This window comes from Isoptericola nanjingensis (assembly GCF_050311635.1).
In the GTDB taxonomy this organism is placed as follows: Bacteria; Actinomycetota; Actinomycetes; order Actinomycetales; family Cellulomonadaceae; genus Isoptericola; species Isoptericola nanjingensis.
This window is the reverse complement of record NZ_JBNOZL010000001.1, coordinates 171922-281257: the sequence shown is the minus strand read 5'-3', so window position 1 is coordinate 281257 and position 109336 is coordinate 171922. Positions and strand designations below refer to the sequence as shown.

Below are 109336 nucleotides of genomic sequence, written 5' to 3'. Positions count from 1 at the left end.
CGCGCCAACCTGGACGCGCTTCCCGACCCCGAGGCGGCGCGGCTGGTGCTGGCGGCCTACGAGGACGGCCTGGCCGACTTCCGCGGGCACCCGAACTACGGCAACGCACTGGTGGCCGAGACACCCGTCCCGGACGGCCCTCCGACTCTTGAGCGCATCTCGGGGCGCCTTGACGGGCTGTTCTTCGCGCTCAAGGCGCTGGCCGCGCCATTGGCTCGTCGGCCGGGCTACAACGCCGAGTGGCAGGTTGCCTGACCGGGTGCAGGTGACCGGGTGTCCTCGTGACGGGGTGGGGGCAACCGGGGGGGGTGCACTCCCGCTAGGCAGGGGGTGTGCCCTCGTGGCCGAGCCGGGGGGTGGTGCTCCACGACGAGGGGACACGGTGACCCTGGCCGACTCGCCGCCGCCAGGGGTTGGATTGACCCAGCCAGGGCCACCGTGGTCTGTGGGCTACCGGACGGTGATCCGTGCGGACGGGTAGACCCTCGTCTGCACCCGGCTGGCCGCCCCACTCCGTGCGCGCACCCCGGCCTCCAGGGCACGCACCTCGTGCTCGTCGTGGCGCTCGCGGCGTAGGGTCTCGGAGGCGAACCGGGGCACGTCGGCCACGCGCTTGACGGCGGTCTCGTCCATGCCGAACGCCGGGCTCTCGGTCAAGGACACCTCGCCCAGCCGCATGCCCTGGGCGCGTCGCTGGCCGACGATGGCGCCGACGAGACTGCCGCAGCGCACGCCGGTCTCGTGGCTCCAGTGCACCGGCACGTCGGCCACGTCCAGGGACACGACGTCCATCTGGCCGGTGTGCATGACGGTGTGGCCCCGATGCTCGGACACGGCATAGGCGGGCATGACGATGCCTGTCACGACGCGCGACCGGGGGTCGTAGTGCTCGAACACCCCGCGCGTTTCGTCTCGCCGGGCGCGGGCGGCCACCACGGCGTCGAAGCCTGCCCGGCTGGTGGTCCAGGGCACGTCAGCGATCTCATCCGGCGCCGTCCAGCGCAGCAGCGCGGCGGCCGTCTCATCGGCCGTGAAGCGGCCGGGCAGTCCCTCCGCGAGGCGTCCCAGGTCGTCCTGCCGCATCTGCACGCGCCGATCTTCAGGCAGGTGCTCGTGGACACCGCGCGCGAGCGCGGCCCTCTCGTCGGGGGTGGTGTAGTCGTTCATCGTCCAGTCTCCTTGCCTGCCGTCAGCTCGTCCCACTGGCGCCCCCTGGCCAGTAGCTCGTCGGTCTCGGCCAGCAACGCGCGGCGGCGCTCGGCTTGGGCCTGCTCGTCCACCTCGTCGCGCTCGGTCTGGGCGTCGCCGTCGGCGACGTGGGCGACGGCGGGGGCGCCCAGCTCCATCGGGTCGTCGGCGAGGTCGTCGTCAGCGGCGGAGGCGCCGACGTGGGAGGGCTGGCCGGGATCGGCCGACAGGTTGGGAGCTTGGGCCTCTACGTCCTCGTCGCCGTCCAGCTCGTGCAGCTCCATCACGGTGGTGACCTCCAGGCCAGCCTCGGCCGCCAGCGCTCGCGCGGCGGCCTCAACGTCGTCCCGGCGGAGGTACGGCGCAAGCCTCGTCAGCGCCCGCCGCCTAGCTGCCCAGCCCCTTGTCCACATACCCACGATTGTCCAGTTAGTCGCGCGGAATAGCCAGGTCTTCCGGCGTCCGAACACCACAGAGAGAAAGTCGTGCGGTCCGGGCGCGTGCCTTGACGGTGGGGCGTGGCCCGGATCGATCCCAGCCTGGGCAGCCTGGATCGCGCCTCCGGGCGGCGGATACCGATATCTTGTCCCCATGCACAACGGTGGGGGCATCGACTGGAATGCCATTGAGGCTGTGGCTACTATCATCGCAGCTGTCGCGGCGCTTATAGCAGTGATCCAAACCGGGCGACGAAGTCGATTCGCCGCCGATGCAGCGAGGGCCGATGTGTCCGCCTGGATTCCGACAGATTACGACTACAACGACATCCGCGAACGCAATGACCTAATCGTGAGAGTCCGTAACGACAGTCGGGCCACCGTGCGAATCGAGTTCGTCATGCTTCGGCCTCGTTACATCCCGTCATCCAGTCTGCTCGATTCGGACGACGCCTTTAGAATCGCTGCTACCAAGCGACGCGACCCTCTGGTCTGGTCACCAGTCGTTGAGCATCTAGAGGCGGCGACACAGACAGACATCATTATCCAACGTGCAACGTTCTCGGCATGGGTTGCGGGGGCAAGTTCGATCATGGATGAGGACAAGATAATTGAAGGGGCCGTCAACCCATGGGTGCGGCACGTAGTCCCAACGATCGTATTCTCCGACAATAACGGCCAGGCGTGGGCAAGACTCCGGAGCGGGCGGCTAAAGAAACTCTCTGACACGGAGATGATCTATACAATTCCCCTCAAGAAGTTACTTCCCGACGAGGGCTGAATATACTGCCCAGAGGGGCTATCAGGTCGCACATTCACCTTGGCATGACGTCCGAGCAGTTCAACAGTCGCTCGGCGCGGCCGGACCTGCGGGCCTGGCCTGGCGCGCGGCTCACGCTTCGGCGGCTAACCGTCGGCTAAGTCTTGGTGGTGTCCTTGGCCGTGACGAGTTGGCACTGGTCGATCCAGCGCGCCAGCGTGGACAGGCTGGCCAACTGCTCGAACGCCTCTTGCCGGGGCATTTCGTCGGTGCCGTGCGTGCTCGGGTTTCTGATGGCCATGAAGCATCCCTGGGCGAATGCTCGGATGCCGTCGCGCATGGCCTTCACGGTCTGGTCGCTATCCTCGCCAGGCCAGCGCAACCGAGGCTTGCCCGGCTGGGGCGCCCCGTCGCGTAACACCTCGGTCATGAGGCTCTGGTCTGAGACGTCGCGGCGGCCGACGCGCTTCTGGACATCGGCGTTCAGCACCGTGGCGGCATTCTGCACGGCCTGGCGGTAGTGCTCGCTGGACCATAGCTGGGAGGCTGCCGCCCAGACCGAGGGGTGCAGCGAGTCGGCTGCCATCGCCGGGGCGCGGGTACCGAGGTGCTGCCGGGTCTCGGCGTCGGTCTCGGCCTTGCCGAGCGCGTACTTGCAGATGGCCGCGCTTTCTGCGATGCGCAGATGACCGGTGGGTCCACGGGTGATCAGTGGTGACTCCGGTTGGTCCAGTACATGGGCCACAATCTCTCGGGTTTGGGCCTCTCGCGCTCGCAGGGCTGAGATGTGGTCCTCCGCGATTACCGTCCGGGAGGCCTGCGCGTTCCTGAGGATGCGCTCCGTCTCGTTGATCCACCATCCCAGGCGCTCACGCACCCAATCGACGTCGTAGTTCTGCGACATCCGCCCTCCATCGCCGTGCGCCCGCCCCGTAACACCGTGACGGCACCCTACCGGGGGGCGGCGACAGAGGGCGGGCCAGGTCTGAGGTCGTCTTCCACGGCGTAGAGAGGCGCCCGACGCTGCTGCTCGGCATGTCCGGGCGTCGCAGCTGGAACTTCGTCGTCATCATTCTGGATCACGATCAGTGTCTCGGTGAGCCGTTTTGTCCAGGCTTTGACCTCCCGGGTCGGGACCGCGAGTTGTATGTATGGGGTGTCACCCCAGTCGCCGGACAACGGGTGCACCAGCTCAGGGCCTCCGTATAGGAAACAGCAGTCGAATCCATCGAATCCATGGCAGCCGTGCGAGGCGCGCGTCGCTTCAAAATCTGCCAAAACGGCGAGCGCGAGCCGGGCCAGGATGCCCGCGGCCCTTCGCCGTGCGACGAAGACCTCGCGCGCGAAGTCCTGGCCGTCCCATAGGTCGCCGGAGATGTTATCGACGTGCGTTTCCGACTCGACCGTGATCAGGCGGTGCTCGTCGTCGTCCGCCTCGCGGATGGTGAGGCTGATGGCTCGCCAGTCGGCGGTCGTGCTCATCACCCGTCTTCTCCGTCGTCGGCCATGTGGAAGGTGACCGATCCATCCTTGTGGCGTTCGACTGGTTTCGGCTCCTTGGGACGACGGCGCGACGAGCCCGGAGCGCCAGCGGAGGGCACGTCGGCGCCGTCGTCCTCGTCTCCGTCTCCGTCCCTCCCTTGGGGTCGGGTCGGGACGGGACGGGACGGGATAGGGAGGGCGTGAGCCACGCGTGATTCGTCGCGTGGCTCACGCGTGAGAACCCAGCACCGGTTGGGATCGCACTTGGAGTGGTCACCCTTGTTGTGCAGGCGACGGCGTTCGTCGCGAGCACGGTTCTGTTCACGCCGGCTCTCGACCTCGGCTGCCGTCTCCTGGTCCGACCAGTCGAGCTGGTAGCCGGCCTCGGTGACCTCCCACACGCCCGCAGCGACCAGTTCGGCAACGTCCACCTTAGGGTCGGGCGAGTCGGTGAGCCGGGGAAGTGCCCCCGATGGCACGGCACCGTCGGTGAGGAGTCGGTTGGACCACACGAGGGCCTCGACGTGCAGCAGGCGAGCGGAGCGCCCCACACCGAGCAGGTCGGGGCGGTCGTTGAACGTGTCAGATAGCCGGGTCCACGTCATCCCTGACCACCGCCGAGCATCTGGGTCACGCGATCGGCGGGCGCGAACACGAAGGTCGTGGCGTACTCGACGCGCACTGCGTGGCGCCGGGAACGGGCGTGGCTCGCGGCGCCCCCGGTGTTGTCGGTGACGAGGCCGCAGCCGAGGCACACCGCGCGGACGGATCGCTCCAGGGTGATGCGCTGCATGCCGCCCGCGCGCGGGCCGTCGATGCCCTCGGGGTCGTAGCGCTCGGGGCCGTCTCGCTCGATGCGGGGGAGGCTCACGAGACACCCCCAGCTCGGCGCGGTCGGGTCGGCGGGCCGAATGCGTCAGGGCCGACGTGCGCCGCCGTGCAGCCTCGCCGGTGCCGATAGATGCCCGCCGGGGCGTTGATGCCCTGCCGCGCCGCCAGGCGGCGGTCGGCGCGGTTGATGGCCTCGGGCCGTGCCCCGCAGTACGGGCACGCCCGCGCGCTGCCAGGGCGCAGGATGGCCGCCTCCAAGGCTGTGCGCGGCCGGGGCGCCTCGGTAGCCTGGACACGGACAAGCCCGGTGCCCTGGCGGTCGCTGCTCTCGTCCTTGGCCCCCGGCGTTCGCGCGCCGGGGGCTTCCTTGCGCGTCATGGGATCTCACCCCCGGTCGTGGGGGCCGACGTCGTGGTGGGGCGGACGTCCCAGACGGTGACGTCCTCGCGGAGCCGGACGGCCGCCTCACGGGCGCCGCGCAGGGCACGCAGGGCGACGTGCCGGACGTGCGGGCCAGCCCCACCGAGCGCCGCCATGAGGCGGTCGAGGTCCAGCACGACGTCACCGGGGGCGCGACGGTCAGCGGTCTGTGCGTCGTTCACGACGACGTGGCGGGCGCTCACGCGACACCGCCCGTGGTGCGCTCGGCCAGCCAGCGGTCCAGGTCCACGCGGCGCAGACGGATGCGGCGGGGCGACAGGATGAGCGCGGGCAGTTCGCCGGTCTTGATGAGCCGGTAGACCGTGGACCCCGGCAGCCTCAGGTAGGTGGCCGCCTCGGGAACCAGCAGCAGCGGTTCCTCGGGGTCAGTGGTCCGGCTCTGGGCGGGGGTCGTGGCGCTCATCGGTGCGCACCCGTCGTTGGGCGGGCCGCCGGGTGCGCCGAGACCCATGCCCGAACATCGGCTGGCCGGATGCGCACGACGCGCCCGACCTTGAACGCCCGCAGCCGACCACCCCAGATGGCCCGGCGAATTGTGGTCACGTCCACGCTGGCGAACTCAGCCGCCTTGGTGATGTCCCAGTAGGGCTCGGTGTCGGGCGTTGGGGTCGGCGTTGGTGTCACCATGGGTGTGCTCCAAGCGGTTTGGGGCAGCGGCCCCTCGTCGCCCGGTGCTGCAACACCGGGAACACCGACGAGGGGCCGTGCTGTGCGGTCTGGTGACCACACGATCACCAGGGCGCGCGTACTCCCGCAAGGGGGCATTTCGGCCCATGCAACCCAGGAGACACCTGCAACACTTCCAGCCCCTACAGACCACCAAATGTGATGCAGATCACACCGTGTCCGGCGAGCGACTCCGGGTCGTCACGCGCCGGTCAGAGCGTCCAGGCGGTCGGCAATGTCGGTGTCCGCCGTGGACGCCATGTGCTGGTAGATCAGTGCGGCGCGGGCCGTCGCATGCCCCGCACGCGCCTGCACCGCCTTGAGGTCCGGCAGGGCGCGGTAGGCGAACGTGAGGCCGGTGTGCCGCAGGTCGTGCGCGTGCAGGTCGGGCCGCCCAGCGGCGGCGCGTGCCTTGATGAACGCGCGGGTCCAGGTGGAGCCCTGGAGCGGCCCTCCGGTCGAGGACGTGAACACCAGATCGTCGGCCCGTCGCCCCGTGAACGTGTCCAGGTGCGCGGCGAGGGCCGCAGCGGTCGAGGCGGGCAGGTTCACCGTCCGCTTGGACGCGCGAGTCTTGACGTCGCCCGCCACGGCGCCCTGGCCCTTGATGCGGGTCATGGCCCGTTCGACGCGCACGGCCCCGCCCGTGACCTCCCCGGCGTCGTCACGGGTGATCTTCACGTCGCGGCGCCGTAGCCCGGCCATCTCACCGAACCGCAGGGCACCCCACGTCAGCAGCGGCACGGCCGCCGCGTAGCGCTCGGGCATGGCGCCCGTGATCGCCACGACTTGTTCGGGCGTGGCGGGGACGCGCTCGTCGTGCTGGTAGCCCCCGGCGCCCCGGACCTGGCACGGGTTGACCGGGATCAGCCCTTCGCGCGCGGCGTCGCCCAGCACGGTGCGCAACAGGCTGTAGGCCAGCGCTGCCGTCTGCCGCCCGGCGTCGGCGGGCACCTCGGGCTCCACAACGGGCGGGCGCACGGCGCCCGCCTCACGCCAGGCGGCCACGACGGTGGGGGACAGGGCGCCGGTACGCGGGACGTCCAGCCCGGCCGCGAGCGCCCAGCGCCGGGCGGACTGCACGTCGGTCAGTTGGCGCCGCTTGGCCGCTGCCTTGATGCGCTCGTCCACGTTGGCCGCCGCCCTGGTGCGAACGATGGCGTACCAGTCGGCCACGGCCGTGACGCTGATCGCCCGCAGGGGCAGGGGGCCGAGTTCGATGCCCCGCCCCGCGCGGTCGGGGGACTTCACGGGTGCCAGCAGCCAGCGGGCCGCCAGCGACTCGTACAGGTCGCGGGTGCGCACCGACAGGTCGGCCGAGCGGCGCTCCAGCCAGCGCGCCAGGTAGTCGGCCAGGGACTCGTCCGGCGCCGGGGGCTGCCAGGTGCCGCTGGCCACGTCCACCGTGACCCGCGAGCGCTCCACCACGGCGGTGTCGTAGTCGTCGTAGACGCCCAGGGTCCGGGTGACCCCGGCCGGGTCGGTGAAGCGGACCTGCCAGCGGCCCGAGGGCAGTTGCCGCACGCCGGGCACGCGCCGCGAGCGGCGGGGCTTGGCGGCCTTGGCGGGGGGCTTGGGGGTGGTCGTCATGTGTCGTGCTCCCGGTGCGGGTGCCAGCGAACTGGCACGAACTGGCACGGCCGGTGGACTTCCGAGCCGTGGCCAGCGCTCCCGGACGGGGGAAACGCGCTGTGACCTGCGGTTTTGTGCGGAGCGGGCGACGGGAATCGAACCCGCGTAGCCAGTTTGGAAGACTGGGGCTCTACCATTGAGCTACGCCCGCACGGCCACCCCGCGACACCGTCGCCGGGGTGGGAACGCGGGCCAACCCTAGCAAAGCCCTGGGGGCGCTCGAGCCCGTCCCCGCGCCGTCCGTGCACGTCGTGGGCTCGGCCCCGGACGGCGGCACTACACTGACCGAGGCCCCGCCCGACGGCGGGCCGCGGGGTGTGGCGCAGCTTGGTAGCGCATCTGCTTTGGGAGCAGAGGGTCGCTGGTTCGAATCCAGTCACCCCGACACAGGGACAGGGGCGGACGTCGTGGTCCGTCGCGGCTCGCCCGTGGTTCGGCACGCGCCCGGCGTGCCGATCTGGAAGGATCGGCCCCCGTTCGCCGACGGACGGCGACCGACGTGCGAGGAGAACCTGATGACCACCCCGGACCCCTACACGCCAGGCACGCCCGAGCCGGGTGCGACGCCCCCCGGCGGCACCGAGCCCCAGCAGCCCGCCCCGGGTCAGCCGGCGCCGGGCCAGGCCTCCCCTGCCCAGCCGGCCGGCGGGCAGCCCCATCCCGCATCCCCGCAGGCGCCCGGCCAGGCCTACCCCGCCGCACCGCCCGCCGGGCAGTACGCGCCGGCCTACGGCCAGCCGCCGCAGAACCCGGGCAAGACGCTCGGCATCGTCGGCCTGGTGCTCGGCTTCTTCGGGCCCCTGTCGATCGTCGGCCTGATCCTGTCGATCGTCGGTCTCGTGAAGTCGCGCAAGGCGGGCCAGCCGAACGGTGTCGCGATCGCCGGCATCATCGTGAGCTCCCTCGTGCTCATCGGGACGATCATCGTCGCCGTGGTCATCGGCGTGGGGGTCGGTTACGTCCTCGAGCAGTGCGCCGAGCTGGGGCCGGGGACGCACGTCGTGGGCAACACCACCTTCACCTGCCCCTCCTGACCGCCGCGCACGCCCGCGAGCCCCGGGCCGTCGCGTCGGTCGGGTCTCGCGGGGGTGTGACGCGAGAGGCCGCCGGGCGGCCCTCGCCGTGGCGTAGGATGGACGGGTTGCCCGTACGCCCGTCGTACGGTCCCCGCACCCCGCGCCGCAGCAACCAGGCCGGCTCGCGCCGGTGAGACGCGCGCGCAGCACCCGAACCGTTGGAGACCATCGAAGTGAAGAGCGCCGTCGAGACCCTGGAGCCCACCAAGGTCAAGCTGACCGTCGAGGTGGAGTACGACGAGCTCAAGCCGAGCATCGACCACGCGTACAAGCACATCGCCGAGCAGGTGAACATCCCCGGGTTCCGCAAGGGCAAGGTTCCCCCGCGCATCATCGACCAGCGCGTCGGCTGGGGTGCGGTCGTCGAGCACGCCGTGAACGACGCTCTGTCGAACTTCTACCGCGACGCCGTCACGGCCGAGTCGCTGCGCCCCCTGGGCCAGCCCGAGGTCGAGGTGACCGAGATCCCCGCCAAGGCCGGCGAGGGCCAGCTCGCGTTCACCGCCGAGGTCGAGGTCCGCCCCGAGATCACCCTCCCGGACCTGTCCGGCATCGACATCACGGTGGACTCCACCGAGGTGAGCGACGAGGACGTCACCGAGCGCCTCGACGCGCTGCGCGAGCGTTTCGGCACCCTCGTGGGCGTCGACCGTCCGGCCGCCGAGGGCGACTACGTCGTCATCGACCTCAAGGCCGTCATCGGTGACGAGGAGATCGACTCGGTCTCCGGCGTCTCCTACCAGATCGGCGCCGGCAACATGCTGGAGGGCCTCGACGAGGCGCTCACGGGCCTGTCGACGGACGAGACCACGACCTTCGCCACCAAGCTCGCCGGCGGCGAGCACGAGGGCGAGGAGGCGCAGGTCACCGTCACGGCCACCGCCGTCAAGGAGCGCGACCTGCCGACGCCGGACGACGACTTCGCCCAGCTCGCCTCGGAGTTCGACACCCTCGAGGAGCTGACCGCGGACCTGCGTGAGCAGGTCGCGTCGATCAAGACGTCGAACCAGGCCGTCGCCGCCCGCGACCTGCTGCTGGAGAAGCTGCTGGAGGCCGTCGAGGTCCCGGTGCCGTCGGGCGCGGTCGAGGCCGAGGTGCACCGCCACCTGGAGTCGGAGAACCGTCTCGAGGACGACGCGCACCGCGCCGAGGTCACCGAGGACGCCACCAAGGCCCTCAAGAACCAGATCCTGCTCGACACGCTGGCCGAGAAGCTCGAGGTCCAGGTCGGCCAGGGCGAGCTCGTCGAGTACCTGGTCCAGGCGTCTCAGCAGTACGGCATGGACCCGAACCAGTTCATCTCGACCCTCGACCAGGGCGGCCAGATCCCCGCCATGGTCGGCGAGGTCGCGCGCTCCAAGGCCCTCGCCGTGGCGCTCCGCGACATCGAGGTCAAGGACTCCGACGGCAACGTCGTCGACCTGACCGAGTTCATCGGCACCGAGGAGGAGGACGCTGCGGCCGCCGAGGCCGAGGAGCCCACCGAGACCGCCGCGTCCGACGAGGCGTCGGAGGAGGCCGAGGAGTCGGCCAAGGCCTGACCCTCGGAGCCCCTCCGGGCCACCCGAACCCACGCCGGCCCGCATCGTCCTCACGGACGGTGCGGGCCGTCGTCGTCCCCGCTCCGGTCGTGACCGGAGCGACCGCCGGTGCCGGTATACAGGTCCGTATAGTGGGTCGGGTGATCGAGCAGACCCCGCCGTCGGCGCCCCTCACCCCGGCGGCGCGCCGGATCCTCGCGGCCGCGTCACGCCTGTTCTACGCCCGCGGCCTGCACGCCGTCGGCGTCGACACGGTCGCCGCGGAGGCGGGCGTCACCAAGAAGACGCTCTACGACCGCTTCGGATCGAAGGAGGCGCTCGAGGTGGCGTACCTGCGTGCCCGTGACGCCCGGTGGGAGGAGCACCTGGGCCGGAGCCTCGCGGCGCACCCGGCCGCCGGCGTCGACCGGGTCCTGGCGTTCTTCGACGCCGTCGAGGAGTGGTCGGCGGCCGAGGGCGGGCGCGGGTGCGCCGCGATCAACGCCCGCGCCGAGGTGGACGACCCCGGGCACCCGGTCGCGGTCGAGGTCGCCCGGCAGAAGTCGTGGGTCCGGGACCGCCTCGAGGCCGAGTGCCGCGCCGCCGGGCTCGCCCGCCCCGGCGGGCTCGCGGACGAGCTCATGGTGCTCTACGACGGGGCGCTGGCGGCGTCGGGGACCGGCGTGCCCGCAGGGCCCTTCCGGGCGGCGCGCCGCGCCGCCGGCGCCCTGTGCGCGGCGCACGCGGCGTGAGCCGCGGCCGCCCGCGGGGTCGTCGTGTGCGCCAGCAGCGAAAAGCCCCTCCGCCGGGACGTTTCGCGTGGTTGCCGCACGTTAGGGTCGATCGACGGCGATGACGAAGGAGACGGACGTGAACGACTTGCTGCGGATGGACGGTGCGACGCCGGTGGCGCGTGCCGATGGCCCGGGCCTCGGCCTCAACGACTCCATCTACAACCGGCTCCTCAAGGAGCGCATCATCTGGCTGGGCTCGGAGGTGCGCGACGAGAACGCGAACGCCATCTGCGCCCAGATGATGCTGCTGGCCGCGGAGGACCCGGACAAGGACATCTGGCTGTACATCAACAGCCCCGGCGGCTCCATCACGGCCGGCATGGCGATCTACGACACCATGCAGTACATCAAGCCCGACGTCGCGACCATCGCCATGGGCATGGCTGCGTCGATGGGGCAGTTCCTGCTCTCCTCGGGCGCGAAGGGCAAGCGGTACATCACCCCGCACGCCCGCGTGCTGATGCACCAGCCGTCCGGCGGCGTCGGCGGCACCGCGACCGACGTGCGGATCGGCGCGCAGCTGATCATGCACATGAAGAAGGTGCTCTCCGAGCTGACGGCCGAGCAGACCGGGCAGTCGCTGGAGCAGATCCTCAAGGACAACGACCGCGACAAGTGGTTCACCGCGGACGAGGCGCTCGAGTACGGCTTCGTCGACCACGTGGTCACCAACGCCGCCTCGGTCTCGGGCGGTGGCGGCGCGTCGGGCTCCTGACGCCGACCACCCGCCCCCGGAACCCACCGACTTCCCACCCGAGGAGAACACCGTGAGCTACTCAGACGAGTACCAGTTCGCAATGCGGGCCCAGAACCTGGCGGGCGCCGCGGCGCGTCCCGGCGGCGTCGCGCTCCCGCACGGCGCGCCGACGTCGCGCTACGTGCTGCCCCAGTTCGAGGAGCGCACCGCGTACGGCTTCAAGCGCCAGGACCCGTACACCAAGCTGTTCGAGGACCGCATCATCTTCATGGGCGTCCAGGTCGACGACGCGTCGGCGGACGACATCATGGCGCAGCTGCTGGTCCTCGAGAGCCAGGACCCCGACCGCGACATCATGATCTACATCAACTCGCCGGGTGGGTCGTTCACGGCCATGACGGCGCTGTACGACACGATGCAGTTCATCAAGCCGCAGATCCAGACGGTGTGCCTCGGCCAGGCGGCGTCCGCCGCGGCCGTGCTGCTCGCCGCCGGCCAGCCGGGCAAGCGGCTCGCGCTGCCGAACGCCCGCGTGCTGATCCACCAGCCCGCGATGGAGGGCGGCGGCTACGCCCAGGCGTCCGACATCGAGATCCACGCCAACGAGCTCATCCGCATGCGCGAGTGGCTCGAGTCGACGCTGGCGGCGCACACGGGCAAGACCGAGGAGCAGGTGCGCGAGGACATCGAGCGCGACAAGATCCTCACCGCCGCGCAGGCGAAGGACTACGGCCTGGTCGACCAGGTGCTCGAGAGCCGCAAGCCTGCCGCTCTCGCGCCGCGCTGACCAGCACGTTCACGGGGCCCGCGACCTCCCTCGGGGGACGTCGCGGGCCTCGCGACACGACGCACCGGGCTACTCGGCTGACAACGACGCCCTCGTGGTGTGGAATGGACGCAGGACCAGCACTCAGGACGTGCATTCACGAGATGGAGGCTCCCGGTGGCTCGGATCGGTGACGGCGCAGACCTGCTGAAGTGCTCGTTCTGCGGGAAGTCGCAGAAGCAGGTCAAGAAGCTCATCGCCGGCCCCGGCGTGTACATCTGCGACGAGTGCATCGACCTCTGCAACGAGATCATCGAGGAGGAGCTCGGCGAGGCGGCGGAGCTGGGGCTCACCGAGCTGCCGAAGCCGCGCGAGATCTTCGACTTCCTCGAGCAGTACGTCATCGGGCAGGAGCCGGCCAAGCGGGCGCTGGCCGTGGCGGTCTACAACCACTACAAGCGGGTCCAGGCGGGCGAGGCCCAGCGCGACGGCGACGACGCCGTCGAGATCGCGAAGTCCAACATCCTGCTCATCGGGCCCACCGGCACAGGCAAGACCTACCTGGCGCAGACGTTGGCGAAGATGCTCAACGTGCCGTTCGCCATCGCGGACGCCACGGCTCTCACGGAGGCCGGGTACGTGGGCGAGGACGTCGAGAACATCCTCCTCAAGCTCATCCAGGCCGCGGACTACGACGTCAAGAAGGCCGAGACGGGCATCATCTACATCGACGAGGTCGACAAGGTGGCCCGCAAGGCGGAGAACCCGTCGATCACGCGCGACGTCTCCGGCGAGGGCGTGCAGCAGGCGCTCCTGAAGATCATCGAGGGCACCACGGCGTCGGTGCCCCCGCAGGGCGGCCGCAAGCACCCGCACCAGGAGTTCATCCAGATCGACACCACGAACGTGCTGTTCATCGTGGCGGGCGCGTTCGCCGGGCTCGACGACATCGTGGCCTCCCGCTCCCGCAAGCGCGGCATCGGATTCAGCGCCCCCATGGAGACGGTCGCCGACGACGACCTGTTCGCGGAGGTGCGGCCCGAGGACCTGCAGAAGTTCGGCCTCATCCCCGAGTTCATCGGGCGGCTGCCCGTCATCGCGTCCGTGTCCCCGCTGGACCGCGACGCGCTGGTGCGGATCCTCACCGAGCCGCGCAACGCGCTCGTCAAGCAGTTCCAGCGGATGTTCGAGATCGACGGCGTCGAGCTCGAGTTCGAGCAGGACGCGGTCGAGGCGATCGCCGAGCAGGCTCTGCTGCGGGGCACCGGGGCGCGCGGGCTGCGCGCCATCATGGAGGAGGTCCTCCAGCAGGTGATGTTCGACGTGCCGAGCCGGGACGACGTCGAGCGGGTGGTCGTGAGCCGCGAGGTCGTGCTGGAGAACGTCAACCCGACGCTGGTGCCGCGCACGTCGCCCGTGCGTCGTCGCACCCCCCGCGAGAAGAGCGCCTGAGCCCTACCGGGCCCTTACCGGGAGTAGAGCGCGTCGACCTCGTCCGCGAAGTCGCGCAGCACGAGGTCGCGCTTCACCTTCAACGACGGCGTCAGGTACTCGTTCGCCTCCGTGAAGTCGCCCTCGAGCACCCGGAACTTGCGGATCGACTCCGCCCGGGAGACGGCCGTGTTGGCCTCCTCCACCGCGGCGTCGAGCGCCGCCAGCACCCGGGGGTCGGTCCGTGCGGCGCCCACCGACATCGGCGGGATGCCCTGCGTGGCCAGCCAGCCGGGCAGCATCTCGGCGTCCAGCGTGACGAGCGCGCCGATGAAGGGGCGCTTGTCGCCCACGACGACGACCTGCGACACCAGCGGGTGCGCCCGGACCCGGTCCTCCAGCGGGGCCGGGGCGACGTTCTTGCCGCCCGCGGTGACGATGATCTCCTTGGTGCGGCCGGTGATGCGCAGGTGGCCGTGGTCCAGCGCGCCCAGGTCGCCGGTGCGGAACCAGCCGTCCACGAGCGCGTCGGCGGTGAGGTCGGGGCGACCCCGGTAGCCGCGGAAGAGGTGCGGGCCCGCCACGAAGACCGTGCCGTCGTCGTCGATCCGCACCGAGGTGCCGGGAAACGGCGGGCCGACCGTGCCGATGCGCAGGTCGGAGGGCAGGTTCACGGCGGTCGGGGCCGTCGTCTCGGTGAGGCCGTACCCCTCGAGCACGGTGAGGCCCGCCCCGCGGAAGAAGTGGCCGAGGCGGTCGCCGAGCGGCGCGCCGCCCGAGATCGCGTACCGCAGGTGCCCGCCCATCGCGGCGCGCAGCTGCGACAGCACCAGCCGGTCGGCCACCGCGTGCCGGGCCCGCAGCGTCGCCGGGACGCGCCCGGCGTCGAGCGCGCGCGAGTACTGGCCCGACACGCGCGCGGCCCAGCCGAAGACACGCCGCTTGCTGCGCGACCCGGCGCGCTGCTCGGCGGAGTTGTAGACCTTCTCGAACACGCGGGGGACGGCGAGCAGGAACGTGGGCCGGAACGTCCTGAGGTCGTCGGTGAGCGTCCTGACGTCAGGCAGGTGGCCGAGCACGGAGCTGCTGGCGATCACCGCGACCTGGATCAGCCGCGCGAACACGTGCGCCAGCGGCAGGAAGAGCACGGTGCGCGCACCGTCCGCCTCCAGGAGCTCCGGGAGGGCGAGGCGGGCGTTCATCGCGAGGTGCGCGAAGTTGCCGTGCGTGAGCTCGGCGCCCTTGGGGCGTCCCGTGGAGCCGGAGGTGTAGACGATCGTGGCGAGGTCGTCGCGGCGCACGGCGTCGCGGCGGTCCGCGACGTCCCGCGCGGGGACGGACGCCCCGGCCTCGCGCAGCGCGTCGACGGCACCGGTCGCGATGACGAGGACCTCCTCGAGGTCGGGCAGCTCGTCGTCCACCTGGTGCACGGCGTCCGCGTGCGCGGGCGTCTCCACCACGACGAGGCGGGCTCCGGAGTCCTCGAGGATCCAGCGCACCTGGTCGGGCGAGGAGGTCTCGTACACGGGCACGACGACGGCGCCGGCCGCCCAGGCGGCGAAGTCGAGCAGCGTCCACTCGTAACGGGTGCGCGACATGATCGCGACGCGGTCGCCGGGCTCGATGCCCCGCGCGACGAGGCCGCGCGCCACGGTCGTGACGTCGGCCTGGAACTCGGCGGCGGACACCGGCACCCAGGAACCGCCCGACGCGGCGCGCCGCTCGAGAAGGGTGCGGTCGCCGGCCCGGGCGACCCGGTCCGCCAGCAGCGTGCTGATGCTCGTGCCCTCGGGCACGTCCACGAGGCTCGGCGTCGTCGCGACCGTCATCTGCTCTCTCTCCGTGCGTGGGTGCGGCATGCGCTGTGCGGCATGCGGGGCGGCGTCGTGCCGCTCGGCGGGCCGACGGGTCCCGACCGGTCTCCGGTCGGCGTGCGGGCCGACGTGGGACCTTACACGCTCGGCGCGCCTCGTAGGATCGGGTCATGCCCGACACCCCTCACGACGTCCCCCAGGCTGCCGGCCCGCGCCCCGCGACGGACGGCATGCCCCAGGAGATCCTGGACCTGCGCGCCAGCATCGACAACATCGACGCCGCGCTCGTGCACCTGCTGGCCGAGCGCTTCAAGATGACGCGGCGCGTGGGCGAGCTCAAGGCCGTGGGCGGGCTGCCGCCCGCCGACCCGTCGCGCGACCGCCAGCAGGTCGACCGCCTCAAGGGCCTCGCGGAGGGCGCCGGGCTGGACCCGGAGTTCACGGAGCAGTTCCGCAACTTCATCGTCTCCGAGGTGATCCGCCACCACGAGCGCATCGCCGAGGAGCACGCCGCCGGGCGGCGCAAGGGCGAGCTGCCGCCGCTGGACACCTACGCTTGAAGAGGTGAGATCTGACCTGCTCCGGTCCGGGTCGGCGGGAGTCCGGCCGCTGCGCCTGACGGGGTGGCGTCCGTCGCGTTTCCGTCGCAGGCTGGGTGCTTAGCCCGACGACGGACACCTGGGGGACCACGGATGAAGATCGACTGGCTCAAGCCCCTCGTCGGACGCCCCGGACCGTTCGCGACCGTCTACCTGGACGCGACGCCCTCGGCCGAGGCGGGCGACAGGGACGTCGCGAACCGGTGGCGGGCGGTGCGACGTTCCTTGGAACGGCAGAGCGCGCCCGCGAGCGTGCTGGACGCGCTCGAGGCCGCCGTCCTGCGACCCACACGAACGGCGGGCGCCCACGGCCGGGTGCTCATCGCCTCCGACGCCGGGGTCGCGGTGGACCGCGTGCTGCGCAACCCGCCCGCCGTCGCGACCGGCGCGTGGCTGCCCGTGCCGGTGCTGCTGCAGGCGGCGCAGGCGGCGGACGAGGCGGTCGACGCCCTGTGCGTCGCCGTCGACCGGAGCGGTGCGGACTTCTGGCCGTGCGACGCGGGCGGCCGGCCCGGCGGGGCGCGCGAGACGTTCGAGGGACCGAACGACGAGGTCAGCAAGACCTCCAGCACCGGCACGAAGCGCGCCATCATCGAGTCGCGTGCCGAGGACTCCTGGAAGCGCAACGCGGCGGCCGTGGCGGCCGAGATCGACCGGCGCGTGACGGAGGGGAACCCGGAGGTGGTGCTGCTCACCGGCGACGTGCGCGCGGTGAACCTGGTGCGGGCGGAGCTCGGGCAGGAGGCCTCCCGGCGGACCGTGGAGGTCGCGGGCGGCGGGCGCGGGCCGGGTGTGCGCGCGGACACGTTCGAGGCCGGCGTCGAGGACGCCCTCGACTCCTACCGGGAGCGCCGGCGCGAGGTGGTCCTGGCGGAGTTCCGCCAGGACCAGGGGCGCGAGGAGGGCGCCGTGTCGTCGATCGACGACGTCGTCGCCGTCCTGGCGCGCGGCCAGGTCAAGGCCCTGGTGCTCGCCGAGCAGATCGCGATCGACTCGACGTCCGCCCTGGCGGCCTCCGCCGGCGGGGCCGGGGGAGCGGGCGGTGCCGACGGTCTGCTCGGGGGGCGCACGCTGTGGATCGGCCCGGACCCGATGCACATCGCGACGTCCCGGGCGGACCTGGCGGACCTCGGTGTCTCGGACGGCCTCGAGGAGCTGCCGGCGACGTCGGCCCTGCTGCGGGCGGCGATCGGCCAGGACGCCGCGCTGACGTTCGCGCCCGAGGGCTCCGTGGAGCTCATGGACGGCGTCGGCGCGACCCTGCGGTGGCACGACGACGGGACGCCGAAGGAGGTCGCCGCCACCATGAGCGGCGACGGCGACCGGTTCACCACGCCGAGGTAGTACGGAATTCGCCGAGGTAGTACGAGGGACGGCCCGCGAGAATGCGGGCCGTCCCTCGTACTACCTCGGCGAATTCCGTACTACCTCGGCGTATGTCAGGCCTTCGGCTTGCGGGCCGGGGGCTCGCCCAGCTCGGAGGCGGTGACGACGATGCCGCCCTGCACGTCCGGGTTGCCCTGCCCCTCGGCCGCCTCGACGACGTCGAGGTCGCCCGTGGCGCGGCCGGCGCCGCGCACGTCGTCGAGGGCCGACCGGACGCCGTCGAGCAGCGTGGCCGGGACGGCTATGGAGGCGCTGAGGATGGGCGTGCGCATGGAGACCTTGGCCTCCGACTTGATCTTGCGCAGCGCCGCGAGCGCGTGCCCGGCGGCCGTGAGCTGCACGGGGTCGGCGTCGCCGGCCGCCGCGCGCAGCGGCGCGGACGCCGGCCAGGCGGCGTGGTGCACCGAGCCGGCACGCCACCACGACCAGACCTCCTCCGTGGCGAACGGCAGGAACGGGGCCAGCAGTCGCAGCAGCGTGTCGACGGCGAGGGCGAGCGCCGTGCGTGCCGACACCGTCTCGGGCGTCACCTCGGTGGCCGCGGCCCCCGCGCCGTACGCGCGGTCCTTGACCAGCTCGAGGTAGTCGTCGCAGAAGGTCCAGAAGTACGTCTCCGTGGCCTCGAGCGCGCGCGTGTGGTCGTACGCCTCGAACGCGGCGGTGGCCTGCTCGACGACGTCCGCCAGCCCGGCGAGCATCGCGCGGTCCAGGGGGACGGTGACGCGGGCCGGGTCCAGGACGATCTCGCCGGCGCCGGTCTCGGGGTCGACGCCGAAGGTCAGCGCGAACTTCGAGGCGTTGAGCACCTTGATCGCGAGGCGGCGGCCGATCTTCATCTGGCCGACCTCGAACGCGGCGTCGGTGCCGAGGCGCGCGGCCGCGGCCCAGTAGCGGACGGCGTCCGCGCCGTGCTCCTCCAGCAGCGCCATCGGCGTGACGACGTTGCCCTTGGACTTGGACATCTTCTTGCGGTCCGGGTCGAGGATCCAGCCGCTGATCGCCGCGTGCTTCCACGGCAGCACGCCGCACTCCAGGTGCGAGCGCACCACCGAGGAGAACAGCCAGGTGCGGATGATGTCCTGGCCCTGCGGGCGCAGGTCCATCGGGTACACGCGGGAGAAGAGGTCGGCGTCGCGCTCCCAGCCGGACACGATGAGCGGCGACAGGGACGACGTCGCCCAGGTGTCCATGACGTCGGCGTCGCCGACGAAGCCGCCCGCCGCGCCGCGCTGCGACTCGTCGTAGCCGGCCGGGGCCTGCGACGTCGGGTCGACGGGCAGCTCCGCCTCCGTCGGCACGATCGGGTGGTCGTGGTCGACGTCGCCGTCCGCGTCCACGGGGTACCAGAGCGGCACCGCCACGCCGAAGAAGCGCTGGCGCGAGATGAGCCAGTCGCCGTTGAGCCCGTTCACCCAGTTCTCGTACCGCACGCGCATGAAGTCGGGGTGGAAGTCGAGCTCCTTGCCGCGGGCCAGCAGCTCGGCCTTGAGGTCGCGCTTCTCCCAGTCGCGCCCGCCGTTGCGGATGTACCACTGGCGGGAGGTGACGATCTCGAGGGGCTTGTCGCCCTTCTCGTAGAAGTTCGTCATGCGCTGGGTGGCGCTGGGCTCACCGTCGAGGTCGCCGCTGGCGCGCAGCGCGTCGACGACGGCCTTGCGGGCGCTGAACGTCGTCTTGCCGGCGAGCTCCTCGGCGTACAGGGACTCGCCGGGGCCGCCCGCGACCCACTCGGGCGTCTCGCGGGAGAGGCGGCCGTCGCGCTGGATGACCGAGCGCGTGGCGAGCTGCAGCTCGCGCCACCACTGCACGTCGGTGAGGTCGCCGAAGGTGCAGCACATGGCGATGCCGGCGCCCTTGTCCATCGCGGCGGCCGGGTGCGCGAGCACCGGCACCTCGACGCCGAACAGGGGCGAGGTCACGGTGGTGCCGAACAGGCCCTGGTACCGCTCGTCGTCGGGGTGGGCGATGAGCGCCACCACGGCCGGGATGAGCTCCGGGCGCGTGGTCTCGATGTACAGCGGGCTGCCGTCGGGCCGGTGGAACGCGACCCGGTGGTAGAACCCGGGGTACTCGCGCGCCTCGAGCTCGGCCTGCGCGACGGCGGTCTGGAACGTCACGTCCCACAGGCCCGGCGCCTCGGCCTGGTACGCCTCGCCGCGGGCGAGGTTGCGCAGGAAGGCGCGCTGCGACGCGGCCCGGGAGGTGGCGTCGATCGTCTGGTAGTTCTGGGCCCAGTCCACGGACAGTCCGAGGCGGCGCCACAGCTCCTCGAACTGGCGCTCGTCGTCGGCGGTGAGCCGCTCGCACAGCTCGATGAAGTTGCGGCGGCTGACCGGCACCTGGTCGCCGGGCTTGACGTTCTTGCCGTCCGTGCCCTGGTGCGGAGGCTCGAAGCCCTCGACGTACGGCAGCGACGGGTCGCAGCGCACGCCGTAGTAGTTCTGCACGCGGCGCTCGGTGGGCAGGCCGTTGTCGTCCCAGCCCATCGGGTAGAAGACCTTCTTGCCCCGCATCCGTTGGAAGCGGGCGACCGTGTCCGTGTGCGTGTAGCTGAACACGTGGCCCACGTGCAGCGAGCCGGAGACCGTGGGCGGCGGGGTGTCGATCGAGTACACCTGCTCGCGCGTGGCGGTGCGGTCGAAGGCGTACGTGCCCTCGGCCGACCAGCGCTCGTCGAAGCGCTGCTCCAGGCCCTCCAGGCTGACCTTGTCCGGTACCTCCCGGACCACCGCGCGGACGACGTCGCCGGCTACCGGAGCAACAGAGCTGCCGGCGGGCGGGGTCGCTGCGGGGGTCTGCGCGGGCGCGGTCGGCGCCTCGGGGGTCGGGAAGTCGCTCATGGTCGCTCATTCTCCCAGATCCGAGCGGGCTGCCGGGCACGGCCGTCTCGATCGGCGGACGGCGCCGGAGCGTCGGGCGAATCCTCTGACTAGAGTCAGAGGCATGACGGGATCGACGGGCGTGGCGACGGCGGAGACCGGTGGGCAGGTCGAGCGGCAGGTCGACGTCGTGCGGCGGTTCAACCGCAGCTACACGCAGCGCGTCGGCGCGCTCGAGGACTCGTTCCTGGGCACCGGGATGCCGCTGGGCACCGCCCGCCTCCTGTTCGAGATCGGCACCGAGCCGGGCACGACCCGGGACCTGCGTGCCCGGCTCGGCCTGGACTCCGGGTACCTCAGCCGCCTGCTGCGACGCCTGGAGTCCGACGGGCTCGTCGCCGTCGTCCCCGACGCCGACGACCGGCGGCGCCGCCGCGTCGACCTCACCGCCGCTGGCCGGCGTGCCTGGGACGACCTGGAGCGCCGGTCGGTGGACCGGGCCCGCGACCTCGTCGCGCCGCTCACCGCCCGGCAGCGCGCCCGCCTCGCCGCCGCCCTGGCGGAGGCCGACCTGCTGGTGCGGGCCGCCACGGTGACGCTCGAGCGCGTGGACCCGGCGTCCGACCTCGCCCGGCGGGCCGTCGCGGCCTACGTGGCCGAGCTCGACGAGCGGTTCCCCGGCGGGTTCGACCCAGGCCCCCGGCCCGCGGCGGGCGAGCCCGACGCCGAGGACGCGCGCCTCACGCCGCCGTCGGGCGCGTTCGTCGTCGCGACGAGCGACGGCGAGCCCGTCGCGTGCGGCGGCGTGCGGACGCTGTCGGACGGCGGCGGCGACGGCGGCGACGGCGCGGCCGGGGGCGTGGGGGAGATCAAGCGGATGTGGGTGCACCCCGGCTGGCGGGGTGCCGGGCTCGGCTCCCGGCTGCTGCGCCACCTCGAGGGCGTGAGTCGTGACCTCGGCCACCGGGAGGTACGGCTCGACACGAACGGGACGCTCACCGAGGCGGTCGCGATGTACGAGCGGGCCGGCTACCGGCGCATCGCCCGGTACAACGACAACCCGTACGCCGAGCACTTCTTCGCCAAGCGGCTGGGCTGAGCGGCCGGCCTGAGCGGCTGGGCCCGGTACCACGTACCTGGTCGTCAGCCGGGGATAGGGTCGGAACCATGGCTGCGAACCCCGACCTGACCATCGGCTATGCCGCGATGCTCGAGCAGTTCCACCCCACCGACGTCGTCGAGTACTCGGCCTACGCGGAGGAGCACGGCTTCTCCGGCGTCATGGCCGCCGACCACTTCCAGCCGTGGGTGCCGCAGCAGGGCGAGGCGGCCTTCGTGTGGAACGTGCTGACGGCGCTCGGCGAGCGCACCCGCGGCGACCTGGGCCCCGGCGTCACCGCGCCGACGTTCCGCTGGCACCCGGCGATGGTCGCGCAGGCGTCGGCCACGCTCGCCGCGATGTACCCCGGCAGGCACTGGCTCGGCCTGGGGTCCGGCGAGGCGCTCAACGAGCACGTCGTGGCCGGCTACTGGCCCGAGGCCCCCGAGCGGATCAACCGCATGTTCGAGGCCATCGACATCATCAAGAAGCTCTTCGCGTCCGGCATCGACGGCAAGGACGTCAAGCACTCCGGGCAGTACTACAAGATGGAGTCCACGCGGTTGTGGACCATGCCCGAGGTGCCGCCGGAGATCCTCGTCGCCACGGCCGGCCCGATCACCGCCAAGCGCGCCGGCAGGCACGCCGACGGACTCATCACCGTCGGGGCGCCGCTGGAGAAGATCGAGATGCTGTTCGGCAAGTTCGACGACGGCGTGCGCGAGTCCGGTCGTGACCCGCAGGGGATGCCCAAGGTGCTGCAGGTGCACATGTCGTGGGCGGAGACCGACGAGGAGGCGCTCGCGAACGCGATGACCGAGTGGCCCAACGGCGGCATGAAGTTCCCCAAGGCCGACATCCGCTCGCCGCACGACTTCGCCCAGATGGCGAAGCTGGTGCGTCCTGAGGACTTCGAGGGGCGCATGGTCATCAGCGCCGACCCGGACGAGCACCGTGCGGCGATCCAGAAGTACGTCGACCTCGGCTTCGACCGGATCTACCTGCACAACGTGGGACGCAACCAGAAGGAATGGATCGAGGTCTTCGGCCGCGAGGTGCTCCCGAAGCTGGCGCGGTGAGCGCTCGGCTCACCGTCTGGGCGCCCGGCGGGTTCCCGGAGGTGCGGCCCGGCGACGACCTGGCGCGGCTGGTGGGCGACGCCCTGGCCGCCGACGGCGCGGCGTCGGGGGACCCTCTCGCCGAGGGTGACGTCGTCGTCGTGACCTCCAAGATCGTCTCGAAGGCCGAGGGGCGCGTGGTGCGCGCCGCCGACCGCGAGCAGGCGATCACCGACGAGACCGTGCGCGTGGTCGCGACCCGCGCGCGGCCCGACGGGCAGCCGCCCCTGCGCATCGTCGAGAACCGGCTGGGCCTGGTGATGGCGGCCGCCGGCGTCGACGCCTCCAACACCCCCGACGGCACGGTGCTCCTGCTGCCCGAGGACCCGGACGCCTCGGCGCGCGCGCTGCGGGCCGCCCTGCGCGCGCGGCTCGGGCTGGACCGGCTCGGCGTCGTCGTCACCGACACCGCCGGGCGGACCTGGCGCGACGGGCTCACCGACATCGCGATCGGCGCCGCGGGCGTGGACGTCGTCGACGACCTGCGCGGCGGGGTCGACGCGCACGGGCGCCCGCTGTCGGTCACGGTGACCGCCGTCGTCGACGAGGTCGCCGCCGCGTCCGAGCTGGTGCGCGGCAAGGCCGAGGGCCGACCCGTCGCGGTGGTGCGCGGCCTCGCGCGGCACGTCCGCGCGGGGGAGGGCCCGGAGGCCGACGGCCCCGGCGCCCGCTCGCTGGTGCGCCCCAGCGCCGACGACCTGTTCCGCGAGGGCAGCGCCGAGGCCTACGCGCGCGGGGTCGCCGACGGGGCCCGCACCGACCCCGCGAGGTAGTACCGGACCCCGTGAGGTAGTACGGAACCCCGTGAGGTAGTACGGAACCCGGTGAGGTAGTACGGAACGCCGCGAGGTAGTACCGGACCCCGCGGGGTCCGGATTCCGCTCGCCCGGGACCGTTGGTGTCGCCTACCGTGCCGACATGCCTGCGCCCGAGACCTCCCTGCCCGCGGACTGGATCGAGCACCGCCGCCCCGACGACCGTGAGGCGCTGGGCTGGCTGCGCCCCGAGGGCGACGGCTGGGTGGCCGTGTCGCTCCTCGGCCGCGACGTGAGCGGGCCGCTCGACTGGACCGACGCCGAGGAGGCCCTCGAGTCGACCGGCCTGTCGTGGATGGCCGACGTCTGGACGCTCGAGCGCGACGGCGGCGAGCTGCTGCGCGTGAGGCTCGTCGAGGTCACGCCCGACCACGTGGTCGTGCAGACCGACGACTTCGGCGCGATCGACGTCGCCGTCGAGCGCTTCGAGCTGCCGTGGCCGGCCCCGGCGGCGCTGCGCCCCCGCCGCGAGGGAGACCCCGACGGGCGGGTGCTCTTCGCCCGCTGAGGCGCCCCGGGCGGCCGGCCCGTGGGGGCTCAGCCGGCGTCGGTCGTGCCCTCGTAGAGGCCGATCCGGTTGCCGTCCGGGTCCTCCAGAACCGCCCACCAGCTGGTGGGGCTGATCTCGGACTTCTCCATGAGCACGGTGCCGCCCAGGTCGCGCGCCCGGGCGAGCGCCTCGTCGATGGAGTCGACCTCGACGTAGCTGCGCGGCTGCTCGAAGCCCTCCCCGCGCGGCGCCAGCCCGCCCCCGCTGATCTGGTTGGGCGCCCGCCACATGGGGTAGTCCTCGAACCCCGGCGGTGCCTCGATCTGCCAGCCGAACAGGCCGGAGTAGAAGCCCTTGGCGCGCTCCTTGTCCGTCACCGGGATGTCGATGTGCGTGATGTCGCCGTGAGCCATCGTCGTGCTCCTCGCTCGTCCGTGCGGTGAGTCACCACGCTAGTCCCGGCCCGGCGGCCGGCAGGGCGGGTGCCGGGGGCAAGGATCCTCGGCGCGTCGACTGGTAGACGCCGTCGCATGTCGTGATACTCGGTCTCGGCGTTCACCGTCGAACGCTTGCGGACACAACAAGGGAGTTGTCATGCGCCTCGCACGTCGCACTCGCCGGACCGCCCTCGCCGCGGCCTCCGCCGCCGTCGGCATCGTCGCCACCGTCGGCCTCGTCGCCACCGCCGCGCCCGCCGGGGCGGCGCCGGACCCGCTGCGGTACGTCGCCCTCGGCGACTCGTACTCCGCCGGGTCGGGCATCCTGCCGCCCGATCCCGACGCCCCGCTCGCCTGCCTGCGCACGACCCTGAACTACCCCCACTTCGTCGCGGACCGGCTGGGCGCGGACCTCGTCGACGTCACCTGCGGCGCCGCGCAGACGGCGGACCTCACCGAGCGCCAGTACCCCCGCGTCGCGCCGCAGCTCGACGCCGTCACCGAGGACGCCGACCTCGTCACGCTCACCATCGGCGGCAACGACAACAGCACGTTCATCGGCGCGCTGCTGGCCTGCGGCTCGGCCGGAGCCCTCACGGCCGGGCGCGGCAACCCGTGCGAGCGCACGTACGGCGACCGGTTCACGAGCCAGGTCGAGGAGTCCACGTACCCGGCCGTCCGGAAGGCACTCGAGGACGTCATGGCCCGGGCCCCGCACGCCGAGGTCGCGATCCTCGGCTACCCCTGGATCGTGCCCGAGGAGAAGGGGTGCTTCGCCAAGCTTCCTGTCGCGGCCGGTGACGTGCCCTACCTGCGCGACCTGCAGGCCACGCTCAACGGCGTCATCGAGCGGGCCGCCGACGAGACGGGGGCGACGTTCGTCGACCTCGCGGAGCGGAGCGAGGGCCGCGACGCCTGCGCCCCGGCCGGGGAGCGCTGGGTGGAGCCGCTGCTGTTCGGCACGAACGTGGTGCCGGTGCACCCGAACGCGCGCGGCGAGAGCGCGATGGCGGACGCGGCCCTCGACGCGCTGGGCTACTGACCGTCCGGGGCGGCCGGGGACCCCTCCGCGGGCGGCGCGACCGGTGTCGGCGTGCCGCCCGTGATCCGCACCAGCTCGTCGTAGGACGTGGGGAACACGGTCTTCGCGTGCCCCGCCGCGGCCCACACGACGTCGTGGACACGCAGGTCGACGTCGACCAGCGTGCGCACCGGCGCAGGATGGCCCACGGGCGCGACGCCGCCGATCACCTGGCCGGTGGCGTCGCGCACCGTCTCCTTGCTCGCGCGCGCCAGGCGGCCGCCGAGCCGGGCGCCGAGGAACGCGGTGTCGACGCGGTGCGCGCCGCTGGTCATGACGAGCACGGGCTCGTCGTCGAGCGTGAAGAGCAGCGAGTTCGCGATCGCGCCGACCGGGACGCCGAGCGCCTCGGCGGCGAGCGCGGCCGTGGTGGCGTGGTCGTCGAGCCACCGGATCTCGCCGCGGGCCCCGGCCGCGTCCAGCGAGGCGCGGACGCGGTCGACGGCGGGGTGGGAGGGCGCGGCGCCCGGACCCGCCGCCACGGCGGTCGTCGTGGGCGTCGCGGCCGGCACGGCCTGGCCGGCCGTGTCGGGGCGCTCGTCGTCGGGCGTGACGTCGTCCCCGGAGAGCCAGCGGAGCCACACGGTGCGCGAATCGCCCTCGAGGACGAGCGCGCGCACCAGCAGGGTGAGCGGGATGGCGAGGATCGCGCCGAGCGGGCCGATGACGAACGTCCAGAAGACGACCGACATGAAGCTCAGCGTGAGGCTGAGGCTCACGGCGTCGGAGACGAACTTGGGCTGCACCAGCACCTGGAGCACCACGTTGACGACGCAGTAGACCGCCGCGACGGCCAGGGCCAGGGGCCATCCGCCGACGACGAACGCCATGACGAGCGGCGGGACCAGGCCCAGCACGAACCCGATGTTCGGGATGAAGTTGGTGACGAACGCGAGGATCGCCCACACGACGGGGGCGGGGACGCCGAGCAGCGCGAGGGCGAAGCCGTCGACGATCGCGACGACGGCGCCGAAGGTCGCGTTGACCACGAAGTAGCGGCGCACCCCGGTGCTGAACCGCGTCGCACGGCCGATCTGCTCCGCGTGCGTGGCGCCGAAGACGCGGGACGCGGTCGCGTACCGGGCGGCGTCGGCGGCCATGAAGATGGAGTACGCGAGCACGAAGAAGAACGCCGTCGCGATCGACAGGACCATGCCGCTCACGCTGCCTGCCAGGGACAGCAGGCGAGAGGGCTCCAGGAACGACGTCGCCGCGTCCGTGACCTGCGTGTCGAGGCCGAGCTCGGCCAGCTGCGCGGCGATCTGGCTCACCGACTGCTCGAGGTCGCGGAAGTACTCGGTCACCAGGTCGGCGAACTGGAAGCCGGCGAAGACGAGCATCGCGAGCAGGGCCGCGAGGATGAGGTATGCGACGACGATCACGGCCGTGGTCGCCGCCCAGCGCGGCCAGCCCCGGGCCTCCAGCGGGCGGCGCACCGGGTGGCAGATGATGACGATCACCGCGGCGAGGAACACGGGCGACAGGACGTCCCGCGCCCAGTACATGCCCGCGAGGACCAGCACGGCACCGCCGAGGGCCAGCAGGGTGCGGGTCGCGGGGTTGAGGCCGCCGGGGCCGGTGGTCGGGCTGCCGGGCGCAGTGGTCGCGGTCGAGGTCACCCCGCGACCCTAGCGACCGCGACCGGCGGCGGCGCGCGCGACCACGCGGCTGCGGCCCTCAGGCGCGGCCCCGCTCAGATCCAGCGCTTCCACCGGAAGACGGCGAAGAGCGCGACGCTCACGCTGAGCATGGCGACGAGGGCCGCCGGGTAGCCCCAGGCCCAGTGCAGCTCGGGCATGTCGTCGAAGTTCATCCCGTAGACGGTCCCGACCAGGGTCGGGGCGAAGAGGATGGCCGCCCAGCCGGAGATCTTCTTGACCTCCTCGCCCTGGCGGATGCTCACCTCGGTGAGGTGCGTCATCTCCTCGTTCTGCCGCTGGGCCACGAGGGTGGCGTTGACGGTGAGGATGTCGCGCAGGGCGGCGCGGAACGACTCGACGCGGTCCGCGACCTCGGTGAGGTGGTCGGCGACGTCGCGCAGGTACGCCTGCATCTCCTCGGTGACGCCATACTTCTCCGCGCCCTTGGCGAGCGAGCCGCACACGCGCTGCAGCGGGCGCACCGCGCGCTGGAACTCGACCACCTCGCGCGAGAGCTCGTAGATGCGCCGGGACACGGCCGCGTCGCCCCCGAACACCTCGGACTCGATCTCGTCGATGTCGCCGTCGAGGCCGGCCACGACGGGCGCGTAGTCGTCGACGACGCGGTCCACGATCGCGTACAGCACCGACTCCGGCCCGCGGGCCAGCATGGCCGGGTGCGCCTCGAGGTGGGTGCGCACGCCCGACAGGTCGGGGCACGCGCCGTGCCGCACCGTGACGACGAAGTCGGGGCCCACGAAGACGTGCAGCTCGGAGAACTCCACCTCCTCCGCGTGGTCGAGGTACCGCGCGGCGTGCAGGACGACGAACAGCGTGTCGCCGTAGCGCTCGATCTTGGGCCGCTGGTGCGCGACGATCGCGTCCTCGACGGCCAGCGGGTGCAGGTCGAACTCGCGCGCCAGCTGGGCGAGCTCGTTCTCGTCGGGCCGCTCGAGACCGATCCACGCCATGCCGCCGGGGTGGGCGCGCAGCTCGCGGAACGTGTCGGCGAGGCGCGTGAAGCTCGCGACCCGGCGGCCGTCGGCGTCGTACAGGGCGGACTCGACGATCGACGAGCGGCCGGGCACGTCGCGGCGCGCCGTGGCCGCGTCGGGGCGGGCGCTGCCGAGCTGGCCGCCGGCGCCGGAGGCCGGGGTGGCGCGGCGCGGGCGCAGCGCGCCGAGCAGGGGACGGGTGCGGGTCGTGCGGGCGGCGGACGCGCGGGCAGAGGTGACGGACATGGCGGACTCCGAGCGTGCAGGGGCGTGCAGGGACGAGGACGTCGGTCCCGCGACTGCGGCTGGGGCGCCCCGGACGTCGGGGCACTCGGAGGATCGGCGGCGCAGGGCCAGGAGCGCGTGCGCCGCGGCCGCCCGGCGTCGTGGCCGGGCGGGGAGCCGTCAGTCGCGGCCCGGACTACTGGGAGGCTCGCTACGGGTCATGTGGCGCGCACCTCCCTCGTCGTCCTGCGGCGGTCGCCGCTGCTGCTCAGGCCGTCGGCCAGCATAGCCCCGACCGGGCGGCCGGGCCACGACCGGGAGGCGCCCGGCGGGGTGATCTCCGCGACGTGCAGGGCGTGGCCGCCCGGCGTCCGGTCAGCGTCGCGGGTCGACGACGACCATCCCGTCGCGCGGGGTGCCCGCCAGACCGGGGAGGAGCCGCGCGCCCTCCTCCAGGCCGACGACGCGGTCGACGAGGTCGGCGGGGCGCAGCGTGCCGTCGGCGACCCGCGCCAGCATCTCCGGGTAGTCGGCGGCGGCCATCCCGTGGCTGCCGAGCACGTCCAGCTCCCAGCCGATCACGCGGGACATCGGCACGCGGGGGTGGCCGTCGACGGGCGGCAGCAGGCCGACCTGCACGTGCCGCCCGCGGCGGCGCAGGCTGCCGATCGCGTCGGCGCACGTGCGCTCGCTGCCGACGGCGTCGACGCTCACGTGGCAGCCGCCGGTGAGGTCCTGCACCGCGGCGGCGACGTCGACGTCCTCGTCGGCGCGGACCGTGTGCGCGGCCCCGGCCCGGCGCGCGGACTCGAGCGCGCCGTCGTGCCGGTCGACGGCCACCACCCGCGCGCCGAGCGCGGCCGCGACCATGACGGCGCTGAGGCCCACGCCGCCCGCCCCGACCACGACCACCCGCTCGTCCGGGCGCACGCGGGCCCGGCCCGCGACGGCGCGGTACGCGGTGGCGAACCGGCACCCGAGGCTCGCTGCGGTGGCGTCGTCCACGTCGTCCGGCAGGGCGACGAGGTTGGTGTCGGCGGCGTGCAGGACGACGAGCTCCGCGAACGACCCGGCGTGCGTGAACCCCGGCTGGGTCTGGTCGGGGCAGACCTGCGCCTGCCCGGAGCGGCACCAGCCGCAGCGCCCGCAGCCGCACACGAACGGCGACGTCACGCGGTCGCCCACGCTCCAGCGCGTGACGCCGTCGCCCACCGCCGCGACGACCCCGGCGAGCTCGTGGCCCGGCACGTGGGGGAGGGCGGTGATGTCGGTGTCGTGGCCTGCCCACGCGTGCCAGTCGCTCAGGCACAGGCCGCTCGCGTGGACGCGCACCACGACGCCGCCGGGCGGCGCCGCGGGGTCAGGCACCTCGCGGACCGTGACGGGGCCGCCGAACCGGTCGAACGTCATCGCGCGCACGGGGCGATCCAACCATCGATCCACCAGGCGGTCGGACCGCCGTCCAGGCGGCGGTCCACGTGAGACGGCGCGTATCACGATTGGGACACGGCGCGCGGGCGCCGCTAGCGTGCCCGGGTGACCCAGACCCGGTCGCGGGCGACGTCGCTCGCGTGCTCCCTGTTCCTGCTCGTCCTGGCCGCGCTCGCCGTCTGGTCGGTGCTGCCGCCGTCCCCGCGGTCGGCGGACGCCGCCGCGGACGAGTTCAGCGCCGGGCGCGCCTTCGCGACCGTCGAGGCGGTCGGCGGGGAGGTGCACCCGCACGGCACGGCCGCCGCGGCCGCCGTCCGCGACACGATCGTGGCGGACCTCGAGGAGCTCGGGCTCGACCCGGAGGTGACCGACGGCGTCGGCATGTCCGGGCGCCTGGGCGACCAGAGTCGCGTCGCGGCCACGAAGAACGTCGTCGCCACGATCCCGGGGACCGACTCGACGGGACCGGTCTTCCTCGTCGCGCACTACGACTCCGCCGAGGTGTCGCACGGCGCCAACGACGACGGCGCCGGCGTCGCGACGCTCCTGGAGACGGCCCGCGCGCTCGGGGAGGGCGAGCCGCTGCGCAACGACCTCGTCCTCGTGTTCACCGACGCGGAGGAGGCGTGCCTGTGCGGTGCGGAGGCGTTCGCGCACGCCGACCCGCGCGCCGCGGACGGGGGAGTCGTGGTCAACGTCGAGGCCCGCGGCTCGTCGGGCCCGGCGATCATGTTCGAGACCTCGGACGGCAACGCGGCCCTCGTCGACGCGTACTCCCACGTGCCGTACCCCGTGGGCAGCTCGATGGCGGTCGAGGTCTACCGGATCCTGCCGAACGACACCGACTTCTCCCCGTTCCTCGACGACCCGGAGGGGCGCTTCACCGGGCTGAACTCGGCGTACATCGACGGGTCCGCCACCTACCACGCGCCGCAGGACACGCCCGAGCGGATGTCGACGGCGAGCCTGCAGCACCACGGTGCCAACATGCTGGCCCTGGCGCGCGAGCTCGGCGACGCCGACGCGGCGACGCTCGCCACGCCGTCGGCCGACGACGCCACCTACTTCCCGCTGCCGGGCGGGGTGCTCGCGCGCTACCCGGGCCGGCTGGTGTGGCCCCTCGCCGTCGCCGCCCTGCTCGCGGTCGGCGCGCTCGCCGTGGCCGTCGCCCGCCGGCGCGAGGTGCGGGGCGAGCGGACCACCGCCGGCGCCCTCGCCCTGGGCTTCGCGTCCGCGCTGCTCCCGCTCGCGGGCGCCGTCGTCGGGTCGATCGCCCTGTGGTGGGTCATGGGCCTGGTGCGGCCCGGGTACGACGAGATGCTCGACCCGTGGCGCCCGTGGGGCTTCCGCGTCGCCCTGCTCGGCATCGTCGCGACGGTGTGGACCGCCTGGTTCCTCGGGCTGCGCCGGTCGCTCGGCGGGGCGGCGCTCGCCGTCGGGGCGCTCGGCTGGCTCGCCGTCCTCGGCGTCGTGCTCGCCGCCGTCACGCCCGGCGGCTCCTACCTTGCCGCGCTGCCGGCGCTCGCGGGCGCCGTCGCCGGGCTCCTCACGCTGCGGGTGGCGCGCGGCGTCGTGGGCCGCCGGGTGGTCGTGACCCTGGGTGCGGCCGTGGGCGTCGTCCTGCTGGTGCCCATCGTGCTGCTGTTCTTCCCGGCGCTGGGCCTCGCGACGGGCGCCGCGCCCGCGGTCGTCGCCGCGCTGCTCGCGCTGGTGCTCACCCCCGTCCTCGCGGTGCTGTGGCCCCGCGGCCGGCGCCGCGCGCTCGGGCTGGTGGGCGGGTGCGCGGCGGTGGGCGTCGTCGCGCTCGTCGTCGGCTTCGTCGTCGACCCGTTCGACGCCGAGCACCCCGAGCCCACCCGGCTCGCGTACGCGCTGGACGCCGACACGGGCTCGGCGCACTGGGTCTCCGACGAGGGCGCCCCGAGCGACTGGACCGCGCAGTTCGTGGACACCGAGACCGACCTGTCCGAGCCGTTCCCGATGTTCGACGGCGAGGTGCACGCCGGCGACGCCGAGGCGGCCGACCTGCCCGCCCCCGTCGTGGACGTCGAGGACGCCGAGCCCGCGGGGGACGCGCGCGTCCTCACGCTGCGCGTGACCCCGGGCGAGGGGGCGCCGATCGGCACCGCCGGCGCCCTGCGCTACGTGCAGCTCAACGCCGCCGGCGTGGAGAGCGCCACGGTGGCGGGCCGCGAGGTCCCGGTCGGCGGCGGCGCCCTCGACACCCGCTTCTACGCCCCGGGCGACGACGGCTTCGAGGTGACGCTCACCGTGCCGGCCGGGCAGCCGCTGGACCTGCGGGTCGTCGCCGCCGGCGGCGGGCTGGAGGGCCTGCCCGGGTTCGTCGAGCGGCCCACCGGCGTCGGCGTGGCCGGGTCGCACACCTCCGAGCTGGTGCTGGTCGGGACGTCGGTCTCGCTCTGACCGGTGTCAGCCGGCGGTCGCCGCGCCGTCGTCCGGCGGCTCCGGCCGGTCGACGGCGTCAGCCAGCTGCCGCGGCGCCTGGAGGCAGTAGGAGTCGGTGAGCAGCTCCGCCATCTCGTCCCAGTCGGTGGCGTCGTCCAGGACGACTCCGACGACGTTGGCGCCCCAGCCGGCGCGGAAGTACGGGTGGCCGAGGTGCTCGAACGCCCGGACCTCCTGCGGCTCGGCGCGGAACGTCACGCGGAAGAGCTGGTCCTCGCCGCCGAAGACGTGCGCCACCGTGGCCTGGCGCACCCGCCACCGGACGCCGGTCCAGGCGTCCTCCTCGGCGCACTCCGGGAACTCGAGCAGCCCGCGCAGCCGAGCGACGAGCGCGAGCGGGACGTCGGGGCGGTCGGGCATGCCCCGAATCTCGCACGGCCCACCGACAGCGCCGGGTCGAGCCGCGCGAGGACCGGAGGCCGGCTTCGGACGGGCGGAAGCGCGCCGGGGTTCAGCCCAGCCGGGCGCTGAGCACCAGCTCCTCGCCGACGTCGAGGCGCACGTCCGCGAGGCGGACCCCGGGCGGCAGCGCGGCGGCGAGGTCGACGCGGCGGTTCGCCGCCGCCTCGACGCGGCCGCGGACGGCGCCGAGCATCGCGGCGACGAGCGGGTTGCCGCTGGAGATGCGCACGTCGCCGACGGTCAGCACCATCGCCGCGTCGACCGACGCCGACGCCGTGGCGGAGACGCCGGCGGACAGGAACCCCTTGCGGACCTTCGCCTCGATCCGGACGCCCGCCGCGCGGGGGCCGTGCGACTCGAGGTGCACGTCCAGGTCGCTCAGCGTGATGCCCTGGGACTGCAGCGAGACGGCGAGCAGGCCGTGCACGGTCGCGACCAGGCCCGCGCGGGAGACGGCGACGCGGGCGTGCCCGGTCACCGGGTGCGCGTCGTCGGGCTCGACCGGCTCGAACCCGACCTGGCCGTCGGCGCCCTCGACCCAGGTGAACCGCAGCCCCTCGGCCTCGGCGGTGACGTCCACGGGCAGGTCGACGGCGGTGAGCGGGTGGGCGTCGACGCGCAGGCGGCGCACGGTGCCGTCCTCGCGCGCGGTGATCGCGCCGGGCTGCCACACGGCGCCAGGCGCCTTCTGCTGGGCGCCGAACGCCACGCCGGTGAGGTCCGCGTCGAGCGACGTGACGTCCGCGCCGTCCAGCGTCGCGGTGAGGTGCGCCCGGTCGAGGCCGGTCACGCCCGTCCCGGCCGCCCTGGTCGCGAGGGCGCGGAGCCGGTCGGCGAGGTCCTCGCCGGTGGCGGGTCGCGGGGCAGGGCCGAGCGGCAGGGGGTGCGCTGAGGTCATGCGGCGAGCCTAGTGGGCGGCCGTCAGAGGGGACGTGGAGCCGAGGCCGACGAGCGTCCGGTTGCCCCACCCGTCGTCGTGGGTGAGGTGGGTGATCGCACCCGGCGACGTGGCGAAGGTGGCGAAGCCCGCCGCCTCGACGGGGGGGGAATGAACTCGCCGCGCGGCGAGCCGTGCGTGCGGTCGACGACGCGCGGCGGCGGTGTGTTCCGCGTGCGGACGGGTGACGACGAACAGGTGGCGGCGACTCGTGCGGCCGTCCTGCCCGTCGTAGCGTGCGCGCGAGTCGGTCAGGGCGTCGACGCCAGCAGGTCGGCGTCGATGGACGCGGCGGCGAGCTGCCCGGCCGCCATCGCCGCGGTCACGGAGCTCACGGGCATGGGGAAGTCGGCGGTGTGGGCCAGGTCCCCGGCGGCGAGGACCCCCGGGAGGCTCGTGCGGGCCACGGCGTCGACGGCCACGCAGCCGGACTCGCGCAGCTCGAGGCCGAGCCGGGCGGCGAACGGCGCCGCCTGGTGCAGCGTCGGGGCGACCATGATCCCGCCGAGGTCCTCGGCATCGCCGTCCAGCACGGCCCGTGCGCCCCGGTGCCCGCCGGGGAGGGTCAGCGGCTCCAGGCGGAGCACCTTCTCGGGCCGGACGGCGACGCCGCGGGCGTCGAGCGCCGCGCGGACCTCCGGGTCGACGTCCGCGCCGTCGGCGAGCACGACGACGCGGCTCGCGATCCGCCCCAGCAGCCCCGCGACGCGCGGCGCGTGCGGGCCGGCGCCCAGGATCGCCACGGGCGTGCCGGAGAACTCGTGGCCGTGGCAGTACGGGCAGTGCGCCGCGACCGTGCCGAACAGCTGCTCCAGCCCGGGTGTCGCGGGCAGCTCGTCGCGCACGCCGGTGGCCAGCAGCAACCGCCGGCCGGCGACGTCGCCGGCGTCGGTGCGTACGACGAACCCGTCGGCGGGCGACGCGGGGTCGAGCGGGGCGACGTCGTGGGCGGCGGCGCGCCGCAGCTCGACCGTGTCGTACGCGGCCAGCGTGCGGTGCGCGGCGGCGCGGAACTCGGCGGGGGCGGCGCCGTCGAACCCGAGCACGTTGTGCATCGCGTCGGTGGGGTCGTTGCGGTAGGTGCCGGAGTCGAGCACGACGACGTCGCGGTGGGTGCGGCCGAGCATCAGCGCGGCCGCGAGGCCGGCAGGCCCGGCGCCGACGATCACGGCGTCGTGCAGGTCGTGGCGGGTGGTGTCGCTCATGGCGTCTCCTTCGGGTCGGGTTGCGTGCTGACCCCAGGCTGTGACTTCATGTCAACATGAAGTCAAGCGGGGTGGCGGAACGGACCTGGAGCGTGGGCGAGCTGGCGGAGCGGTTCGGCCTGGAGACGCACGTGCTGCGGTACTGGGAGGACGTCGGCCTGCTCGCCCCGGCCCGCGACGGCGCGGGGCGGCGGCGCTACGGGGCCGACGACGTGGTGCGGGTGGCGACGATCCTCAGCTCCAAGGTCGCGGGCATGAGCCTCGAGCAGATCCAGGTGCTGCTCGACGCCGGGTCCACCGGGCGGGGCGCGCGCGACCGGCACGAGGTGCTCACCGCGCACCTGGCCGAGCTCGACCGGCGCCAGGCGGAGATCGACCGTTCCCGGCACATGACGGAGCACGCCCTGTCGTGCCAGGCGCACGACATCGCCGCGTGCCCGCGGTTCCGCGAGCACGTGCAGGACCTCGTCGACGGCTCCCGCACCTGGCGCGACGTCCACCCGGCGCGCCTCGTCCCCGCGGGCCGGGCATGAGCGGCGCGCGGCCGGGCCCCCGCGAGCTCGGCGTCGTCGTCGGCGACCTGCCGACCGGCCCGGCGAACGCGATCACCGACGTCGCGGGCGTGCGCGTCGGGCACGCGACCCTGCACGAGGGCGAGCGCCTGCACACGGGCGTGACCGCCGTCGTCCCCGACGCGCTGGGCGCCGGGCCGGGGCAGCGGCGCGCGCTCCCGTGCGGGCTGTTCGTGGGCAACGGGTACGGCAAGCTCGTGGGCGCGACGCAGCTCGAGCAGCTCGGCGCGATCGAGACGCCGATCCTGCTCACCGCGACGCTCTCGGCGTTCCGCGCCGCCGACGCGCTCGTCACCCACGTGCTGGCGTGGCCCGGCTACGAGGACGTGCGCACCCTCAACCCCGTCGTCGGCGAGACGAACGACGGCTACCTGTCCGACATCCGCGCCCGGCCGGTCACGGAGGCGCACGTGCTCGCCGCGCTCGACGGCGCGACGTCGGGCCCGGTGGAGCAGGGCTGCGTCGGCGCCGGGGCGGGGACCGCCGCGCTCGGCTACAAGGGCGGCGTCGGGACGTCGTCACGGCGGGTCGACGTGGCGGGGACCGTACGCACCGTGGGCGTGCTGGTGCAGTCGAACTTCTCCGGCACGCTCACCGTCCGGGGCGTGCCGCTGCCTGCGGTGGATCTTCTCGGCACGGAGCCGATCTCCTCGGCTGCTCCTCCTGCCGAAAGGATCGACGTCGTGCCGAAGGGATCCGGCCTCGCGGAGGGCAACTCCTGCATGATCGTCGTGACGACGGACGCCCCGCTGGACGCCAGGCGGTTGGAGCGGGTGGCGCGCCGCGCGGTGTTCGCCATGGGCCGCGTCGGCTCCGACTTCGCGCACGGCAGCGGCGACTACGGCCTCGCGCTCACGACGGCGGACCCCGCCGACCCGCTCGTGCCCGACGACGCTCTCGACCCGCTGTTCGCCGCCACGACGGACGCCGTCGAGGAGGCGCTGCTCGCGTCGGTCTTCACGGCCACGACGACCGTCGGCCACCGCGGGACCCGGCACGCGCTGCCGCACGACCGCGCGCTCGAACGGCTGCGCGCCGCCGGGTGGTCGCCGGGGCGAACGGCCCGTGACGGGGCGGGGCATCGGGCGTAGCGTCGAGGACGGCGAGGGGAGCGCCACGTCCCGACCCGGCCGCCGCGCCGAGCCCGACCGTCCGTGCAACGACGCACACCTCGGGAGGGGTCCCCATGCGCACCCCACGCATCATCGCCGTCCTGCTGTCCACCCTGCTCGCCGCGACCACGGTCGCTACCGCCGCCGCGACCCCGTCGCACCACGACCATCACCACGGCCATCACCACGGCAACCACCACGTCCATCACCACGCCGACCCGTCGCTCCTCACCGCCGGGCTGTCCGGCGGCGCCGGCTCCACCGTCGGCCCCGACGGGGCCCTCTACGTCACCGAACCGGTCTCCGGCGAGGTCTCCCGGATCGACCGCCGCACCGGCGCCGCCTCGACCTTCGTCTCGGGGCTGCCCCCTCAGCAGCCGGGGACGCCCGGCGGCGCGCTCGACGTCGCGTTCCGCGGCCGCACCGCCTACGTCCTCGTGTCGCTCGCCGACCCGCAGGTCTCGGGGCTGTACCGGGTCGGACGGGACGGCGTCCCGCGCCCCGTCGCCGACCTCGGCGCGTGGTCGATCGCCCACCCGCCGAAGACCGACTTCTTCGTGCCCATCGGCCTGCAGTTCGCCATGGAGCCGTACCGCAGGGGCTTCCTCGTCACCGACGGCCACCACAACCGCGTGCTGTACGTGACGCCGGACGGCTCGATCACGCAGGTCCGCGCGTTCGGCAACGTCGTGCCGACCGGTCTGGAGACCGTCGGCCGGACCGTCCTCATGGCCGAGGCCGGCCCGGTGCCCCACCTGCCGAGCGAGGGCAAGGTCGTCGCCTTCACCCCGTGGCGGCACGGCGTCCATCAGATCGCCTCCGGCGGGCGGCTGCTCGTCGACGTCGAGACGGGCCGGGGCGGGCTGTACGCGCTCGCGCAGGGCCACTTCACCCCGGGCAGCCCCGAGGGGTCGCCCGCCGACCCGGACACCGGCCAGGTGATGAAGGCCGGGCGGCACGGCGTCCTGCGAGCGGTGGCGACCGGCCTCGACCGGCCGACGTCCTTCGAGATCGTAGGGCGCACGGCCTACGTCGTCACCCTCGACGGGGAGGTGTGGACGGTGCCGCTCTCGCACGGGCACCACGGCCGCTGAGCCGGCGGCCCCCGGCCGAGCGGGGCCTCAGCCCTGCTTGGCCGCCTTCGCCGCCGCCTTCTGCGCCTTCTTGAAGGTCCGCACCTCGGCGAGCGACTCCGCGCTGGTGACGTCCGCGATCGAACGGCGCGAGCCCTCGTCGCCGTAGTGCCCCGCCGCCTCCTGCCAGCCGTCCGGCCGGATCCCGCGCTGCTTGCCGAGCAGGGCGAGAAAGATCTTGGCCTTCTGCTCGCCGAACCCCGGCAGCGCCCTCAGGCGGGCGAGCACCTCGGCGCCGGTGGCCGGCCCCTCGGCGCCGGGCGTCGTCCAGAGCTTCGCGACGTCGCCGTCGTAGTCGTCCACGATCGCCCGCGCCAGCGCCTGCACGCGGCCCGCCATCGACCGCCCGTACCGGTGGATGGCCGGGGGAGTGGTGGCGAGGGTGACGAACTCGTCCGGGTCGGCGTCCGCCACGGCGTGCGGGTCGATGCTGCCCAGCCGGTCGCGGATCTTGCGCGGGCCCGCGAACGCGTGCTCCATCGGGTACTGCTGGTCGAGCAGCATGCCCACGAGCAGCGCGAACATGTCGTCGCTCAGCAGCGTGTCCGTCTCGGGGTCGCCGGTGATCCAGAGTGTCGTCGACATGGGCTCATTCTCCACCCGCGGGTACGGTCGGGGGCATGTCTCGTGGCCAGCACGTCATCGCCGGTTCGCTCGCCGGGCTGCTCGGCGCCGCCGGCGCCCTGCACCTGGTCCGCCCGGCCGTCTTCGAGGGGCTGATCCCGCGCGGGCTCGGTTCGCCGCGCGCGTGGGTCTACGGCAGCGGGGTCGCCGAGCTGGCGTGCGCGGTGGCCGTCGCCGTCCCGGCCACGCGGAGGGTCGGCGGGCTCGCCTCTGCGGCCCTGTTCGTCGCCGTCTTCCCGGGCAACGTGAAGATGGCGCTGGACTCCCACCCCGGCTACCGCTCGTGGGCACGCAACCCGGCGATCGCATGGGCCAGGCTGCCCCTGCAGGTGCCGCTGGTCGCCTGGGCGTCCAAGGTGGCGCGGGATGCCGGGGGTCGTGAAGGCTAGCCCTCAGGCATCGCGACGCCGGACGGCGGCGACGGCGGCGCACCCGGGCGAACCCGCGGTGGCGATCCCCGCGGTGCTCCGCCAGAGCGCGCCGATGCCCAGGGAGAGCGCCGCGACGGCCACCAGGGAGTCGACCGTGCCCCCCAGGGCGAGCAGCACCGTCGTCGCCGCGACGACGGCCAGCTTCGCCCGCAGACCGGCAGCGGCGGGCACGACGACTCCGTCGGCGGCCCGGACGGCGACCGCGCTGCAGGCCGGGACGGCGGTCGACGCCGTCGAGCTCGTCAGCCGCGCCCTGGCGCGCTGACAGGCCAGCGGCTCAGCCGCCCGACGAGGAACGACTCGATGCCGATCAGCCCCGACGCCGCGCCGACGAAGCCGCCCAGCATCCCGCGGGCGCCGTCGGCGTCGATGACGCGCAGCTGGTCCGCGCGATAGTCGGTCCCCTTGCGGGTGAGGCGGTACGAGCCCGCCGCGCGCACGTTGCGGCACCAGTCCACGTCCGCGCCCCAGGGCAGCGGCGTGAGCACGAGGATGTCGCGGTACTCGCCGATCTCGACGGGGTCCCCGGCCCGCGCGACCCGGGTGTCGATGGGCGCCCGGGCGGCGAACGCGACCACGGGCGTGTGGTACTCGCGGCCGCTCTTGCGGCCCACGTGGTGCAGCGTGACCCACGGCGGCACCCGCGAGCTGACCTTGAGGGCGTACGGGTTGAAGCGCTTGGTGGCGGCGACGACGGCGGGCGGTGCGGGCATGGCTCCATCCTGCTGCGCGGGGGGAGGTTCCGCTGGTTGGATGGGCCCATGGATCTCTGGGACGTGCTCCTCGTGCTGACCGTGCTGGTCACCGGCCTCGCGGGCGGGGTGTTCGCGGCGTTCTCGACCTTCGTCATGCCGGGGCTGCGCAGGCTCGACCCCGCGGCCGCGGCCGCCGCGATCGCGGCGATCAACGAGGACGCCGTCCGGCCCCCGTTCATGACCCTGTTCGGTGCGGCCGTGGTCGTGCCGGCCGGCTCGGCGGTGGTCGGCCTCGTCGGCGGGTACGACGGCGCGTGGCTGGTCGTGGCGAGCGCCGTGCTGGTGGTCGTGGGCATGCTCGGGGTGACGGCGGCGGGCAACGTGCCGCTGAACAACCACGTCATGGCGCACCGGGACGCCGCCGGGTGGGCCGCCTTCGACCGGCCCTGGAGCCGGCTCAACCACGTGCGGACCGTCACCTGCGCCGCGGCGTGCGCGCTCGCGGGCGTGGCGCTGGCGCTGGCATGACCGCCCGCAAGGATCGGACGACGAGGGGGCACGCATGAGGATCAGGGACCCGCGGGACTGGAACAGGCCGATCGAGGTGCCGGTTGCACGAGGCATGAGCACGCCAGAGGCCACCGAGACCACCACCGACGTCGAGGCCACCGTCGACCGCGTCCTCGACGAGACCAGCACCTGGGCCGTCGTCGGGCTGTCCACGAACACGGCGCGGGCCGCCTACGGCGTCGCGGGGGTGCTGCAGCGCGCGGGCAAGCGGATCGTGCCCGTGCACCCGAGCGCCGAGACCGTGCACGGCGAGCAGGGCTACGCGAGCCTGGCCGACATCCCGTTCCCGGTGGACGTCGTGGACGTCTTCGTCCGCTCCGAGCTCGCCGGGGCCGTCGCCGACGAGGCGATCGCCGTCGGTGCCAAGGCGGTCTGGTTCCAGCTCGACGTCATCGACGAGGACGCCGCCGCCCGCGTGCGCGCCGCCGGCCTCGACATGGTGATGGACCGCTGCCCGGCCATCGAGCTGGGGCGGCGGCCGCGGGACTGACCCAGCGGATCAGCCGGCCGGCTCGAACGTCAGCACCGGGCGGCCGGTGCGGGGGTGGGTGAGCACCTCGGTGCGCACGCCGTAGACGGGGTCGAGGACGTGGGGCACGAGGACGTCGCGCACGTCGCCGGCCGCGACGACACGACCGCCGGACAGCAGCACCACGTGGTCGCAGTGCTGGGCCGCGAGCTGCAGGTCGTGGAGGGCGGCGAGCACGGTGACGCCGCGGTCGGCGAGCTCCCGCAGGATGCGCAGCGCGTCGAGCTGGGCGGCGATGTCGAGGTGGTTGGTCGGCTCGTCCAGCAGGATGAGCGCGGGCTCCTGGGCGAGGGCGCGCGCCATGTGCACGCGCTGGCGCTCGCCGCCGGAGAGGGTCGTGACCTCGCGGTCCGCGAGGTGCGCCGCCCCGACGGCGTCGAGGGCGCGGCGGGCGGCGGCGCGGTCCCCCGCGGAGTCCCCGGCCAGCAGGGAGCGGTGCGGGATGCGGCCGAGCAGGACGGCGTCGAGCACGGTGACGGGCAGGTCGGTGGACGCCTCCTGCTCGACGAGCGCGAGCGTCCGCGCGCGACGGCGCCGCGGCAGGGCGAGCAGGTCGGCGCCCGCGAAGGCGACGCGGGCACCGGGGCCCGAGCCGCCCTCCGACGGCGCCTGCACCCCGGCGAGGACGCGCAGCAGCGTCGACTTGCCCGACCCGTTGGGGCCGAGCAGCCCGGTCACCGCGCCCGCGGGGGCGGTGACGTCCACGCCGTCGAGGATCAGCCGACCGGACGCCGACCAGGAGACGCGGGCGGCGCTCAGGCCGTCGGTGGCCGGCTCCGCGGCGACCCGGGCGGGGGCGTCGGTGCGCGCCTCGGCGCGTGCCTCGGTGGTCATGCGATCCTCCGTCCGCGCCACAGCAGCAGGGCGAACACCGGCGCGCCGATCGCCGCCGTGACGATGCCGACGGGCACCTCGCGCGGGGCGAAGACCGTGCGCGCCAGGGTGTCCGCCCACACCAGGAACGACGCCCCGCACAGCGCGGACAGCGGCAGCAGCAGCCGGTGCCGCGCGCCGGTCAGCAGCCGCACGGCGTGCGGCAGGATCAGCCCGACGAACCCGATCGACCCGCTCTGCGAGACCAGCGCGCCGGTGAGCAGCGCGACGCCCACCAGCAGCAGCCATCGCACCTTCGCGACGGGCACGCCGAGCGTGGCGGCGGCCGTGTCGCCGAAGGTGAACGCGTCGAGGATCGAGCCGGTCGAGGCGAGCAGGGTGCCCAGCACCAGCACGGCGACGCCCGTGATCGCGACCGACGTCCACGTCGCCCCGGCCACCGACCCCATGAGCCACGACAGGATCTCGCGGTACGAGTCACCGGTCGCGGACCAGAAGATGACGAAGCTGGTCGCCGCGGCCGCGAGCTGGCTCACCGCCAGCCCGGCCAGCACCGTGCGGGTCGGCGTGATCGTGCCGATCGCGCCGGCGAGCCCGAGGGCGGCGGCGAGCGCCGCGACGGCCCCGCCGAACGCCGCGACCGGCAGCAGCACGGTGAGCCCGGCGACGAGCACGAGCACCGCGCCCAGGGACGCCCCGGACGACAGCCCCAGCAGGTACGGGTCCGCGAGCGGGTTGCGGGTCAGGGACTGCATGACGACGCCGCACACCGCGAGCCCCGCGCCGACCGCCGCGGCGGTCAGCACGCGTGGCAGGCGCAGCTCCCAGACCATGCCGTCGGGCAGCGCGTCGAGCGGCTCGAGGCCCAGCGCGCCGCCGAGCCCGACGTGCGTCGCGATCGAGCGCCACACGTCCGCGACCGACAGGTCGGCCGGCCCGATCGTCACCGTCACCAGGACGGTCGCGACCAGCACCACCACGGACGCCGGCAGCCACCATGCGGCGCCGCGGCGGCCCGTCGTCGCCGCGGTCGTCGCGGGGGGCCCGACCGGCCGGGCCGTCGTCGTCACGGCTCGAGCCCGTCCAGCCCGTGGAGCTGCGCGGACAGGTCGACGACGGCGTCGACGTTCCGCACGCCGGCCTCCGACGCGGGGAACGGCACGGTGAGGTAGCGGCCCTCGCGCACGGCGGTCATGCGCGCGGTGGCCGGGTTCGACTCGAGCCGCTCGATCTTCTGCTCCGCGCTGTTCCAGGTCGCGTCGACGAGCACGATGACGTCCGGGTCGGCCTCGATCGCCTGCTCCCACGAGAACGACGTCCAGGTGTCGTGCACGTCGGCCGCGACGTTCTCCAGCCCGACGGCGTCCATGATCATCTGCGGCGCGCCGATGCCGGCCCCGACGTAGGGGATGTCGTCGCCCGAGGAGTACCAGAGGGCGGTGAGGCCCCGGTCGTCGGGGGTGACCGACGCGAGGGCGTCCTTCTGCGTGGCGACCAGGTCGCCGGCGGCGTCGGCGGCGTCGAAGACCTCCCCGACCTCGTCGATCTCGGCGAAGACGTCATCGAAGGTGAGCGGGTCGGGCATGTACTCCGGCGCCTTGCAGGCGGCGGGGGAGACGTAGGTCGCGACGCCGAGCTTCGCCAGCGTCGCGCGGTCGCCCGCGCCGTCGGCGGTGAGGTTGGACTCCCAGCCGGCGTAGACGAGGTCGGGCTCGAGGGCGAGCACGGCCTCCGCGCCGGGCGCCTGCTCGGCCATGGGCTCGGAGACGGCCGGCACGTCGGCGGCGGCGTCGGCCAGCGAGTCCGGCACGGGCCCGTCGAGGAACGCCGAGCCGACGATGCGGTCGCCGAGGCCGAGCGCGAGCAGCATCTCCGTGGTGCTCGACTTGATCGTCACGACGCGCTGCGGCGCGGCGTCGACCGTGGTCTCGACGCCGCAGTTGTCGAGCGTCAGGGGGTAGGCGGTGCCGTCCGAGGACCCGCCGGACGAGGCTTCCGCCGACGGCGCGGCGTCGGCGGGGTCCTGCGCGCAGCCCGCGAGGACGGCGACGGACAGGGCGAGCAGGGCGGCGCCGGGCACGGCGGCGCGGGGGAGGCGGGGCACGAGAAAGCTCCAGGGGTCGTCGTCGGTGGTGTCGTCCGACGGCGCGCCATCTCGCGCCGGTGGAACCGCGGCCCACAGCCCGGGTCGCGCCGACGGGCCAGAGTCGTGCCCGTGATCCGGCGTCGAGCCTAGTACGCCCCGCCGACCCCGTGTGGTTGCCTGGCGTCCGTGACCCTCCCGATCGGTACCCCGCCCGCCGACGCCGCGGCCGTCGCGCCCCCGGACGACGACCGCGCCGTGCGCTGGGGCGCGCTGCCCAACGCCCGCGACCTGGGCGGCCTGCCCACCGCCGACGGCGGCCGCACCCGCGCCGGGCGCCTCTACCGGACGTCGCGGCTCGACGACGCCGGCAGCGACGGCCTCGCGGCGATGGCCGACGCCGGCGTCCGCACCGTCGTCGACCTGCGCAACGCGGCCGAGATCGGGCCCCTGGAGCTGCCCCCGTCGGTGACGCGGCACCACCGCCCCGTCGAGGACCCCGACGACGACGAGTTCATGCGTGCCTGGGCGCCGCACCTCGACACCCCGCGCTACTACGCGAGCGTGCTCGAGCGCTGGCCCGGCCTCGTCGTCGACGTGTTCCGCACGATCGCCGACGCGCCCGACGGCGCCGTCGTCTACCACTGCACGGGCGGGCGCGACCGGACCGGCATGATCACCGCCCTCCTGCTGACCCTCGTCGGCGTGCCCCGCCCGGTCGTCGTCGACGACTACCTGCGGGCCGTGCGCGCGAACAACGACCGCGCGGCCACCGAACCCGGGTGGGACGAGGCGCACCGCGCGCCCGACGAGCTGGTGGCCTGGTCCGACGCCGTCGCCGCCGCGCTCGAGGAGTTCCTCGACGGCGTGGACCCGGAGGGCTACCTGCGCGCGCACGGCGTGACGGACGCGGAGCTCGACCGCGTCCGCCGCCGCCTCCTCGACGCGGGATGAGGGGCGGGCGCGGGCTCACGCCCGCGTCGCGCGCACCAGGAGGTAGTCCCAGACCATCGTGCCGTCGTCGCGCAGGTGCCGGTCGCCGAGCGCGGCAAGGGCGTCGTCGAGCTCCGCGGCGCGCGCGTCGTCGTCCCCGAGGTGCCGATAGGTCGCGATCGTCGGGCCGTACGTGGCCTTGAAGAAGTCGCGGAACGCGGCGCCGTCGGCGAACCGGTCGACGACGAGCCCGCGCACCTCGGCCCGGACGTCGGTGACGCGGTCGCCGAGGAGCACCCGCACGTGCTCCTCGGTGCCCCACAGCGGCGGCGGGAGCGCGCCGGGAGGGGGCGGGGGCGCGTACGGCTTGAGGGTCGCGAACATCTCGCCGATGAACCCGGTCGGCGTCCAGGCGACGTTCCCGATCGTGCCGCCGGGCCGGGTCACGCGGGCCAGCTCGCTCGCCGCGAGCTGGTGGAACGGCGCGAACATCACGCCCACGCACGACAGGGTCACGTCGAACGCGCCGTCGTCGAACGGGAGCGCGTGCGCGTCGGCCGGCTCCCACCGCAGCGTGGCGCCGTGGTCCGCGGCGCGCCGGCGACCCGCCTCGAGCAGCTCGGGGGAGAGGTCGGAGGCGACGACGTCGGCGCCTGCCAGCGCGGCGGGGATCGACGCGTTGCCGGAGCCGGCCGCGACGTCGAGCACCCGGTCGCCGGGGCCGACGTCGCACGCCTCCACGAGGACGGCCCCCAGCGAGGGGATGACCTGGTCCGCGACCGCGGGGTAGTCGCCGGACTCCCAGACGGCGCGGTGCTTGGTGCGGACCGTCTCGAGCAGGTCGACGGGGACGGTCCGGGAATCGGTGGTGCTCATGAGGGGCTCCTTCGCTCCTGGGGCTGTGCTGACTGGGGCTGTGCTGACCCCTTCACGCTCCGCCGAGCGCCGCCGCCGGTCCAGTGCCGGATCTGGACCGGGCGAAGTCCTGGATCTGTACTGGCGGCGCCCCGCCCGGCGGGCGTTCACTGGGGGGATGGCGGGCTACGGCCAGTTCTGCCCCGTCGCGAAGGCGATGGAGGTGCTCGACGAGCGGTGGACGCTGCTCGTCGTGCGGGAGCTGCTGCTCGGCAGCACCCGGTTCAACGAGCTGCGGCGCGGCAACCCGAAGATGTCGCCCACGCTGCTGTCCAAGCGGCTGCGGACGTTGGAGCGCGCGGGGATCGTGCGACGTGCCGGCGCCGAGGGGCACGTCCGCTACCTCCTCACCCCCGCGGGCGAGGAGCTGCGGCCGCTCGTCGAGGCGCTCGGGGCCTGGGGCACGCGATGGGTCGGCGGGCTCGGGGAGGCCGACCTCGACCCGCACCTGCTGCTGTGGGACATGCGCCGCACGATCGACGTCGACGCCTGGCCCCGCGAGCGCACCGTCCTGGCGATCGTGCTCACCGACGTGGCCCCCCGGGTGTCCCGGTGGTGGATCGTCGTGCGCGACGGCCAGGTCGAGGTGTGCGACTACGACCCGGGCTACGACGCGGCGGTGGTCGTGACGACGCCGCTGCGGGCCCTCACCCGGCTGTGGCGGGGCGACGTGACCTGGGCGAGCGCCCTGCGCTCGCGCGAGGTCGTGCTCGAGGGGCCCGAGGGCGGGCGGCGCCGGGTGCCGCGCTGGCTGGGACAGTCGGTGTTCGCGCACGTGCCCCGGCCGGAGCCGGCCCCCGCGCGGGCATGACGGCGGCCGGTGGCGCTAGCCTTCGACGGCATGACGACTCCCCGGGTCCAGGACGCCGTCTCGTGGCGGCGGCCGCGCCGGCAACGGCGCGGGGCCCGGGAGAGCGCGGGCGCGGCGACGGGGCTCGTGCGGGCCGCCGTGGACCTCGCGCTGTCGATCGCGAACGGGAGCGCGCCTGCGGGTGACGTGTCGAGCCTCGGCGACGAGCCGCCGCGGGTGCCGCGCGACCCCGGCGAGCCCGTCGCCGAGCTGCCGTGCGTCGTCGTCGGCGGTACCGCGGCCTGGCTCCCCGGCGGCACGGAGGGCGCGCACCTGTGGTCCGCGCGGTCGCGGACGTGGGTCGAGCTGCCCGGCGCGGCGGCCGACGTCGAGCTGGACCGCTCGGCCCTGGCGCTCCGGTCCCTGACCGCTGCGCCGGGCGAGGACGGGCCGTGGACGCTCGAGACGCGCTGCACCGCCGTGATCGAGGGTCCGGGGACGGAGCTCCGCCTCGAGGGGGCGTGGCTCGCGGTCGCGTGGCTCGGGCACCTTGCCGGATGGCCCGACCCGGGCCCGCCGGCGCCGCCGGACGGCGCGCCGCGCGCGTGAGCCTCGCCGAGCGACACGGGCGGGCTCGGGGATCGGTCGGGTCGCCCGGTTCCTTACGGTCTCGTCACCTCCCGCCGCCGGGGGCCGCCGAGTGGGACGCTGAGGGCATGAGCAGCGCATCGCCGGCGGGCCCGGACCCGTCGGACCCGGCCGGGTGGGACCCCGAGTCGGTGGTCCCGCCCGAGCCGAGGCCGCGGGACGGGTGGTGGTCGGCGCTCGCGGGGGTGGTCGCGACGGCGGCCGGGCTGGCCGTGGCGGAGCTGGTCGCGGCGTTCGTCGACCCGTCGTCGAGCCCGGTCGTGGCGGTCGGGGGCGCGGTGGTCGACGGCGTCCCCGGCTGGCTGAAGGACCTCGCGGTGTCCTGGTTCGGCACGGCGGACAAGGCCGTGCTGCTCGCGACGATGGGCGTGGTCTCCCTCGCGGGCGCGGCGCTCGCGGGCGTCCTCGAGCGGCGGCGCCCGCCGTGGGGCGCCGTCCTGCTCGGCGCCGTGGGCGTGGTGGCGGCCGTCGTGGCCGCGGGTCGCCCCGGGGCGAACATCGCCTGGGCGCTGCCGAGCCTGCTCGGGGTGGTGGCCGCGATCGCGCTGCTCAGCGCCCTGCTGCGCCGGGTCGAGACGTGGTTCGCCGAGGACGAGCGGCCCCGCGCCGACCGACGGTACGCGATCGACCGGCGCCGCTTCCTGCAGTGGACCGGCGTCACCGCGGCGGGCGCCGTCGTCGTGCTCGGCGTCTCGCGCGTGGTCTCCGCGGGCGGCCGCGCGGTGACGGCGGCGCGCGAGGCGATCCGCCTGCCGCGGCCCGCGACGACGGCGCCCGCGGTGCCCGCGGGCGCGGACCTCGGCGTCGAGGGCGCGGCGCCCTACGTCACGCCGAACCCGGAGTTCTACCGCATCGACACGGCCCTGGTCGTGCCGCAGGTGGATCCCGACGACTGGTCGCTCACCGTGACCGGCCTCGTGGACGAGCCGTTCACGATCACCTGGGACGACCTGCTCGCCCTGCCGCTCGAGGAGCACCACGTCACCCTGGCGTGCGTCTCCAACGAGGTGGGCGGCGACCTCATCGGCAACGCGCTGTGGCTCGGCTACCCCGTCCGGGAGCTGCTGGCCCGGGCGAAGCCGCAGGGCGGCGCGGACATGGTGCTCTCCCGCAGCACCGACGGCTTCACCGCGGGCACGCCGCTGGAGGTGCTGCAGGAGGCCGACCGCGACTGTCTCGTCGCGGTCGGCATGAACGGCGAGCCGCTGCCCACCGAGCACGGCTTCCCCGCCCGCCTCGTGGTGCCCGGGCTGTACGGGTACGTGTCGGCCACCAAGTGGGTCACGGAGCTCAAGGTCACCCGGTTCGCCGACGAACAGGGCTACTGGACGCCGCGCGGCTGGTCGGCGCTGGGCCCGATCAAGCTGTCCTCGCGCATCGACGTCCCGCGCCCGGGAGACGACCTGCCTGCCGGCGCGGTGACGCTCGCGGGCGTCGCCTGGGCGCAGCACACCGGCATCGAGAGGGTCGAGGTGCGGGTCGACGACGGCGACTGGGTCGCGGCCGACCTCGCCGACACCGTCGGCCCGGACACGTGGCGCCAGTGGCGCCTGGACTGGGACGCGACGCCCGGCGACCATCTCGTCGCGGTCCGCGCGACGGACGCCGACGGGAACCTCCAGGTCGAGGCGGAGGCCCCGCCCGCGCCCGACGGCGCCACCGGCTGGCACACGATCGAGCTGACGATCACCTGACCCCACCGGCTCATCGGGCGAGCGCGGCGACGAGGCAGGCGGCGACGAAGACGACCTGGAGCGCGGACCGCGCCGGCAGAGGCATGGTGCGGACACCCGTGGAGGCGCGGGCGGCGTGCACGTTGGCCGGGAACATGACGACGAGCAGCAGCGCGAGGCAGATGCCCGCGGCCGTCCGCGTGGCCGGGAGCACGAGCCCGGCGGCGGCGGCGAGCTCCAGCACTCCCGTCACGGTCACGACCAGCCCGGGCCGCGGGACCCGCGGCGGCACCATGGCGATCAGCGCCGCACGCCGGGGCTGCGTGAAGTGGGCGCTCGCGGTGACCAGCAGCATGGCCACGAGGCCGGCGGTCACGGCGGCGGGCCAGCCGCCCAGCGAGTCGACGCCGAGAGCGCCGAGGCCCCGTGCCGCGAGGGTGACGGTGACGAGGACGACGAGGGGTGCCATGGGCTCTCCCGAAGAGGCTAGGCTGGATCTTGACAGTGACAAGTTAGGTCCGCGGGACGGACTAGTCAATGGCTAGATGGAGGTCTGATGGCGGACGCGTACCACCACGGTGACCTGAGGGCCGTCGTGCTGCGCCATGCAGCCGACCAGATCGCACAGGACGGCGTCGACCGGCTCTCGCTGCGGGGGCTGGCGCAACGTGCCGGGGTGTCGCACGCCGCGCCCGCGCATCACTTCGGCGACCGGCAAGGGTTGTTCAGCGCGCTCGCGACCGAGGGGTTCGACCTGCTGGCGGTGGAGCTCCAGGCGGCGGGCCCCGACCTGCGGGACGTGGCGGTGGCCTACGTCCGCTTCGCGCTCGCCCGACCGGGGCACTTTGCGGTGATGTTCCGTTCCGACCTGCTCCGGGCGGACGACCCGGAGCTGACCGCCGCCCGTCGACGGTCCGGGCACGCGCTGCGCGACGGGGTCCGCGGCCTGGAGGGCGTCTCGGACCCTGCGGCTGTACAGCTCGCGGCCTGGTCGGTCGTGCACGGATTCGCGTCGCTCTGGCGGGAGGGGGCCTTCGCCGGCTCCGACGTGCTCGACCCGTCGGCCGACCCGGAGTCGGCCGCACGACGCATCGTGGACAGGCTGGCGTTCACCTGACGTCGCGCGGCGCCGGTCAGGCGCTGCGGCCCGACGGGGCCTCAGATCCGGGTGGTCGCCAGACGGGCGCCGAACAGCACGAGGACGCCGCCCGTGACACGGTCCACCCACCGCACGGCGCCGGAGCGGCGCAGCCGAGGCCCGAACCAGCCCGCCCCGAGGACGACGAGCGACAGCCAGGCGGTGCCGAGCACGCAGTGCACCAGGGCGAGCAGGAGGCCCATGAGCAGCGGGTTGACACCGTCGGGCACGAACTGAGGGATCGCGGCGACGTAGAAGACGCCGACCTTCGGGTTCATGAGGTTGGTGCTGAGCCCCAGGCCGAAGTCGCGCCAGCGGCCGCCGGCCGGCAGCGGCGCGTCCACCTCGTCGGCGCCGACGCGCGGCTCGCGGAAGGAGCGCCAGAGCATCGACGCCCCCATCCACACCATGTACGCCGCGCCCGCCAGGGTGAGCACGCGGTACGCCGTCTGGCTGGCGGCGAGCAGGGCCGCCGCGCCGCCCGCGGCGGCGGCGCCCCACACGAGGGTGCCGACCTGGATGCCGCCCAGCGCCGCGAAGCCGTGCGAGCGCGAGCGGGTCACGGTGCTGCGCAGCACGAGCGCCGTGTCGAGGCCGGGGACGAGGGTCAGGAGCCCCGCGACGAGCGCGAAGGCGAGCAGCGCCTGGAGGACGGTCACGGCGTCACGATACGAGCCGGACGGCGCGGCGTCACCGCGGGCGCAGGTCGCGCCGGACGCCCCGCAGCGTCCACAGCCCGTACGCGGCGAGGGCCGGCTTGAGCAGCAGCCACTCGCCCCAGCGGTGGTCGGCGCCGCGCGTCAGGCGACCGACCAGGTCGGGGCGCTGGCGCGCGACGTACACGCGCGCCTTCAGCGCGTGCGCCGGCTGCGAGACGATCGTGATGCGGTCGGCGTCCTCGACCAGCGGCAGCACCCGGGCGACGTTCTCCCAGGTGGTCCGGCTCTCCTCCTCGAGCGCGAGCGGGCCGTCGTAGCCGAGCACGCCGACGGCGTGGTCGGCCAGGACCCGGGCCTCCGAGCGCCCGGACGTCGTCGCGCCCCCGCTGAGCACGAGCCGCGCGCGTGCCGCGGGGTCGATCGACCGCAGCCCTGCGCGCACGCGCCAGCGGTTGACGACGTTCGCCGCCGGACCGGTGTTGCGGAACCCCAGGACGACGACGGCCTGCGTCGGCCCGGCGGCGTCGACCACGAGGGTGCGCGACCAGCGCCGGTTCAGCCACTCGCTCCAGGCCAGCGCGGCGGCGAGCCCGGAGACCCCGGCGAGGGCGACGATCGGTCCGCGGCGCATGCGAGGCACTGTAGACCGCGACGTCCGCCGCGGCGGGACGCGGAAAACCGGAGACGACGACGGAGGGCCGGTGTCACCATCGGCCCATGCTGATCCGCCGCGAGCTCCCGACCGACGCCGCCGCCGTCCGCGCCGTCACCGCCGCCGCCTTCGCGGGCGCGCCCTACTCGGCGCCGCCCGTCGAACCGGACGGCGCGCCCGGCGAGGCGACGCTCGTCGGCCTCCTGCGGACGGACCCGTGCTGGATCCCGGAGCTCGCGTTCGTGGCGTGCGTCGACGACGTCGTCACCGGGCACGTGGTGTGCACGCGGGCGCGCGTGGGCGACGCACCCGTCCTCGTGCTCGGCCCGCTGAGCGTGCACCCGGACCACCAGGCCCGCGGCGTCGGCTCCGCGCTGGTGCACACGGTGCTCGGCGCCGCCGACGCGCTGGGGGAGCCGCTCGTGGTGCTCGTCGGCGACCCGGCGTACTACTCCCGTCTCGGGTTCGTGCCCGCTCCGGAGCTGGGTGTCGAGCCGGACGACGCTGCGCTGGCGAGGTTCTACCAGGCGCGGCCGCTCACCGCGTACGAGCCGTCCCTGCGAGGGCGCTTCGAGAGCCCCGCGCCGTTCGCCGCGCTCGAGGCCATGGCGGCCCGCGACGGCGTGTGAGCCCGGTGCCAGGGCTCGCTACCCTGCGCTGGTGCCCGATCTCGTCGTCTTCCTGGCCGGCGCCGGAGAGCCCGCGTCGGTGTGGGACGCCCAGCGAGACCTGCTCGGCCCGGTGCGGTCGATGGCGTTCGGGGCCCTGGACCTCGCGACACCCTTCGTGTTCGACGAGGCCGTCGCGTCCCTGCACCGCCACGTCAGGGAGACTGCGGCGCGTTCGGTGACCGTGGTCGGCCTGTCGATCGGGGCGATGATCGCCGCCCGGTACGCCTCCCTGCACCCCGTCGCGTCACTCGTGCTCTCCGGCGGCCAGGTCAGGCCGCCCCGGGTGACGATGGCGGTCCAGCGACTGGTGCTCGGTGCCGTCCCGGAGCGTCACCTGGGCCTGCCGGACGGGATGTCGAAGAAGGACCTGCTCGACATCCTCGGTGTGCGCGTCGACCTGACACCCGACCTGTCACGGATCACCGCGCCGACGGTCGTGCTGTGCGGGAGCAAGGACAGACCCAACCTCCCGGCGGCGCACCGGTTCGCCGGCGCCATCGGCGGATCGCACCTGCAGATCGTCGACGGCGGAGGTCACCAGCTCGCCACGGACAGTCCCGCCGCGTTCGCCGAGGCCGTCCGGCAGGCGATCGGCCAGGCGGGGCCGCGATGATCGCCGGCAGCACGCTCCGCGGAGCTGATGGCCTGTCCACGGTCCTCAGGACTCCCGCATCCGGGCTCGGAGCACGTCGAGCTCCGCTCCCGGCGCGTCCGGGTCGAAGCCGTGCTCGATCAGCCAGCGCGACGCCGCCAGGCTGCGCAGCGACCACCAGGCGCGGATGACGGTGCGGTCCGCGCCGGGGCCGTAGCCGGCCAGCACGTCGTCCAGGCGCTCCTCGTGCCCGAGCGTCAGGATGGCGAGGTCGAGCATCGCGTCGCCGGGCGCGGCCTCGGACCAGTCGATGACGCCGGTGACCTCGTCGCCGTCGACGAACACGTGCGTGAGTTGCAGGTCGCCGTGGACGAACACCGGCGACCACGGCCGCAGCGCGGCCTCGGCGATCGCCCGGTTCCTGCGGACCACCTCGGCGGGCACGACGTCGTGGGCGAGCAGCCACGCGCACTCGCGGTCGAGCTCCGCCGCCACGTCGTCGACGCTGCGTCCCGGCCACGGCGGCAACGGCGCGTCGTGCAGCCGCCGGACGGCCGCACCGGCCGCCGCCCACGCCGCCGGCGACTGCGGCGACGGCTCGCCGAGGACACCGAGCGCCTCGCCCGGCACGGCGGCGATCGCGAGGACGGGCGGCTCGCGCCACAGGACCTCCGGGGTCGGGACGGGCGCCAGGGCCATCGCCCGCGCCTCGCGCTCGGCGCGCGCCGGGTCGCCGTCGATCTTCAGGTACACGCCGCCCACCCGCAGCGTCGCGCGCTGGCTGTGGGCGACGACGACCTCGACCTCGTTCTCGTCCATGCCTGCCATCCTCGCGAGCACACCCGCGATGCCGCTCGGGCTTTTTCCTCGGCCGCCCAAGGCGCTCCGCGACGACCGCACTTGCGCGGCTGGCTACCATGGACGCACAGGCATCGACCCGGCCATCACCGGTGAGCCTCCGGAAGAACAGGGCGCACAAGCGCTCCCAGTAGAACCGGACGGGTAGGCCCGTCACAGCCGTGAACGAGCGGCGGACGTCAGCACGACCGGCGTCCGCAAGCGGGGTGGTACCGCGGGACCCGCGCCCTTCGGGGCGGGGGCGTCGTCCTCGCACAGCAGCACCGACGTCGTACCACCGACCGCCAGCTCGTCCGCACAGGAGCCCACCCATGGCCTATCCGCAGCACCGCTCGTCCGACCCCTCGTCGCAGGCAGACCGACAGGGCGCCGCCTTCGGCATCGCCGGCGTCCCGGCGTCCCCGGAGCTGCCGGCGATCGAGCGCGAGGTCCTGGACTTCTGGGCCGCCGACGACACGTTCCGCGCGTCGGTCGCGAAGAACCCGGCGGGGGAGAACGGCTCCAACGAGTTCGTCTTCTACGACGGCCCGCCGTTCGCGAACGGCCTGCCCCACTACGGGCACCTGCTCACCGGCTACGCCAAGGACGTCGTCCCGCGCTACCAGACGATGCGCGGCAAGCACGTGGAGCGCCGCTTCGGCTGGGACACGCACGGCCTGCCCGCCGAGCTCGAGGCCATGAGCCAGCTCGGCATCAAGACCAAGGACGAGATCCTCGAGCTCGGCATCGAGAAGTTCAACGCCGCCTGCCGCTCGTCGGTGCTGAAGTACACCTCCGAGTGGCGCGACTACGTCACCCGGCAGGCGCGCTGGGTCGACTTCGACCACGACTACAAGACGCTCAACGTCACCTACATGGAGTCGGTGCTGTGGGGCTTCAAGAAGCTCTACGACGCGGGCCTCGTGTACGAGGACTTCCGCGTGCTGCCGTACTGCTGGAACGACCAGACACCGCTGTCCAACCACGAGCTGCGCATGGACGACGACGTCTACCAGACGCGCCAGGACCCGGCCGTGACCGTCGGCTTCGACGTCGCGACCGTGCCCGCCGGGCAGGACGTGGTGCGCCCCGGCGACAAGCTCCTCGTCTGGACGACGACGCCGTGGACGCTGCCCTCCAACCTGCTCGTCATGGTCGGCGAGGACATCGACTACGCCGTCGTCGAGTCGTCGTTCACCGGCACGCCGCAGCGCTACGTCCTCGCCGAGGCGCGCGTGGACGCGTACGCGCGCGAGCTCACGGACGAGGGCGAGGACGCCCCGCGCGTCGTCGGGCGTCTCACCGGCCGCGAGCTCCTGCAGACCTCCTACGTGCCGCCGTTCTCCTACTACGAGGGCCGTGAGCGCGCGCACCGCGTGGTCGAGGCGGACTTCGTCACGACGACGGACGGCACCGGCCTGGTGCACAGCGCCGGCGCGTTCGGCGAGGACGACAAGGTCGTCTGCGACCGCGAGGGCGTCGCCTCTGTCATGCCCGTGGGGGCGGACGGCAAGTTCACGCACCCGGTCGAGGAGTACGCCGGCCTGCAGGTCTTCGACGCGAACCTGCCGATCATCGACCACCTCAAGGCGCGCACCCGCGGGGAGGCGGACGCCGGGTCGGTCACCGCCGGCACGGTGCTGCTGCGCCGCGAGTCGTACGCGCACTCCTACCCGCACTGCTGGCGCTGCCGGCAGCCGCTGATGTACATGGGCGTGTCCTCGTGGTTCGTCGAGGTCACGAAGTTCAAGGACCGGATGGTCGAGCTCAACCAGGAGATCTCCTGGACGCCGGAGCACATCAAGGACGGCCAGTTCGGCAAGTGGCTCGCGAACGCCCGCGACTGGTCGCTGAGCCGCAACCGCTTCTGGGGCTCCCCGGTGCCGGTCTGGAAGAGCGACGACCCGGCGTACCCGCGCCTGGACGTGTACGGCTCGCTCGAGGAGATCGAGCGCGACTTCGGCCGCCTGCCGCTCGGCCCCGACGGCGAGCCCGACCTGCACCGCCCGTTCGTCGACGAGCTCACCCGCCCCAACCCCGACGACCCGACGGGGAAGTCCACGATGCGCCGCGTCGAGGACGTCATGGACGTGTGGATGGACTCCGGCTCCATGCCGTACGCGCAGGTGCACTACCCGTTCGAGAACGCGGACTGGTTCGAGCACCACTACCCGGGCGACTTCATCGTCGAGTACATCGGCCAGACCCGCGGCTGGTTCTACCTGCTGCACGTGCTCGCCACCGCGCTGTTCGACCGGCCGGCGTTCCGCACCGCCGTCTCGCACGGCATCGTGCTGGGCTCCGACGGTCGCAAGATGAGCAAGTCGCTGCGCAACTACCCGGACGTCTCCGAGGTCTTCGACCGCGACGGCTCCGACGCGATGCGCTGGTTCCTCATGGCCAGCCCGATCCTGCGCGGCGGCAACCTCGTCGTCACGGAGGAGGGCATCCGCGACTCCGTGCGCCAGGTGCTGCTGCCGCTGTGGAGCACGTACTACTTCTTCACCCTGTACGCGAACAGCGCCGCGGACGGCGCGGGCTACACGGCGAAGCCCGTCACGGCCGAGCGCGTCCCCGGCCTGCCCGCCCTCGACCGGTACCTGCTGGCGCGCACCCACGACCTGGTCGCGACGGTCACCTCGCAGCTCGACGCCTACGACATCTCCGGCGCCTGCGAGTCCGTGCGCGAGCACCTCGACGTCCTGACCAACTGGTACGTGCGCACCCAGCGGATGAGGTTCTGGGCCGAGGACGCCGACGCCTTCGACACGCTGTACACGGCGCTCGAGACGCTGACCCGCGTCATGGCGCCGCTGGCGCCGCTGCTCACCGAGGAGGTCTGGCGCGGCCTCACCGGCGGCCGTTCCGTGCACCTCACGGACTGGCCCTCGGCCGACGGCGTCGTCGACGCCGCCCTCGTGCGCGACGACGAGCTCGTCGCCGCGATGGACGAGGTGCGCGCCGTCGTGTCCAGCGCGCTCGCGCTGCGCAAGGCCCACCAGCTGCGCGTGCGGCAGCCGCTGGCCCGCCTCACGGTGGCCGTCCCCGACCCCGGGGCGCTCGCGGACTACGTGGGCCTCCTGACGTCGGAGCTCAACGTCAAGGCGGTCGACCTCGTCGCGGCGGACGCCGACGCGTCGGAGCGGTTCGGCATCACCGAGCGGCTCGCGGTCAACGCCCGGGCCGCCGGCCCGCGCCTGGGCCGTGGCGTCCAGGCCGTCATCAAGGCGGCGAAGGCGGGCGCGTGGCGCCGGGGCGACGACGGCGCCGTCGTCGTCACGACCGACGCCGGCGACGAGCCGCTGCTCGAGGCGGAGTACGAGCTCACCACCGTCGTGGGCGACGCGGCCGGGGAGCACGTCGCCGCGTCCGTGCTGCCCGGCGGCGGGTTCGTCGTCCTCGACCTCGCGCTCGACGACGCCCTGCGCGCCGAGGGCTACGCCCGCGACGTCATCCGCGACGTGCAGGACGCCCGCAAGGCCGCCGGCCTCGAGGTCAGCGACCGCATCGCGCTGGAGCTCGACGTCCCCGCCGAGCACGCCGCCGCGGTGGAGGCCCACCGCGAGCTCATCGCCCGCGAGACCCTCGCCCTCGACCTCGCCGTGGTCGCGAGCGACGGGCAGCGCGCCGTGCGCGTGAGCAAGCGGGAGACGCCGGCCGGCTGACCCGGGCTGCCGTCGGGACCCGCCGTCACGCCCCGCCGCCAGGGCCTTCCTGCGCGAGGTCGAGGAACGCCTCGACCTCGCGCAGGAAGGCGTCGGGGTGGGTCGGGTGCACCAGGTGGCCGCCCGGCAGCGTGACGAACCGCGCGTCGGGCAGGCGCGCGGCCATCCGCGCCATCGCGTCCTGCGGCAGGAAGCTCTCGGGGCCGCCGCCGACGACGAGGGCCGGTGCGCGCACCCCGGCCAGGCCGTCCACCCACGCGCGCTCGGGCGCGTTGAGCGCGGCGAGCACGGCCGGGCGGATGCGGCGCTCGTAGAACGACGCGTCGTCCGAGGCGTCCGGCACCGGCAGGCCGAGCGGCTCCAGGGGCGGGCACTCCTCGAGCACGAGGGCCGCGACCCGGCCCGGGTCGTGCACGGCCACGAGCAGCCCGAGGAGCGCCCCGAGCGAGTGCCCGACCAGCACGAAGCGGTTGAGGGCGAGGTCGTCGAGCAGGAGGAGCACGTCGTCGCGCAGCGCGGTCACCGACGCCGCGCCGACGGCCGGGCTGCGGCCCGCGCCGCGCAGATCCGGCACGACGACGTCGGCGCGGCGTGCCAGGGGCCCGACCAGAGGGTCCCACGTGGAGCCGTCGCCGCCTCCGCCGTGCAGGAGGACGACGGGCGCCGCGCGCGTCCCGGGCGGGCCCGGGACGGTGCGGCGGGCGAGGCGGACGGGAGCGTCGGGGGAGTCCGGGTGTGCGGCCACGGCCCGACGGTAGCCCCGGCCGACGACAGCGGCGCGCCGCCGCCGGCCGGGGCTAGCCTGGTGCTCCCCGGCGCGACGGCGCCGGCTCCCCGCGAGGAGTCCCGCATGGCCGCGACACCCGCCCCCGAGAAGCGCCCTTTCGTGCCGCCACGCTGGTTCGTGCGGTCGGCGTGGGCGGTCCAGCGCGCCGGCTACCGGATCAGCGGCGGGCGGTGGCCGCTGCGCCGGCCGACCCCCGGCGGCAAGTTCGGCATGCTGCGCCTGCGCGTCGTGGGACGCCGCAGCGGCCAGGAGCGCGCCGTGATCCTCGGGTACGTCGAGGACGAGGGTCGATACGTCACCCTCGCGATGAACGGCTGGGGCGACCCGCCGCCGGCGTGGTGGCTCAACCTGCGGGCGCACCCCGACGCGGAGGTGGACACGGTCGACGGGCCGCGCCCCGTGCGCGCGACGGCGGCGCAGGGCGAGGAGCGCGACCGGCTGTGGGCGCTCGTCGGCCGCCACCAGGGCTGGGGCGAGGTCGACCGGTTCGCCGCGCACCGCGCCGGGGAGACCCCGGTCGTGGTGCTCGCGCCGCGCTGAACGACCGTCGCGGGCCCCGACGGTCGGGCGCGCAGCGCCTATCCTTCGGGGGTGACCCCCGACGCTGAGAACAAGCCCTCGTCCGCCGCGCGCAAGGCCCGCACGGCCGAGCGCCAGGCCGCCCGCGCGGCGGCGGAGGACGCCGTGGCGCAGGAGTCGCTGCGCGAGGTCTACGCGGAGATCATGTCGCGGGCGCCGGAGCACGACATCGACCCGACGCTCGACCGCGTCCGGCGGGTGCTCGAGCTCCTCGGCGACCCGCAGCACGCGTTCCGCGCCATCCACCTCACGGGCACGAACGGCAAGTCGTCGACGGCGCGCATGACCGAGCGCCTGGTGCGCGAGCACGGGCTGCGCACCGGCCTGTTCACCTCGCCCCACCTCACGAGCGTCACCGAGCGCATCCAGGTGGACGGCGAGCCGCTCAGCGCCGCGCGGTTCGTCGAGGTGTGGGAGGACGTCGCGCCGTACATCGGCGTCGTCGACCGCGAGTCGCAGGAGGCGGACGGCCCGCGCCTCAGCTTCTTCGAGGTGCTCACCGTCATGGCGGTCGCCGCCTTCGCGGACGCCCCGGTCGACGTCGCGGTGGTCGAGGTCGGGATGGGCGGCCGGTGGGACTCCACCAACGTCGTGGACGGCGAGGTCGCGGTGCTCACCCCGGTCGGCATCGACCACGAGCGCTGGCTCGGCTCCACGCTGGCCGAGATCGCCACCGAGAAGTCCGGCATCGTCAAGGAGGGCGCCACGGTCGTCAGCGCCGAGCAGGACGTCGTCGTCGACGAGATCCTGCGCGAGCGGGCGGCGGAGGTCTCGGCGCACCTGCTGCGCGAGGGCGTGGAGCTCGAGGTCGCCGGCCGCCGGGCGGCCGTCGGCGGACAGCTCGTCGACCTGCGCACCCCCGCCGGCCTCTACACCGAGGTGCTGGTGCCCCTGCACGGCGCGTACCAGGCCCACAACGCGCTCCTCGCGCTCGCCGCGGTGGAGGCGTTGCTCGGCGGCCGTGCCCTGGACGGCGGGGTGGTCGAGACGGCGTTCGCCGACGTCGTCGTGCCGGGGCGCCTCGAGGTGGTGCGCTCCAGCCCGACCGTGCTGGTGGACGCGGCGCACAACCCGCACGGGGCGCAGGCCCTCGTCGACGCGCTCGACGAGGAGTTCGACCTCCCGCGCCTGGTCGGCGTCGTCGCCGTGATGGCGGACAAGGACGTCGAAGGGCTGCTCGCGACCCTGGAGCCGGCGCTCACCGAGCTCGTCCTCACGAAGAACTCGTCGGCCCGCTCGGCCGACCCCGAGGACCTGCTCGAGGTGGCCCAGGAGATCTTCGGCGAGGACCGGGTCCGCACGGCCGCGCGCCTCGACGAGGCGCTGCAGGTGGCGGCCGACCTCGCCGAGAGCGGCGACCAGGTGGGCGTCGGCACCGGGCGCGGCGTGCTCGTCACCGGCTCGGTCATCACGGTCGCGGACGCCCGGATCCTGCTCGGCCGCGGCTGACGCGCCCGTCCGGGACGTCGGGAGGGCGCACGCACGATCACCCGCCCGACATCCCGCGGGGGTGCTGCGTGGTGTGGCGCCCGGGTGTTGGATGGGGGCAGGCCGCCGCGCTGCAGGGCGGTGCCAGGCGAGGAGGCGCGACATGAAGAAGCTGCTCGACGACCCCGCGGACGCGGTGACCGACTCGCTCGCGGGATTCGGGCTCGCCCACGCCGACCTGGTCGAGGTGCACGACGAGCCCGTGTACGTGTCGCGGGCCGGCGGCCCCGTGCCGGGCAAGGTGGGGCTGGTCAGCGGCGGCGGCTCCGGGCACGAGCCGCTGCACGCCGGGTTCGTCGGCGACGGGATGCTCGACGCGGCGGTGCCGGGCGCGGTGTTCACGTCGCCCACGCCGGACCAGATCGTGCCGGCGGTCCTCGGCGCGGACTCGGGCGCCGGCGTCGTGGCGATCGTCAAGAACTACACGGGCGACGTGCTCAACTTCGAGACCGCCGTCGAGCTCGTCGAGGCCGAGGGCTCGCAGGTCACGACGATCCTCGTCAACGACGACGTCGCCGTCGAGGACTCCCTGTACACGGCCGGCCGCCGCGGCGTCGCCGGCACGGTCTGCGTGGAGAAGATCGCGGGCGCCGCCGCCGCTCGCGGCGACGACCTCGGCGCGGTCACCGAGGTCGCCGGACGGGTCGTGGCGAACGTGCGCACCATGGGCGTCGCGCTCACGGCGTGCACGGTGCCGCACGTCGGCAAGCCGTCGTTCGACCTGCCCGACGACGAGGTCGAGATCGGCATCGGCATCCACGGCGAGCCCGGCCGGCACCGCATCCCCTTCACGGGTGCCACCGGGATCACGCGCAGCCTGCTCGACCCGGTCGCCGACGACCTGCGCCTGACCGACGGCGACGACGTGCTCCTGTTCGTCAACGGGATGGGCGGCACGCCGCTGTCCGAGCTGTACGTCGTCTATGGTCGAGCGCGCGGGCTGCTCGAGGAGCGCGGTGTCACCGTCTCCCGGTCGCTCGTGGGCAACTACGTGACGTCGCTGGAGATGCAGGGCGCGTCGATCACGGTGCTGCGGCTGGACGACGAGCTGCGGGAGCTGTGGGACGCGCCGGTGCGCACGGCGGCGTTGCACTGGTGACGGGCGTCGCGGGGCGCCCCGAGGCGAGGAGGCGTGCGGTCATGGGGCTCGACGTGGCATGGGCGGAGCGTTGGGTGCGGCGCACCGCCGACGTCGTGGCGGGGTCGAAGGACGAGCTCACGGAGCTCGACCGGCAGATCGGGGACGGCGACCACGGGGAGAACCTGCACCGCGGGTTCCAGGCCGTGGTCGCGAAGCTGGACGAGCCCGGGGCCCCGGAGCGCACGGAGGTCGGCGACGTCCTCATGCTCGTGGCCACCACCCTCATGTCGAAGGTCGGCGGCGCCTCCGGCCCGCTGTACGGGACGGCGTTCCTGCGGGCGGCGAAGCGGTCGGCCCGCCCCAGCGTCGACGGGTCCGGCGTCGTCGTCCTGCTCGACGCCGCGCTCGAGGGCGTGACGTCGCGCGGCAAGGCGCAGGTGGGGGAGAAGACGATGGTCGACGCCCTCGCCCCCGCGGTCGAGGCGGCCACCGCCGCCGCGGACGCCGGCCAGGAGCCGGTCGAGGTGCTGCGGGCGGCCGCCGACGCGGCCGACGCCGGCGCGACGGGCACGATCCCGCTCGTGGCGACCAAGGGCCGGGCGTCCTACCTGGGGGAGCGGAGCGCCGGCCACGAGGACCCGGGCGCGCGCTCGACGGCGCTGGTGCTGCGCGCGGCGCTCGACGCGGCGCTCGGCGCCACGCCCGACGCCACGCCCGACGCCACGCCGGGTGCCGTGGCGGGCGAGGCGGAGGCGGTCGGGGAGTGACCGTCGGGCTGCTGCTCGTCTCCCACTCGGCGCGCCTCGCCGACGGGACGGTCGAGCTGGCCCGCGAGATGGCGCCGGACGTCGTCCTGGAGAGCGGGGCGGGCGACGGCGCCGGCGGCCTGGGCACGTCGTTGGAGGTCGTGCAGGACGCCCTCGGGCGCGCGCTGCCGCGCGTCGACGGCGTCGTCGTGCTGGCCGACCTGGGCTCCGCCGTGCTGACCGTCGAGACGGCGCTCGAGCTCGACGAGGACCTGGTCGGCCGGGTGCGCCTCGCCGACGCGCCGTTCGTCGAGGGCGCGGTCGCCGCGGCGGTGGCGGCGCAGCAGGGCGCCGGGCTGGACGCGGTGCTGGCCGCCGCCGAGGGCGCGGGGGCGCCCGCTGCCCCTGCACCTGCACCTGCCCAGGCTCCCGCCGATCCGTCGCTCGAGCCGGTCGAGACCACCGCGACGGCCAGCGCCCGCGTCGTGATCCGCAACCCGCTGGGCCTGCACGCCCGCCCGGCGGCGGTGGTGGCGCGGGCCGCGGCGGCGTTCGGCGGGCCGGTCACCCTCCAGGGCGTCGACGCGACGAGCGTGCTGCAGCTCATGGCGCTCGGCACCGCCGCGGGCACCGAGGTCGAGGTGTCCGCGCACGGGGCGGACGCGCGCGACGCCGTGGCCACCGTCGTCGGGCTGATCGAGGGCGGCTTCGGCGAGGTGTGATGACGCTCACAAGAAATTGCACTTGGTGCAATATTGCAGTGGGTGCATGATTGTCCGGTGACTCCTCCCGCCGGCGACCTCGGACTGCGTGAGCGCAAGAAGCGCGCGCGCACGGACGCGATCGTCGACGCCGCCCAGCGCCTCGTGCTCGAGCGAGGCCTGGACGCCGTGACGGTGGAGGAGATCGCCGAGGCGGCCCAGATCTCGCCCCGCACGTTCTTCAACTACTTCGAGTCGAAGGACGACGCGGTGCTCGGTCAGGGGTCGTTCGAGCTGAGCGCCAATACCCGCGAGGCATTCGCGGCCGGGGGCCCCACCGGGCGTCTGGCGGCGGACCTCGAGGTGCTCGTCCGGTCGTTGCTCTCCGCGTTCGCCGGCCCCGGCAAGCACCAGGGCGAGCAGGTGATGGAGATCCTGCAGCTCGAGCCGCGCCTGCTCGGCCGCCACTTCGCGTGGTTCGAGCGGCACAAGACCCAGGTCGTCGCGCTGTTCGAGCGGCGGCACGAGGCGGCACCCCTGCCGGCCGACCCCGAGATGTGCGCCATGGTCGTCTTCGTCGTCACGCGGGCGGCGATGGACGACTGGGCGCGCACCGGCCACGAGGGCGACGTCGGCGACCACGTGCCGCACGTCGTCGGCCAGCTCGCCGCCGTCCTCACCTCCTGAGCGTCGGGCACCTCCGCCCGCACGCCCTCCTCGAGCACCCCAGCCCCCGTCACTACCCCGGCGCCCCCGCGCGCCACCGATCCGAGGTGTCCCATGAGCAGTGCCCCTGCTGCCGCGCCGGACAAGCCCGTCGTCGTCCTGACGCAGCGCACCGTCTGGCTGATCTTCGGCGCCCTGATGGCGTCGATGTTCCTGTCCTCCCTCGACCAGACGATCGTCGGCACCGCGATGCCCACGATCGTCGGCGAGCTCAACGGCGTCGAGCACCAGGGGTGGGTCGTCACCGCCTACATCCTGGCCGTCGCCATCGGCATGCCCCTGTACGGCAAGTTCGGCGACCTCATGGGCCGGCGCTGGCCGTTCCTCGTCGCGATCGGGCTGTTCACGCTCGCGTCCGTGGGCGCCGCGCTGTCGCAGAACATGATCGAGCTCGTCCTGTGGCGCGCCCTCCAGGGCCTCGGCGGCGGCGGCCTGATGATCCTGTCGCAGTCGATCATCGCTGACATCGTGCCGGCCTCCGAGCGCGGCAAGTACATGGGTCCGCTCGGCGCCCTGTTCGGCATCTCGGCCGTCCTCGGCCCGCTCCTGGGCGGCTGGCTCACCGAGGGCCCCGGCTGGCGCTGGACCTTCTGGATCAACCTGCCCGTCGGCGTCGCCGCGTTCGTCGTCGCCTGGTTCGCGCTCAAGCTGCCCTCGCACCGCTCGACCCGCCCCGTCGACTGGGGCGGCATCGTCACGATGGCTGTGGCCACGACGGGCATCGTGCTCGTCACCAGCTGGGAGTCCCTGTCGTCGTCCGGCTACGACTGGACCGACTGGCGCCTGTCCGGGCTCCTCGTGCTGACGCTCGCCGCCGTGGCCGCGTTCATCCTCGTCGAGACGCGCGTCGCCGAGCCGCTGATCCCGCTGCGGCTGTTCAAGAACCGTACGTTCACCATCACGACGCTGATCGGGCTCGTGCTGGGCATGGGCATGTTCTCCGCGATGGCCATGATCCCGACGTTCCTGCAGATGTCCACGGGCGCCGGTGTCACCGAGTCGGGCTGGCTGATGCTCCCGATGATGGCCGGCATGATGCTCACCTCCATCGTCTCGGGTATCGCGATCTCCAAGACGGGGAAGTACAAGGCCTACCCGGTGGCCGGCCTGATCGTGGTCGCCCTGGCGATGGTCTGGCTGACCGGCCTCGCCGGCGACATGTCGATGTGGACCTTCGGCGCGATGATCTTCACGCTGGGCGCCGGCATGGGCCTCGTGATGCAGACCGTCGTGCTGGCGGTGCAGAACGCCGTCGACCCGCACGAGCTGGGCACGGCCACGAGCTCCAACAACTTCTTCCGCGAGATCGGCGCGGCCGTGGGCTCCGCCCTGTTCACGACGATCTTCACCACCCGCCTCACGGACAACCTCACCGAGGTCTTCGCCGGGGCGCCCGCCGGGGCCGGCGGCGCGGGGGAGTCGAGCCTCACGCCGGGCGTCGTGCAGTCGCTGCCCGAGCCGCTCAAGTCGGGCATCATCGACGCCTACGCCGACGCCCTCGCGCCGTCGTTCTGGTACCTCGTGCCGCTCGTCCTCGTCGGCCTCGTGCTGGCGTTCTTCCTGCCCGTGATCAAGCTGTCCGACGTCGCCGGCATGGTGGCGCGGGGCGAGGCGGTCGCGGACCCGGCCAAGGCCGGGGCGCTCGACGAGCTGCCGGTCGCGGACGGCGTGTCGGAGGTCTCCGACGACGACGGTCCCGGCACCCGCGAGCGCGCGGATATCGTGGGGTCGTGAGCAAGAAGGACGACCGTCCCCGTCCGGGGGACCGCATCAAGCCCCGCAAGCCCGCCAAGGTGCAGTTCACGTCGATGATGCTGCAGCTGGAGGCGTTCGTGGTGCTGTTCGCCGGCGTCGCCCTCTACGGGCTGCGGAACACCGGCTACGAGCGCGGCCCCCTGGTGATCGAGTCGCCGCTCGCCCTGTGGCTCGTGATCGGCGTGCTGTTCGTGGTCCTCCTGGTGATGTCCCGCATGGTCGGGACGCCGATGGGGTACTACGCGGGCACGGTCGTGCAGGTGCCCGTGCTGGCGATGGGCCTGCTGCTGCCGATGATGTTCGTCGTCGGCGTGGTGTTCGTCGCGATGTGGGTCGTCTCGCTGCGCCTGGGCGGCCGCATCGACCGCGAGCGTGCGGAGTACGACGCCGAGCACCCGGAGACGGCGCCGAACCTCTGACCCGAGCACCCTTCGAGCACGGGATCCGTATCGCTATACACCGGTTGAGCGATACGGATCCCGTGCTCGAAGGGTGCTCGGCTGCTGAGGGAGGGGTTGTCCGGGAACCCAGCCGAGGTTGCGCAGCCGCGCGGCGATCTGGTGTCCGAGCCCGACGGGACCGTAGAGGTCACGGCCGGTGACCCGCTGCATCACCACTCCGCCGTCGGCGACGAGGGCGTTCTGCCGCCGCCGGTCCTCGTAGAGGGCCGCAGGTGCGGTATGCACCTCGGAGCCGTCCGCCTCGAGCCAGAACCATCGGCCGTCGGGCAGGCGCCACACCATGTCGCCGCGTCCGAGGAACGTCCCCCGGTCGTCGACGAGCACGCGCTGCAGGTCGTCCGGAGGAACGTCGGCGTCGATGCACTCGAGGCGGACCGCCGTCTCGAGCGGGGACTCGGCGCGCCCGTCGACCAGCTGCCACCAGGCGTGGGTGCGCTCGACCCCGCGGCGTCCGCGAGCGAGGTCGTGGGCCTGCTCCACCTGGGCGCGCGTGATGAGGCCCTGGTGGACGGCGTCGTCCAGGACCGCGACCGCGTGCCGCCGGTCGAGCGTCGGGACGGCTTGCGCCAGGGCATGGAGCACGGTGGGGACCCTGCGCCCGGCGACCAGCTTCGTCGGTGTCGCCGGGTCGTACTGGCGGACGACGGCGACGTCTGGCTGGAGTCGGGCCGCGCCGGGGAGGCTCGCCTCGGGGGTGATCCGGACGGGGAGCCCCCGGACCCCGTGGAAGACGAGTGCGCTCTGGCCGACGGGCATCGCGTTCGGCCCGAGGGCGAGGACGGCGCGCCACGCCGACCAACGCCGTCGATGGTCGAAGAGGTCGGGGCGCTCACGGTGCTCGACCGGTACCGGGTCCGTGTCGTAGACGCTTGGCGCCACCCGCACCCATCTGCCCTGTCGCGCCATCCGTGCGAGGCGCGTCCGGGTCATCCCGGCCGCCTCGCACTGGGCGGTCGTGATCAGACCGGCCTGCGCACGTGCGACGTCGAGGACTCGGGCCGGTGGAGGGGAGAGCGGGCGCATCTCCGCACTCGACCACCGCGCGGCGGCCCCCTCGTGCGCAGCCGGGCGCCCTGTGGACAGGCGATGCCTGGGGGCAGCGTCGAACCCTTCGAGCACGGGATCTGTGTCGTCATTCACGTGATGGCGGTACGGATCGCGTGGTCGAAGGCACCCTCGGCGCCGATAGGCTTTCCGCCATGACCGACGCCGCAGACACGAAACTGCCCGCCGAGCCCGCCATCGAGCGCACCCTGGTGCTCGTCAAGCCCGACGGCGTCCGCCGCGGCCTGTCCGGCGAGGTGCTGCGGCGCATCGAGGCGAAGGGCTACACGCTCGTCGCCGTCGAGCTGAAGCAGGCCACGACCGAGCTCCTCGCCGCGCACTACGCGGAGCACGAGGGCAAGCCGTTCTACCAGCCGCTCGTCGACTTCATGCTCTCGGGCCCGACGCTCGCCGTCGTCGCCGAGGGCCAGGGCGTCATCCCCGGGTTCCGTTCGCTGGCGGGCGCGACCAACCCCACCGAGGCGGCCCCCGGCACCATCCGCGGCGACCTCGGCCGCGACTGGGGACTCAAGGTGCAGCAGAACCTGGTGCACGGCTCCGACTCGCCCGAGTCCGCGGCCCGCGAGATCGGCCTCTGGTTCCCGAACCTCTGAGCCCTCGCACGTCACGCCACACTCACGCACGACGTCGCACGGCCGGGCCCGCACGGGCCCGGCCGTCGGCGTGTCCGGACGTCTCCGGGCGGGACCGGCGTAGTTCCGCGGATCGGCGGGATCCGGCGGTTAGGCTCGCCGGGTGCACCTCAAGACGCTCACGCTCCGCGGCTTCAAGTCGTTCGCCTCGGCGACGACGCTGAGCCTCGAGCCGGGCATCACGTGCGTCGTCGGGCCGAACGGCTCGGGCAAGTCGAACGTGGTCGACGCGCTGTCGTGGGTGATGGGGGAGCAGGGCGCCAAGTCGCTGCGCGGCGGCAAGATGGAGGACGTCATCTTCGCCGGCACCGCCGGCCGTCCGCCGCTCGGCCGGGCCGAGGTGTCCCTCACGATCGACAACACCGACGGCGCGCTGCCGATCGACTACACCGAGGTGACGATCACCCGCACGCTGTTCCGCAGCGGCGGGTCGGAGTACGCGATCAACGGCACCTCGTGCCGGCTCCTCGACATCCAGGAGCTGCTGAGCGACTCCGGCATCGGCCGCGAGATGCACGTCGTGGTGGGGCAGGGGCAGCTCGACGCCGTGCTGCGTGCCACCCCCGACGACCGCCGCGGCTTCGTCGAGGAGGCGGCCGGCGTCCTCAAGCACCGCAAGCGCAAGGAGAAGGCGCTGCGCAAGCTCGAGGCGATGCAGGGCAACCTCGCGCGCCTCACGGACCTCACCGCGGAGCTGCGCCGCCAGCTCGGCCCGCTCGGGAGGCAGGCGGAGGCGGCGCGCAGGGCACGGACCGTCCAGGCCGACCTGCGGGACGCGAAGGCCCGGCTCCTCGCCGACGACCTGGCCCAGCTCACCGCCCAGATGGCCCAGGAGCGGGCCGACGAGGCGGCGCTGCGCGAGCGTCAGCAGGAGACGGAGCGGGGACTGGAGCGGGCGCGGGAGCACCTGGCGCGGCTCGAGGTCGCGGCGTCCGCCGCGGTCGCGGACGCCGGCCGCGCGGCCGACGCCTTCCACGCGCTGAGCGCGCTGCGCGAGCGGCTGCGAGGGCTGGCCACGCTCGCCGACGAGCGGGTGCGGCTGCTGGGCGCCACCGAGCCGGAGCACCGCGGCCAGGACCCGGCCGACCTGGAGGCACAGGCCGAGCGGGCGCGGGCCACGGAGGCGGAGCTGACCCGCGAGGTCGAGCTCGCGCGCGCCGCGCTCGAGTCCGCGGTCGCCGCGCGCACCGACGCCGAGAAGGCCGCGGACGCCGCGGAGCGCGAGCTCGCGACCCTGCACCGCGGCGCCGCCGACCGGCGCGAGGGCCTCGCCCGGCTGTCCGGGCAGGTGGCCGCGCGCCGCAGCCGCGTCGAGGCGGGTGACGCGGAGCTGGAGCGCGTGCGCGAGGTCGTCGCCGAGGCGGAGCGCCGGGCCGAGGAGGCGGCGCGCGAGTTCGGCGCGCTCGAGGTGCAGGTCGTGGGCGCCGAGGAGGGCGAGGAGGACCTCGACGCCCGGCACGAGGAGGCGACGACGGCGCTCGCCGAGGCGCAGGCGGCCGTGCAGGACCTCGAGGCCCGCGCGGCGGAGGCCGAGCGCGACCGCGCCACCTGGAGCGCGCGGGTCGAGGCCCTCGAGCTCAGCCTGGACCGCAAGGACGGCGCGGGCGCCCTGCTCGCGGACGCCGCGCCCGGCGTGCTCGGCTCGGTCGCCGCGCTGCTCGGCGTCGAGGCGGGCTACGAGGACGCGGTGACGGCCGCCCTCGGCCCGGTCGCGGACGCCGTGGCCGTGCGCGACCTCGACGCGGCGGTCGACGCGCTGCGCCGCCTGCGCGACGACGACGCCGGCCGCGCCGGGCTCGTCGTGGGCGGCACCGACGACGGCGCGCCGGGCACGTCCCCGGTCGCCGCCGACCTCCCCGACGGCGCGCGCCGGGCGCCCGACGTCGTCACCGTGGCAGGGCCCGCGGCCGCCCCGCTGCGCGCGCTGCTGCGCGACGTGGTCGTGGTGGACGACCTGGCCCAGGCGCGCGCCCTGGTCCAGAAGGCACCCGGCGTCGTCGCCGTGACGCGGGCCGGCGACCTGCTGGGCGCGGCGCGGGCCTGGGGCGGCTCCGCGGCCGCGCCGAGCGTGCTGCACCTGACGTCGGCGCTCGACGAGGCCAAGGAGGGGCTCGACGACGCGGCCGCCCGCGGCGAGCGCTGCCGCTTCGAGCTGGTCGGGGCGCGCGAGCGTCTCGAGGCCGCGCAGGCCGCCCACGACGACACCCTCGCCCGGCTGCACGAGTCGGACGCCGCCCTCGCCGCCGTCGCGGAGCAGCTCGGCACGCTGGGCTCGGCGCACCGGTCCGCGCTCGCGGAGGCCGAGCGGCACCGCGCGACGCTCGCCCAGGCCGCTGAGCGCCGGGAGGCCGACGAGGCGGAGCTCGCCGAGCTGGCCCGGCGCCTCGAGGTCGCCGAGGCTGAGCCCGCGCAGTCGCAGGAGCAGGTGGCCGAGGCGCAGGCGGCCCGCGAGGCGGCGCAGGAGGCAGCCACCGCGGCACGCGCGGCGGAGACCGAGGCGCGGCTCGAGCTGCGCACGAGCGAGGAGCGGGCGCGCGCCGTCGCCGGCCGTGCGCAAGGCCTCGCTCGGGCCGCGGCGCAGGAGCGCGCCGCGCGGGAGAAGGCGGAGCGGCGGGCGGTGCAGCGCGCGGCCGAGGCGCGGACGGCGTCCGCGGTGCGCGACGACGCGGGCACGGCCCTCGCCGTCCTCGCCCGCTCGATCGAGCGGGCCCAGGCCGAGCGCGCCGCCGCCGACGAGGAGCGCGGCGCGCGGCAGCGGGAGCTCGAGGCGGTCCGCACCGACGCCGACCGGCTCGCGCGCGAGCTGCGCGACCTCACCGATGTCGCGCACCGCGACGAGGTGGCGCGCGCCCAGCAGGTGGCGCGGCTCGAGCAGCTGCAGGCCCGGGCGGTGGACGAGCTGGGCAGCGACCCCGACGTCCTGGTCGAGGAGTTCGGCCCGCACCGCGACGTGCCGGTGGCGCGCCCCGCCGACGCCGCCGAGGAGGAGCCGGACCCGGAGCCCGTGCCGTACGTGCGCGCGGAGCAGGAGAAGCGGCTCGCGACGGCGGAGCGTGCGCTCGCGCGCATCGGCGCGGTCAACCCGCTCGCGCTGGAGGAGTTCGCGGCCCTGGAGGAGCGGCACCAGTTCCTCACGGAGCAGCTGGCGGACCTCAAGAAGTCGCGCCAGGACCTGCTGCACATCGTCGAGGAGATCGACGAGCGGGTGCAGCAGGTCTTCGCGGAGGCGTTCCGCGACACCGCGGAGCAGTTCGAGCGGGTCTTCGGCCGGCTCTTCCCGGGCGGCGAGGGGCGCCTGGTGCTCACCGAGCCGGGTGATCTTCTCACCACGGGCATCGAGGTCGAGGCGCGCCCGGCGGGCAAGAAGGTCAAGCGGCTGTCGCTGCTGTCCGGCGGGGAGCGGTCGCTCACGGCGGTCGCGTTCCTCGTGTCGATCTTCAAGGCGCGCCCCAGCCCGTTCTACGTGATGGACGAGGTGGAGGCGGCGCTCGACGACGTGAACCTGGGCCGGCTGCTGGAGATCTTCCGCGAGCTGCAGGAGGACTCCCAGCTCATCGTCATCACCCACCAGAAGCGCACGATGGAGGTCGCGGACGCGCTGTACGGCGTGACCATGCGCGGCGACGGTGTGACGACCGTCATCTCCCAGCGGATGCGCGAGACCGTCGATGCGCGGGGAGAATAACGCCATGCTCACGTTCGTCCTCTGGGTCCTCGGGTCCCTCGTTCTCGCCGCGGTGGTGTTCCTCGTGGCCAACGTCATGGAGCGTCGTGAGGGTCAGGACGACGAGGCACCCGGCCTCGGTCGCTTCCTCCGCGACTTCCGGTCCGGGCTGCGCCGCAGGCGCGTCGCGCCCCCTGCCCCGGTCGAGACCGGGATGGACGAGTTCTTCGCCGCGACGGTCGAGGACGCCCCGGGCTACGTCGACCCGGAGGAGCTCACCGACGCCCTGCACCGCGCGCGCCTGCAGGCGCGCAGCTCGTGGCACGTGGGGAGCGTCCGCAAGCCGGAGTGACCCCCTCGTCCGGGGCTCCGCCGGCGGTCCTCGCCGGGCGGTGCGGTCGCGCGCTTCTGGGAGACTGTCCGCGTGACTGATCAGCTCTGGCTCTGGATCCTTCTCGGCGTCGTCGTCGTGGTCGGCGGCGGTGCCGCACTGCTCGTCCCGAGGTCGCGCCGCCGGCGCCCCGACCAGCAGATCGACCAGCAGGTCGACCAGCCGGTCGACCGGCGGGACGACGGCGTCACGACGGTGGCCCCCGCGCCGGAGGGAGCGTCGGTCGACGCGGGCCCCGCGGCGGAACCGGCGGCGCCCGCGCTCGAGACGCCGGAGCCGGTGGCCGGGCGCCTGGTGCGCCTGCGCGACCGGCTCGCCCGGTCGGGCTCGCCGCTCGGCGCGCGGCTGCTCAGCGTGCTGTCCCGCGACCACCTCACCGAGGACGACTGGGACGAGCTCGAGGAGACGCTCCTGCTCGCCGACATCGGCGCCGGACCGGCCGAGGAGCTGCTCGAGGCCCTGCGCACGCGCGTGCGCGTGCTCGGCGTCCGTGACCCGAAGACCGTGCGGGACCTGCTGCGCGAGGAGCTGCTCAAGGTCGTCGACCCGGCGCTGGACCGCGACGTCGCCACGACCGGCCCGGTCGGTGCCGACGGCGCGCGGCTGCCCGCCGTCGTGCTCGTGGTGGGCGTCAACGGCACGGGCAAGACGACGACGGTCGGCAAGCTGGCGCGGGTGCTGGTCGCGGAGGACCGGTCCGTGGTGCTCGGGGCGGCCGACACGTTCCGCGCGGCGGCCGCCGACCAGCTGCAGACCTGGGGCGCCCGCGTGGGCGTGGAGACGGTGCGCTCGGACCGCGACGGCGCCGACCCGGCCGCCGTCGCGTTCGACGCGGTGAAGCGCGGCAAGGCCGAGGGCACGGACGTCGTCCTCGTCGACACCGCGGGCCGCCTGCAGAACAAGGCGGGCCTCATGGACGAGCTGGGCAAGATCACCCGCGTCATCACCCGGGAGGCGCCGCTCGCCGAGGTGCTGCTCGTGCTCGACGCCACGACGGGGCAGAACGGCCTCAACCAGGCCCGCGTCTTCAGCGAGGTCGCCGGCGTCACCGGCATCGTGCTCACCAAGCTCGACGGGACCGCCCGCGGCGGCATCGTCGTCGCCGTGCAGCGCGAGCTCGGCGTGCCGGTCAAGCTCGTCGGGCTGGGGGAGGGCCCCGACGACCTGGCGCCGTTCGACCCCGAGCAGTTCGTGGACGGCCTGCTGGGCTGACCACCGCCGCACCCGCGGCACCCCGCGGCACCCCGTGACAAGGCCCCGTTAACGCAAAGTTGACGCGTGACGGGGCCTTGTCACACCCGCGAAACACCAGAACACTCCAGGCGAAACCCCGCCCGACCACGGTAGTGCCCGACCCGGCCGCCCGGCTGGTGAGGGAGGAACAACTCATGGAGCTGGACACCGGAGCAACCGCGTGGATGCTGATGTCGGCATCTCTCGTGCTCCTGATGACCCCTGGACTCGCGCTCTTCTACGGCGGGATGGTGCGCGGCAAGTCCGTGCTGAACATGATGATGATGTCGTTCGGCGCGATCGCCGTCGTCGGCGTCGTCTACGTGCTGTGGGGCTGGTCGATGTCCTACGGCGCCGACCTCGGCGGGATCGTCGGCAACCCGTTCGACCAGTTCGGGCTGTCCGGCGCGATCTACGACGCCGCGGGCGAGTTCGCGATCGACGACTTCGGCGTCCCCGGGATCGTGGGCGTGGGCTTCCAGGCGACGTTCGCCATCATCACCGTCGCCCTGATCTCCGGCGCGATCGCCGACCGCGCCAAGTTCGGCACCTGGATGGTCTTCGTGGCCGTGTGGGTGACCCTCTGCTACTTCCCGATGGCGCACATGGTCTGGGGCGGCGGCCTGCTGTCCGGCGACGGGCCGTTCGCGTCCATCGCGACGCCGATCGACTTCGCCGGCGGCACCGTGGTGCACATCAACGCCGGTGTGGCCGCGCTGGTCCTCGCCCTGGTGGTCGGCAAGCGCAAGGGCTTCGGCTCCGAGCCGATGCGCCCGCACAACCTGCCGCTCGTCATGCTGGGCGCGGCGCTCCTGTGGTTCGGCTGGTTCGGCTTCAACGGCGGCTCCGCCTTCACCGCCGACGGCTTCGCCGGCCTCGCGTGGGTCAACACGACGGTCGCCACCGCGGCCGCGGTGCTCGGCTGGCTCCTGGTGGAGAAGCTGCGTGACGGCTCCGCGACGTCGCTCGGTGCGGCGTCGGGTGTCGTGGCCGGGCTCGTCGCGATCACCCCGGCCGCCGGGTCCGTCAGCCCCGTGGGCTCGATCGCGGTCGGCGCGATCGCCGGCGTGCTCTCCGCCTTCGCGGTGGGTCTGAAGTACAAGCTGGGCTACGACGACTCGCTCGACGTCGTGGGCGTGCACCTCGTCTCCGGCCTCTGGGGCACGGTCTCCATCGGCTTCCTGGCCACCGAGACGGGCCTGTTCTACGGCGGCGGCCTGAACCAGCTCGCGGTCCAGGCGATCATCGCCGTCGTCGCGATCGTCTTCTCCGGCATCATCACCTACCTCATCGCGATCGCGCTCAAGGCGGTCATGGGCTGGCGGGTCTCCGAGGAGGCCGAGGTCGGTGGCATCGACCTGGCGGTGCACAGCGAGTCCGCGTACGAGACCGTCCCGCAGGGTTCCGCCAGCGGCCAGATCAAGAGGGAGATCCGCGCATGAAGCTCGTCACCGGGGTCGTCCAGCCCCACCGCCTGGACGACGTGAAGTCCGCCCTCGAGGCCGCCGGCATCCGCGGGATGACCGTCAGCGAGGCCAGCGGCTACGGACGCCAGAAGGGCCACACCGAGGTGTACCGGGGCGCCGAGTACACGGTCGACCTGGTGCCCAAGGTCCGCGTGGAGGTCCTCGTCGCGGACGAGGACGCGTCCACCGTCGTGGACGTCGTCGTCAAGGCCGCCCAGACCGGCAGGATCGGGGACGGCAAGGTGTGGACCACGACGCTCGACGACGTGGTGCGCGTGCGCACCGGCGAGCACGGCGACGCGGCCCTCTAGGAGACGCGGACAGTGCTCCCGGACGACCAGCCGGGCGCGACCGAGCCCCGCACCCCGGACGCCGGGGTGCGGGGTTCGCGCGTCGACGACGGCGCCACCACGACCCCTGCGGTGGGCCCCCTGCGCGCGGACCTGCTCGCCGCCGCCGACGGCCTGACCGGCCCCGGCCGGTCGGGGGTCGCGCGCCGCACGGCCCTGCAGCAGCTCGTCACCGACCGGCTCACCCCCCTGTACGAGACCGCCACGGCCGACGTCGACCCGACGGGCCTCGCGCTGGCCGCCGTCGGCAGCCTCGGCCGCGGCGAGCTCGGTCCGCTGTCGGACCTCGACCTCGTGCTCGTGCACGACGGCCGCACCCACAAGCCCGACGAGCTCGCCCGCGTCGCCGACGCGCTGTGGTACCCGCTGTGGGACTCCGGCGTCGACGTCGACCACGCCGTGCGCTCGCTGAGCCAGACGCGTCGGCTCGCGTCCACCGACCTGCCCGCCGCCGTCGGCTGGCTGGACGTGCGGCCCGTGGCGGGGGACGCGGTCGTCGTGCACCGCGCGGCCTCCGCGATCCTCACCGACTGGCGCTCGGCGTCCCGCCGCCGGCTGCCCGAGCTGCTGCACAGCGCCCGCGACCGGGCCGAGCGCGCGGGGGAGCTGGCGTACCTCATCGAGCCGGACCTCAAGGAGTCGCGCGGCGGCATCCGCGACGCCGTCCTGCTGTCGGCGCTCGCGGCCACGTGGCTCACCGACCGCCCGCACGGCCGCGTGGACCGGGCGTACGCGCACCTGCTGGACGTGCGGGACGCGGTGCACGTCGTGACGCGGCGCCGCTCCACCAAGCTGCTGCTCGCCGACCTCGACGAGGTGGCCGCCCGCTGCGGGTACGACGACCCCGACGAGCTGCTGGCCAGCCTCGCCGAGGCCGGTCGGGAGATCTCCTACGCGCTGGACTCCACCGTGCGCCGCGCCCGGCAGGCGCTGCAGCGTCCCGCGGTCCGCCGGCCCGTCATGGTCCGGGGGCGCCGGTCCGCGCCGCGGCTGCGGTCGGTGGGCGACGGCCTCGTGGAGCACGACGGCGAGCTGGTGCTGGCCGTGGGGGCGCAGCCGGCCGAGGACCCGCTGCTGCCGCTGCGGGCGGCGGCCACCGCGGCGCGCACCGGTCTCGTGCTCTCGCCCGTGACCGTGCAGTCGCTCGCGGGGTCCCCGCCGCCGCCCGCGCCGTGGCCGCCCGCCGCGCGCTCCGCGCTGCTCACGCTGCTCGGCGCGGGGCCGGCCCAGGTGCCGGTCTGGGAGGCGCTCGACCTGGCCGGCGTCGTCACGACCTGGATCCCCGAGTGGGCGGCCGTGCGCAACCGCCCCCAGCGGGCCGCGGTCCACCGGCACACCGTGGACCGGCACCTGGTGGAGACGGCGGCGCGCGCCGTCCGGGTGCGCCGCCAGGTCGCGGCGGACGGGGGCGTCGCGGCGGCGCCGACGGAGCAGCTCCTGCTCGGCGCCCTGCTGCACGACATCGGCAAGCGCCGCGGCGCCGTCGAGCCCGACCACTCCGTGGAGGGCGCCCGCGTCGCCCCCGGCATCGTGCTCCGGACGGGGTTCGGCGAGGACACGGCGCGCGACGTCGGCCTCGTCGTGCGCCACCACCTCACTCTCGCGCGCCTCGCGACCACGGCCGACCTCGAGGACCCGGCCACGGTGGCGGAGCTCCTCGACGCGCTCGAGCACCGCGGCGACCTGCTCGAGGTGGTGCGCGTGGTCACGGAGGCGGACTCGTCGTCGCTGGGCCCGGCGGGATGGACGGCGTGGCGCGCGAGCCTCGTGGACGACCTCACGGGGCGGGCCCGTCGGGCGCTCGCCGTCGGACGGTAGGCTAGGTGGCCGCACCCCACGACGACCTCTCCTAAGGACCTGCCTGGTGTTCAACTCCCTGTCGGACCGGCTCACCGCGACGTTCAAGAACCTGCGCGGGCGGGGTCGGCTCTCCGAGGCGGACATCGACGCGACCGTGCGCGAGATCCGTCGGGCGCTCCTCGACGCCGACGTCGCCGTGCCCGTCGTGCGCGAGTTCACCTCCGCGGTGCGCGAGCGTGCGCTGTCCGCCGAGGTGTCCGGTGCGCTGAACCCGGCGCAGCAGGTCGTGAAGATCGTCAACGACGAGCTCGTGTCGATCCTCGGCGGCCAGACCCGGCCGCTGCAGCTCTCGAAGACGCCGCCGACGGTCATCATGCTCGCCGGCCTCCAGGGCGCCGGCAAGACGACCCTCGCCGGCAAGCTGGCGCTGGCGCTCAAGGAGCAGGGCCACACGCCGCTGCTGGTCGCTGCCGACCTGCAACGCCCCAACGCGGTGACCCAGCTCTCCGTCGTGGCCGAGCGGGCCGGCGTCCCGGTCTACGCGCCGCACCCGGGCAACCAGGGCGCGGAGACGGACGTCGTCATCGGCGACCCCGTGGGCGTGGCCCGTGACGGTGTCGCCGAGGCGAAGGTCAAGCAGCACGACGTCGTCATCGTCGACACCGCGGGCCGCCTGGGCGTCGACCAGGTGCTCATGCAGCAGGCCTCGGACATCCGCGACGCCGTGCAGCCCGACGAGGTCCTGTTCGTCATCGACGCGATGATCGGCCAGGACGCCGTCGCCACGGCGAAGGCCTTCGAGGAGGGCGTCGACTTCACCGGCGTCGTCCTGTCCAAGCTCGACGGAGACGCGCGCGGCGGTGCCGCCCTCTCCGTGGCGACGGTGACGGGCCGCCCCATCATGTTCGCCTCGACCGGTGAGAAGCTCACCGACTTCGAGGTCTTCCACCCCGACCGCATGGCGTCGCGCATCCTCGACATGGGTGACGTGCTCACCCTCATCGAGCAGGCCGAGAAGGCCTTCGACGCCGAGGAGGCCGCCAAGATGGCGGCCAAGGTGGAGAAGGGCGAGGACTTCACGCTGTCCGACTTCCTGGTGCAGATGCAGCAGATGAAGAAGCTCGGCTCCATGAAGAAGATGCTCGGGATGATGCCCGGCATGGGGCAGATGCGCGAGCAGCTCGAGAACTTCGACGAGCGCGAGGTCGACCGGGTCCAGGCCCTCATCCAGTCGATGACGCCCGCCGAGCGCGACAACCCCAAGATCATCAACGGCTCGCGCCGCGCGCGCATCGCGCGGGGCTCCGGCCAGACGACGACGGCCGTCAACCAGCTCCTCGAGCGGTTCACGCAGGCGCAGAAGATGATGCGCCAGATGAGCAAGGGCGGCGGCATGTCGGGCATGCCCGGCGGCGTCCCGGGGATGCCGGGGATGCCGGGGATGCCGGGCGGGGGCAAGAAGTCGCGCGGCAAGCAGGCGCCCTCGAAGAAGGTCAAGGGCAAGTCCGGCAACCCCGCGAAGCGGGCGCAGCAGGAGCGCGAGGCCATGCAGCGTGCGCTCGGCGGCCCCGCCGCGAAGCCGTCCCCGCAGGGCTCCGCGTTCGGGATGGGCGGCGAGGAGCCGGCCGAGCAGGACCTCTCGAAGCTCCAGCTGCCGGACGGGCTCGACAAGCTGCTCGGCGGACGCTGAGGCGCACGGACCGGCCTCCACGGCCCGGCCCCCCGACTCGGTAACCTTCGACCATGTCTGCCCCGCACGTCCCGCTGCACGTCACCGGCCACGTCCTGCTCGGTCACGATCGCGACGTCGGCGAGATGTGGGTGCGCGACGGCCGGGTCAGCCTGACCCGCCCGTCGCCGCAGGGCAGCGCCACCCGCGAGCTCGAGGGCTGGGTGCTGCCGGGTCTGGTGGACGTGCACTGCCACGTGGGCCTCGGCCCCGACGGCGCGGTCGACCAGGCGACGGCGGAGGCCCAGGCCGTCGCCGACCGCGACTCCGGCGTCCTGCTCGTGCGCGACGCGGGCTCGCCCGTGGACACGTCCTGGGTCCAGGAGCGCCCCGACCTGCCGCGCCTCGTGCGCGCCGGCCGGCACCTGGCACGCCCCAAGCGCTACCTGCGGGGCTTCGGCCTCGAGCTCGACGACGTGGGAGCGCTCCCCGACGCGGTGCGCGCCCAGGCGCGCCGCGCGGACGGCTGGGTCAAGCTGGTCGGGGACTGGATCGACCGCGAGGCGGGCGACCTCGGCCCGCTGTGGCCGCGCGACGTGCTCACGGAGTCGGTCGCCGCCGCGCACGCGGAGGCCGCGCGCGTCACGGTGCACGCCTTCTCCGAGGAGGTCGTGCCCGACCTGCTCGCCGCGGGCGTGGACGGCATCGAGCACGGGACGGGCGTCATGGGGGCGCTCGTGGACGAGGTCGCGGCGCGGCGCATCCCCGTGACCCCCACGCTGCTCCAGGTGGCCCGCTTCGAGGAGATCGCCCGTCAGGCGGAGGGGAAGTACCCGGAGTACGCGGCGCGGATGCGGCGCATGCACGCCCGCCGGTACGAGCACGTGCGCGCGCTCCACGAGGCGGGCGTGCCCCTGCTCGTCGGGACCGACGCCGGCGGCACGCTCGGGCACGGGCGGGTCGTGGACGAGTGCGCCGAGCTGGTCGCGGCCGGCATCCCCGCCGCCGACGTCGTCGCGATGGCGACCTGGCGGGCGCGCGAGCTGCTGGGCTTCGGCGCCCTCGTCGAGGGGTCCAGCGCGGACCTGGTGGTCTACCCCGCCGACCCGCGCGAGGACATCGAGGTGCTGCGGCACCCGACCGCCGTCGTGCTGCGCGGGCAGGTCGTCCGCGGCTGACCTCCCCGCGCCGGGGCGAGAGGTGCGTCACCCGTGGTTGGAGCGGGCACGCCCGGTCTGGCACAATGGCGGGGTACTCGGCGTGCCCAGGCCCCTCTCTCCTGCGCAGGTCGCGTTCCTGACCTCCGGACACCGCCAGGACCCCACCCGGCGGCGCGTGAGGTCGCCCCACCAGAACCAGGAGACACCACCACAGTGGCCGTCAAGATTCGTCTGAAGCGCCTCGGCAAGATCCGGGCCCCGTACTACCGCGTCGTCGTGGCCGACTCGCGCTCCAAGCGCGACGGGCGCGTCATCGAGGAGATCGGGAAGTACCACCCGACCGAGGAGCCGTCGTTCATCGAGATCAAGTCCGAGCGGGCGCAGTACTGGCTCGGCGTCGGTGCGCAGCCGACCGAGCAGGTCGCCGCGCTGCTCAAGATCACCGGTGACTGGCAGAAGTTCAAGGGTCTTCCGGGCGCCGAGGGCACCCTCAAGACCAAGACCGCGAAGGCCGACAGCGCCGCCGCGGTCGAGGCCGTCGCCGCCGAGGCCGAGAAGGCCAAGGCGAAGGCTGCCGAGAAGAAGGCCGAGGAGCCGGCGGCCGAGGCCACCGAGGCTGAGGCCGAGGCCTGATGCTCGCCGAGGCCCTCGAGCACCTGGTGCGCGGCATCGTGGACAACCCGGACGACGTCCGGGTGGCTTCGCGGACGCAGCGCCGGGGCGACCTGCTCGAGGTGCGGGTGCACCCCGACGACCTCGGCCGCGTGATCGGCCGGGGCGGACGGACGGCGAAGGCGCTGCGCACGGTGGTCGGCGCCCTCGCGACGGACGGCCCCGTGCGGGTCGACGTCGTGGACGTCGACCGGCGCTGACGCGTGCCGCACCCGCTGCCGTAGCACTGACGAGGCCCGACCCCACCGAGAGTGGGGCCGGGCCTCGTCGTCTGCCGCGAGGCATGCTGGGACCGGTGGTCACCGGCCCACGAGAACAGTTCGAGACAGGAGTGGTCATGCAGCTGGTGGTGGCGCGCGTCGGGCGGGCGCACGGGCTCCGGGGCGAGGTCGGCCTCGACCTGCGCACCGACAACCCCGAGGAACGGCTCGCGGTGGGGCTCACCCTCGCGACCGAGCCGGCCGAGGCCGGGCCCCTCACGGTGACCGCCGCGCGGGTGCACCAGGGCCGCTGGCTCGTGTCCTTCGCGGAGGTGGCCGACCGCACCGCGGCCGAGGCGCTGCGGGGCGTCGAGCTCGTCGTCGAGGCCGACGTCTCCGACGAGGAGGACGCCTGGTACCCGCACGAGCTCCAGGGCCTGCGGGCCGAGTTCGAGGACGGGACCGTGGTCGGCGAGGTGACCGGCCTCGAGCACCTGCCGGCGCACGACGCGCTCGTCGTGCGGGAGACCGGCGGCGAGCGCACGCTCGTACCGTTCGTCCGCGCCATCGTGCCGGAGGTCGACGTCGCGGGCGGGCGCGTCGTCCTGACGCCCCCCGGCGGGCTGCTCGCCCGGGACGCGGCGTCCGCCGTCGTCGACCGGGCGGACGACGCCCAGGGCGAGGGCTGACGTGCGCGTCGACGTCGTCTCGATCTTCCCCGACTACCTCGCCGCGCTGGACCTGTCGCTGGTCGGCAAGGCGCGCAAGGCCGGGCTGCTCGACCTGCGGGTGCACGACCTGCGGGACTGGACCACCGACCGGCACCGCACGGTCGACGACACCCCGTTCGGCGGGGGAGCGGGCATGGTCATGCGCCCGGACGTCTGGGGGCGGGCGCTCGACGACGTCCTGCCGGCGGGCGGGGGCGGGCACCTGGTCGTGCCGACGCCGTCGGGCGACGTCTTCACGCAGCGGCACGCGGAGGCGCTGGCGGCCGAGGAGCACGTGGTCATCGCGTGCGGGCGGTACGAGGGCATCGACGCACGCGTCGCCGAGCGCACCCGCGCCGCCGGCCACCGCGTCAGCGAGCTGTCCATCGGCGACTACGTGCTCAACGGCGGGGAGGTGGCCGCGCTCGTGATGATCGAGGCGTTCGGGCGGCTGCTGCCGGGCGTCGTCGGCAACCCGCACTCGCTGGTCGAGGAGTCGCACGGCGCAGCCGGCCTGCTGGAGTACCCGGTGTACACGAAGCCGCCGGAGTGGGCGGGGCTCGAGGTGCCCGAGGTGCTCCTGTCCGGCCACCACGCCCGGATCGAGCGCTGGCGTCGCGACCGGGCGCTGGAGCGGACCGCCGCACGGCGCCCCGACATGGTGGCCGCGCTCGACCCCGCGTCGCTGGACAAGGCGGACCGCGCCGTCCTCGCCGGCCTCGGCTGGGAGGTGCGTGACGGACGCCTCCGTCCCGCGGCGGAGCCCGAGCCGGGGTCCGCGCCGGGACGTGTGGCAGAATAGGGCGCTGGTGCGTTCGCCGACCCGGCCTCTGCCACAGGGGAGGTCACGACGGGCTGCTGGTCAGCCCGCCTGGTCGAGGAGCCGACGCACCCACCGACACGTCAGATTCCGCGTGCCCCTGCGGGCGCGCCACGATCTTGCTCCTGACCTGTGGCAGGGCGGGGAGACCACCATGCACACGCTCGACTCCGTCGACGCAGCCTCGCTGCGCTCCGACGTCCCGGACTTCCGCGCCGGCGACACCGTCAAGGTCAACGTCAAGGTCGTCGAGGGCAACCGCTCGCGCGTCCAGGCGTTCCAGGGCATCGTCATCGCGCGCCAGGGCGGCGGCGTCCGCGAGACGTTCACCGTCCGCAAGATCAGCTTCGGCGTCGGCGTGGAGCGGACGTTCCCCCTGCACGCCCCGACCATCGACTCGATCGAGGTCGTCTCCCGCGGCGTCGTCCGCCGGGCGAAGCTGTACTACCTGCGCAACCTGCGCGGCAAGAAGGCGAAGATCCGCGAGAAGCGCGAGACCGCGCCGACCTCGAAGTGAGGCCGTGCGGCGTGATGCGCCGCGTCGCGACGCGCTGACGCGCACCCCCGGACGGGCGGTTCCTGCCGATGGCAGGGCCGCCCGTCCGTCGTCGTCCCCGGGGTCGGCCGGGGCCGCCGCCGGAGCGCGAGCGGGGGCCTGTCGCGGTTTCGCCGTGGACGGTGGCGAGTGAAAGAGTGAGGGCGTGGCAGACTCCGATCCCGTGACAGACCGGCCCAGCGCGCGCGATCCCCGTCCCCACGACCCCGCGGGCAGCGGCTCCGGCGACGGGGTCGAGGGCTTCGACGCCGTGGTCGGAGCGGGCCGCCCCGCCCCCGCCGAGGGCCCGACCCCGAGTCGCGGGCTCGGCGTCCTGCGCGAGACCGCGATCATCGTGGTCAGCGCGCTGGTCCTGTCGTGGCTCATCAAGACGTTCCTGGTGCAGGCGTTCTACATCCCCAGCGGGTCGATGGAGGACACGCTGGAGATCGGCGACCGGGTGATGGTCTCGCGCATGGTGCCGGACGTGTTCGACGTCCACCGTGGCGACATCGTGGTGTTCAAGGACCCCGGCGGCTGGCTGCCGCCGTACGAGCCGCCCGAGCGGACCCCCGTGGGGCAGGCGGTGACGAACGTCCTGACGTTCGTGGGGCTGCTGCCGCAGGAGACGGGCGACCACCTGATCAAGCGGGTCGTCGGGACGCCCGGCGACCACGTGACGTGCTGCGACGACCAGGGCCGCGTGAGCATCAACGGCGAGCCGATCGACGAGGAGTCGTACATCAAGCCGGGCTCGGTGCCGAGCCAGGACCCGTTCGACACGGTCGTGCCCGACGGCTTCCTGTTCGTCATGGGCGACAACCGGCAGAACTCGCAGGACTCCCGCTACAACACGGGCAAGCCCGGCGGCGGGTTCGTGCCGATGGACAACGTCGTCGGGTCGGCGTTCGCCACCGTGTGGCCGCTGGGCGACGCGAAGCTCCTGCGCAACCCGGGCGACGTCTTCGCGAAGGTCCCGGAGCCGTGACGTCGCTGGTCGAGCGCGGCCCCGAGCAGGACGCAGGGCAGGACGGCGCCGAGCCCGTCCGGGCGACGTCCGGGCCGGAGACGGTGCGCCGGCCCACGCCGCCCCGCCGCCGCACGGCCGGCGCCGGCGCCAAGCAGCGCCGGAGCCCGACGCTGCGCCAGGAGCGTGCGCTGCTCACAGGAGGCGCACGGCTGGTCGCGGGCATGGACGAGGTGGGGCGCGGCTCCCTCGCCGGGCCCGTGAGCGTGGGGGTCGTCGTCGTGGACGCGGCGACGCGGACGGCGCCCCAGGGGCTGACCGACTCGAAGCTCCTCACCCCGGCGGCGCGGGTCGCGATGGTGCCGCAGCTGCAGCGCTGGGGGGTCGCGTGGGCCGTCGGGCACGCGGGGCCGGCGGAGATCGACGCGCACGGGATCGTGGCCGCGCTGCGGCTCGCCGGGCGGCGGGCACTGGCCCAGGTCCGGCGGACGTGCGGCGACGTGGACGTGGTGCTCCTCGACGGCTCGCACGACTGGCTGAGCCGGGGCGACGTCGACCTGTTCGAGGCGGCGGCCCTCGACCCCCTCGGGCCCGAGGCGCCGGAGCCGGGGGTGCGCACCCTCGTCAAGGCGGACCTACAGTGCTCGTCGGTCGCGGCCGCGAGCGTGCTCGCCAAGGTGGAGCGCGACGGGCTGCTCGTGCGTCTGGCGCGCCAGTACCCGGCGTACGCGTGGGACCAGAACAAGGGGTACTCGGCGCCCGCCCACCTGGACGCGCTGCGCCGGCTCGGCCCGACGCCGCAGCACCGCCGGTCGTGGAACCTGCGCGCCCTCGCGGACGACGGCGCGGTCCCGGCGTCCGGCACGCCCGCCGCAGGCCTCGCCCTCGACCCGCCCGATGGGATGATGGCCCTGTGAGCGCCGAAGACCTCGAGAACTACGAGACCGAGATGGAGCTCGCGCTGTACCGCGAGTACCGCGACGTGGTGGGCCTGTTCTCGTACGTCGTGGAGACGGAGCGGCGGTTCTACCTCGCCAACCAGGTGGACCTGCAGGTGCGGTCCGCCGCCGGCGAGGTCTACTTCGAGCTCCGGCTGGCCGACGCGTGGGTATGGGACGTCTACCGCTCCGCGCGGTTCGTGAAGTCGGTGCGCGTGGTGACGTTCAAGGACGTCAACGTGGAGGAGCTCGCGAAGGCCGAGCTCGCCCTGTAGCTCGCTCCCTGTCGACGCCACGAGGCGCCGGTAGGCACGGAGGCTGCCCCCAGGCGGCCCCCCCTGCGCCCCTCGTCCACAGGACACCGTCCGCGTGCGCGTCGGCCCTGCACCGGGCCGCGAGGCTTCCCCGCGGAGGTGGTTCGATGCGGGCGAAGGACGCCGTCGGGCGGTACGGGGAGCGGGTGGCCGCGCGCCACGTCGAGGCGCAGGGCATGGAGGTGCTCGAGCGCAACTGGCACGGCACGGGAGGCGAGCTCGACCTCGTCGCGCGCGACGGCGACGTGCTGGTCGCGATCGAGGTGAAGACGCGACGGGGCACCGCGTACGGCCACCCCGCGGAGGCGGTGACGGCCGCCAAGCTGTCCCGGATCCGCCGGCTCACGGGGCAGTGGCTGGTGGAGCACCGGGACGTGCGCTGCCGCGAGATCCGGGTCGACGTGGTGGCCGTGGTGCTGCCGCGGGCGGGCGCCGCGCAGGTCGAGCACCTCGTGGGGGTGCTCTGATGGGCCTCGGGACGACGGCGGCGGTCGCCCTCACCGGGCTGACCGGGCACGTCGTGGAGGTGCAGGCGCAGCTCGCGGCGTCCGTCCCCGGGTTCACTCTGGTGGGGCTGCCGGACACGGCGCTCAACGAGTCGCGCGAGCGGGTGCGGGCCGCGGTGCTCTCCACCGGCATCAAGTGGCCGCACCGCAAGATCACCGTCAACCTGTCGCCCGCGTCGCTGCGCAAGTCCGGTTCGTCGTTCGACGTCGCCATCGCGGTCGCCGTGCTCGCGGGGGACGGCGTGGTATCCCGGGCCGGGCTGGACCGGGTGGTGCACCTGGCAGAGCTCGGCCTCGACGGGCGCCTCCAGCCCGTGCGCGGGGTGCTCCCTGCGGTCGCCGCGGCCGTCGAGGCGGGCTGCCCCGACGTCGTGGTCGCGACCGGGGACGCGGACGAGGCCCGGCTGGTCCCCGGTGCGCGCGTCCACGCGGCGTCGAGCCTGGCCGAGGTGGTGCTGCTCCACGGCGGCGAGCTCGCCGAGCCGCCGGTGCTGGACCCGGTCCGGGCGGCGCGGCAGTCCGCGCCGCGCCGGTCGCCGGGGGACCTCGCGGAGGTGGTCGGGCAGGTGCACGCGAGGATGGCGCTCGAGGTCGCGGCCGCCGGTGGGCACCATCTGCTCCTGGTCGGGCCACCGGGTGCGGGCAAGACGATGCTCGCCGCCAGGCTGCCGGGCATCCTGCCGGACCTCACGCCCTCCGAGGCCGTGGAGGTGACGTCCGTGCACTCGGTGGCCGGGACGTTCGACCCCGGGAACGGCCTCCTGACGCGCCCGCCCTTCGAGGACCCGCACCACACGGCCACCCCGGCGGCGATCGTCGGCGGGGGCAGCGGCCTGGCCCGGCCCGGCGCGGTGTCCCGCGCGCACCGGGGGGTGCTGCTCCTGGACGAGGCCCCCGAGTTCCCGTCCCGCGTGCTGGAGACGCTGCGCCAGCCGCTCGAGCAGGGGGAGCTGGTGCTGCACCGCTCCGGGGGAGCCGCCCGCTACCCGGCACGCTTCCAGCTGGTGCTGGCGGCGAATCCCTGCCCGTGCGGGATGGCGTCGGTGAACAAAGGGCTGGACTGCTCCTGCACGCCCATGGCGAAGCGCCGGTACTTCGGTCGTCTGTCGGGGCCGCTGCTCGACCGCGTCGACCTTCAGGTGGAGGTCCTGCCCGTGACGCGGGCGGAACGGACGGCACGGTCGGAGGGGGAGTCGTCGGCGGTGGTCGCGGCCCGGGTCGCCCAGGCGAGGGCCGCAGCCCGCGAGCGGCTGGCCGGGACACCCTGGACCACGAACGCGGAGGTGCCCGGGCGGTGGTTGCGGGAGCGGTCACGAGCACCGGGGGTGCTGCAGGCGATCGAGCAGATGGTCGACCGGGGGGTGCTCAGCCTGCGCGGGGCCGACCGAGTGCTGCGGATCGCGTGGACGCACGCCGACCTCGCGGGGCGCGCCGCACCGACGGTCGACGACGTCTCCACGGCCGTGACGATGCGCACGAGGGGGAGCCATGCGTGAGCCGGCAGTGGAGCCAGTCGTGGGGGCGGTCGTGGGGGCGGTCGTGGGGCCGGCCGCGGAACCGAGACCGACCGCGACGCGGTCGCTCGGCGCCGGAGGGCTGCCCTTCGCGGCGGACGACCCGGTGCTCGCCCGCGCCGCGTGGAGCCGGTTGGCCGAGCCGGCCGACGCGGTGGCGGGCGCCCTCGTCACGCACCTCGGGGCCCCGGCGGCGCTGGAGTGGGTCGTCGACGCGGTCCGCGACCCGGCGCGCGCCCTGCGGGGGTCCGCGGTCGAGCCGCTGGGCAGCGAGGTCGCGGCCGACCGGCTCATGGAGGGGGTCGCCCGGTGGGCGCCGCGGCTCGAGCGGCTCGACCCGCGGCGGGAGCTGCGGGTCCTCGAACGGCTAGGCGGCACGCTGCTGGTGCCCGGGGACGCACGCTGGCCGGCCCGCCTCGCCGCGCTGGGCCCGGAAGAGCCCTTCGCCCTGTGGGTGCGCGGCGACGCCGATCTCGCCGCGCTGACGGAGCGGTCGGTCGCACTCGTCGGGGCGCGGGCGTCGAGCGCCTACGGGGACCACGTGGCGGCGGACCTGGCGGCCGGTGTCGCCGACCGCGGCTTCGCCGTCGTGTCGGGCGGGGCGTACGGGATCGACGCCGCGGCCCATCGCGGGGCGGTCGCCGGCGGGGCTGCCACCCTGGCGGTGCTCGCCGGCGGCGTGGACCGCTTCTACCCGCCGGGCAACCAGGACCTGCTGCGACGCCTGGCGGACGGCGCGGGTGCGGTGGTGAGCGAGGTCCCGCCCGGGTCGGCGCCGTTCAAGCAGCGCTTCCTCGCCCGCAACCGGATCATCGCCGCCGTGTCGTGCGCGACCGTCGTGGTGGAGGCCGCCTGGCGGTCGGGGGCGCTGTCGACGGCACGGCACGCGACGCGACTGCTGCGCCCCCTCGGTGCCGTGCCCGGCCCGGTGACGTCGGGGACCTCGACCGGGTGCCACGCGCTCCTGCGGGACGGGGCGGCGGTCTGCGTGACGGACGCCGCCGAGGTGGCCGAGCTCGCCGGTCCGTACGACGGCGAGGCGGCGCCGGCCCCGCACGACGGGGCTCCCGTACCGGGGCGCGCCGCCCGTGCGCTGTCGCGCCGACGGATGCCGGCGGAGGTCGAGGCCCTCGGCGAGCGCGCGCGCCAGGTGTGGGACGCGCTGCCGGCACGGGGCGCGACCGCCCTGGACGCGCTGGCACGGGTGGCCGGCCTCGCCCCGGGCGAGCTGCTCGCCGGTCTCGGTGCACTCGAGCTGCACGGGCTCGCCGCCCAGGAGGCCGGCCGGTGGCGCCGGGTCCGCCGTGCCGACGGCGGGGCGGGCAGGACGACGTCGAACGGCTGAGGCGGCGGGCCGGTGCGAGAGGTCGTCCGCCAGGGGGGGGGGGGGGGGGGGGCGCACGAGGGGTGTCGCACCGGTGGACGACCTCGACACGCGCGGCGCCTCACCCGTCCTGAGACGGCTCAGGGGCACACTGACCTGGATGGACACCGATCCGGACCTGCCGCCGCTGCCGGCGCCGCTCGCGGGGGCGCTGGCGCGTTTCGACGAGTATCTCGAGGTCCAGCGCGGGCACTCGGCGCACACGCGTCGTGCGTACCGTGCCGACGTCGGGTCGCTCCTGCGGTACGCGGTGCGGCACGGGGTCGACGGCCTGCCGGGGGTCGACGTGGTCGTGCTGCGCGGCTGGCTCGCCGCGCAGGCCGAGCGCGGCCTGGCCCGGGCGACGATCGCCCGTCGCGGCGCCGCGGCGCGGACCTTCCTGCGGTGGGCGTACCGCGTGGGGCTGGTGCAGACGGACCCGACGGCGCGGTTGGCGAGCCCGAAGGTGTCGCGGACCCTGCCGACGGTGCTGAGCGCGGACGCGGCCGCGACGCTGCTCGACACCGCCCGCGAGGTCGCGCACGCCGCGGAGCCGGAGGATCGCCCCGCGGCCCTGCGCGCGTGGGCCGCGTCCGAGCTCCTGTACGGCAGCGGCATCCGCGTCGGCGAGCTGGTGCAGGTGGACGTGCCTGCCGTCGACCTCACGGACCGTCTCGTGCGGGTGCTCGGCAAGGGCGGCAAGGAGCGGGTGGTGCCGTTCGGCGTCCCGGCGGCGCGCGCGGTGTCCGAGTGGCTGGCGCACGGCCGGCCGGCCCTGCTGCAGCCGACGTCCGGGGCCGCGCTCCTCCTGGGGGCGCGCGGTGGCCGCTGGGGGCAGCGACAGGTCCGCGACGCGGTGCATCAGCTCGCGGCCCGGGCGGGCGTGGAGGACGTGGCCCCGCACGCGCTGCGGCACTCCGCGGCGACGCACCTGCTGCAGGGCGGCTCGGACCTGCGGTCCGTCCAGGAGGTGCTGGGGCACTCCGACCTCGGCACCACGCAGCGGTACACCCACGTGGACGACGAGCGGCTGCGGAAGGTGTTCGTGCAGGCGTTCCCGCGCGCGTGACGGCGGGCCCCTCGTGCCCACGACCGCCGGCGCGCACCACGGACCGGACGGGACTTGCCAGGTCGTCCGCCGCACCCCTACGCTCTCTGGTATCTCATATATGAGATACGAGACAGGAGGTCAGGATGGCGCCGCTGCAGGCACAGGTGGTCGCACCCTCCCGCACCGCCCACGTGCTGGAGATCATCAAGGGAGCGATCCTCTCCGGCGACCTGGCGGCAGGGAGCCCGTTGGTCGAGACGGACCTCGCGCGCGAGCTGGGCGTGTCCAAGACGCCGGTGCGCGAGGCGCTCAAGACCCTCGAGGGGACCGGGCTCGTCGTCATCCGCCCGTACCTGGGCGCGACGGTGCGCGAGATGTCGTACGAGGACGCCGCGGCGGTGTACGACATGCGCCTGCTGCTCGAGCCGGAGGCCGTCCGCCGCACGGTCGCCGCCGGGGGCCGCATGTCTGCCGCCGAGCGTGCCCTCGAGCGGGCGCGGGAGGCCGAGGGGGGCGTGGCGCGCAGCGCCGCGAACCGCGAGTTCCACCGCGCGTTGTACGGCGGCTGCGGCAACCCGTTGCTCGTGGCCTCTCTCGACGGGCTGCGCGACCAGACGTCGCTCGTGTCGGTCGCGGCCTGGGCGCACCGCGCGTCGTGGGAGACGGAGGCGGCGGAGCACGACGAGATCCTGCGCGCCGCCCAGGAGGGACGAGCGGAGGAGGCTGCGGACCTGGTCCGGGGCCACGTCGCGGCGTTCCTCGACCGGCTCCCGAAGCACGACATCGCGCCGGCGCCGCAGTGACCTGAATGACCCGCAATGACCCGAACCACTGACCCGAACCACTGACCGCACCAGACGTGCCGACCGCCGACGGTCGGCGCCGAGGCACGGGCCGTTCTCCGCCAAGATCCCGGCCCGTGCCCCTCATCAGGGCGCTCCGACCGGAGCGCCACCGCCACCCCAAGGAGCGACGATGCTTCATCATGACACGCGCCCCGACGCGGCTCCGGCCGCCGCGGGCGCCCGGCGACGCAGCCGGATGCGCTGGTCGATCGTCGGGTTCTCGGCCCTCGGCCTGACGATCGCCTACCTGGACCGGGCGGCCCTCAGCGTGGCCATGCCCTTCATGTCCGACGAGTTCCACATCAGCCCGGCCGTCCAGGGCGTGCTGCTGTCCAGCTTCTTCTGGACCTACGCGCTCTTCCAGATCCCGTCCGGCTGGCTGCTCGACAAGTTCGGCCCGCGGGTGATCTACCCGATCGCCGTGGGCTGGTGGTCGGTCTGGACGGCCCTCACCGCGCTCGCGACCGGCGTGGGGAGCGTTATCGTGTTCCGGCTCGGGCTGGGCATCGGCGAGGCACCGGTGCAGCCGGCGAACGTCAAGGTCGTCTCGAAGTGGTTCCCGCGCCGTGAGCGGGCCTTCGCGTCGAGCCTGTTCGACATGGGGCAGCAGATCGGCACGGCGCTGTCGGTGCCGCTCGTCACGGCGCTCGCGGTCTTCGCGGGCTGGCGCAGCGCCTTCGTGCTCATCGGCGTCGTGGGCCTGATGTGGATCGTCGGCTGGCTCGCGATCTACCGCGCGCCGGAGAAGCACCCCCGCGTGTCGGAGGAGGAGCTGCGCCACATCCGCTCCGACCAGGGCGAGATGGTGGAGGCCGCGGACGAGCGGCCGGCCGTGTCCTGGCGGGGGCTCGTGCGCAACGGCCAGGTGTGGGCGCTCACCACCGGCTACGTCTTCCGCTCGCTCGCGGGCGCGTTCTTCCTCACCTGGTACCCGAGCTACCTGCTCGACGACCGCGGGTTCTCGGAGGCGGACTTCGGCATGGTCGGCGCTCTCCCGGCCGTCATCGCGATCGGGTCGACCGTGCTCGGCGGCATCGTCTCCGACCGGATGCTCGCGGCGGGGATCTCCACGAACCGGGCCCGCAAGATCCCCATCATCGCGGGCCTGGTGCTCAGCGCGAGCATCGGGTTCAGCCCGTTCATCGAGAGCAACGTGCTGCTCATGGTCGTGCTCACGCTCTCCAACGCGGCCCACTCGTTCGCCGGTGCCGCCATCCTCAGCCTCCCGGCCGAGGTCGCGGAGCACCCGGACCAGGTCGGCTCGATCGCCGGCTTCCAGAACTTCGGTTCCCAGCTCGGCAACCTGGTGAGCCCGATCGCGATCGGCCTGTTCCTCACCGCGACCGGGTCGTACCTCGGCCCCATGGTCTTCGCGGCCGTGAGCTGCCTCGTCAGCGCGGCCGTCTACGCCTTCTGGGTCCGCATCAAGCCCGTCACCACCCTCGACCAGGTCGAGGACACCGTCCCCGAGGAGTCCCGTCGATGACCATGCCCGACCTGACCGATCCGACCGATCCGACCGACCCGACCGACCTGCGCGACCGCCTGGCCACGGTGGTGGGCATCCCCGTCGTGCCGTACGACCCGCAGGGCCGGGTGGACACCGAGCGCACCGCCCTGCTCGCCGACCGCCTGCTCGACGCCGGCGTCACCGTGCTCACGCCGAACGGCAACACCGGCGAGTTCTACGCCCTCGCGCCCGCCGAGCGCCGCCGCGTCCTGGAGGTGGTCGCCGGGGCCCGCCGGCCCGACACGGTGGTGGTCGCCGGCGTGGGCCTCGACCTCGAGACCGCGGTCGCCGACGCACGCCACGCGGCGGCGCACGGGGCGCAGGCGGTGATGATCCACCAGCCCGTGGTCCCGTACCTGTCGCCCGACGGGTGGGTCGACTACAACGCGACGGTCGCCGCCGCGGTGCCGGAGCTCGCGGTCCTGCCGTACGTGAGCACGACGGCCGTCGCGGGCCGCCACGTGGCGGAGCTGGTGCGCCGTGCCCCGAACGTCGTCGGCCTGAAGTACTCGGTACCCGACCCGGTGCACTTCGCCGCGGTGCGGGACGACGCCGGGCACGACCTGCTGTGGATCGCGGGCCTGGCCGAGTCCTGGGCGCCGGCCTACTGGCAGGCGGGCGCCCGCGGCTTCACCTCCGGGCTGGTCAACGTCGCGCCCGAGGTCTCCTTCGCCCTGCTGGAGGCCCTGCGCGCCGGGGACGGCGCGACCGTGGCGCGGGTGTCGCGGCAGATCCGGGCCTTCGAGGCGCTGCGGGCCCGGCACGGGTCCGCCGACAACGTGTCCGTCGTCAAGGAGGCCATGCACCTGGCGGGGCTCTGCGACCGCTCGGTGCGGCCGCCCAGCCACGTGCTCGACGAGGCCGCGCGGCGCGAGGTGCGGGAGGCGGTCGCCGCCTGGGCCGCGCCCGCCGGCGAGGAGCGGGTGGCATGACGGGCCCGAACGGCACGGACCTGCGGATCGACCGCCTCGAGACGTTCCTCCAGCGGGTCGGCGACCGGCCGCGGGTCCTGGTGAAGATCACGACGGCCGGCGGTGTCGTCGGCTGGTCGGAGGTGTACAACCACGGCCCTGACCTCGCGTTCCCGCCGCTGCTGGAGTACCTGGCCGACCGGGTGCGCGGCGTGGACGCCACCCGGGTGTCCTTCGTCAACGAGCTGCTGCGGCAGTCCTCCCGGTTCCCGCCCGGTGCCCTCGGCCTGGCCGCGATCTCGGCGATCGACCACGCCCTCTGGGACGTCGCGGGCCACGCGGCGGGGCTCCCGGTCTACCGGCTCATCGGTGGGGCGGTGCGGGACCGCGTCCGCGTCTACGCGGGGCTGTACTCCGCGCCCGACGTGACCGAGCTGGTGGACCGCACCCGGGCGCTGCACGCGTCGCACGGGTTCACGGCGTTCAAGCTCAGCCCCTACCGGGGCGACCTCCACCGGCGTCGCTTCGGCGCGCTCGCCCGCGAGACCGGGGAGTACTTCCGCGAGGTCCGCGAGGCGCACCCCGACGACTGGGAGTTCGCGTTCGACGCGCACGCCTGCCTCTGGGAGCCGCACCAGGCCGTCGAGCTGGGCCGCGCGCTCGCGCCCTGGGAGCCGCTCTTCCTCGAGGAGCCCCTGCGCCCCGAGCACGTCCCGGCGTGGGCGCGGGTGCGCGAGCAGATGCCGGTGCCGCTGGCGACGGGGGAGTCGCTGTACTCGACCCACGAGTTCGACGCGCTCCTCGCGGCGCAGGGGGCCGACATCGTGCAGCCCGACATCTGCGTGGTGGGCGGGCTCACGACGATGCTCAAGATCGCCGCGCTCGCGGAGACCCGTTACGTGCCCGTCGCGCCGCACAACCCCCTCGGCCCGCTCGCGACCGCGGCGAACGTGCACTTCGCCGCCGCCACGACCAACTTCTCGATCCTGGAGTACAAGCCGGACGCGGTGTCGTGGTGCCCCGATCCCTACGAGCCCGTGGACGGGCACCTCGAGCTGCGGCCCGAGCGTCCTGGCTGGGGCGTGACGATCGACGAGGACGCCCTGCGCGACGACGACTGGGTGCATTGGGAGCGTCGCGTGCCCCGTCGCCCCGACGGGTCGACGGCATGGATGTGAGGGGAGACATGACCGGTGACACGACCGGTGGCCAGACGACCGCCGCGGCGCTCGACGACGTCCTGCGGTCGGCTGGGCGCGCGGCCGATGCCGCGGCGGAGTCCGACCCGCGCACCCGGGCGAGGTGGCTGCGGGCGGTCGCCGACGCGCTGGACGCCGCCGCCCCGGCGCTCCTCCCGCTGGCGGGGCGAGAGTCCCACCTGCCCGAGGCCCGGCTGGCGGGCGAGCTCGCCCGCACGACCGCCCAGCTGCGGCTCTTCGCCGCCGTGGCGCTGGAGGGTTCCTGCCTGGAGGTGACGATCGACCACCCCGACCCGGCCGGGGTACCGCCGGTGCCCGACCTGCGCCGGATGCTGGTGCCGCTCGGGGTGGTGGCCGTGTTCGCGGCGTCGAACTTCCCGTTCGCGTTCTCGGTCGCGGGCGGCGACACGGCCTCGGCGCTCGCCGTCGGGAACGCGGTGGTCGTCAAGGCGCACCCGGGGCACCCGGAGCTGTCGCGGGCCACGGCGGAGGTGGTGAGGTCCGCCCTCGAGGGGGCCGGCGCGCCCCCGGGGCTGTTCGCGCTCGTGGAGGGGTTCGAGACAGGGACGGCGCTCGTGGAGCACCCGGCGGTGCGCGCCGTCGGGTTCACCGGCTCCGTGCCGGGCGGGCGGGCGCTCTTCGACCGGGCCGCGCGCCGTCCGGACCCGATCCCCTTCCACGGCGAGCTGGGCAGCCTCAACCCGGTGGTCGTGACGCCCGGGGCGCTCGCCGCCCGCGGTGCGGACCTCGCCGCGGGCCTCGCCGCGTCGTTCACCCTGGGGGCGGGGCAGTTCTGCACCAAGCCGGGGCTCGTGGCCGTCCCGGCCTCCCCGGAGTTCGACGCGGCCCTCGTCGCGGCGGTGCCCCCGGAGCCGGGGGAGATGCTCACCCCGGGGATCCGGGCGGGGTTCGACGCCCGCGCGGCGCAGGTGCTCGGCACCGCCGGGGTGCGGCTGCTGACGGGGCACCCGTCGGGCGGGACGGGCACCGACGCGGCGCCCGCTCCTGTCGGGCCGCTGGTGGTGGACGCCGACGTCGCGACGGTGCTCGCCGCGCCGCAGGCCCTGCTCGAGGAGACCTTCGGGCCGCTCACGGTGCTCGTGCGCTACGCCGACCGTGCGGACCTCGCCGCGCTGCTGGCGGCCCTGCCGGGCAGCCTCACGGCCACCGTCCACGCCGAGGACGCCGAGGACGTCGACGCGCTGGTGCGGGCCTGCCGCGCCGTCGCGGGCCGGGTGCTGTTCGACGGGTGGCCCACCGGCGTCGCGGTCTCCTGGGCGCAGCACCACGGCGGGCCGTACCCCGCGACGACGTCCCAGCACACGTCCGTGGGCGCGACAGCCACCCGGCGGTGGCTGCGACCGGTGGCGTACCAGGACGCGCCGCAGCACCGGCTGCCGCCCCCGCTGCGCGACGACGACCCCTGGGGCGTCGTCCGGCGCGTGGACGGCGTGCTGCAGGTCCCGGGGCCGGGGGCCCGCGAGGGCTGACCGTGCGGGGTGCACCGGTGAGGGGGCCGGCGGCCCGGGCGACGTCACGCCGCCGCCCGGGCGGGTGCGCCCGGCAGCAGCACGACGGGCGGCGCCTCGCCGAGCAGAGCGAGCGGGTCGAGGTACAGCTCGCCGCGCAGGACGCCCCAGTGCAGGCACCCGGCGGGCGCGCAGTGGCCCGGCACAGCGGCGAGCGTGCCGACGACCCCGCCGGCGGCCACCGCGTCCCCGCGGCGCGCGACGGCGGTGACCGGCTCGAACGTGGAGCGCAGCCCGCCGGGGTGCTCGACCACCACGACGGGCTTGCCCGCGACCTGCCCGGCGAACGACACCATCCCGGCGCCGGGGGACCGCACCTCCTCGCCGACCCCGGCAGCGAGGTCAGCGCCGCGGTGGCCGGCTCCCCACTCCTCGGCGGGCGGGTCGAAAGGGTGCGCGACGTCCCCCGGCACCGGGCGCGTCCAGCCCTCGACGGCCGGACGCGAACCCTCCGGGCCGCCCGGAGGGGCGGCCGCGCCCGCCGGCAGGCCGGCGGCCGTCACCACGACGAGCCCTGCGAGCCACGCGACCCAGGCGACCCGCGCGACCCGCGCGGCCGGTACGACGCCGGTCGCGCCACCGCCGCCGGCGGCCGTGGGACCAGGCGGCGTGGTGCGGTCCGGAGTCCTGCGCTGCGTCGTGCCGTGAGCGGTCATGCGAGCAGACTGGCGGGGCCGGTGCCCCTGCCGCCGGGGCGCCGTGGCATCCTGTGGACGGGCTACGACTGGGGGCAGGCTCCTGGCGGTGCTGCCGCGCAGGTGCGTCGTCGGACGGTGGAGCTCGCGACCGGGGACGAGGCCGGCGGTGGCTGGGCGAAGAGGCCCGGAACCGTCGGGTAGACTGGCTGCCGCGATCGGCTTGCGCCTCGCCCTCCCGAATCATCCCGGTGGATCCCGTGGACCGTCCTCGACGTCCTGCGGGCTCGCCGGCCGGGGGAGCGGACGCGAACCGGTCGACATCGCGCGTCACGCACGCGCCCCGCGACCCGGCCCGCCGGGTGCAGGGTGCGGCCGCGTCGGCAGCGGTCCGTCCCCGGGTTCCCCTGGGAACGGTGCCGACCCGGCGTGACGCCAGGGGTGCCGGGCCCGATGCCCGTCACCGACGAACCGAGTACCGCGACCGGAGCCTGCAGCAGCAGCCCGGTCGCCCGACGCGCGTGCAGCCCGGAGGATCCGGCGCACGCGGCGAAAGGACGTGTCATGGCCGTCGTGACCATGCGCCAGCTCCTCGAGAGCGGTGTCCACTTCGGACACCAGACCCGCCGTTGGAACCCGAAGATGAAGCGGTTCATCTTCACGGAGCGCAACGGCATCTACATCGTCGACCTGCAGCAGTCGCTGTCGTACATCGACCGCGCCTACGAGTTCGTCAAGGAGACCGTCGCCCACGGCGGCAGCATCCTGTTCGTCGGCACCAAGAAGCAGGCGCAGGAGCCCGTGGCCGAGCAGGCCGCCCGCGTCGGTATGCCGTACGTGAACCACCGCTGGCTCGGTGGCATGCTCACCAACTTCACCACCGTGCACAAGCGCCTCCAGCGCCTCAAGGAGCTCGAGGAGATCGACTTCGACGACGTCGCCGGTTCGGCGCTGACGAAGAAGGAGCTCCTCGTCCTGCGTCGCGAGAAGGACAAGCTCGCGCGCACGCTGGGCGGCATCCGTGACATGGCCAAGACCCCCTCGGCGGTCTGGATCGTGGACACGAACAAGGAGCACCTGGCCGTCAACGAGGCGAAGAAGCTGGGCATCCCCGTCGTCGCGATCCTCGACACCAACTGCGACCCCGACGACGTCGACTACGCCATCCCGGGCAACGACGACGCGATCCGCTCCGTCACGCTGCTCACCCGCGTGATCGCCGACGCCGCGGCCGAGGGCCTGCTGCAGCGCCACTCCGGCAAGAAGGGCGAGGCCGCGGAGACCGCCGAGGCCGAGCCGCTGGCCGAGTGGGAGCGCGAGCTCCTGGCCGGTGCCGAGGCCGCGCAGGCCGAGGCCCCCGCCGCCGAGGAGGCGCCGGCCGCCGAGGCGACCGAGGCCGCCCCGGCTGCCGAGGAGGCCCCCGCCGCCGAGGAGACGCCTGCCGCCGAGGGCGAGCAGGCCGCCGAGAAGTCCGAGTGAGTCCTCGCGGGCCGGTCACCCCCGGGTGACCGGCCCGCGGACCGCCGCACGACCCACTCCGCCCGGCACCCCGACCGGGTCCGGGCGGACCTCGAACCAGCACGGAGGACATCCATGGCGAACTACACCGCCGCTGACATCAAGGCGCTGCGCGAGCGCACCGGTGCCGGCATGCTCGACGTCAAGAAGGCGCTCGACGAGGCTGACGGCAACACCGACCAGGCGATCGAGATCATCCGCAAGAAGGGTCTGGCCCGCGCCGCCAAGCGCGAGGGCAACGCGACCACCGAGGGCCTCGTGGCCGTCAAGGTCGCCGACTCCGCGGCCGGCCAGGTCGCCACGATGATCGAGCTCGACGCCGAGACGGACTTCGTCGTCAAGAACGAGAAGTTCATCGCGCTCGCCGACGCGGTCCTCGAGGCCGTCGCCGCCGCGGGTGCCACGGACGCCGAGTCCGGCCTCGCCGCCCCGGCCGCCGAGGGCACCGTGGCCGACACGATCGCCGCTCAGGGCGCCACGATGGGGGAGAAGGTCGTGCTGCGTCGCGTGGCCCGCCTCGAGGCCCCCAAGGTGACGACCTACCTGCACAAGACGGCCAAGGACCTGCCGCCGTCGATCGGCGTGCTCGTCGCCACCGACGACGCCGCCGAGCCGGTCGCCAAGGACGTCGCGCAGCACATCGCCGCGCTGGCGCCCCGGTTCCTGTCCCGCGAGGACGTCCCCGCGGACGTCGTCGAGAAGGAGCGCGAGATCGCGCGCGAGGTCTCGATCGCCGAGGGCAAGCCCGAGGCCGCGCTCCCGAAGATCGTCGAGGGTCGCCTCAACGGCTTCTTCAAGGACGCCGTCCTCGTGGACCAGCCGCTGGCCAAGGACACGAAGACGACCGTCGCCAAGCACGTCGCCACCACCGGCGGCGCCCTGCTCGGCTTCGTCCGCTTCCGCGTCGGCAGCTGACGCCTCCCAGCGCTCAGGCCCGACCGCACCGTGCGCGGTGCGGTCGGGCCTTCGCGTACCCGCCCGCGCCCGCCCGCTGACGGGGCGGGAGCCGCCGTCCGGTGCCAGGATGCGCGGAGGGCGACACAGGACCACCGGGCGCGCACCCGCCCGACCTGCCGGTCCGTCGAGCGCGACGGCCGGCGGACGCGGAACATGCCGCAGGGCATGCGGAACAGATCAGAGAGCGACGGTGACGCACGTGACCGAGACCAACCAGACCGAGCCGACGACCACGACGGGTGAGGCGACGGGCGGGGCGACGGGCGAGACCGCACCCGCGCGCCGCGTGCTCCTCAAGCTCTCCGGCGAGACGTTCGGGGGCGGCAGCGTGGGCCTCGCGACCGACGTCGTGCGGCGGATCGCCCAGGAGATCGGCGACGCGGTCCGGCAGGGCGTGCAGGTCGCGATCGTCTCCGGCGGCGGCAACTTCTTCCGCGGCGCCGAGCTCTCCCGCGCGGGCCTGGACCGGGCGCGCGCCGACTACATGGGCATGCTCGGCACGGTGATGAACTGCCTCGCGCTGCAGGACTTCCTCGAGCAGGACGGCGTCAAGACGCGGGTGCAGACCGCGATCACCATGGGACAGGTCGCCGAGCCGTACATCCCGCTGCGCGCGATCCGGCACCTGGAGAAGGGTCGCGTCGTCATCTTCGGCGCGGGCGCCGGCATGCCGTACTTCTCCACCGACACCGTGTCGGTCCAGCGTGCCCTGGAGACGCACTGCGACGAGGTCCTCATGGGCAAGAACGGCGTGGACGCCGTCTACTCGGCCGACCCGCGCACGGACCCGGACGCCGAGCGCCTCGAGCACCTCACCTACACCGACGCCCTGGTGCGCGGCCTGAACGTGATGGACGCCACCGCGCTGTCCCTGTGCCGCGACAACGACGTGCGGATGCGTGTCTTCGGCCTCGAGGAGCCGGGTAACGTGACCCGCGCGCTGCTGGGCGAGAAGATTGGCACGCTGGTCACCACCCACTGACGCCGCACCAGCCGTACGACACTTCAGCAGCACGACGACGCACGACGACGAGAATGGAGCACCGGTGATCGACGACACCCTCCTCGAGGCCGAGGAGAAGATGGACAGGGCGATCGACGTCGCCAAGGAGGAGTTCGCGGGGATCCGCACGGGTCGCGCCAACTCGGGCATGTTCTCGAAGATCACCGTGGACTACTACGGCGCCCCGACGCCCCTGCAGCAGCTCGCGTCGTTCAACATCCCGGACGCGCGCACGGTGCTCATCACCCCGTTCGACAAGAGCTCGATGACGACCATCGAGAAGGCGCTCCGCGAGTCCGACCTGGGCGTCAACCCGTCGAACGACGGCAACGCGATCCGCATCGTCATGCCCGCCCTCACGGAGGAGCGTCGCCGCGACTACGTGAAGATGGCCAAGACGAAGGCGGAGGACGCCCGCATCTCCGTGCGGAACGTCCGCCGCAAGGCCAAGGAGGAGCTGGACCGCATCGTCAAGGACGGCGAGGCCGGCGAGGACGAGGTCACCCGGGCGGAGAAGGAGCTCGAGTCGCTGACGAAGAAGCACGTCGACGCGATCGACGTGCTGCTCGCCGGCAAGGAGAGCGAGCTGCTCGAGGTCTGATGGTGACCCATCCCCTCGAACCGGGCGAGGACGCGTCCCCGCTCGACCCGGCCACCGGCGGGGCGGCCGACCCGACGTCGTCGCGCGCCGGCCGCAACCTCCCCGTGGCCATCACGGTCGGCGTCCTGCTGCTCGTCGGCGTCGCGGCGTCCCTGTGGTTCCGGCCGGAGCCGTTCGTCGCCGTCGCCGCGGTCGCGGTCGGTGCCGCGCTGTGGGAGCTGCGGCAGGCGTTCGCCCGCCGGGACATCCACCTACCGATCCTGCCGCTGCTCGTGGGCGGCGCGGGCATGGTGGTCTCGGCCTACACGGCGGGGCCCGAGGCGCTGCTCGTCGCGTACGTGCTGACCGTCGGCGCCGTCGTCGTCTGGCGGGTGCTGGACGGCCCCGGGCCGCAGGCGCTGCGCGACTGCGCGGCCGCGGTCTTCGCGGCCACCTACGTGCCGTTCCTGGCGGGCTTCGTCATGCTGCTGCTCGCGCAGCCGGACGGCGAGCTCCGGGTGGCCCTGTTCATCCTCCTGGCCGTGGCGAACGACACCGGTGGGTACATCGCCGGCGTGACGATGGGCCGCCACCCGCTGGCACCCACCGTGAGCCCGAAGAAGACCTGGGAGGGCCTGGCAGGATCGCTGGTCCTGGCCACGGCCGTGGGCGTCGCGGGCGCGGTGCTCGCCCTCGACGCGAGCCCGGTGCTCGGCATCGTGCTCGGTGTGCTCACCGCGATCACGGCCACCGTGGGCGACCTCGCCGAGTCGCTCATCAAGCGGGACCTAGAATTGAAGGACATGGGTTCGCTGCTCCCGGGTCACGGGGGCGTGCTGGACCGCCTCGACTCGCTGGTCGTCACCGCCCCGTTCGTGTACCTCGTGCTCACCATGGCGCCGCCCGGCGCCCTGTAAGGAACCGTCATGCCCCCCACCACCGCCCGTCCCGCGACGTCCGGCGCCGACCTCGGGATCCCCGCGGTCCGGCCCGGCGACGAGACCGCGCCGATGCCCCTGCAGATGGCGCCGCGCCGCCGGGGCAAGCCGCCGAAGCACTTTGCCGACCTCACGCCGGCCGAGCGCGTCGCGTCGATGGAGGAGATGGGGGAGAAGCCGTTCCGGGCCAAGCAGCTCGCGACGCACTACTTCCAGCACTACACGTCCGACCCGGAGCAGATGACCGACCTGCCCGCGAAGACGCGCGAGGCCATCGCGACCACGATGTTCCCGCAGCTCATCCGCCCCACCCGGCGCCTCGAGGCCGACGGCGGCACGACCGTCAAGACGCTGTGGCACCTCTTCGACGACGCCAAGGTCGAGTCGGTGCTCATGCGCTACCCGCACCGCACCACGTTGTGCGTGTCGTCGCAGGCGGGCTGCGGCATGGCGTGCCCGTTCTGCGCCACGGGCCAGCTCGGGCTCACGCGGAACCTGTCGACGGCGGAGATCCTCGAGCAGGTGCGCGCGGCGAACCGGTCGCTCGCGGAGGGCGAGATCCCCGGCGGGCCCACGCGGCTCAACAACCTCGTCTTCATGGGCATGGGCGAGCCGCTGGCCAACCCGAAGGCCGTCTTCGAGACGGTGCGCGCGCTGGTCGCGCCGCAGCCCGAGGGCTTCGGCATGTCGGCGCGGAACATCACCGTCTCGACCGTGGGGCTGGTGCCCGCGATCGAGAAGCTCACGAAGCTCGAGATCCCGGTGACGCTCGCCCTCAGCCTGCACGCTCCGGACGACGACCTGCGCAGCGAGCTCGTGCCGATCAACACCCGGTGGAGCGTGGACGAGGCGCTCGACGCCGCCCGGCGCTACTTCGAGGTGACGGGGCGGCGCGTGTCGATCGAGTACGCGCTGATCAAGGACATGAACGACCACGGCTGGCGCGCCGACCTGCTCGGGGAGAAGCTCAACGCCCGCGGGCGCGGCTGGGTGCACGTCAACCCCATCCCGCTGAACCCCACGCCCGGCTCGATCTGGACCGCGAGCGAGCGTGCCGTCGAGGACGAGTTTGTGGCACGCTTGCGCGGGCACGGCATCCCCACCACGATCCGTGACACCCGCGGGAGCGACATCGACGGCGCCTGCGGGCAGCTGGCGGCCGAGGAGGACGAGTGAGCGCACTGTTCAGCACGGTGTCCGCGATGCGCACCGGGTACGAGCGGGACGAGGTCGAGGACTTCTTCGACCACGCTCGGCAGGCGTACGAGGGACGCACCGCGGAGCCCCTGTCGCACGCCGACATCCAGGTGTCGACGTTCGACCTGGTGCGCGGTGGCTACGACACGCACGAGGTCGACGCGGCGCTGGACCGGCTCGAGGCGGCGTTCATCGCCCGTCAGCGCGCCGAGTACGTGGCAGCGCACGGTCAGGAGGCCTGGATGGCCGCGCTGGCGGACCGCGCCCGCACGATGTACGGGCGCCTGGGCCGGCCCGACGGCGAGAAGTTCGCCCCGGCCGAGCGCGGCGAGCAGGGCTACGACCCCGACGACGTCGACGCGTTGTGCGACCGGCTCGTCGCGTACTTCGACCGGCAGGAGCCGCTGTCCTCCGGGGAGATCCGTTCCGCGACGTTCGGCCGGGCCAAGGGTTCGGACGGCTACGCGGAGGGTCCCGTGGACCGCTTCTTCGCCCGCGCGATCGAGGTGCTGCTCGGGGTCGAGTGATCCCGCCGCCGCACCAGGACCGACGCCACGAGGGCCGCCGACGACGAGTCGGCGGCCCTCGTCGCGTCCGTCACCGGCCGGCGGGCGAGGTGGCCGCGGCCTCCGACAGGAGGGCGGCCTGCTCGGTGCGGGTGAGGACGTCACGGATCGTGTCGCGGCTGCGGGTGAGGCAGGCGATCTTGTCCTCGATGCCGACGAGCTCGCCGGCCAGCATCTCCGCGACGGTGCGGGGGCAGGTCGGCGCCTCGGCGGTGCTCGTCTCCTCCATGTCGAGCAGCACCTTGATCAGGCGCGTGGGGATGCCGGCGCGCACCATCCCGGCCACCCTGGACACGCGCTCGACGTCGTCGTCGGAGTAGGTGCGGTACCCGTTCGGCGCGCGGTCGGCCACGAGCAGGCCCTGCTGCTCGTAGTAGCGCACGAGGCGCGGTGCCACTCCCGCGCGACGCGCGAGCTCGCCGATCTTCATCGTGCTCCTCCCGAGGTGACCGAGGTCACGCTTGACATTGACATCAATGTCAAACTCTAGCGTCGGTCGCATGACGACACCACGCACGACCTCCACCCTGTCCGACCGGCTCCCGTGGCTCTCGCTCCTCGTCCTCGGCGCGGCCACGTTCACCATGGTCACGGCCGAGATGCTGCCGACCGCCGTGCTCCCGCAGATGAGTGCCGGGCTCGGGGTGGACGAGGCGAGCACCGGTCTGCTCGTGTCCGTGTGGGCGGCCACCGTCGTGGTGGCGAGCTTCCCGCTCGTGCGGCTCGTCGCCGGCACGGACCGGCGTGCCGTGATCACGGTCGCGCTCGGCGTCCTGGCCGCGTCCTCCCTCGCCACGGCGCTGGCGCCGACCTACGGCGTCGCCGTGGGGGCGCGGCTGGTGGGCGCGGCCGCCGTCGGCCTCCTGTGGGCGTCTGCGAACGCGCACGTCGCCGACCTGGTGCCCGACCGGCTGCTCGCCCGCTCGATCGCCGTGGTGCTGGGCGGCGCCACCCTGGGCATGGTGCTCGGGACGCCGGTCGCCAGCCTCGTGACCCGTGCGGTGGGCTGGCGGGCGGCGTTCGCCGGTCTCGCGCTGCTGACGCTGGTGGTCGCCGTCCTGGTGCGGCTCGTCGTCGCGCGTGCGGCCGCGCCCGCCACGGCCCGGCCCGGTGAGGGGGTGACTCCGGGCGCCCCGGGGCCCGCGCCGGCCGGAGGGCCCGGTCCGATGATCACGGTCACGGCGATCGTCGGCGTGCTGCTGGTGGGGCACTACGGCGCGTACACGTACGTGACGCGCATCGTCGAGGTGCCGGCCGACGCGCTGCCGGGCGGCGTGAGCGGGCTGCTCCTGGTGTTCGGCCTCGCGTCCGCCCTGGGCGTGGTCCTCGCCGGCCGGTTCGGGGCCCGGACCGCGCCGGTGCTCGCGCTCGCCGCCGGCGGGACCGCGCTCGCCCTGCTCGGGCTGGCGGTGGTGGACGTGCTTCCCGCCCTCGGCGTGGCCGTCGTCGTGCTGTGGGGCGTGTCGTCGGGCGCGCTGCCGCCCCTGGCGCAGACGCTGATCCTGCGCCTCGGCGGGCCCGAGCGGCGGGCGACGTCGTCGGCGCTGATCCCGGTGGTGTTCAACGGCGGCATCGCCGTCGGTGCCGCGCTGGCGTCGTGGGTCGTGGCCGGCGGCGGCGTCGGGGCGCTGCCGGTCCCGGCCGCCGTCGTGGTCGCCGTGACCGCCGTCGCGCTCGGCGCCGGGGCGCGGGTCTGGTCGACGCCGGCAGCCGTGGAGGGCGACGGCGGCCGCGCCGGTGGCACGGTGGCCGAGAGGCCCGCCGGGGTCTGAGCCCCGCCCGTCAGCAGGCGGGCGCGAGGGCGTCGCCGCTGCCCGTGTCGAGGTAGGCGTCGGACACCCAGTTGCTCGGGCCGATGCGGTACCAGAGGTTCGTCGTGCCGCGGGTGCCCGTGACCGTCTGCCCGCGCGCGCTGCACAGCAGCGGCACGCGCGCGGCGTCGGCGGCGGCGCCGGTCCACCGGTAGCCGGTGCCCGGCCCGGTGCGGACGTTGAGGGTGCCGCCGTCGGCCGAGACGATCCCCGTGCGTGCGGACCCCTGCCAGAGGTAGGTCACGTCGATCCAGGCGTTGGAACGCAGGCCCAGGCCGTCCCGGTAGGTGCCGTCCGCCAGGTCGATGCCCGCCGGGTTGGTCACGGTGCGCCCGAAGAGGTCCTTGCCGCCGTGGTGGCCGAGCCGGTAGGCCGCGGAGGCCTGAGGGGTGCCCCGCGGCAGGTCGCGGGCGGCATGACGGGTGGAGCTCCAGTAGTCGTCGGTGGTGTTCCACGGGCCGACGTCCCACACCGGCGCGTACTCGCACCGCGTGCTGTCCGCCCGGCACGCCCGGACGCTGAACGCGCCGTCGCCGTCCGCGGACAGGGCCCGGCGCGAAGGCAGGGCGACGAAGTGGTCCCGCTTCTCGATCTTGTGGCCGTTCGCGGTGTGCTTGCCCACCAGGCCCTCGCGGGTCGCGAAGATGCGGTGGGTCTCGCCGTCGCCGTCCGCGGCGGCGGGTGCCGCCAGCCCGACGACCGCCCCCATGACGAGGGTGGCGATCCCGGCGAAGGTGGCCATGGCGCGCTTGCCGACTATCACGCGATAAGTACGCATGGATGCGAACGTAACCGGCGTCACATCCCGTCGCGACCGGGCGCGGGGAAGGTCCCGTCCGGAAGTCAAGCACCGGAGCGGGTGAATTCCACGCCGTTCCGCGGTGTGTCGGCCACGCGGGCGACGGGCGGTAGAGGCGCCAGAACGCCTGGGATGATGGGCGCCATGCCCGACCACACGCCCGACCACACGCCCGACCACACGCCCGACCACAGGACCGAGCAGGTGTCCGACCAGCACACCCGTACCGTCACGCTCCTCGGCTCCACCGGCTCGATCGGTACCCAGGCGATCGACGTCGTGCGTGCCCACCCCGGGCGGTTCCGGGTCGAGGCGCTGAGCGCGGGCGGGTCCGACGTCGCGCTGCTCGCGCAGCAGGTCGCGACCGTGGGGGCGCGCGCGGTGGCCGTCGCGGACGACGCCCGTGCGGACGACCTGCGGGCCGCCCTGGTCGAGCGGCTCGGCGCCGCGGCGGGCGACGTCGAGGTGCTCGCCGGGCCCGACGCGGCGACCGAGCTCGCGGGTCGCGGCAGCGACGTCCTCCTCAACGGCATCACCGGGTCGGTGGGCCTGCGGCCCACGCTCGCGGCGCTCGCGGGCGGCTCGACGCTGGCGCTGGCGAACAAGGAGTCGCTCGTGGTGGGCGGCTCGCTGGTCAAGGCCGCGGCCGCGCCCGGGCAGATCGTGCCGGTGGACTCCGAGCACTCGGCGATCGCCCAGGCGCTGCGCGGGGGCGCGCGCGACGAGGTGCGACGGCTGGTCCTCACGGCCTCCGGCGGGCCGTTCCGCGGCCGCAGCCGCGACGACATCAAGAAGGTCACGGTCGACGAGGCGCTCGCCCACCCCACCTGGGCCATGGGGCCCGTGGTGACGGTGAACTCCGCCTCGCTGATGAACAAGGGCCTCGAGCTCATCGAGGCGCACCTGCTGTTCGACGTGCCTGCGGAGGACATCACCGTGGTGGTGCACCCGCAGTCGGTCGTGCACTCGATGGTCGAGTTCCACGACGGCTCCACGCTCGCGCAGGCCTCCCCGCCCGACATGAGGCTGCCCATCGCGCTCGGGCTGTCCTGGCCGGATCGCCTCGACGTCGTCTCGCCGCCGTGCGACTGGAGCCGGGCGGCGTCGTGGACGTTCGAACCCCTCGACGAGGCGACGTTCCCCGCTGTCGGGCTGGCCCGCGCGGCCGTCGCGGCGTCCGCCACGCACCCCGCGGTCTACAACGCCGCGAACGAGCAGGGCGTCGCGGCCTTCCTCGGCGGGCGCATCGGCTTCCTCGACATCGTCGAGACCGTGGAGCGGGTGCTGGCCGAGCACGACGGGGTGGCCACCGCCGACGTCACCCTCGATGTCGTCGAGGGCGTCGAACGCTGGGCGCGGGCGCGCGCCGACGAGATCCTCGCGCGGTCCTGACGAACCCTCCACGCGCGCGCGGCAGGGGCGTGCGGCGGGTGGCCGCGGGTGTCCTAGGCTCGAGGCCGTGGACGTTCTCTCCTGGGTGGTCGGCATCGCGGTGATGGTGGTGGGCCTCGCCCTCTCCATCGGCCTGCACGAGGTGGGCCACATGGTCCCCGCGAAGAGGTTCGGCGTGCGGGTGAGCCAGTACATGGTGGGCTTCGGCCCCACGCTGTGGTCGCGCACCAAGGGGGAGACGGAGTACGGGGTCAAGGCCATCCCGCTCGGCGGCTACGTGCGGATGGTCGGCATGATGCCGCCCGCGCCCGAGGGCACCCGCCGCCGCGGGGGGTTCTTCGGGCAGGCGATCGCCGACGCGCGCGACGCGTCCGTGAGCGAGATCCTCCCCGGCGAGGAGCACCGCGCCTTCTACCACCTGTCCACGCCCAAGAAGCTGGTCGTCATGCTGGGTGGCCCGGTGATGAACCTCCTCATCGCGGTGGTGCTCACGTTCGTCGTGCTCGTGGGCATCGGTGCGCCGACCGTGACCACGACCGTCGGTGCGGTGAGCGAGTGCACGCCCACGTCGACCACGGCGGACGGGGCGCCGGTGTGCGGGGACGGCGCCGCGCCCTCGCCGGCCGCCGCGGCGGGCCTGCAGCCGGGCGACGAGATCGTCGAGTGGGACGGCACGGCGGTGACGTCGTGGGACGAGCTCTCCGGAGCCATCGCGGACGCCCCCGACCAGCAGGTCCCGGTGGTGGTGCTGCGCGACGGCGCCGAGGTCCCGCTGACCGTGACGACGTCGGACCGGCAGGTCCCCGTGGTCGAGGCCGACGGCACCGCGAAGGTCGGCGCCGACGGGCAGCCGGTCACCGAGACGGCGGGGTTCCTGGGCGTCACGCCGACCCAGGAGTACGAGCCGCTGCCGGTCTCGACCGTCCCGGAGGCGGTCTGGCAGCAGGTCTCGGGCACGGCGGGCATGATCGTCACGCTCCCGGTGCGCATCGGCGACGCGGCCGTGCAGGCGTTCACCGACGAGCCGCGGTCGCAGGACTCCGTCGTGTCGGTCGTCGGGGTCGGCCGGATGGCCGTGGACGCCGTCGCCGCGGACGCGCCCGTGATCAGCACGCTGCAGTTCCTGCTGAGCCTGCTGGCCGCGCTCAACGTGGCGCTCTTCGTCTTCAACCTCATCCCGCTGCTGCCGCTGGACGGCGGGCACGTCGTCAACGCCCTGTACGAGGGCGCCAAGCGCACGGTCGCGCGGCTGCGCGGGCTCCCGCGACCAGGCCCGGCCGACGTCGCGCGGATGATGCCGGTGGCGTACGTGATGTTCGTCGTGCTCGTGGGCACGGGAGCGATCCTCATCGTCGCGGACCTGGTGGACCCGGTCCGCCTGGGCTGACGCCCGGACCCGAGCGGGCCCGCGCCGGGTGAAGGTCCTGCGGACGAACGCGCGGTGATTCCGTGCCCGTCAGGTGCCCGCGTGCGTAGCACCCGCCCGCAGGCGCGATACTGGCACCGTGACTGCGATCAATCTCGGCATGCCTACCCCGCCCGCGCCCACGTTGGCCCCGCGCCGCAAGTCCCGCAAGATCCAGGTGGGCAAGGTGGCCGTCGGCGGCGACGCACCGATCAGCATCCAGTCCATGACGACGACCCCGACCACAGACATCAACGCGACGCTGCAGCAGATCGCCGAGCTGACCGCCGCGGGCTGCGACATCGTGCGCGTCGCGGTGCCGACCATCGACGACGCCGACGCGCTGCCCGCCATCGCGAAGAAGTCGCAGATCCCCGTGATCGCGGACATCCACTTCCAGCCCAAGTACGTGTTCGCCGCGATCGACGCCGGCTGCGCCGCCGTGCGTGTGAACCCGGGCAACATCCGCAAGTTCGACGACCAGGTCAAGGAGATCGCCAAGGCCGCCTCCGACGCCGGGGTCTCGCTGCGGATCGGCGTCAACGCCGGGTCCCTCGACAAGCGCCTGCTGGAGAAGTACGGCAAGCCGACCGCGGAGGCGCTGGTCGAGTCCGCGGTGTGGGAGGCGAGCCTGTTCGAGGAGCACGGCTTCCACGACTTCAAGATCTCCGTGAAGCACAACGACCCGGTGGTCATGGTGCGCGCGTACGAGCTGCTCGCCCAGCGCGGCGACTGGCCCCTGCACCTCGGCGTCACCGAGGCGGGCCCCGCGTTCCAGGGCACGATCAAGTCCGCCACCGCGTTCGGCGCGCTGCTGAGCCAGGGCATCGGCGACACGATCCGGGTGTCGCTGTCCGCGCCGCCGGTCGAGGAGGTCAAGGTCGGCACGCAGATCCTGCAGGCGCTGAACCTGCGGCCCCGCAAGCTCGAGATCGTCTCCTGCCCGTCGTGCGGCCGGGCCCAGGTCGACGTCTACACGCTGGCCGAGAAGGTCACGGCGGGTCTCGAGGGCATGACGGTCCCGCTGCGCGTCGCGGTCATGGGCTGCGTCGTCAACGGCCCGGGCGAGGCGCGCGAGGCCGACCTCGGTGTCGCGTCGGGCAACGGCAAGGGCCAGATCTTCGTCAAGGGCGAGGTCATCAAGACCGTCCCGGAGGCGATGATCGTCGAGACCCTCATCGAGGAGGCGATGCGCATCGCCGAGACGATGCCCGCCCCCGAGAACGAGGCCCAGGCCGGGACCCCGGAGGTCACGGTCGGCTGACGGTTCGGCCCGAGGGGCCGCACCGAGGGGCCGCATCGGGGACGATGGCGGGAGGGCCCACGACGGCGAAGGGGGCGTGATGGGCGGCTGGCGACCGGCGGTGCGGGCGCGCGGCGACGCGCGCGGCCTCGACGCGCGGCGACCCCGGGCCCGCGTCCTCGGCCAGGAGGACCTCGCCGAGGCGCGCGCCCTGTGCGCCCGCGACCCGGTGACGTCGGTGCTCGCCGCGGCGCGGCTCGAGGTGGCGGCAGTGGCGGGCTTCGCCGCGGCAGGCGGGCAGGCGTGGGGCTTCCCCGCCACGGGCCCGCTCGTCGCGGTCTGCTGGTCCGGGGCGAACCTCGTCCCCGTGCTGTCCCCGGACCTCGTGGGTCGCGACGCGGACGACGCCGTCGCCGCGTTCGCCGCGACGGCCCGCGCGCAGGGCCGGCGCTCGTCGTCGATCGTGGGGGACCGGACGGCGGCCCTCGCGCTGTGGGACCTGCTCGCGCCCCGCTGGCCCCCTGCGCGCGAGGTGCGCGCCGACCAGCCGTCGCTGGCGATCGCCCGCGACCCGGACGTCGCGCCCGACGCGCTGGTGCGCCGTTCCACCCTCGGCGAGGTGGATGCCGTGCTGCCCGCCTGCGTGCGCATGTTCGCGGAGGAGGTCGGGTACGCGCCGGCCGCGTCGCCCGGCAGCGCGTACGCCCTGCGGGTGCGCTCCCTCGTGGCCGAGGGGCGGTCGTTCGTGCGCATGGAGGCGCCCGGCTCCGCCCCGGGCACTGGCACGGGGCCGGGGCCGGGGCCGTTCGTCGCCTTCAAGGCAGAGCTGGGCGCGGTCGCGGGCGGGGTCGCGCAGGTGCAGGGCGTGTGGGTCGACCCGCTGCGGCGCGGCCGCGGCCTGGCCGCGCCCGGCATGGCCGCCGTCGTCGTCGCGACGCGGCGCGAGGTGGCTCCCGTGGTCTCCCTGTACGTCAACGCGTTCAACGCGCCGGCGCTCGCCACCTACCGACGCGTGGGCTTCGAGCAGGTCGGCACGTTCACGACGGTGCTGTTCTGACGTGCCGGCGTTACCGGATCCGTCCGGATCGTGAGATGGTACGCGGCGTGACGACGCATGCGACGTGGGGTGCACGGGTGTCCGAGGCGCTGGTGGGTGCCGAGTGAGGGCGCTGTACAAGCCGGGGCCGGGCCCCGGGCTGGAGCTGGTGGAGCGTCCCGAGCCGGAGGCCGGCATCGGCGACGTGAAGATCCGCGTGCTGCGCACCGGCATCTGTGGCACCGACCTGCACATCGACCGCTGGGACGACTGGGCCGCCTCGACCATCGCGGCGCCGCTGGTGCCGGGCCACGAGTTCGTCGGCGAGGTCGTCGCGGTCGGTGAGATGGTGCACGACGTCGCCGTGGGCGACCTCGTGTCGGGCGAGGGGCACATCGTGTGCGGCACCTGCCGCAACTGCCGCGCCGGGCGCCGCCAGATGTGCATCCGCACCCAGGGCCTCGGCCTGCACCGCGACGGCG

At 74.3% G+C, this 109336-nt stretch carries 112 protein-coding genes, 2 tRNA genes and 1 pseudogene (2 of these 115 running past the window's edge); 78 read left to right on the top strand and 37 right to left on the bottom strand.

The window, feature by feature from the left end:
- A protein-coding gene (locus ACQP6G_RS01335; RefSeq protein ID WP_429762371.1) for a DUF6221 family protein crosses the window boundary here: on the top strand, positions 1-255 show its 3' portion. 39 nt of this gene lie to the left of the window's left edge; the window shows 255 of its 294 coding nt (coding positions 40-294); its start codon lies beyond the left edge, outside the window; it ends in the stop codon at positions 253-255.
- Between the two features lie 195 nt (positions 256-450).
- Here the strand turns inward: ACQP6G_RS01335 and ACQP6G_RS01330 are convergent, their stop codons facing one another.
- Together ACQP6G_RS01330 and ACQP6G_RS01325 are read right to left on the bottom strand one after the other, a co-directional pair.
- Positions 451-1167: a hypothetical protein gene (locus ACQP6G_RS01330; RefSeq protein ID WP_429762370.1), complete on the bottom strand. Its 717-nt coding sequence runs from the start codon at positions 1165-1167 to the stop codon at positions 451-453.
- A complete protein-coding gene (locus ACQP6G_RS01325; RefSeq protein WP_429762369.1) occupies positions 1164-1475 on the bottom strand; it encodes a hypothetical protein in 312 nt (103 codons plus the stop codon). Before ACQP6G_RS01325 ends, ACQP6G_RS01330 begins: the two co-directional genes overlap by 4 nt.
- Positions 1476-1779: 304 nt before the next feature.
- Between ACQP6G_RS01325 and ACQP6G_RS01320 the strand changes: the two genes are divergently transcribed.
- On the top strand, positions 1780-2406 hold the full coding sequence (locus tag ACQP6G_RS01320) for a hypothetical protein (protein WP_429762368.1): 627 nt from the start codon (positions 1780-1782) through the stop codon (positions 2404-2406).
- A 136-nt stretch (positions 2407-2542) separates the two neighbouring features.
- On the opposite strand, the gene ACQP6G_RS01315 is transcribed toward ACQP6G_RS01320, so the two are convergent.
- From ACQP6G_RS01315 to ACQP6G_RS01275, 9 genes are all read right to left on the bottom strand, one after another.
- Entirely contained in the window at positions 2543-3289 is a 747-nt protein-coding gene (locus ACQP6G_RS01315) for a TIGR02391 family protein (RefSeq protein ID WP_429762367.1), read from the bottom strand.
- Between the two features lie 47 nt (positions 3290-3336).
- On the bottom strand, positions 3337-3867 hold the full coding sequence (locus tag ACQP6G_RS01310; protein WP_429762366.1) for a hypothetical protein: 531 nt from the start codon (positions 3865-3867) through the stop codon (positions 3337-3339).
- Positions 3867-4472 carry a hypothetical protein gene (locus ACQP6G_RS01305; RefSeq protein WP_429762365.1) on the bottom strand — a complete coding sequence of 202 codons (606 nt, stop codon included), beginning with the start codon at positions 4470-4472 and terminating at the stop codon, positions 3867-3869. Before ACQP6G_RS01305 ends, ACQP6G_RS01310 begins: the two co-directional genes overlap by 1 nt.
- Positions 4469-4738: a hypothetical protein gene (locus ACQP6G_RS01300; protein WP_429762364.1), complete on the bottom strand. Its 270-nt coding sequence runs from the start codon at positions 4736-4738 to the stop codon at positions 4469-4471. Before ACQP6G_RS01300 ends, ACQP6G_RS01305 begins: the two co-directional genes overlap by 4 nt.
- Positions 4739-5072: 334 nt before the next feature.
- Positions 5073-5321 carry a hypothetical protein gene (locus ACQP6G_RS01295; RefSeq protein ID WP_429762363.1) on the bottom strand — a complete coding sequence of 83 codons (249 nt, stop codon included), beginning with the start codon at positions 5319-5321 and terminating at the stop codon, positions 5073-5075.
- Positions 5318-5542 carry a helix-turn-helix transcriptional regulator gene (locus ACQP6G_RS01290; protein WP_429762362.1) on the bottom strand — a complete coding sequence of 75 codons (225 nt, stop codon included), beginning with the start codon at positions 5540-5542 and terminating at the stop codon, positions 5318-5320. The genes ACQP6G_RS01295 and ACQP6G_RS01290 overlap by 4 nt, the downstream gene beginning before the upstream one ends.
- Positions 5539-5766: a helix-turn-helix domain-containing protein gene (locus ACQP6G_RS01285; protein ID WP_429762361.1), complete on the bottom strand. Its 228-nt coding sequence runs from the start codon at positions 5764-5766 to the stop codon at positions 5539-5541. Before ACQP6G_RS01285 ends, ACQP6G_RS01290 begins: the two co-directional genes overlap by 4 nt.
- Before the next feature lie 240 nt (positions 5767-6006).
- The gene (locus ACQP6G_RS01280) at positions 6007-7395 is read right to left on the bottom strand and encodes a tyrosine-type recombinase/integrase (RefSeq protein ID WP_429762360.1); all 1389 of its coding nucleotides are present in this window, start codon (positions 7393-7395) and stop codon (positions 6007-6009) included.
- Positions 7396-7517: 122 nt separating this feature from the next.
- Positions 7518-7588, bottom strand: a tRNA-Gly gene (locus tag ACQP6G_RS01275).
- A gap of 160 nt (positions 7589-7748) precedes the next feature.
- Between ACQP6G_RS01275 and ACQP6G_RS01270 the strand changes: the two genes are divergently transcribed.
- The 7 genes from ACQP6G_RS01270 to clpX all read left to right on the top strand — a co-directional run bounded on the left by ACQP6G_RS01270 (position 7749) and on the right by clpX (position 13742).
- A tRNA-Pro gene (locus tag ACQP6G_RS01270) sits at positions 7749-7822 on the top strand.
- A gap of 130 nt (positions 7823-7952) precedes the next feature.
- Positions 7953-8471, top strand: coding sequence for a DUF4190 domain-containing protein (locus ACQP6G_RS01265; protein WP_429762359.1), 519 nt, complete (start codon positions 7953-7955; stop codon positions 8469-8471).
- A 215-nt stretch (positions 8472-8686) separates the two neighbouring features.
- Complete coding sequence (gene tig, locus ACQP6G_RS01260; protein WP_429762683.1) at positions 8687-10054, top strand: trigger factor; 1368 nt, start codon at positions 8687-8689, stop codon at positions 10052-10054.
- Between the two features lie 140 nt (positions 10055-10194).
- Positions 10195-10785, top strand: a complete 591-nt coding sequence (locus ACQP6G_RS01255) for a TetR/AcrR family transcriptional regulator (protein ID WP_429762358.1) — start codon at positions 10195-10197, stop codon at positions 10783-10785.
- A gap of 136 nt (positions 10786-10921) precedes the next feature.
- Positions 10922-11542: an ATP-dependent Clp protease proteolytic subunit gene (locus tag ACQP6G_RS01250; RefSeq protein ID WP_429762682.1), complete on the top strand. Its 621-nt coding sequence runs from the start codon at positions 10922-10924 to the stop codon at positions 11540-11542.
- 82 nt (positions 11543-11624) lie between these two features.
- A complete protein-coding gene (locus tag ACQP6G_RS01245; protein ID WP_429762681.1) occupies positions 11625-12311 on the top strand; it encodes an ATP-dependent Clp protease proteolytic subunit in 687 nt (228 codons plus the stop codon).
- A 156-nt stretch (positions 12312-12467) separates the two neighbouring features.
- A complete protein-coding gene (clpX, locus tag ACQP6G_RS01240; RefSeq protein WP_429762357.1) occupies positions 12468-13742 on the top strand; it encodes an ATP-dependent Clp protease ATP-binding subunit ClpX in 1275 nt (424 codons plus the stop codon).
- A 14-nt stretch (positions 13743-13756) separates the two neighbouring features.
- Here the strand turns inward: clpX and ACQP6G_RS01235 are convergent, their stop codons facing one another.
- Positions 13757-15550: an AMP-dependent synthetase/ligase gene (locus ACQP6G_RS01235; protein ID WP_429762356.1), complete on the bottom strand. Its 1794-nt coding sequence runs from the start codon at positions 15548-15550 to the stop codon at positions 13757-13759.
- Positions 15551-15705: 155 nt separating this feature from the next.
- Between ACQP6G_RS01235 and ACQP6G_RS01230 the strand changes: the two genes are divergently transcribed.
- Together ACQP6G_RS01230 and ACQP6G_RS01225 are read left to right on the top strand one after the other, a co-directional pair.
- Positions 15706-16095: a chorismate mutase gene (locus ACQP6G_RS01230; protein ID WP_429762355.1), complete on the top strand. Its 390-nt coding sequence runs from the start codon at positions 15706-15708 to the stop codon at positions 16093-16095.
- A gap of 132 nt (positions 16096-16227) precedes the next feature.
- Positions 16228-17478 carry a baeRF2 domain-containing protein gene (locus ACQP6G_RS01225; protein ID WP_429762354.1) on the top strand — a complete coding sequence of 417 codons (1251 nt, stop codon included), beginning with the start codon at positions 16228-16230 and terminating at the stop codon, positions 17476-17478.
- 95 nt (positions 17479-17573) lie between these two features.
- Here the strand turns inward: ACQP6G_RS01225 and valS are convergent, their stop codons facing one another.
- Positions 17574-20360 carry a valine--tRNA ligase gene (gene valS / locus ACQP6G_RS01220; protein ID WP_429762353.1) on the bottom strand — a complete coding sequence of 929 codons (2787 nt, stop codon included), beginning with the start codon at positions 20358-20360 and terminating at the stop codon, positions 17574-17576.
- A gap of 103 nt (positions 20361-20463) precedes the next feature.
- On the opposite strand from valS, the gene ACQP6G_RS01215 reads away from it, so the two are divergent.
- The 4 genes from ACQP6G_RS01215 (at position 20464) to ACQP6G_RS01200 (ending at position 23879) form a co-directional block, all read left to right on the top strand.
- On the top strand, positions 20464-21438 hold the full coding sequence (locus ACQP6G_RS01215; RefSeq protein WP_429762352.1) for a bifunctional helix-turn-helix transcriptional regulator/GNAT family N-acetyltransferase: 975 nt from the start codon (positions 20464-20466) through the stop codon (positions 21436-21438).
- Between the two features lie 68 nt (positions 21439-21506).
- The gene (locus tag ACQP6G_RS01210; RefSeq protein ID WP_429762351.1) at positions 21507-22517 is read left to right on the top strand and encodes a TIGR03557 family F420-dependent LLM class oxidoreductase; all 1011 of its coding nucleotides are present in this window, start codon (positions 21507-21509) and stop codon (positions 22515-22517) included.
- Positions 22469-23329: a coenzyme F420-0:L-glutamate ligase gene (cofE, locus tag ACQP6G_RS01205; RefSeq protein ID WP_429762350.1), complete on the top strand. Its 861-nt coding sequence runs from the start codon at positions 22469-22471 to the stop codon at positions 23327-23329. The genes ACQP6G_RS01210 and cofE overlap by 49 nt, the downstream gene beginning before the upstream one ends.
- Positions 23330-23474: 145 nt before the next feature.
- Positions 23475-23879, top strand: coding sequence for a hypothetical protein (locus tag ACQP6G_RS01200; RefSeq protein ID WP_429762349.1), 405 nt, complete (start codon positions 23475-23477; stop codon positions 23877-23879).
- Between the two features lie 29 nt (positions 23880-23908).
- Here ACQP6G_RS01200 and ACQP6G_RS01195 read toward each other — a convergent pair whose 3' ends face one another.
- On the bottom strand, positions 23909-24274 hold the full coding sequence (locus ACQP6G_RS01195) for a VOC family protein (RefSeq protein ID WP_429762348.1): 366 nt from the start codon (positions 24272-24274) through the stop codon (positions 23909-23911).
- A gap of 181 nt (positions 24275-24455) precedes the next feature.
- On the opposite strand from ACQP6G_RS01195, the gene ACQP6G_RS01190 reads away from it, so the two are divergent.
- Entirely contained in the window at positions 24456-25340 is an 885-nt protein-coding gene (locus tag ACQP6G_RS01190; RefSeq protein ID WP_429762347.1) for an SGNH/GDSL hydrolase family protein, read from the top strand.
- Here the strand turns inward: ACQP6G_RS01190 and ACQP6G_RS01185 are convergent.
- From ACQP6G_RS01185 to ACQP6G_RS01170, 4 genes and pseudogenes are all read right to left on the bottom strand, one after another.
- Positions 25334-25861, bottom strand: coding sequence for a YbaK/EbsC family protein (locus ACQP6G_RS01185; protein WP_429762679.1), 528 nt, complete (start codon positions 25859-25861; stop codon positions 25334-25336). The genes ACQP6G_RS01190 and ACQP6G_RS01185 overlap by 7 nt on opposite strands.
- Positions 25862-26044: 183 nt before the next feature.
- Positions 26045-26884 (bottom strand): annotated as a pseudogene (locus ACQP6G_RS01180) (AI-2E family transporter); the annotation flags it as partial.
- A gap of 188 nt (positions 26885-27072) precedes the next feature.
- Positions 27073-28260 (bottom strand): magnesium/cobalt transporter CorA, encoded by a 1188-nt coding sequence (gene corA / locus ACQP6G_RS01175; RefSeq protein ID WP_429762346.1) that lies wholly within the window; start codon positions 28258-28260, stop codon positions 27073-27075.
- 354 nt (positions 28261-28614) lie between these two features.
- Positions 28615-29658, bottom strand: coding sequence for an alcohol dehydrogenase catalytic domain-containing protein (locus ACQP6G_RS01170; RefSeq protein WP_429762345.1), 1044 nt, complete (start codon positions 29656-29658; stop codon positions 28615-28617).
- A gap of 117 nt (positions 29659-29775) precedes the next feature.
- On the opposite strand from ACQP6G_RS01170, the gene ACQP6G_RS01165 reads away from it, so the two are divergent.
- Complete coding sequence (locus ACQP6G_RS01165; RefSeq protein WP_429762344.1) at positions 29776-32094, top strand: M28 family peptidase; 2319 nt, start codon at positions 29776-29778, stop codon at positions 32092-32094.
- 6 nt (positions 32095-32100) lie between these two features.
- Here ACQP6G_RS01165 and ACQP6G_RS01160 read toward each other — a convergent pair whose 3' ends face one another.
- The 3 genes from ACQP6G_RS01160 to ACQP6G_RS01150 all read right to left on the bottom strand — a co-directional run bounded on the left by ACQP6G_RS01160 (position 32101) and on the right by ACQP6G_RS01150 (position 34680).
- On the bottom strand, positions 32101-32496 hold the full coding sequence (locus ACQP6G_RS01160; protein WP_429762343.1) for an MmcQ/YjbR family DNA-binding protein: 396 nt from the start codon (positions 32494-32496) through the stop codon (positions 32101-32103).
- A gap of 91 nt (positions 32497-32587) precedes the next feature.
- Positions 32588-33436 (bottom strand): hypothetical protein, encoded by an 849-nt coding sequence (locus ACQP6G_RS01155; protein ID WP_429762342.1) that lies wholly within the window; start codon positions 33434-33436, stop codon positions 32588-32590.
- 290 nt (positions 33437-33726) lie between these two features.
- Complete coding sequence (locus ACQP6G_RS01150) at positions 33727-34680, bottom strand: FAD-dependent oxidoreductase (RefSeq protein WP_429762341.1); 954 nt, start codon at positions 34678-34680, stop codon at positions 33727-33729.
- Positions 34681-34736: 56 nt separating this feature from the next.
- Between ACQP6G_RS01150 and ACQP6G_RS01145 the strand changes: the two genes are divergently transcribed.
- From ACQP6G_RS01145 to ACQP6G_RS01135, 3 genes are all read left to right on the top strand, one after another.
- Positions 34737-35213, top strand: a complete 477-nt coding sequence (locus ACQP6G_RS01145) for a MerR family transcriptional regulator (protein ID WP_429762340.1) — start codon at positions 34737-34739, stop codon at positions 35211-35213.
- On the top strand, positions 35210-36343 hold the full coding sequence (locus tag ACQP6G_RS01140; protein WP_429762339.1) for a P1 family peptidase: 1134 nt from the start codon (positions 35210-35212) through the stop codon (positions 36341-36343). Before ACQP6G_RS01145 ends, ACQP6G_RS01140 begins: the two co-directional genes overlap by 4 nt.
- 95 nt (positions 36344-36438) lie before the next feature.
- A complete protein-coding gene (locus ACQP6G_RS01135) occupies positions 36439-37458 on the top strand; it encodes a ScyD/ScyE family protein (RefSeq protein WP_429762338.1) in 1020 nt (339 codons plus the stop codon).
- Between the two features lie 27 nt (positions 37459-37485).
- Here ACQP6G_RS01135 and ACQP6G_RS01130 read toward each other — a convergent pair whose 3' ends face one another.
- On the bottom strand, positions 37486-38082 hold the full coding sequence (locus tag ACQP6G_RS01130) for an HhH-GPD-type base excision DNA repair protein (RefSeq protein WP_429762337.1): 597 nt from the start codon (positions 38080-38082) through the stop codon (positions 37486-37488).
- 35 nt (positions 38083-38117) lie between these two features.
- Between ACQP6G_RS01130 and ACQP6G_RS01125 the strand changes: the two genes are divergently transcribed.
- Complete coding sequence (locus ACQP6G_RS01125; RefSeq protein WP_429762336.1) at positions 38118-38510, top strand: DoxX family protein; 393 nt, start codon at positions 38118-38120, stop codon at positions 38508-38510.
- 3 nt (positions 38511-38513) lie between these two features.
- Here ACQP6G_RS01125 and ACQP6G_RS01120 read toward each other — a convergent pair whose 3' ends face one another.
- Both ACQP6G_RS01120 and ACQP6G_RS01115 read right to left on the bottom strand, forming a co-directional pair.
- A complete protein-coding gene (locus ACQP6G_RS01120; protein ID WP_429762335.1) occupies positions 38514-38723 on the bottom strand; it encodes a hypothetical protein in 210 nt (69 codons plus the stop codon).
- A 71-nt stretch (positions 38724-38794) separates the two neighbouring features.
- Positions 38795-39265: a hypothetical protein gene (locus ACQP6G_RS01115; RefSeq protein WP_429762334.1), complete on the bottom strand. Its 471-nt coding sequence runs from the start codon at positions 39263-39265 to the stop codon at positions 38795-38797.
- A 48-nt stretch (positions 39266-39313) separates the two neighbouring features.
- On the opposite strand from ACQP6G_RS01115, the gene ACQP6G_RS01110 reads away from it, so the two are divergent.
- Entirely contained in the window at positions 39314-39775 is a 462-nt protein-coding gene (locus tag ACQP6G_RS01110) for an anthrone oxygenase family protein (protein ID WP_429762333.1), read from the top strand.
- A 94-nt stretch (positions 39776-39869) separates the two neighbouring features.
- The gene (locus ACQP6G_RS01105) at positions 39870-40307 is read left to right on the top strand and encodes a CoA-binding protein (protein ID WP_429762332.1); all 438 of its coding nucleotides are present in this window, start codon (positions 39870-39872) and stop codon (positions 40305-40307) included.
- 9 nt (positions 40308-40316) lie between these two features.
- Here the strand turns inward: ACQP6G_RS01105 and ACQP6G_RS01100 are convergent, their stop codons facing one another.
- The 3 genes from ACQP6G_RS01100 to ACQP6G_RS01090 are packed head-to-tail and all read right to left on the bottom strand — an operon-like array spanning position 40317 to position 43284.
- Entirely contained in the window at positions 40317-41180 is an 864-nt protein-coding gene (locus ACQP6G_RS01100) for a putative F420-0 ABC transporter ATP-binding protein (RefSeq protein ID WP_429762331.1), read from the bottom strand.
- Positions 41177-42250 (bottom strand): putative F420-0 ABC transporter permease subunit, encoded by a 1074-nt coding sequence (locus tag ACQP6G_RS01095; RefSeq protein ID WP_429762330.1) that lies wholly within the window; start codon positions 42248-42250, stop codon positions 41177-41179. The genes ACQP6G_RS01100 and ACQP6G_RS01095 overlap by 4 nt, the downstream gene beginning before the upstream one ends.
- The gene (locus tag ACQP6G_RS01090; RefSeq protein ID WP_429762329.1) at positions 42247-43284 is read right to left on the bottom strand and encodes a putative F420-0 ABC transporter substrate-binding protein; all 1038 of its coding nucleotides are present in this window, start codon (positions 43282-43284) and stop codon (positions 42247-42249) included. The genes ACQP6G_RS01095 and ACQP6G_RS01090 overlap by 4 nt, the downstream gene beginning before the upstream one ends.
- A gap of 168 nt (positions 43285-43452) precedes the next feature.
- On the opposite strand from ACQP6G_RS01090, the gene ACQP6G_RS01085 reads away from it, so the two are divergent.
- Positions 43453-44217, top strand: a complete 765-nt coding sequence (locus ACQP6G_RS01085; protein ID WP_429762328.1) for a tyrosine-protein phosphatase — start codon at positions 43453-43455, stop codon at positions 44215-44217.
- Positions 44218-44232: 15 nt separating this feature from the next.
- Here ACQP6G_RS01085 and ACQP6G_RS01080 read toward each other — a convergent pair whose 3' ends face one another.
- Positions 44233-45072 (bottom strand): class I SAM-dependent methyltransferase, encoded by an 840-nt coding sequence (locus ACQP6G_RS01080; protein WP_429762327.1) that lies wholly within the window; start codon positions 45070-45072, stop codon positions 44233-44235.
- A 157-nt stretch (positions 45073-45229) separates the two neighbouring features.
- On the opposite strand from ACQP6G_RS01080, the gene ACQP6G_RS01075 reads away from it, so the two are divergent.
- The 3 genes from ACQP6G_RS01075 to ACQP6G_RS01065 all read left to right on the top strand — a co-directional run bounded on the left by ACQP6G_RS01075 (position 45230) and on the right by ACQP6G_RS01065 (position 48243).
- A complete protein-coding gene (locus tag ACQP6G_RS01075; RefSeq protein ID WP_429762326.1) occupies positions 45230-45922 on the top strand; it encodes a winged helix-turn-helix transcriptional regulator in 693 nt (230 codons plus the stop codon).
- A gap of 30 nt (positions 45923-45952) precedes the next feature.
- Positions 45953-46510, top strand: coding sequence for a hypothetical protein (locus ACQP6G_RS01070; protein ID WP_429762325.1), 558 nt, complete (start codon positions 45953-45955; stop codon positions 46508-46510).
- Between the two features lie 107 nt (positions 46511-46617).
- Positions 46618-48243, top strand: a complete 1626-nt coding sequence (locus ACQP6G_RS01065) for a molybdopterin-dependent oxidoreductase (protein ID WP_429762324.1) — start codon at positions 46618-46620, stop codon at positions 48241-48243.
- Between the two features lie 10 nt (positions 48244-48253).
- Here the strand turns inward: ACQP6G_RS01065 and ACQP6G_RS01060 are convergent, their stop codons facing one another.
- Positions 48254-48691, bottom strand: coding sequence for a DoxX family protein (locus ACQP6G_RS01060; protein WP_429762323.1), 438 nt, complete (start codon positions 48689-48691; stop codon positions 48254-48256).
- A gap of 87 nt (positions 48692-48778) precedes the next feature.
- On the opposite strand from ACQP6G_RS01060, the gene ACQP6G_RS01055 reads away from it, so the two are divergent.
- On the top strand, positions 48779-49339 hold the full coding sequence (locus tag ACQP6G_RS01055; RefSeq protein ID WP_429762322.1) for a TetR/AcrR family transcriptional regulator: 561 nt from the start codon (positions 48779-48781) through the stop codon (positions 49337-49339).
- A 41-nt stretch (positions 49340-49380) separates the two neighbouring features.
- Here ACQP6G_RS01055 and ACQP6G_RS01050 read toward each other — a convergent pair whose 3' ends face one another.
- A complete protein-coding gene (locus tag ACQP6G_RS01050) occupies positions 49381-50019 on the bottom strand; it encodes a LysE family translocator (protein WP_429762321.1) in 639 nt (212 codons plus the stop codon).
- A 31-nt stretch (positions 50020-50050) separates the two neighbouring features.
- Positions 50051-50650, bottom strand: a complete 600-nt coding sequence (locus ACQP6G_RS01045) for a YdcF family protein (protein ID WP_429762320.1) — start codon at positions 50648-50650, stop codon at positions 50051-50053.
- Positions 50651-50736: 86 nt separating this feature from the next.
- Between ACQP6G_RS01045 and ACQP6G_RS01040 the strand changes: the two genes are divergently transcribed.
- Both ACQP6G_RS01040 and ACQP6G_RS01035 read left to right on the top strand, forming a co-directional pair.
- Complete coding sequence (locus tag ACQP6G_RS01040; protein ID WP_429762319.1) at positions 50737-51300, top strand: GNAT family N-acetyltransferase; 564 nt, start codon at positions 50737-50739, stop codon at positions 51298-51300.
- A 31-nt stretch (positions 51301-51331) separates the two neighbouring features.
- Positions 51332-51955, top strand: coding sequence for an alpha/beta fold hydrolase (locus tag ACQP6G_RS01035; RefSeq protein ID WP_429762318.1), 624 nt, complete (start codon positions 51332-51334; stop codon positions 51953-51955).
- A gap of 45 nt (positions 51956-52000) precedes the next feature.
- On the opposite strand, the gene ACQP6G_RS01030 is transcribed toward ACQP6G_RS01035, so the two are convergent.
- Entirely contained in the window at positions 52001-52753 is a 753-nt protein-coding gene (locus ACQP6G_RS01030) for a phosphotransferase family protein (protein WP_429762317.1), read from the bottom strand.
- Positions 52754-53103: 350 nt separating this feature from the next.
- On the opposite strand from ACQP6G_RS01030, the gene ileS reads away from it, so the two are divergent.
- Complete coding sequence (gene ileS, locus ACQP6G_RS01025) at positions 53104-56436, top strand: isoleucine--tRNA ligase (RefSeq protein WP_429762316.1); 3333 nt, start codon at positions 53104-53106, stop codon at positions 56434-56436.
- 25 nt (positions 56437-56461) lie between these two features.
- Here the strand turns inward: ileS and ACQP6G_RS01020 are convergent, their stop codons facing one another.
- A complete protein-coding gene (locus ACQP6G_RS01020; protein WP_429762315.1) occupies positions 56462-57181 on the bottom strand; it encodes an alpha/beta fold hydrolase in 720 nt (239 codons plus the stop codon).
- A gap of 105 nt (positions 57182-57286) precedes the next feature.
- Between ACQP6G_RS01020 and ACQP6G_RS01015 the strand changes: the two genes are divergently transcribed.
- From ACQP6G_RS01015 to ACQP6G_RS00980, 8 genes are all read left to right on the top strand, one after another.
- The gene (locus ACQP6G_RS01015; protein WP_429762314.1) at positions 57287-57763 is read left to right on the top strand and encodes a nitroreductase/quinone reductase family protein; all 477 of its coding nucleotides are present in this window, start codon (positions 57287-57289) and stop codon (positions 57761-57763) included.
- A gap of 51 nt (positions 57764-57814) precedes the next feature.
- Positions 57815-59251: a bifunctional folylpolyglutamate synthase/dihydrofolate synthase gene (locus tag ACQP6G_RS01010; RefSeq protein ID WP_429762313.1), complete on the top strand. Its 1437-nt coding sequence runs from the start codon at positions 57815-57817 to the stop codon at positions 59249-59251.
- A 142-nt stretch (positions 59252-59393) separates the two neighbouring features.
- Positions 59394-60389, top strand: coding sequence for a dihydroxyacetone kinase subunit DhaK (dhaK, locus tag ACQP6G_RS01005; RefSeq protein ID WP_429762312.1), 996 nt, complete (start codon positions 59394-59396; stop codon positions 60387-60389).
- Positions 60390-60430: 41 nt separating this feature from the next.
- Entirely contained in the window at positions 60431-61138 is a 708-nt protein-coding gene (gene dhaL / locus ACQP6G_RS01000) for a dihydroxyacetone kinase subunit DhaL (protein ID WP_429762311.1), read from the top strand.
- Positions 61135-61839, top strand: a complete 705-nt coding sequence (dhaM, locus tag ACQP6G_RS00995; protein ID WP_429762310.1) for a dihydroxyacetone kinase phosphoryl donor subunit DhaM — start codon at positions 61135-61137, stop codon at positions 61837-61839. Before dhaL ends, dhaM begins: the two co-directional genes overlap by 4 nt.
- A 57-nt stretch (positions 61840-61896) precedes the next feature.
- Positions 61897-62505, top strand: coding sequence for a TetR/AcrR family transcriptional regulator (locus tag ACQP6G_RS00990; protein WP_429762309.1), 609 nt, complete (start codon positions 61897-61899; stop codon positions 62503-62505).
- A gap of 93 nt (positions 62506-62598) precedes the next feature.
- Positions 62599-64278 carry an MDR family MFS transporter gene (locus ACQP6G_RS00985; RefSeq protein WP_429762308.1) on the top strand — a complete coding sequence of 560 codons (1680 nt, stop codon included), beginning with the start codon at positions 62599-62601 and terminating at the stop codon, positions 64276-64278.
- Positions 64275-64718 (top strand): DUF4233 domain-containing protein, encoded by a 444-nt coding sequence (locus ACQP6G_RS00980; RefSeq protein ID WP_429762306.1) that lies wholly within the window; start codon positions 64275-64277, stop codon positions 64716-64718. The genes ACQP6G_RS00985 and ACQP6G_RS00980 overlap by 4 nt, the downstream gene beginning before the upstream one ends.
- Positions 64719-64751: 33 nt before the next feature.
- On the opposite strand, the gene ACQP6G_RS00975 is transcribed toward ACQP6G_RS00980, so the two are convergent.
- Positions 64752-65783, bottom strand: a complete 1032-nt coding sequence (locus ACQP6G_RS00975) for a type IV toxin-antitoxin system AbiEi family antitoxin domain-containing protein (protein WP_429762305.1) — start codon at positions 65781-65783, stop codon at positions 64752-64754.
- 176 nt (positions 65784-65959) lie between these two features.
- On the opposite strand from ACQP6G_RS00975, the gene ndk reads away from it, so the two are divergent.
- The 26 genes from ndk (at position 65960) to ACQP6G_RS00845 (ending at position 93735) form a co-directional block, all read left to right on the top strand.
- Positions 65960-66418: a nucleoside-diphosphate kinase gene (ndk, locus tag ACQP6G_RS00970; protein WP_429762304.1), complete on the top strand. Its 459-nt coding sequence runs from the start codon at positions 65960-65962 to the stop codon at positions 66416-66418.
- 142 nt (positions 66419-66560) lie between these two features.
- Positions 66561-70142: a chromosome segregation protein SMC gene (smc, locus tag ACQP6G_RS00965; protein WP_429762303.1), complete on the top strand. Its 3582-nt coding sequence runs from the start codon at positions 66561-66563 to the stop codon at positions 70140-70142.
- Positions 70143-70146: 4 nt separating this feature from the next.
- Positions 70147-70473: a hypothetical protein gene (locus ACQP6G_RS00960; RefSeq protein ID WP_429762302.1), complete on the top strand. Its 327-nt coding sequence runs from the start codon at positions 70147-70149 to the stop codon at positions 70471-70473.
- Between the two features lie 72 nt (positions 70474-70545).
- Positions 70546-71724 carry a signal recognition particle-docking protein FtsY gene (gene ftsY, locus ACQP6G_RS00955; RefSeq protein ID WP_429762301.1) on the top strand — a complete coding sequence of 393 codons (1179 nt, stop codon included), beginning with the start codon at positions 70546-70548 and terminating at the stop codon, positions 71722-71724.
- Positions 71725-71900: 176 nt separating this feature from the next.
- Positions 71901-73187 carry an ammonium transporter gene (locus ACQP6G_RS00950; RefSeq protein WP_429762300.1) on the top strand — a complete coding sequence of 429 codons (1287 nt, stop codon included), beginning with the start codon at positions 71901-71903 and terminating at the stop codon, positions 73185-73187.
- Positions 73184-73522 carry a P-II family nitrogen regulator gene (locus ACQP6G_RS00945; protein ID WP_429728391.1) on the top strand — a complete coding sequence of 113 codons (339 nt, stop codon included), beginning with the start codon at positions 73184-73186 and terminating at the stop codon, positions 73520-73522. Before ACQP6G_RS00950 ends, ACQP6G_RS00945 begins: the two co-directional genes overlap by 4 nt.
- A 12-nt stretch (positions 73523-73534) precedes the next feature.
- Positions 73535-75379 carry a [protein-PII] uridylyltransferase family protein gene (locus ACQP6G_RS00940; RefSeq protein ID WP_429762299.1) on the top strand — a complete coding sequence of 615 codons (1845 nt, stop codon included), beginning with the start codon at positions 73535-73537 and terminating at the stop codon, positions 75377-75379.
- A 46-nt stretch (positions 75380-75425) separates the two neighbouring features.
- A complete protein-coding gene (gene ffh / locus ACQP6G_RS00935) occupies positions 75426-77051 on the top strand; it encodes a signal recognition particle protein (RefSeq protein ID WP_429762298.1) in 1626 nt (541 codons plus the stop codon).
- Between the two features lie 53 nt (positions 77052-77104).
- Complete coding sequence (locus ACQP6G_RS00930) at positions 77105-78208, top strand: amidohydrolase family protein (RefSeq protein ID WP_429762297.1); 1104 nt, start codon at positions 77105-77107, stop codon at positions 78206-78208.
- A gap of 195 nt (positions 78209-78403) precedes the next feature.
- The gene (gene rpsP, locus ACQP6G_RS00925) at positions 78404-78823 is read left to right on the top strand and encodes a 30S ribosomal protein S16 (protein WP_429762296.1); all 420 of its coding nucleotides are present in this window, start codon (positions 78404-78406) and stop codon (positions 78821-78823) included.
- Entirely contained in the window at positions 78823-79062 is a 240-nt protein-coding gene (locus ACQP6G_RS00920; RefSeq protein ID WP_429728397.1) for an RNA-binding protein, read from the top strand. Before rpsP ends, ACQP6G_RS00920 begins: the two co-directional genes overlap by 1 nt.
- Before the next feature lie 137 nt (positions 79063-79199).
- On the top strand, positions 79200-79751 hold the full coding sequence (gene rimM / locus ACQP6G_RS00915) for a ribosome maturation factor RimM (RefSeq protein ID WP_429762295.1): 552 nt from the start codon (positions 79200-79202) through the stop codon (positions 79749-79751).
- A gap of 1 nt (position 79752) precedes the next feature.
- Positions 79753-80574, top strand: a complete 822-nt coding sequence (gene trmD / locus ACQP6G_RS00910) for a tRNA (guanosine(37)-N1)-methyltransferase TrmD (RefSeq protein ID WP_429762294.1) — start codon at positions 79753-79755, stop codon at positions 80572-80574.
- Between the two features lie 172 nt (positions 80575-80746).
- The gene (gene rplS / locus ACQP6G_RS00905; protein WP_429762293.1) at positions 80747-81109 is read left to right on the top strand and encodes a 50S ribosomal protein L19; all 363 of its coding nucleotides are present in this window, start codon (positions 80747-80749) and stop codon (positions 81107-81109) included.
- Between the two features lie 202 nt (positions 81110-81311).
- Positions 81312-82115, top strand: coding sequence for a signal peptidase I (lepB, locus tag ACQP6G_RS00900; RefSeq protein ID WP_429762292.1), 804 nt, complete (start codon positions 81312-81314; stop codon positions 82113-82115).
- Positions 82116-82198: 83 nt separating this feature from the next.
- Positions 82199-83011 carry a ribonuclease HII gene (locus tag ACQP6G_RS00895; protein ID WP_429762678.1) on the top strand — a complete coding sequence of 271 codons (813 nt, stop codon included), beginning with the start codon at positions 82199-82201 and terminating at the stop codon, positions 83009-83011.
- Positions 83008-83307, top strand: coding sequence for a DUF2469 domain-containing protein (locus ACQP6G_RS00890; RefSeq protein ID WP_013838354.1), 300 nt, complete (start codon positions 83008-83010; stop codon positions 83305-83307). The genes ACQP6G_RS00895 and ACQP6G_RS00890 overlap by 4 nt, the downstream gene beginning before the upstream one ends.
- Positions 83308-83453: 146 nt before the next feature.
- Complete coding sequence (locus ACQP6G_RS00885) at positions 83454-83813, top strand: YraN family protein (RefSeq protein WP_429762291.1); 360 nt, start codon at positions 83454-83456, stop codon at positions 83811-83813.
- Positions 83813-85348: a YifB family Mg chelatase-like AAA ATPase gene (locus ACQP6G_RS00880; RefSeq protein WP_429762290.1), complete on the top strand. Its 1536-nt coding sequence runs from the start codon at positions 83813-83815 to the stop codon at positions 85346-85348. Before ACQP6G_RS00885 ends, ACQP6G_RS00880 begins: the two co-directional genes overlap by 1 nt.
- Entirely contained in the window at positions 85341-86711 is a 1371-nt protein-coding gene (dprA, locus tag ACQP6G_RS00875; RefSeq protein ID WP_429762289.1) for a DNA-processing protein DprA, read from the top strand. The genes ACQP6G_RS00880 and dprA overlap by 8 nt, the downstream gene beginning before the upstream one ends.
- 139 nt (positions 86712-86850) lie before the next feature.
- Positions 86851-87798, top strand: a complete 948-nt coding sequence (locus ACQP6G_RS00870) for a tyrosine recombinase XerC (protein WP_429762288.1) — start codon at positions 86851-86853, stop codon at positions 87796-87798.
- 125 nt (positions 87799-87923) lie between these two features.
- Positions 87924-88583 (top strand): GntR family transcriptional regulator, encoded by a 660-nt coding sequence (locus ACQP6G_RS00865; protein ID WP_429762287.1) that lies wholly within the window; start codon positions 87924-87926, stop codon positions 88581-88583.
- A 172-nt stretch (positions 88584-88755) separates the two neighbouring features.
- Entirely contained in the window at positions 88756-90111 is a 1356-nt protein-coding gene (locus ACQP6G_RS00860; RefSeq protein ID WP_429762286.1) for an MFS transporter, read from the top strand.
- The gene (locus ACQP6G_RS00855) at positions 90108-91067 is read left to right on the top strand and encodes a dihydrodipicolinate synthase family protein (protein ID WP_429762285.1); all 960 of its coding nucleotides are present in this window, start codon (positions 90108-90110) and stop codon (positions 91065-91067) included. Before ACQP6G_RS00860 ends, ACQP6G_RS00855 begins: the two co-directional genes overlap by 4 nt.
- Positions 91064-92224: a mandelate racemase/muconate lactonizing enzyme family protein gene (locus ACQP6G_RS00850; RefSeq protein ID WP_429762284.1), complete on the top strand. Its 1161-nt coding sequence runs from the start codon at positions 91064-91066 to the stop codon at positions 92222-92224. The genes ACQP6G_RS00855 and ACQP6G_RS00850 overlap by 4 nt, the downstream gene beginning before the upstream one ends.
- An 8-nt stretch (positions 92225-92232) precedes the next feature.
- Positions 92233-93735, top strand: a complete 1503-nt coding sequence (locus tag ACQP6G_RS00845) for an aldehyde dehydrogenase (NADP(+)) (protein ID WP_429762283.1) — start codon at positions 92233-92235, stop codon at positions 93733-93735.
- A gap of 44 nt (positions 93736-93779) precedes the next feature.
- Here ACQP6G_RS00845 and ACQP6G_RS00840 read toward each other — a convergent pair whose 3' ends face one another.
- The gene (locus ACQP6G_RS00840) at positions 93780-94430 is read right to left on the bottom strand and encodes a murein hydrolase activator EnvC family protein (RefSeq protein ID WP_429762282.1); all 651 of its coding nucleotides are present in this window, start codon (positions 94428-94430) and stop codon (positions 93780-93782) included.
- Between the two features lie 543 nt (positions 94431-94973).
- On the opposite strand from ACQP6G_RS00840, the gene rpsB reads away from it, so the two are divergent.
- From rpsB to ACQP6G_RS00805, 7 genes are all read left to right on the top strand, one after another.
- Positions 94974-95888, top strand: a complete 915-nt coding sequence (gene rpsB, locus ACQP6G_RS00835; protein ID WP_429762281.1) for a 30S ribosomal protein S2 — start codon at positions 94974-94976, stop codon at positions 95886-95888.
- Between the two features lie 114 nt (positions 95889-96002).
- Complete coding sequence (gene tsf / locus ACQP6G_RS00830; RefSeq protein WP_429762280.1) at positions 96003-96842, top strand: translation elongation factor Ts; 840 nt, start codon at positions 96003-96005, stop codon at positions 96840-96842.
- Between the two features lie 232 nt (positions 96843-97074).
- On the top strand, positions 97075-97866 hold the full coding sequence (pyrH, locus tag ACQP6G_RS00825) for a UMP kinase (RefSeq protein ID WP_429762279.1): 792 nt from the start codon (positions 97075-97077) through the stop codon (positions 97864-97866).
- A 64-nt stretch (positions 97867-97930) separates the two neighbouring features.
- Positions 97931-98488, top strand: a complete 558-nt coding sequence (frr, locus tag ACQP6G_RS00820) for a ribosome recycling factor (RefSeq protein WP_429762278.1) — start codon at positions 97931-97933, stop codon at positions 98486-98488.
- A gap of 104 nt (positions 98489-98592) precedes the next feature.
- Positions 98593-99384 carry a phosphatidate cytidylyltransferase gene (locus ACQP6G_RS00815; protein ID WP_429762677.1) on the top strand — a complete coding sequence of 264 codons (792 nt, stop codon included), beginning with the start codon at positions 98593-98595 and terminating at the stop codon, positions 99382-99384.
- Positions 99385-99393: 9 nt separating this feature from the next.
- Positions 99394-100581, top strand: coding sequence for a dual-specificity RNA methyltransferase RlmN (gene rlmN / locus ACQP6G_RS00810; protein ID WP_460624557.1), 1188 nt, complete (start codon positions 99394-99396; stop codon positions 100579-100581).
- On the top strand, positions 100578-101129 hold the full coding sequence (locus ACQP6G_RS00805; RefSeq protein WP_429762277.1) for a DivIVA domain-containing protein: 552 nt from the start codon (positions 100578-100580) through the stop codon (positions 101127-101129). Before rlmN ends, ACQP6G_RS00805 begins: the two co-directional genes overlap by 4 nt.
- 70 nt (positions 101130-101199) lie before the next feature.
- Here ACQP6G_RS00805 and ACQP6G_RS00800 read toward each other — a convergent pair whose 3' ends face one another.
- A complete protein-coding gene (locus ACQP6G_RS00800) occupies positions 101200-101598 on the bottom strand; it encodes a MerR family transcriptional regulator (RefSeq protein ID WP_429762276.1) in 399 nt (132 codons plus the stop codon).
- Positions 101599-101668: 70 nt separating this feature from the next.
- On the opposite strand from ACQP6G_RS00800, the gene ACQP6G_RS00795 reads away from it, so the two are divergent.
- Positions 101669-102940 (top strand): MFS transporter, encoded by a 1272-nt coding sequence (locus tag ACQP6G_RS00795; protein WP_429762275.1) that lies wholly within the window; start codon positions 101669-101671, stop codon positions 102938-102940.
- Positions 102941-102950: 10 nt separating this feature from the next.
- Here the strand turns inward: ACQP6G_RS00795 and ACQP6G_RS00790 are convergent, their stop codons facing one another.
- Positions 102951-103721, bottom strand: coding sequence for a hypothetical protein (locus ACQP6G_RS00790; protein WP_429762274.1), 771 nt, complete (start codon positions 103719-103721; stop codon positions 102951-102953).
- 261 nt (positions 103722-103982) lie between these two features.
- Between ACQP6G_RS00790 and dxr the strand changes: the two genes are divergently transcribed.
- The 5 genes from dxr to tdh form a co-directional block, all read left to right on the top strand.
- A complete protein-coding gene (dxr, locus tag ACQP6G_RS00785) occupies positions 103983-105170 on the top strand; it encodes a 1-deoxy-D-xylulose-5-phosphate reductoisomerase (RefSeq protein ID WP_429762675.1) in 1188 nt (395 codons plus the stop codon).
- A gap of 67 nt (positions 105171-105237) precedes the next feature.
- Positions 105238-106557: a M50 family metallopeptidase gene (locus tag ACQP6G_RS00780; RefSeq protein ID WP_429762273.1), complete on the top strand. Its 1320-nt coding sequence runs from the start codon at positions 105238-105240 to the stop codon at positions 106555-106557.
- 139 nt (positions 106558-106696) lie between these two features.
- Positions 106697-107839 (top strand): flavodoxin-dependent (E)-4-hydroxy-3-methylbut-2-enyl-diphosphate synthase, encoded by a 1143-nt coding sequence (gene ispG / locus ACQP6G_RS00775; RefSeq protein ID WP_429762272.1) that lies wholly within the window; start codon positions 106697-106699, stop codon positions 107837-107839.
- A 79-nt stretch (positions 107840-107918) separates the two neighbouring features.
- Positions 107919-108875 (top strand): GNAT family N-acetyltransferase, encoded by a 957-nt coding sequence (locus tag ACQP6G_RS00770; RefSeq protein ID WP_429762271.1) that lies wholly within the window; start codon positions 107919-107921, stop codon positions 108873-108875.
- Between the two features lie 103 nt (positions 108876-108978).
- Positions 108979-109336 carry the 5' portion of an L-threonine 3-dehydrogenase gene (tdh, locus tag ACQP6G_RS00765; protein WP_429762270.1) on the top strand. The gene runs 755 nt beyond the window's last position, so 358 of the gene's 1113 nt are visible here — the first part of the coding sequence; the start codon lies at positions 108979-108981; its stop codon lies beyond the right edge, outside the window.

Bases quoted from the DNA above. Each gene is read 5' to 3' on its own strand.
- ACQP6G_RS01330 (WP_429762370.1), bottom strand. From the start codon at position 1,167: ATGAACGACTACACCACCCCCGACGAGAGGGCCGCGCTCGCGCGCGGT.
- ACQP6G_RS01320 (WP_429762368.1), top strand. From the start codon at position 1,780: ATGCACAACGGTGGGGGCATCGACTGGAATGCCATTGAGGCTGTGGCT.
- ACQP6G_RS01315 (WP_429762367.1), bottom strand. From the start codon at position 3,289: ATGTCGCAGAACTACGACGTCGATTGGGTGCGTGAGCGCCTGGGATGG.
- ACQP6G_RS01310 (WP_429762366.1), bottom strand. From the start codon at position 3,867: ATGAGCACGACCGCCGACTGGCGAGCCATCAGCCTCACCATCCGCGAG.
- ACQP6G_RS01305 (WP_429762365.1), bottom strand. From the start codon at position 4,472: ATGACGTGGACCCGGCTATCTGACACGTTCAACGACCGCCCCGACCTG.
- ACQP6G_RS01290 (WP_429762362.1), bottom strand. From the start codon at position 5,542: ATGAGCGCCACGACCCCCGCCCAGAGCCGGACCACTGACCCCGAGGAA.
- ACQP6G_RS01285 (WP_429762361.1), bottom strand. From the start codon at position 5,766: ATGGTGACACCAACGCCGACCCCAACGCCCGACACCGAGCCCTACTGG.
- ACQP6G_RS01280 (WP_429762360.1), bottom strand. From the start codon at position 7,395: ATGACGACCACCCCCAAGCCCCCCGCCAAGGCCGCCAAGCCCCGCCGC.
- ACQP6G_RS01265 (WP_429762359.1), top strand. From the start codon at position 7,953: ATGACCACCCCGGACCCCTACACGCCAGGCACGCCCGAGCCGGGTGCG.
- ACQP6G_RS01250 (WP_429762682.1), top strand. From the start codon at position 10,922: ATGGACGGTGCGACGCCGGTGGCGCGTGCCGATGGCCCGGGCCTCGGC.
- ACQP6G_RS01245 (WP_429762681.1), top strand. From the start codon at position 11,625: ATGCGGGCCCAGAACCTGGCGGGCGCCGCGGCGCGTCCCGGCGGCGTC.
- ACQP6G_RS01235 (WP_429762356.1), bottom strand. From the start codon at position 15,550: ATGACGGTCGCGACGACGCCGAGCCTCGTGGACGTGCCCGAGGGCACG.
- ACQP6G_RS01230 (WP_429762355.1), top strand. From the start codon at position 15,706: ATGCCCGACACCCCTCACGACGTCCCCCAGGCTGCCGGCCCGCGCCCC.
- ACQP6G_RS01225 (WP_429762354.1), top strand. From the start codon at position 16,228: ATGAAGATCGACTGGCTCAAGCCCCTCGTCGGACGCCCCGGACCGTTC.
- valS (WP_429762353.1), bottom strand. From the start codon at position 20,360: ATGAGCGACTTCCCGACCCCCGAGGCGCCGACCGCGCCCGCGCAGACC.
- ACQP6G_RS01215 (WP_429762352.1), top strand. From the start codon at position 20,464: ATGACGGGATCGACGGGCGTGGCGACGGCGGAGACCGGTGGGCAGGTC.
- ACQP6G_RS01210 (WP_429762351.1), top strand. From the start codon at position 21,507: ATGGCTGCGAACCCCGACCTGACCATCGGCTATGCCGCGATGCTCGAG.
- cofE (WP_429762350.1), top strand. From the start codon at position 22,469: ATGGATCGAGGTCTTCGGCCGCGAGGTGCTCCCGAAGCTGGCGCGGTG.
- ACQP6G_RS01200 (WP_429762349.1), top strand. From the start codon at position 23,475: ATGCCTGCGCCCGAGACCTCCCTGCCCGCGGACTGGATCGAGCACCGC.
- ACQP6G_RS01195 (WP_429762348.1), bottom strand. From the start codon at position 24,274: ATGGCTCACGGCGACATCACGCACATCGACATCCCGGTGACGGACAAG.
- ACQP6G_RS01190 (WP_429762347.1), top strand. From the start codon at position 24,456: ATGCGCCTCGCACGTCGCACTCGCCGGACCGCCCTCGCCGCGGCCTCC.
- corA (WP_429762346.1), bottom strand. From the start codon at position 28,260: ATGTCCGTCACCTCTGCCCGCGCGTCCGCCGCCCGCACGACCCGCACC.
- ACQP6G_RS01160 (WP_429762343.1), bottom strand. From the start codon at position 32,496: ATGCCCGACCGCCCCGACGTCCCGCTCGCGCTCGTCGCTCGGCTGCGC.
- ACQP6G_RS01155 (WP_429762342.1), bottom strand. From the start codon at position 33,436: ATGACCTCAGCGCACCCCCTGCCGCTCGGCCCTGCCCCGCGACCCGCC.
- ACQP6G_RS01150 (WP_429762341.1), bottom strand. From the start codon at position 34,680: ATGAGCGACACCACCCGCCACGACCTGCACGACGCCGTGATCGTCGGC.
- ACQP6G_RS01145 (WP_429762340.1), top strand. From the start codon at position 34,737: ATGAAGTCAAGCGGGGTGGCGGAACGGACCTGGAGCGTGGGCGAGCTG.
- ACQP6G_RS01140 (WP_429762339.1), top strand. From the start codon at position 35,210: ATGAGCGGCGCGCGGCCGGGCCCCCGCGAGCTCGGCGTCGTCGTCGGC.
- ACQP6G_RS01135 (WP_429762338.1), top strand. From the start codon at position 36,439: ATGCGCACCCCACGCATCATCGCCGTCCTGCTGTCCACCCTGCTCGCC.
- ACQP6G_RS01130 (WP_429762337.1), bottom strand. From the start codon at position 38,082: ATGTCGACGACACTCTGGATCACCGGCGACCCCGAGACGGACACGCTG.
- ACQP6G_RS01125 (WP_429762336.1), top strand. From the start codon at position 38,118: ATGTCTCGTGGCCAGCACGTCATCGCCGGTTCGCTCGCCGGGCTGCTC.
- ACQP6G_RS01115 (WP_429762334.1), bottom strand. From the start codon at position 39,265: ATGCCCGCACCGCCCGCCGTCGTCGCCGCCACCAAGCGCTTCAACCCG.
- ACQP6G_RS01110 (WP_429762333.1), top strand. From the start codon at position 39,314: ATGGATCTCTGGGACGTGCTCCTCGTGCTGACCGTGCTGGTCACCGGC.
- ACQP6G_RS01105 (WP_429762332.1), top strand. From the start codon at position 39,870: ATGAGCACGCCAGAGGCCACCGAGACCACCACCGACGTCGAGGCCACC.
- ACQP6G_RS01100 (WP_429762331.1), bottom strand. From the start codon at position 41,180: ATGACCACCGAGGCACGCGCCGAGGCGCGCACCGACGCCCCCGCCCGG.
- ACQP6G_RS01080 (WP_429762327.1), bottom strand. From the start codon at position 45,072: ATGAGCACCACCGATTCCCGGACCGTCCCCGTCGACCTGCTCGAGACG.
- ACQP6G_RS01075 (WP_429762326.1), top strand. From the start codon at position 45,230: ATGGCGGGCTACGGCCAGTTCTGCCCCGTCGCGAAGGCGATGGAGGTG.
- ACQP6G_RS01070 (WP_429762325.1), top strand. From the start codon at position 45,953: ATGACGACTCCCCGGGTCCAGGACGCCGTCTCGTGGCGGCGGCCGCGC.
- ACQP6G_RS01065 (WP_429762324.1), top strand. From the start codon at position 46,618: ATGAGCAGCGCATCGCCGGCGGGCCCGGACCCGTCGGACCCGGCCGGG.
- ACQP6G_RS01060 (WP_429762323.1), bottom strand. From the start codon at position 48,691: ATGGCACCCCTCGTCGTCCTCGTCACCGTCACCCTCGCGGCACGGGGC.
- ACQP6G_RS01055 (WP_429762322.1), top strand. From the start codon at position 48,779: ATGGCGGACGCGTACCACCACGGTGACCTGAGGGCCGTCGTGCTGCGC.
- ACQP6G_RS01045 (WP_429762320.1), bottom strand. From the start codon at position 50,650: ATGCGCCGCGGACCGATCGTCGCCCTCGCCGGGGTCTCCGGGCTCGCC.
- ACQP6G_RS01040 (WP_429762319.1), top strand. From the start codon at position 50,737: ATGCTGATCCGCCGCGAGCTCCCGACCGACGCCGCCGCCGTCCGCGCC.
- ACQP6G_RS01030 (WP_429762317.1), bottom strand. From the start codon at position 52,753: ATGGACGAGAACGAGGTCGAGGTCGTCGTCGCCCACAGCCAGCGCGCG.
- ileS (WP_429762316.1), top strand. From the start codon at position 53,104: ATGGCCTATCCGCAGCACCGCTCGTCCGACCCCTCGTCGCAGGCAGAC.
- ACQP6G_RS01015 (WP_429762314.1), top strand. From the start codon at position 57,287: ATGGCCGCGACACCCGCCCCCGAGAAGCGCCCTTTCGTGCCGCCACGC.
- dhaK (WP_429762312.1), top strand. From the start codon at position 59,394: ATGAAGAAGCTGCTCGACGACCCCGCGGACGCGGTGACCGACTCGCTC.
- dhaL (WP_429762311.1), top strand. From the start codon at position 60,431: ATGGGGCTCGACGTGGCATGGGCGGAGCGTTGGGTGCGGCGCACCGCC.
- ACQP6G_RS00985 (WP_429762308.1), top strand. From the start codon at position 62,599: ATGAGCAGTGCCCCTGCTGCCGCGCCGGACAAGCCCGTCGTCGTCCTG.
- ACQP6G_RS00975 (WP_429762305.1), bottom strand. From the start codon at position 65,783: ATGCGCCCGCTCTCCCCTCCACCGGCCCGAGTCCTCGACGTCGCACGT.
- ndk (WP_429762304.1), top strand. From the start codon at position 65,960: ATGACCGACGCCGCAGACACGAAACTGCCCGCCGAGCCCGCCATCGAG.
- ACQP6G_RS00960 (WP_429762302.1), top strand. From the start codon at position 70,147: ATGCTCACGTTCGTCCTCTGGGTCCTCGGGTCCCTCGTTCTCGCCGCG.
- ACQP6G_RS00950 (WP_429762300.1), top strand. From the start codon at position 71,901: ATGGAGCTGGACACCGGAGCAACCGCGTGGATGCTGATGTCGGCATCT.
- ACQP6G_RS00945 (WP_429728391.1), top strand. From the start codon at position 73,184: ATGAAGCTCGTCACCGGGGTCGTCCAGCCCCACCGCCTGGACGACGTG.
- ACQP6G_RS00930 (WP_429762297.1), top strand. From the start codon at position 77,105: ATGTCTGCCCCGCACGTCCCGCTGCACGTCACCGGCCACGTCCTGCTC.
- ACQP6G_RS00920 (WP_429728397.1), top strand. From the start codon at position 78,823: ATGCTCGCCGAGGCCCTCGAGCACCTGGTGCGCGGCATCGTGGACAAC.
- rimM (WP_429762295.1), top strand. From the start codon at position 79,200: ATGCAGCTGGTGGTGGCGCGCGTCGGGCGGGCGCACGGGCTCCGGGGC.
- rplS (WP_429762293.1), top strand. From the start codon at position 80,747: ATGCACACGCTCGACTCCGTCGACGCAGCCTCGCTGCGCTCCGACGTC.
- ACQP6G_RS00885 (WP_429762291.1), top strand. From the start codon at position 83,454: ATGCGGGCGAAGGACGCCGTCGGGCGGTACGGGGAGCGGGTGGCCGCG.
- ACQP6G_RS00880 (WP_429762290.1), top strand. From the start codon at position 83,813: ATGGGCCTCGGGACGACGGCGGCGGTCGCCCTCACCGGGCTGACCGGG.
- dprA (WP_429762289.1), top strand. From the start codon at position 85,341: ATGCGTGAGCCGGCAGTGGAGCCAGTCGTGGGGGCGGTCGTGGGGGCG.
- ACQP6G_RS00870 (WP_429762288.1), top strand. From the start codon at position 86,851: ATGGACACCGATCCGGACCTGCCGCCGCTGCCGGCGCCGCTCGCGGGG.
- ACQP6G_RS00865 (WP_429762287.1), top strand. From the start codon at position 87,924: ATGGCGCCGCTGCAGGCACAGGTGGTCGCACCCTCCCGCACCGCCCAC.
- ACQP6G_RS00860 (WP_429762286.1), top strand. From the start codon at position 88,756: ATGCTTCATCATGACACGCGCCCCGACGCGGCTCCGGCCGCCGCGGGC.
- ACQP6G_RS00855 (WP_429762285.1), top strand. From the start codon at position 90,108: ATGACCATGCCCGACCTGACCGATCCGACCGATCCGACCGACCCGACC.
- ACQP6G_RS00850 (WP_429762284.1), top strand. From the start codon at position 91,064: ATGACGGGCCCGAACGGCACGGACCTGCGGATCGACCGCCTCGAGACG.
- ACQP6G_RS00845 (WP_429762283.1), top strand. From the start codon at position 92,233: ATGACCGGTGACACGACCGGTGGCCAGACGACCGCCGCGGCGCTCGAC.
- ACQP6G_RS00840 (WP_429762282.1), bottom strand. From the start codon at position 94,430: ATGACCGCTCACGGCACGACGCAGCGCAGGACTCCGGACCGCACCACG.
- rpsB (WP_429762281.1), top strand. From the start codon at position 94,974: ATGGCCGTCGTGACCATGCGCCAGCTCCTCGAGAGCGGTGTCCACTTC.
- tsf (WP_429762280.1), top strand. From the start codon at position 96,003: ATGGCGAACTACACCGCCGCTGACATCAAGGCGCTGCGCGAGCGCACC.
- rlmN (WP_460624557.1), top strand. From the start codon at position 99,394: ATGCCCCCCACCACCGCCCGTCCCGCGACGTCCGGCGCCGACCTCGGG.
- ACQP6G_RS00800 (WP_429762276.1), bottom strand. From the start codon at position 101,598: ATGAAGATCGGCGAGCTCGCGCGTCGCGCGGGAGTGGCACCGCGCCTC.
- ACQP6G_RS00795 (WP_429762275.1), top strand. From the start codon at position 101,669: ATGACGACACCACGCACGACCTCCACCCTGTCCGACCGGCTCCCGTGG.
- ACQP6G_RS00790 (WP_429762274.1), bottom strand. From the start codon at position 103,721: ATGGCCACCTTCGCCGGGATCGCCACCCTCGTCATGGGGGCGGTCGTC.
- ispG (WP_429762272.1), top strand. From the start codon at position 106,697: ATGCCTACCCCGCCCGCGCCCACGTTGGCCCCGCGCCGCAAGTCCCGC.
- ACQP6G_RS00770 (WP_429762271.1), top strand. From the start codon at position 107,919: ATGGGCGGCTGGCGACCGGCGGTGCGGGCGCGCGGCGACGCGCGCGGC.